The following is a 115,343-nucleotide window of genomic DNA, read 5'->3' as shown; positions in this document are numbered from 1 at the left end:
CGCTACCACCAACCCCGAATACTTCACGCTGGGCGTCGGCATTGCCGCCAACAGCAAGTCACTGGCATTGCTGGCCTATGTCGGTGGTTTGTCAGCCTCCAGCGGGCTGATCATCGTCAGCACCCTCGCCCTGTCGGGGATGGCGCTTAATCACCTGGTGTTGCCACTCTACCAGCCACCGGCCGAAGGCAATATCTACCGCTGGCTGAAATGGACCCGCCGCGCGCTGATCGTCGCGATCATCATGGCCGGTTATGGCTTCTACCTGTTGCTGGGTGCCGAGCAGGACCTGGCCAACCTGGGCATCGTCGCCTTCGTTGCCACCTTGCAGTTCCTGCCGGGGGTGTTGTCGGTGCTGTACTGGCCGACTGCCAACCGCCGAGGCTTTATCGCCGGGCTGCTGGCCGGGATCCTGGTATGGACCGTGACCATGCTGCTGCCGCTGGTGGGCAACTTGCAGGGCTTCTACATCCCGCTGTTGAACATGATCTACGTGTTGGACGACACCAGTTGGCACATGGCGGCGATTGCCTCGCTGGCGGCCAACGTGCTGATGTTCACCCTCTTCTCGCTGTTCACCAACGCCAGCCCGGAAGAAACCAGCGCCGCCGAAGCCTGCGCTGTGGATAACGTGCGTCGCCCGCAACGCCGCGAATTGCATGCCGCCTCACCCCAGGAATTCGCCACGCAATTGGCCAAGCCATTGGGCGCCAAGGCCGCGCAAAAGGAAGTCGAGCAGGCCCTGCGCGATCTCTACCTGCCGTTCGACGAACGCCGACCTTATGCGCTGCGCCGTCTGCGGGACCGCATCGAAGCCAACCTGTCCGGCTTGATGGGCCCGAGCGTGTCCCAGGACATGGTCGAGACCTTCCTGCCCTACAAGGCCGGCGGCGAAAACTACGTGACCGAAGACATCCACTTCATCGAGAGCCGGCTGGAGGATTACCACTCGCGCCTCACTGGCCTTGCCGCCGAACTCGATGCCTTGCGCCGCTATCACCGCCAGACGCTGCAGGAGTTACCGATGGGCGTCTGCTCCCTGGCCAAGGATCAAGAGATCCTGATGTGGAACAAGGCCATGGAAGAACTCACCGGCATCGCCGCCCAACGCGTGGTGGGCTCACGCCTGAATACCATCGGCGACCCGTGGAAAGAATTGCTCCAGGGCTTCATCAACCTGCCCGACGAACACTTGCATAAACAGCACCTGGCGCTGGACGGCCAGACCCGCTGGCTCAACCTGCACAAGGCCGCCATCGATGAGCCACTGGCGCCCGGCAACAGCGGCCTGGTGCTGCTGGTAGAAGACCTGACCGACACCCAAATGCTCGAAGACAAGCTGGTGCACTCTGAGCGACTGGCCAGCATCGGGCGCCTGGCCGCCGGTGTGGCCCATGAAATCGGCAATCCGATCACCGGTATCGCCTGTCTTGCGCAAAACCTGCGGGAAGAGCGCGAAGAAGACGGCGAAATCATCGAGATCAGCGGGCAGATTCTGGAGCAGACCAAGCGTGTTTCGCGCATTGTGCAGTCCCTGATGAGCTTTGCCCACGCAGGCGCTCACCAGAATCACGACGAGGCCGTGTGCCTGGCTGAAGTGGCCCAGGATGCCATTGGGCTGCTGGCCTTGAACCGGCGCAATTTCGAAGTACAGTTCTTTAACCTGTGCGATCCGGAACACTGGGTCGACGGCGATTCACAACGCCTGGCCCAAGTGCTGATCAACCTGTTGTCCAACGCCCGTGATGCATCGCCGGCCGGCAGTGCAGTACGGGTCAAGAGCGAGGCTTTCGAGCACACGGTCGACCTGATCGTGGAGGACGAAGGCAGCGGCATTCCACAGAACATCATGGATCGATTGTTCGAACCCTTCTTCACCACCAAGGATCCGGGTGAAGGTACCGGTCTGGGCCTTGCACTGGTCTATTCCATCGTTGAAGAGCATTATGGACAAATCACCATCGACAGCCCGGCTGACACCGAAAGCCAACGCGGCACCCGTATTCGGGTGACCTTGCCGCGTCATGTCGAAGCGACGTCCGCTGTGAACTGAGACCGTCGAGAGAGTTGAATCAATGCCGCACATTTTGATCGTCGAAGACGAAACCATTATCCGCTCTGCCTTGCGTCGCCTGCTTGAACGTAATCAGTACCAGGTCAGCGAAGCCGGCTCGGTGCAGGAAGCCCAAGAGCGTTTCAGTATTCCCACGTTCGACCTGATCGTCAGTGACCTGCGTTTGCCCGGCGCCCCTGGCACCGAGCTGATCAAGCTCGGCCAAGGCACGCCGGTGCTGATCATGACCAGCTACGCCAGCCTGCGCTCGGCAGTGGACTCGATGAAGATGGGCGCGGTGGACTACATCGCCAAGCCTTTCGACCACGACGAAATGCTCCAGGCCGTGGCCCGCATCCTGCGTGACCGTCAATCCGCCAGCAGTACACCGGCTGAACGCCCGGCAGCGGGCAAGGCCGTCAACGGCGCTGAAAAGCCCGGCGTGGATAACAGTAATGGCGAAATCGGCATTATCGGCTCCTGCCCACCGATGCAGGACCTGTACAGCAAGATCCGCAAAGTGGCGCCCACTGACTCCAATGTATTGATTCAGGGCGAATCCGGCACCGGTAAAGAACTGGTGGCCCGCGCCCTGCACAACCTGTCCAAGCGCGCCAAGGCACCGATGATCTCGGTGAACTGCGCGGCGATCCCCGAATCCCTGATCGAATCCGAATTGTTCGGCCATGAAAAAGGCGCCTTTACCGGCGCCAGCGCTGGCCGTGCGGGCTTGGTTGAAGCTGCCGACGGTGGCACGCTGTTCCTCGACGAGATTGGCGAACTGCCACTGGAAGCTCAGGCACGCTTGCTGCGGGTCCTCCAGGAAGGCGAAATCCGCCGCGTCGGCTCGGTACAGTCGCAAAAGGTCGACGTACGACTGATCGCGGCCACGCACCGTGACCTGAAAAGCCTGGCCAAAATTGGCCAGTTCCGTGAAGACCTTTATTACCGCCTGCACGTGATCGCACTCAAACTGCCGGCTTTGCGTGAGCGTGGCGCCGACGTCAATGAGATCGCTACGGCCTTCCTGGCCCGCCAAAGTGCACGAATCAACCGTACCGACCTGAAGTTTGCCGCCGATGCCGAGCAGGCAATCCGTCACTATTCCTGGCCGGGTAACGTGCGGGAGCTGGAGAACGCTGTAGAGCGCGCAGTGATTCTGTCGGAGAGCCCGGAAATTTCCGCCGAGCTGCTGGGGATCGATATCGAGCTCAGCGACCTGGATGACGATGACTTTATCGGCCTGCCGCCTCAGCAGGGTGGCAGTAACAACAGCCATGAGCCGACGGAAGATTTGTCATTGGAGGATTACTTCCAGCACTTCGTCCTAGAGCACCAGGACCATATGACCGAGACCGAACTGGCGCGCAAACTGGGCGTCAGCCGTAAATGCCTGTGGGAACGGCGCCAGCGCCTGGGTATCCCGCGGCGCAAGACCGGGGTTGCCAGCGAAAGCTGAGTGGGTGGCCCCACAGGTAACACCTTCAGATGTGAAAAAACTGTTACCGCTGATTTTTCACGTAACAAAAGCCGGGGCTTACGGTAACGAAGCCCCGGCTTTTTTTCGCCTTCAAGAAACCCGAAAGCGCTCCGAACCCCTTATTTTGCTGGGCCTCGCAAAAGTTGGCACGCACCCTGCTATATGCTTAGTACAAAAACAATAACAAGCAAATGTACAAGACAATAAAAATAAGACGAATCGACTCACGCATAACAAAAACAACACGGCGGAGGCGCAGCTAACTGATTCTTTTGGAGAGGCGTTGCATTTGGGGCTTGCCCCGCAACCAGGCCGAGAACAACAAAAACTGCCCTAAGGCAGAGCCTGAACTGGTTGGATCGTAGATCAGCAACACAGCGACCAAAGCAATCCGTTTGCTCTTGGCTCCCGATTGGGAGTGTCATGAAGGTGAAGCTTCATGGCGAGGGCGATCAACAAAAACAAGAAGCCCGAAACCAATAATAAAAATAGAGCACGCAACTACTTCTGGGGGAGCTTCGGCTCCCCTTGTAGTTTCCGCAATTTGGCACTCGCCACCCTTCTTTTAAGCTTCTGGCTCAAGCCTTGCAGCTAGTTCCTACACCATCCCCTGACTAAATGCTAGAATCCCGGCCCATCATGCGGTCATTCTTCGTTATGGCCGAACATTCCTTCAAACAGTGCATCCCATGCTGAAGAAGTTGTTCCAGTCATTCCGTTCTCCCTTGCGTCGTACGCAACACAAACGCAGCACGCCTGAAGTGCTCAATAGCAGCCAGCATTCGCTGCAACGCGCCCAGTTCAGCCGTTATGCGGTGAACATCGTCGAACGTTTGCAGAACGCCGGCTACCAGGCTTACCTGGTTGGCGGTTGCGTGCGCGACATGTTGCTCAACATCACTCCCAAGGATTTCGACGTCGCCACCAGTGCCACGCCGGAACAAGTGCGTGCCGAATTCCGCAATGCGCGGATCATTGGTCGGCGCTTCAAGTTGGTGCATATCCACTTTGGTCGCGAGATCATCGAGGTCGCGACCTTCCGCGCCAACCACCCACAAAACGATGAAGAAGAAGACACCAACCAGTCTTCCCGCAATGAAAGCGGACGCATCCTGCGGGACAACGTCTACGGCACCCTGGAAGAAGACGCGCAACGCCGCGATTTCACCATCAATGCCCTCTATTACGATCCAGTCAGCGAGCGCATCCTCGATTACGCCAACGGCGTGCACGACATTCGCAACAACCTGCTGCGCCTGATCGGCGATCCGACGCAACGCTACCAGGAAGACCCGGTGCGCATGCTGCGGGCCGTACGTTTCGCGGCCAAGTTGAACTTCGGGATCGAGAAGCACACGGCCGCACCGATTCGCGACCTGGCGCCGATGCTGCGGGAAATCCCGTCGGCACGCCTGTTCGAAGAGGTGCTCAAGTTGTTCCTCTCCGGCTATGCCGCCGACACCTTCGAAATGCTGGTTGACCTGCAGTTGTTCGACCCATTGTTCCCGGCCAGCGCCGAGGCACTGGAGTACAACCCGACCTACACCCACACGCTGATCAGCGAAGCCTTGATTAACACCGACCTGCGCATCAAGCAGAACAAACCGGTCACCCCGGCGTTCCTCTTTGCCGCCCTGTTGTGGCCTGCGCTGCCGAAACGCGTCATGCGCCTGCAAGACCGTGGCATGCCGGCAATTCCAGCCATGCAGGAAGCTGCTCACGAGCTGATCGCCGAGCAATGCCAGCGCATCGCCATCCCGAAACGCTTCACCATGCCGATCCGTGAGATCTGGGACATGCAGGAGCGCCTGCCACGCCGCAGCGGCAAACGTGCCGACCTGTTGCTGGACAACCCGCGCTTCCGTGCCGGCTATGACTTCCTGCTGCTGCGTGAAAGCGCCGGCGAGCAGACCGACGGCCTTGGCGAGTGGTGGACCGACTACCAGGACGCCAACGACAGCCAGCGCCGCGAGATGATCAAAGAGCTCAGCAGCAAAGGCGAAGCCACCGGCGATGGCCCGAAAAAACGTCGCCGCAGCAGTGGCAGCAAGCGCAAACGTAGCGCTGGCGACGCTTCGAGTGCGTCTGGCGAGTAAGCACGTGGAACGTATCTACATCGGCATGGGCAGCAACCTGGCGGCCCCTGAACAACAATTGCGCCATGCCGTGGAGGCCTTGGCGCAGTTGCCGAACACCACGCTGGCGGGCGTCTCCGCTTTCTATCAAAGTGATTCCCTGCTCCCGGGCCAACCGCGCTACACCAATGCGGTGGCGGCCCTGGACAGCGAACTTGCGCCCCTGCAACTGCTTGATGCCCTGCAAACCATCGAGAATGACCAGGGCCGCGAGCGCCTCGAGCGCTGGGGCCCGCGCACCCTGGACCTGGACATCCTGGTATTTGGTGACCGGTTGATCGACGAGCCGCGCCTGAAGGTGCCGCACTATCAGATGCATCTGCGGGCATTCGTGCTTTACCCATTGGCAGAACTGGCCCCCGCCAGCCTGCAACTCGCCGATGGCCGCCAGCTCAGCGACCTGTTGGACGCCTGCCCGTTTGTCGGCCTGGAACGCCTGGCGCCTGCTGAATCGCATCAGTAACAGCGGTAACACCCCGGCCGTAACAATGCGGTAACACATCCAATTGACTTCCAGAGTCCTCCTCACGACTATAGGCGTCCCGCTGCCGCCTACCCGGCGCTAAAGGGCGCAATCCAGGCCTTATAAGCACTGATCCTTAAGAAAGTGCGCCTGTATAAACGAAGACTCACGCGCGTTACTCGCTGTTTCCAAGCGCCTGAATGAGGACCCTTTTCATGCCAAACGTTACCCTGAGCACCTTGCAGAGCCTCAAACTCAAAGGTGAAAAGATCACCATGCTGACCTGCTACGACGCCACTTTTGCCCAGGCCAGCTGCCAGGCAGGGGTTGAAGTGTTGTTGGTGGGGGACTCCCTGGGCATGGTTCTACAAGGGAATGACAGCACCCTGCCGGTCACCAACGACGAAATCGCTTACCACACAGCCTGCGTCAAACGCGGGAACGAAGGCGCCTTCATCATCGCCGACCTGCCCTTCATGGCCGACGCCACCATCGAACAGACCCTGACCAACAGCGCTCAACTGATGCGTGCCGGTGCGCACATGGTCAAGGTTGAAGGTGCTGCCTGGCTCGCGGAGTCGATTCGCTTGCTGGCCGAACGCGGCGTGCCGGTTTGCGCGCACATGGGCCTGACGCCCCAGTCGGTGAATATCCTCGGCGGCTACAAGGTACAGGGCCGCGGCGAAGCCCAGGCGCGCCAGATGCGGGCCGATGCCATCGCCCTGGAGCAGGCCGGTGCATGCATGATTCTGTTGGAATGCGTACCAAGCGAGTTGGCAGCGGAAATCACCCAGGCCGTCAAAATCCCGGTGATTGGTATCGGCGCAGGTTCCGGCACCGACGGCCAGGTATTGGTGCTGCACGACATGCTGGGCCTGTCCCTGACCGGTCGCGTACCCAAGTTCGTGAAGAACTTCATGGCTGGCCAGGACAGCATTCAATCGGCGCTTGCCGCCTACGTCAGCGAAGTCAAAGCCGCTACCTTCCCAGGCGCTGAACACGGATTCTCTGCATGAACACCGTCAAAACCGTGCGCGAACTGCGCGCCGCCGTCGCCCATGCCCGCAGCGCGGGCAAACGCATCGGCTTCGTGCCCACCATGGGCAACCTGCACAGCGGCCATGCCACGCTGGTGACCAAGGCGGCGCAACAAGCGGACTTCGTCGTCGCGAGCATTTTCGTCAACCCGCTGCAATTTGGCGCCGGCGAAGACTTGGACAAATACCCACGCACCCTGGCGGCTGACCAGGAGAAGCTGCTGCAAGCCGGTTGCAACCTGCTGTTCGCCCCGACCGTCGACGAGATGTACCCCGACGGCATGGCCGGCCAGACACGGGTCAGCGTGCCACAACTGTCCGAAGGCCTGTGCGGCGCCAGCCGTCCCGGGCATTTTGAAGGCGTGGCCACGGTGGTCAGCAAGCTGTTCAATATGGTCCAGCCAGACCTGGCGATCTTTGGCCAGAAGGACTACCAGCAACTGGCAGTCATTCGCGCCATGGTCCATGACCTGAACATGCCGATCCAGATTATCGGCGAGCCGACCGTTCGCGCCGACGATGGCCTCGCGCTGTCGTCGCGCAATGGTTATCTCACCGAAGAGCAGCGCGCCATCGCGCCGGTGCTGTACCGCAGCCTCAGCCAGATTGCCGCCGCCATTGAAGCGGGCGACCGCGATTTCGCCAAACTGCGTGCCGCACAGGTCCAGCAGATTGAAGCCGCCGGTTTTCGCATGGACTACCTGGAGGTCCGCCAGGGCCTGCACCTGCGCCCGGCCACCGCTGAAGACAAGGATCTGGTGATTCTGGTCGCCGCCTACCTGGGCGCCACCCGGCTGATCGACAACCTGCATTTGCACCTGAACTGACCCCGCCGCATACCCCGCCTGTTGCACTGCCTGATCGGCCGGTATAAAAAAGTACCGGCCACAGCGCAGACAAAGCCAAGACAGATCGACACGCTAGGTTTAATGTATTCGCCCTACGCTATTCGTTGGCGTCGACCGGAGCCTGTCATCTTCACAAAGACAGCACATTCCCGGCTTTAAAGTGTCCTACCAGCAGTCCCAGCAATAAAAAGGAAACCCGCAGCGATGGCGTACTACCGCACTCCTCATGACGTTACCGCTCTGCCCGCCTGGCAAGCGCTCAATCAACATCGCCAAGCCATGCAGGATTTCAGCATGCGCGAAGCCTTTAATGCCGATCCCCAGCGCTTTACCCAGTTCACCTTGAGCAGCTGCGGACTTTTCCTCGATTACTCGAAAAACCTGATCACCAGCGAAACCCGCGACCTGCTGGTAGGCCTGGCCAAGGAAGTCGACCTTCAGGGCGCGATCAAGTCGCTGTTCAACGGCGAGCCGGTCAACTCTTCCGAAGGCCGCCCGGCGCTGCACACCGCGCTGCGTCGTCCAGTGGGTGACAAGCTGTCGGTCAACGGCGTGAACATCATGCCGGACGTGCACAAGGTGCTGAACCAGATCACTGACCTGGTCGGGCGCATCCACGATGGCCTGTGGCGTGGCTACACCGAGAAGCCGATCACCGACGTGGTGAACATCGGCATCGGTGGCTCGTTCCTCGGCCCGGAGCTGGTGTCTGAAGCACTGTTGTCCTACGCCCACAAAGGCGTGCGCTGCCATTACCTGGCGAACATCGACGGCAGTGAGTTCCACGAGCTGACCATGAAGCTGCGCGCCGAGACCACGCTGTTCATCGTCTCGTCGAAATCCTTCAACACCCTCGAAACCCTGAAAAACGCCCAGGCCGCCCGCGCCTGGTACCTGGCCCAGGGTGGCTCGGAAGCCGAGCTGTATCGCCACTTCATCGCTGTGTCGAGCAACAACGCCGCCGCCGTGGCCTTCGGTATCCGCGAAGAAAACATCTTCCCGATGTGGGACTGGGTGGGCGGTCGTTACTCGCTGTGGTCGGCCATCGGCCTGCCGATCGCGCTGGCCATCGGCATGTCCAACTTCAAGGAACTGCTGTCCGGTGCCTACACCATGGACCAGCACTTCCAGACCGCGCCGTTCGAAGCGAACATGCCCGTGCTGCTGGGTCTGCTGGGCGTGTGGTACGGCAATTTCTGGGGCGCGCAGAGTCACGCGATCCTGCCGTACGACCACTATCTGCGTAACATCACCAAGCACCTGCAACAGCTGGATATGGAATCCAACGGCAAGAGCGTGCGCCAGGACGGTACGCCGGTTTCCACCGACACCGGCCCGGTTATCTGGGGCGGCGTAGGCTGCAACGGTCAGCATGCTTACCACCAGTTGCTGCACCAGGGCACCCAGCTGATCCCGGCCGACTTCATCGTGCCGATCGTCAGCTTCAACCCGGTCTCCGACCACCATCAGTGGCTGTACGCCAACTGCCTGTCCCAGAGCCAGGCCCTGATGCTCGGCAAGACCCGCGCCGAAGCTGAAGCCGAGCTGCGCGACAAAGGCATGGCCGAAGCCGAAGTGCAGAAGCTGGCACCGCACAAGGTGATCCCGGGCAACCGTCCGAGCAACACCATTGTGGTTGAGCGCATCAGCCCTCGTCGCCTCGGCGCGCTGGTGGCGATGTATGAGCACAAAGTGTTCGTGCAAAGCGTCATCTGGGGTATCAACGCCTTCGACCAATGGGGCGTGGAGCTGGGCAAGGAGCTGGGCAAAGGCGTCTACAACCGCCTGACCGGCACCGAAGAACAGCCTGCGGACGATGCGTCCACCCAAGGGTTGATCAACTACTTCCGCGGCCGTCACCGCGGTTGATGTAATGCCCGCAAGGCCAACGTCTGTTTGGACGTTGGCCTTGAACCCGCCTGCCACAGGGTGCATCTTTATTGCTTGTCGCAAAAACAAGAATAAGGATCCCTCATGTTCGATATCAGCATGTTCCCCTCCGCCGATGCCGTCCGCCGGGCTGCGCAACTCAGTCAAGAGGACTATCAGCGCCTCTACCGCCAATCCGTCGAGCAACCCGACACCTTCTGGGCCGAACAAGCCAAGCGCTTTCTCGACTGGTCCACGCCCTGGCAGACCGTCCAGACATCCGACATCAAGACCGGTGCCGCCCAATGGTTTGCCGGCGGCCAACTGAACGTCAGTTACAACTGCATCGACCGTCACCTGGCCCAACGTGCCGACCAGCCGGCCTTCATCTGGGAAGGCGATGATCCTGCAAAGTCTTCCAAAATTACCTACCGCCAACTCCACCAAAACGTCAGCCGTCTAGCCAACGTGCTGAAAAGCCGTGGCGTGAAGAAAGGCGACCGGGTGTGTATCTACATGCCGATGATTCCCGAGGCGGCCTACGCCATGCTGGCCTGTACGCGGATCGGTGCGGTGCATTCGGTGGTGTTTGGTGGTTTCTCGCCAGACGCCCTGCGCGACCGCATTCTCGACGCCGACTGCCGCACAGTGATCACCGCCGATGAAGGCGTACGCGGGGGCAAGCCGGTAGCGCTGAAACAGAATGTCGACAAGGCCCTGGCCAGTTGCCCGGACGTCAGCACGGTACTGGTAGTGCAGCGCACCGGCGCGGCGGTCAATTGGACTGAAGGGCGCGACCTCAAGTATCAGCAAGCCCTGGACGCGGCCAGCGACGACTGCCCGCCCGAGCCAATGGACGCGGAAGACCCGCTGTTTATCCTCTACACCTCCGGCAGCACCGGCAAACCCAAAGGTGTGCTCCACACCACCGGCGGTTACCTGCTGCAGGCTGCGATGACATTCAAGTACGTACTCGACTACCGCGACGGCGAAGTGTTCTGGTGCACCGCCGATGTCGGCTGGGTGACCGGCCACAGTTATATCGTCTATGGGCCATTGGCCAATGGCGCCACATCGCTGATGTTCGAGGGTGTGCCGAGTTATCCGGACAGCTCGCGCTTCTGGCAGGTGATCGACAAGCATCAGGTCAATATCTTCTACACCGCGCCTACGGCGTTGCGCGCGCTGATGCGTGAAGGCCACGGCCCACTGGAAAACACCTCCCGCGCCAGCCTTCGCCTGCTGGGCAGTGTCGGCGAACCGATCAACCCGGAGGCCTGGGACTGGTACTTCAACGCAGTGGGCGAACAACGCTGCCCGATTGTCGACACCTGGTGGCAGACCGAAACCGGCGGCATCATGCTCAGCCCGCTGGTCAGCGCCCAACGGATCAAGCCCGGTTGCGCCACCCAACCCATGTTTGGCGTGGTGCCCGTACTGCTGGATGAGCAAGGCAAGGAAATCAGCGGCGCCGGCGGCGGCGTGCTGGCGATTAAATCCAGTTGGCCGGGGCAGATTCGCAGCGTGTACGGCGACCCGCAACGGATGATCGATACCTATTTCAAACCCTATCCGGGCTACTACTTCACCGGCGACGGCGCCCGGCGAGACGAGAACGGCGACTACTGGATCACCGGACGTATCGATGATGTGATCAACGTGTCCGGGCACCGTATCGGCACCGCCGAGGTGGAAAGCGCGCTGGTGTTGCATGATCAGGTCGCCGAAGCCGCCGTGGTGGGCTATCCCCACGACGTCAAAGGCCAGGGCATCTATGCCTTCGTCACGCCCATGAATGGCGTCGAGCCCGACGAGGCGCTGAAAAAACACCTGCTGGATCTGGTAAGCAAGGAAATCGGCAGTTTCGCCAAGCCCGAGCTGATTCAATGGGCACCGGCCTTGCCGAAAACCCGCTCAGGCAAGATCATGCGGCGGATTTTGCGCAAGATTGCCTGCAACGAACTGGACAGCCTGGGGGATACTTCCACCCTGGCCGACCCGAGCGTGGTAGATGGCCTGATCGACAAGCGCCTCAACCGATAGGAACCCATGGAATTCATTCGCAGCCGCATCGAAAACCAGCTGATGAGCCTGACCGGCTTGTCGCTGGGTCAACTCGACCTGGAAACCCCCAAGGGTGATCCAGGTCTCTTTGGGCCGAACTCGGTGAGCTGGAAGGTCCATGGCGACTTCAGCAGCATGTTGATTGGCGGCATCAGCGCGCTGATGTTGCAGGCGTTGCACCCGCTGGCCCTGGCCGGCGTGTGGGACCATTCAAACTTTCGACAAGACATGCTCGGGCGCTTGCGGCGTACCTCGCAGTTCATTTCCGGGACCACATTCGGTTCGCGCCGCGACGCCGAATGGCTGATCGAGAAAGTGCGCACCATTCACCTGCAAGTGGTCGGCCATGCACCTGATGGCCGACCGTATGCGGCCAGCGATCCCGAGTTGCTGACCTGGGTGCATGTGGCGGAGGTCAGTAACTTTCTTGCGGCCCACCTGCGTTACCGCAACCCGGAGTTATCCCCCAGGGATCAAGACCGGTACTACAGCGAAATAGCCCTGGTGGCCGAGCAACTGGGGGCGCGCCATGTGCCGCGTTCTCGCCAGGAAATTTCCGATTACCTTGAGCGTATTCGCCCGCAACTGCTGTGTGACAAACGCAGCCACGAAGTCCTGCGGTTGCTGCTGAATGCGCCGTCGCCGAGTACTTTGGCCAAGCCGTTTGGCTCACTGATGATGCAGGCCGGTATCGACCTGCTGCCGGACTGGGCCAGCGACATGCTCGGGCAGAAACAAAGCCCGCTGCAGCGCCAGATGATTCGCGCCGGGGTCAGGCGCAGCGCGCCGTTGTTGCGTTGGGCCATGCGCAATGGTTCGGTGCAACGGGCCCACAGGCGAATGGGCCTGCTGGAGCCATAACTGTTAAACTCCCGCGCCCCAATTACTCTCCAAGGCGCGCACTATGTCTTCCTTGAATCAGGCGCTGCGCGCCGCCCTCGATCATCGCCAGGACCTGCTCGCTGAGCTGCATGCACAAGGTACCGATTGCTATCGCCTGTTCCACGGCAGCCAGGAAGGCGCTGGCGGCCTGACGATCGACCGCTACGGCCCGCAACTGCTGGTGCAGAGCTTTCACCAGTCACTGGAGAGCGGCGACCTGCTGCAGCTGCATCAGGCGATCAACCAGCACCTGGGGCTGGAGCTGTTGCTGGTCTACAACGACCGCTCCCGGGGCAACTCGCGTATCGACCGTGAAGACACGGTTTACCGTGCCGAGCCCGCGGCTCTGGAAGACTTGATCGGCCACGAGTGGGGCCTCAACTACCGCGTGCGCGGCCGCCATGCCGGGCAAGACCCGTTGCTGTTCCTGGACTTGCGCAACACCCGCGGCTGGGTCAAGGCACACAGTGCCGGCAAAAGCGTGTTGAACCTGTTCGCCTACACCTGCGGCGTAGGCCTGAGCGCCGCCGCCGGTGGTGCCCGTGAGGTGTGCAACCTGGACTTTGCCGAGGGCAACCTGGCGGTCGGTCGCGAAAACGGGCAACTGAATCCGCAATTGCCGACGATGGAATTCGTCCAGTCCGACTACTTCCCGGCAATCCGCCAACTGGCCGGCCTGCCCATCAGCCAGCGTCGCGGCCAGAAGCTGCCGAGTTATCCGCGTCTGGACCAGCGTCAATACGACCTGGTGCTGCTCGACCCGCCGGCCTGGGCCAAGAGCGCCTTCGGCACCGTCGACCTGCTGCGCGACTACCAGAGCCTGCTCAAGCCGGCGCTGCTGGCCACTGCCGATAACGGCGTGCTGATCTGCTGCAATAACCTGGCAAAAGTCGGCATGGACGACTGGCGCGACCAGGTCCTGCGTTGCGCCGAAAAAGCCGGGCGTCCGGTCCGCGACTGGCAGATCATGACACCCGGCGCAGATTTCCCGTCCCTCGACCAGCAACCGCCGCTGAAGACCCTCATCCTGCAGCTGTAAGACTTGTCCCAAAGGGGGCCTGCACGCCGAATAAAGGCCCGGTTCTTCGGAACCGTAAACCCGTGCCATACTCCAAGGCACTCTTGATCGACATAGATGGCGTCACATATGCCCAAAGGATTGATTCGCGCCGCTGGCGCCTTGCTGACCGCCCTAGCCCTATACAGCTTGCTGGGCTTCCTTATTCTCCCCGGCATTGCCCTTCGCGTGGCCAACCAACAGCTGGCCAATTACGCCACGGTGCCGGCGCACATTGAGCGTATCGAGCTCAACCCGTTCAGCCTCGAACTGACCGTGTGGGGCCTGAACATCGGAGAACCGGGCAAGGAGCAAGTAGCCTTTGAACGCCTGTACGCCAACCTGCAGATCGACAGCCTATGGACCCGTGCCCTGCACTTGGCCGACATACAACTCGACAAGCCGAAAACCGAGCTGCGGTTCGACAAATCCGGCCAGCTCAACCTTGCGCAACTGTTCAAATTGCCAGCCAGCGAACCGACGCCAACGGACCCGAACGCCAAACCATTCCCGCTGCGCATCGACAACATCAAGCTGGCGGGCGGTTATGTGCACTTCCAGGATTTGCGTCCCAGCGAACCCATCGAGTTTCTCTACGACAAACTGGATTTCGAGCTGAAAAACCTCAGCACGTTGCCCGATGACAACGCCGCCATGACCTTGGTCGCGGCGGGCCCGGAAGGCGGGCAGATCGACTGGACCGGTAACTTCAGCCTCATCCCGATTGCCTCCGAAGGCAAACTCAAGGTTACCGACGGCAAAATGAAAGTCTGGTGGCCGTATGTGCGCGATGCGGTACCGCTGGTTCTCGAAGACGGCATCCTCAATTTCAGCACCGACTACAAGCTGAGCCTGGCAAAGGAAACCGAGCTGAACCTGACCAACGTCGCCCTGAGTGTCGCGCCGTTCGCGATCAAGGCGCCGGATGGCCGGCCACTCGCGCGCCTGGAGAAGCTGGACGTCAGCGAGACCACGGTAGACCTGGCCAAACAGCAAGTGATCGTCGGCAAGATCCGCAGCAACAAGCTCGAAACCTGGGCAGCCCTTGAAGCAGATGGCCAACTGGATTGGCAGAAACTGTTCGCCAGTCAACCGAGCAAGCCTGCACCCGCAACTGAGCCGGCCACTGCGCCCGCCACCGCCGACTCGCCAAAGCCAGCGCCGGCAGCGCCGAGCAAGCCTTGGCAAGTGCTGCTCAAAGACGTGCAACTGCGTGACTATCAAGTGCATCTGGCGGACCGTTCGGCTAAACCGGCCGTCGCCCTGGACGTCGGCCCGCTGAACGTCGACCTGCAGGGTTTCGACAGCCTCAACCAAAGCCCGTTTACCCTCAAGCTGGATACCGGCGTAGGCAAACAGGGCAAGCTCCAGGCTACCGGCCAGGTCAACCTGAGCCCGGTCAGCGCCAAGCTGAAAGTGGATACCAAGGACATCGACCTGCGTGTCGCCCAGTCCTACATCAGCCCGTTTATCCGCCTGGAACTGCGTAGCGGCATGCTCGGCAGCAACCTCGACGTGAACCTGAAAAGCACCGAGCCCCTGGCGTTCCAGGTAACTGGCCGGGCACAGGTCGACCAGTTGCACACCCTGGACACCATGAAGAACCGTGACTTCCTCAAGTGGCAGCGGTTGGTGCTGGAAGGCGTGAATTATCAACATGGTGACAGCCTGTCCATTGACAAGGTCAACCTGTTGCAGCCCTACGCACGTTTCATGATCAATGATGACCGCACTACCAACATCGATGACTTGCTGATTCCGCAGCCGGCCAACAGTGGCAGTAAGTCCGCAGCCAAACCTGCAGCGAGCAAAGAGAAGCCTCTGGGGATTCATATTGGTCAGATTGCGATCAACGACGGCTCGGCCAACTTCGCCGACTTCAGCCTGACTCCGAACTTTGCCACGGCGATTCAACAGCTCAACGGCCAGATCGGCACCATCGACAGTCGCCAGGCCAAGCCGGCCAGCGTTGACGTCAAGGGCAAGGTCGACCGTTATGCACCGGTGACCATCAAGGGCAGCGTGAACCCGTTTGACCCGATGGCGGCACTGGATATCGCCACCAGCTTCAAACGTGTCGAACTGACCACCCTGACACCGTACTCGGGCAAGTTCGCCGGGTTTCGCATCCGCAAGGGCCGCCTCAACCTGGACCTGCATTACGTCATCACCAAGGGTCAGTTGAAGGCCGAGAACAAGGTGGTGGTCGAGCAACTGCAGCTGGGTGAGAAGGTCGACAGTGCAGACGCGGTGGACCTGCCGATACGTCTGGCGATTGCGCTGCTCAAGGATTCCGACGGCAAGATTTCGATCGAACTGCCAGTGACCGGCGACTTGAACAACCCGCAATTCAGCGTGATGCCGATTGTCTGGCAGACCCTGCGTAACCTGGTGGTGCGCGCGGCCACGGCGCCCTTCAAGTTCATTGGCGGGTTGATTAGCGGAAGTGGTGCTCAAGACCTTGGCAACGTGTCGTTCGCCCCGGGTTCCAGCGAGCTGAGCAAGGATTCCCAGTCAGCCTTGGACAGCCTGGCCAAGGCCCTCAAAGAGCGCCCTGCCCTGCGCCTGGAGATCGAAGGCACCGCCGCTGCCAGCAGTGACGGCCCATTGTTGGCCGCACAGCGACTGGAACGCGAATACCAGTACAACTACTACAAGATCCTCCAGCGCCGTGGCGATAAGGTCCCGGCCCAGGCGTCGCTGCTTGAAGTCCCTGAAAAGGAAAAGGCGCCGCTGCTGGAAGGCATCTACCGTACCCGCCTGAAACAACAGCCTCCGGCCGAGTGGAAAGACCTGAGCAATGACGACCGCACCGCCAAGCTGCGGGACGGTGTAATCAAGTTCTGGAGTGGCAGTGACGTGTTGCTGCGCCAACTCGGCCAGGACCGCGCCGGTGCGATCAAGGACTACCTGGTGGACAAGGGCCAGCTGGAAGATGAGCGGGTTTACTTCATCGATGCCAACCTTGGGGAAGCGGAGAAAGATGGTCGGGTAGTGACACCGATGCATCTGGACGCCGAATAATCCGGCACCCGCTGAGTACCTGTGGTGAGGGGGCTTGCCCCCTCGCCACAAGAGCCTCGCTTACCCTTCAAGCTTTTCTACCCGCAATAGAACAGGCCCCGACACAAGTGCCGGGGCCTGTAATGACCACATCCGTGTGGTCGGTCGCATGAACCTGTGAGGTGCATTGAGCGGATATCTAACTCGCTCGTGGCCGCCTCTTGCCTAGTTCAGGCGATTCGCTAAGCGTTACTCTGCTTTCAGGCCATCGGCCGATACAGCTTTAACGCCTTTGATTTTCTTGGTGATGTTCACCGCGGTGGTTTTCTGCGCTTCAGTCACTGCGACGGTCGACGACAGGGAAACTACACCTTTGTTGGTTTCGACTTTGATGTCGGTGCCAGGAATACCTTTCTCGGTTACCAGGTCAGCTTTCACTTTGGTGGTAATCCAAGTGTCCGAGGTGGACTCTTTGGCGCCAGCCGCTGCACTTTTGGTTTTGTCGACGTTATCAGCCTTGGTAGCGCCGCCAGCCATCAGGCCGTCAGCCGAAACTGCGGTTACGCCTTTGATTTTTTTGGTGATCGCTACAGCAGTGGCTTTCTGTGCGTCGGAGATAGCGACTGTCGAGGACAGGGAAACCACACCGTTGTTGGTCTCAACCTTGATGTCCGAACCTGGAATGCCTTTCTCGGTCAGCAGGTCGGATTTAACTTTGGTGGTGATCCAGGTATCCGAGGTAGCCTCTTTAGCCTTGGTCACTTCACCGGCTGCCAGAGTCATTGGAGCTTGGGAAGTCTGTGCAAAGGCCACGTTAGCACCCATGGCCAGGGTCAGAGCGGTAGCAGTAGCGAGAGCGAACTTCTTCATACGAGTAACTCCTGTTTTATTAAAAGTCTGCAGCGTGTGAACCTTGATGCTGCAGCGTTAACAGGGTTATTGCAGGCAGTGTGCCAAGTCCCGAACCGACATTAAATCGTTATAAAACAACAACTTACAAAATCATGGTTTTTTCGGAATCGTGCAACTTGCATGAATTCCATCGTGCCTGCATGCAAGTTGCGGCTTTTGGATTTTAGTAAGCACCTGATTTTCCGGCATTTTCCCGCAGGCATAAAAAAGGACTCCGAAGAGTCCTTTTTTCAGCTTACAGCGACGGGGTGATTAAACGCCCGAAGCCTTGGCTGCTGCTACGTCCTTGATGGACAGCTTGATACGGCCGCGGTTGTCCACGTCCAGTACCAGCACTTCCACTTCCTGGCCTTCTTTCAGGATGTCGGTCACTTTCTCAACGCGAGCATCGCTCAGCATGGAGATGTGAACCAGACCGTCCTTGCCAGGCAGGATGTTGACGAATGCGCCAAAGTCGACGATGCGCTCAACCTTACCGACGTAGATCTTGCCGATCTCGGCCTCAGCGGTGATACCCAGGACGCGCTGACGTGCCGCTTCAGCCGCTTCCTTGGTTTCGCCGAAGATCTTGATCGAGCCATCGTCTTCGATGTCGATCGAAGCCTTGGTCTCTTCACAGATCGCACGAATGGTCGCGCCGCCTTTACCGATAACATCACGGATTTTGTCGGTGTCGATTTTCATCGCGATCATGGTCGGAGCATTTTCCGACAGTTCGGTGCGGGACTGGCCAATGATCTGGTTCATCTGACCGAGGATATTCAGACGCGCTTCCAGGGCTTGGCCCAGAGCGATCTCCATGATTTCTTCGGTGATGCCTTTGATCTTGATGTCCATCTGCAGCGCGGTAACACCTTTGGCGGTACCGGCTACTTTGAAGTCCATGTCGCCGAGGTGGTCTTCGTCACCCAGGATGTCGGTCAGGATGGCGAACTTCTCGCCCTCTTTAACCAGACCCATGGCGATACCGGCAACCGGTGCCTTCATCGGTACACCGGCGTCCATCAGAGCCAGGGAAGCACCGCAGACCGAAGCCATGGAGCTGGAACCGTTGGACTCGGTGATTTCCGACACAACACGAATGGTGTACGGGAACACGTCGGCGGCAGGCAGCATGGCTGCAATCGAACGACGGGCCAGACGGCCGTGACCGATTTCGCGACGACCAGCGCCACCCATGCGGCCACACTCACCGACCGAGAACGGAGGGAAGTTGTAGTGCAGCATGAACGGGTCTTTTTTCTCGCCTTCCAGGGTGTCCAGCAGCTGTGCATCACGGGCAGTACCCAGTGTTGCAACAACCAGAGCCTGGGTTTCGCCACGGGTGAACAGAGCCGAACCGTGGGTTTTTGGCAGAACGCCGACTTCGATGTTCAGCGGACGTACAGTACGAGTGTCGCGACCGTCGATACGAGGCTTGCCGTTAACGATGTTTTCGCGAACGGTGCGGTATTCGATTTCACCGAAGGCTGCTTTGACTTCGCTGGAAGAAGGCTGGCCTTCTTCACCGGACAGCTTGGCAACAACCTGGTCCTTCAACTCACCCAGGCGAGCGTAACGGTCGGCCTTGATGGTGATGGTGTAGGCGTCGGAGATAGCGGTGCCGAACTCGGAGCGGATAGCGCCCAGCAGTGCGGTAGCTTCTGGCTGAGGAGCCCAGGTCCAGGTTGGCTTGGCAGCTTCAGCGGCCAGTTCTTTAACCGCGTTGATCACAACCTGGAACTCGTCGTGAGCAAACAGTACCGCGCCAAGCATCTGGTCTTCGGTCAGCTCTTTGGCTTCCGATTCAACCATCAGAACGGCTTCCGAAGTACCGGCAACGACCATGTCCAGGCTCGAAGCTTTCTGTTGTTCGTAAGTCGGGTTCAGCAGGTAGCCGGTGCTTTCGTGGAACGCAACGCGGGCAGCGCCGATCGGGCCATCGAAAGGAATACCGGAGATGGCCAGGGCAGCCGAGGTACCGATCATCGCAGCGATGTCCGGATCGGTCTTCTTGCTGGTGGAAACGACGGTGCAGACAACCTGCACTTCGTTCATGAAGCCTTCTGGGAACAGCGGACGGATCGGACGATCGATCAGTCGGGAAGTCAGGGTTTCTTTCTCGGAAGGACGGCCTTCGCGCTTGAAGAAACCACCAGGGATCTTACCGGCAGCGTAAGTCTTTTCCTGGTAGTGAACGGAAAGAGGGAAGAAGCCTTTGCTTGGGTCAGCGGTCTTGGCGCCTACAACGGTCACCAATACGGTGACGTCGTCGTCAACGGTGACCAGCACTGCGCCGGAGGCTTGACGGGCGATACGGCCTGTCTCGAGGGTAACGGTCGACTGACCGAACTGGAATTTTTTGATAACCGGGTTCACGGTGTCCTACCTTCTTTGTGGCTCTTGGGGAACTTGTCTTCTTGCGAAATTCTTGGGCAATGTCGGGAATCGGCCCAACGCCTGTCCAGGGTAAAACGTGTATCCAGATAAAACTTGAGGCTGGAAGCCTGCCATGGGCCAGCGGGAAACCCACTGACACACGACAGCCAACCAACCTCTAGCGCAATCGCTTATTAGCGACGCAGACCCAGGCGACCGATCAGAGTCTGATAACGACCCAGATCCTTGCCTTTCAGGTAGTCCAGCAGCTTACGACGCTGGTTTACCATGCGGATCAGACCACGACGGGAGTGGTGATCTTTACCGTTGGCCTTGAAGTGACCTTGCAGCTTGTTGATGTTGTGGGTCAGCAGTGCAACTTGCACTTCTGGCGAACCAGTGTCACCAACAGCTTGCTGGTAGTCAGCTACGATTTGAGCTTTTTCTTGAACGTCGAGAGCCATGAGGCAATCCTTTTTTCAGGAAACCACCCAAAGGGCGGTTTCAACAGGCCAGGGACAAATCCCTGTATCTAAAAATGAGTAGTGACCGTGCCTGTTAACAGCCACCCTCGTTCGGTCATTCTGACCGAATCAGTCGACGCGGCGCGATGCGCCCGTCTTCGCTCACTTCACCGATACCGATAAAGCGACCGTTGTGATCTTGTACCCGCACCATACCGAACTTCGGGGCATCCGGTGCACGTACTGGCTGGCCGTTAAGCCAGTAGAACGCGCTGTGCTCCGAAAAGTGCAGCAATGGCCAATCCAGCAAACCGCTGTCCGATGGCATCAGGAAGCGATCAACCGCTTCGTTGCCGCCTTCGGCATGTACGGCTTCCAGCTCTTCCAGCGTGACCGTCTGGGCCAGGGTGAAAGGGCCTGCCTGGGTGCGTCGCAGTTCTGCAACGTATGCGCCACAGCCTAATTGCTCACCGATATCTTCCACGAGGGTACGGATATAAGTGCCTTTGCTGCAGTCCACCGCCAACCGGGCAGTGTCGCCTTCAGCGGCGAGCAATTCCAAGCGCGCAATAGTAACAGAACGCGGTTCGCGCTCCACCACTTCACCTGCACGTGCCAGCTTGTAAAGCGGCTGGCCATCACGCTTGAGAGCCGAGTACATCGGCGGTATCTGACTGATTTGCCCACGAAAAGCAGGCAAGGCCGCTTCGATATCAGCACGACCAACGGTCACTTCGCGAACCTGCAGAACATCGCCTTCGGCGTCTGCCGTGGTGGTGGTCTTGCCCAGTTGCATCAGGGTTTCGTAACCCTTGTCGGAATCGAGCAGGTATTGCGAAAACTTGGTGGCCTCGCCGAAGCACAACGGCAACACGCCGGTGGCCAAGGGGTCGAGGCTGCCGGTGTGCCCTGCCTTCTCGGCATTGAGCAGCCAGCGAACCTTCTGCAACGCCGCATTGGAGGTAAAGCCAATGGGCTTGTCGAGCAGAATGATGCCGCTGACGTTACGACGGATACGTTTGACCTGAGCCACCGATTACTCCTTGGCGTCTTCAGGCGTAGCGGAGACCGGGTGCTGATTGTCTTCAGCCACGGCCCGCTCGATCAGTGCCGACAGGTGCGCGCCACGCACGACGCTTTCGTCGTAGTGGAAGTGCAACTGTGGAACGCTGCGCAGCTTCATTTCACGGGCCAACTGCATCCGCAGGAAGCCTGCGGCAGAGTTGAGCACCTTGATGCTTTGCGCGATTTCTTCGCTGCTGTCCTGACCCATCACGGTGATGAAGATCTTGGCGTGACCAACGTCACGGCTGACTTCAACGGCGGTGATGGTGACCAGGCCAACACGTGGGTCTTTTACTTCACGACGGATCAGCTGTGCCAGCTCACGCTGCATCTGATCGCCGATACGTTGGGTACGGCTGTATTCTTTTGCCATGTCTTGTTACCTGTTACTGCCACACGGTGAAACCCGTGGGGTCTGAAAGCGGCAAACGCCCGGCCTGACAAAAGCCAGACCGGGCGTTGCGTTTAGAGTCCGAACACGGCGCCAGGCATTTGCATGCCCGGGCGCCGCGTGGCCCTTGAAGTGCGCGAGTTAGAGGCTGCGAGCAACCTGGACCTTCTCGTAGACTTCGATCTTGTCACCCGCCTTGACGTCGTTGTAGCTCTTGACGCCGATACCGCATTCCATGCCGGCACGTACTTCGGAAGCGTCATCCTTGAAGCGGCGCAGGGATTCCAGCTCGCCTTCGAAGATAACGATGTCTTCACGCAGTACACGGATTGGACGGTTACGGTGCACAACACCTTCGATAACCATGCAACCGGCGATCGCGCCGAATTTCGGCGAGCGGAACACGTCACGCACCTCGGCCACACCCAGGATGTTCTCCCGGACGTCGCTGCCAAGCATGCCGGTGAGGGCTTTCTTGACGTCTTCGATGATGTCGTAGATGACGTTGTAGTAACGCATGTCCAGGCCTTCCTGCTCGACGATCTTCCGTGCGCCAGCATCGGCACGCACGTTGAAGCCGAACAGTACAGCGTTGGAAGCCAGTGCCAGGTTGGCGTCGGATTCGGTGATACCACCGACACCGCCACCGACAACACGCACTTGCACTTCGTCGTTACCCAGGCCGTTCAAGGCGCCGTTCAACGCTTCGAGGGAACCACGAACGTCAGATTTGAGGACGATGTTAAGCGTCTTCTTCTCTGCCTGGCCCATGTTCTCGAAGATGTTTTCCAGCTTGCCGGCGTGAGCACGGGCCAGCTTCACTTCACGGAACTTGCCTTGACGGAACAGAGCCACTTCACGGGCTTTCTTCTCGTCCGACAGCACGCTCATCTCGTCGCCAGCGTCCGGGGTACCGTCCAGGCCGAGGATCTCGACAGGGATGGAAGGACCGGCTTCCTTGATTGGCTTGCCGTTCTCGTCGAGCATGGCACGTACCCGGCCATAGTTCGAACCGACCAGGACCATGTCGCCTTGGCGCAGGGTACCGTCTTGAACCAGAACGGTTGCAACCGGGCCACGACCTTTGTCGAGACGCGATTCAACCACAACACCACGACCCGGGGCCGATGGAGTTGCTTTCAGTTCGAGAACTTCGGCTTGCAGCAAGACCGCTTCGAGCAGTTCGTCTACACCGGTACCGACTTTCGCCGAAACCGAAACGAATGGCGTATCACCGCCCCACTCTTCGGAAGTCACGCCGTGAACCGACAGTTCGCTACGGATGCGATCGAGATCGGCGCCCGGCTTGTCGATTTTGTTCACTGCAACAACCAGAGGAACACCAGCGGCTTTAGCGTGCTGGACAGCTTCAATGGTCTGCGGCATTACGCCGTCGTCCGCTGCAACTACCAGGATCACGATGTCAGTCGCCTTGGCACCACGGGCACGCATGGCGGTAAACGCGGCGTGACCAGGGGTGTCGAGGAAGGTGACCATGCCGCGCTCGGTTTCAACGTGGTATGCACCGATGTGCTGGGTGATGCCGCCGGCTTCGCCTGCAGCTACCTTGGCACGACGGATATAGTCGAGCAGCGAGGTCTTACCATGGTCAACGTGGCCCATTACGGTCACGACTGGCGCACGGGAGAAGGTCTCGCCTTCAAACTTCAGGGACTCGGCCAGGGAATCTTCCAGGGCGGTGTCGCTGACCAGGGTCACTTTGTGGCCCAGCTCTTCAGCAACCAGTTGGGCAGTTTCCTGGTCCAGTACCTGGTTGATGGTCGCTGGGGTACCCAGTTTGAACATGAACTTGATGATTTCAGCAGCCTTGACCGACATCTGATTGGCGAGGTCGCCAACAGTGATGGTCTCGCCGATCTGCACATCACGCACGACAGGGCCGGTTGGGCTCTGGAAACCGTGGGCGTTGCGTTTCTTCAGCTTGGCCTTGCCGCGACCACCGCGACGGAAGCTGTCGCTTTCTTCGTCGGTAGTACGTGGAGCAACGCGTGGCGCTGGCGCCTTCTCTTTGACCGAAGCACGATGTGGAGCGTTTTTGCGCTCACCATCGCCACTGCCACGACGATTGTTATCGTCCGCACGTGGTTTGTCCGGACGACGAGGTTCTTCGCGTTTGCGAGCGTCGGCTGCAGGAGCCGGCGCGGCGGCAACCGGAGCGGCCTCACGAACAGCTTCAACAGGCGCGCTAGGCGCAGCAACGGCCTCAGTGTTAGCAGGTTGCGCAGCAGCAGGCTGGCGACGCGCTTCTTCTTCGGCGCGACGCTTGGCTTCTTCTTCAGCCTTCTGACGAGCAGCATTTTCTACTGCGCGACGTTCTTCCAGTTCGCGTTTGCGCTCGGCTTCGATTTCTTCCGGGCTGCGCTGTACGAAGACTTTCTTCTTGCGTACTTCAACGCTGATGCTCTTGCTGCCAGCAACACGCAGGGTGCTGGTGGTTTTGCGCTGCAATGTAATCTTGCGCGGTTCTTCCACTTTCGCCTTGTGGCTGCTCTTCAAGTGAGTCAGCAAAGACTGCTTCTCACTATCGCTCACACCTTCGTCGGCGGCGGTGTGCGGCAGACCTGCCTCACGCATCTGCTGCAACAGGCGCTCTACCGGTGTTTTGACCTCATCGGCCAGTTGTTTCACCGTGACTTGCGTCATGCACTTCTCTCCTCAGGCCGCGCCTAATTACTCGAACCAATGGGCTCGGGCGGCCATGATCAACTTGCCGGCACGATCATCGTCAATGCCGTCGATGTCGAGCAGGTCGTCAATAGACTGCTCGGCCAGGTCTTCGCGGGTAATTACGCCGCGCACCGCCAGTTCCATCGCCAAATCCTTGTCCATACCCTCAAGCGAGAGCAGGTCTTCGGCCGGATGGGCGTCTGCCAGCTTTTCCTCAGTAGCGATGGCTTTAGTCAACAAACGATCCTTGGCCCGAGCGCGAAGCTCGTTGACGGTGTCTTCGTCAAAGCCGTCGATGTTGAGCATTTCTTCCAACGGTACGTAGGCAATCTCTTCCAGGCTGGTGAAGCCTTCATCTACCAGCACCTGCGCCAGGTCTTCGTCGACTTCCAGCTCGTCGATGAAGTTGCGCAGGATGTCACCGGTTTCTGCTTGCTGCTTAGCCTGGATGTCCGATTCGGTCATCACGTTCAGGGTCCAGCCGGTCAACTGGCTGGCCAAACGTACGTTCTGACCACCGCGACCGATGGCCTGAGCCAGATTGTCTGCGCCGACGGCGATATCCATTGCATGGGCATCCTCGTCAACGATAATTGCCGCCACTTCAGCAGGCGACATTGCGTTGATCACGAACTGCGCCGGGTTATCGTCCCACAGGACGATGTCCACACGCTCACCGCCCAATTCGCCCGACACTGCCTGGACGCGCGAACCGCGCATACCAATGCAAGCGCCTTGCGGGTCGATGCGTTTGTCCTTGGAGCGGACCGCGATCTTGGCGCGCGAACCCGGATCGCGGGACGCAGCCATGACTTCGATCAGGCCTTCGGCAATTTCCGGCACTTCAATGCGGAACAACTCGATCAGCATTTCCGGCGCGGTACGCGACAGGATCAACTGAGGGCCGCGGTTCTCGGTGCGGATTTCCTTGAGCAATGCACGCAAGCGCACACCAACCCGGAAAGTTTCGCGGGAAATGATGTCTTCGCGGGCCAGCAACGCTTCAGCGTTGTTACCCAGGTCGACAATCACGTTGTCGCGGGTGACTTTTTTCACGGTGCCGGAGATGATTTCCCCCAGGCGCTCGCGATAAGCGTCAACGACTTGAGCGCGCTCGGCTTCGCGGACCTTCTGCACGATGACTTGCTTGGCAGTCTGTGCAGCGATGCGGCCGAACTCGATGGATTCGATCTTTTCTTCAACGACATCACCGACCTGGGCGCCCGGATGCGTTTCAGCAACCTTGCTCGGCCAGGTTTCGATGGCCGGATCATCAAGATCGGCTTCTTCGACGACCGTCCAGCGACGGAAAGTCTCGTAGGCACCGGTGTGGCGGTTGATTTCCACACGCAGATCAACTTCGTCTTCAAAACGCTTTTTGGTAGCAGTGGCCAGAGCCAGCTCCAGCGCTTCAAAAATCACGTTTGCCGGTACGCCCTTTTCATTGGATACCGACTCAACAACCAGCAGTACTTCTTTGCTCATCGTACGCCTCGCCTTTCGCAAGCCATTGGATCCGCGGGATCCGCGTCTCAGTCAAAACTGGGAATAATGTTGGCCTTGTCGATCATATCGATCGGCAACAGGAACTCATGGTCTTCTACCTGCACCACGACGTCCTGCTCTTCTACACCGCGCAGAAGGCCCTGAAAGTTGCGTCGCCCTTCAAAGGGAGAGCGCAGCTTGATCTTCACTTGTTCACCGGCAAATTTTGCAAACTGATCAATAGTGAACAGTGGGCGTTCCATGCCAGGCGAGGAAACTTCGAGGGTGTATTCAACGGAGATCGGATCTTCAACATCCAGGACACCGCTGATCTGACGGCTGACAATGGCACAATCGTCCACCAGCACGCCGCCCTCTTTATCGATATAAACGCGCAACATTGAGTGGCGACCTTGAGCCGAAAACTCAATACCCCAGCATTCATAGCCTAGGGCCACGACCACCGGGGCCAACAAGGCCTGCAACTCTTCTAGCTTGCTCGACACCTGAACCCCCTCGTGCATGTATGTGCATGCTGTGCAAAATAAAAAAATGGGCGAAACGCCCATCCTTGAAACGCCGTCGAACAGCGGCGTTGAAAGTGTCCAGCTAACAAAAAGCCCCTTAAAAGGGGCTCCGCTAAAACTGGTTGCGGGGGCCGGATTTGAACCGACGACCTTCGGGTTATGAGCCCGACGAGCTACCAGACTGCTCCACCCCGCGACAAAGCTGGGGCGGAAGTATACGACCGATCCCTTACAGGGTCAATGTAACCTTCCACCTACAAGAAAGCCCGCAACAGCGGGCTCTCCTGATAATTGGTACCGAGAAGGGGACTCGAACCCCTACACCCTATGGGCACAACCACCTCAAGGTTGCGTGTCTACCAATTCCACCACCTCGGCAATACAGCGCTTACAACCTTCTTACTTCTGCTCTTGAGCTGGAGGTACGTCAGTCGCTGGAGTAGCCGACTTTTGCTCTTGAAGCACCGGGACATCATCAGAAGCCGGTTTTGCTTTTGGTACTTCCAACACTGCTGGGTTTGGGAGACCTACTTGAGTCAGCACATGAGCTTTCTCTTTAGCAAAGTAACCTAACCCCAAGCTGGTTATGAAGAAACCGGCGGCAAGTATAGCAGTAAACTTACTAAGAAAGGTAGAGGAACCTTGGCTTCCGAACACAGTATTTGAAGCACCTGCCCCGAAAGACGCACCAGCGTCCGCACCTTTACCCTGCTGCAGCAAAACCAGAGCAACTACGCCCAGTGCACCCAGCAGATGAAAAACAACGATGACTGTTTCCAGCATTTTTTCAGTTTCCCGCGGCGCGACAAATCGCACCGAACTCATCTGCATTCAGGGAAGCTCCACCAATGAGCCCCCCATCGATATCCGGCATGCCGAACAGTTCGACCGCATTGGCCGCCTTCACGCTGCCGCCGTATAGAAGCCGCACACCTCGTGCGACCTCAGAATTCTCTGCCGCCAACTGCGCGCGGATGGCTGCGTGCACATCCTGCGCCTGTTGCGGCGAAGCAGTCAGCCCGGTGCCAATGGCCCAGACCGGCTCGTAAGCAATTACTGCATTTGCAAAGGCACCGACTCCCAGCTCCTCGATGATGCTGCCCAGCTGACGCCCGACAACCTCAAGAGTTTTACCGGACTCACGCTGTTCAAGGGTCTCCCCTATGCACAACACCGGAATCAAGCCACAAGCCTGTGCCGCTGCGAATTTGCGATTCAGTGTCCCATCACGCTCACCCATGATCTGGCGGCGCTCGGAGTGCCCAACAAGCACCAGGGAACAACCCGCATCAACCAGCTGACTCGGCGCAATCTCACCGGTCAACGCACCTTGCATGGATTCCACCGCAGAGTTCTGCGCGCCGACCTGAATCGACTTACCTTTCAAGCCATCAATCACTTGATTGATATACAAGCAAGGCGGGAATACCGCGACATCAACACCGCTAGGCAAGGCCAAGTGACGAAGGCCGTTGATCAGCTCAGCGACACTGGCGCGGGTACCGTGCATCTTCCAGTTACCAGCTACCATAGTGCGACGCATGCTGTACCTCGTCGGTCAAAGTGGGCGCAGATGTTACCCAACCACATCATCACTGGCAAGCCGAATTCAGGCGCAAACTTCAGTTACCAGTTTTGCCAGCTCTTCGGCATAGCCGCGAACCTGTGTTTCGTCCTCGCCTTCGACCATGACACGCACCAGAGGCTCTGTGCCCGACTTGCGCAACAAGACCCGGCCACGACCCGCCATGGCGGCAGTGACGCGCTCGCTGGCCTCTTTCACCGCAGGATGCTCGATAGGGTTGTCACCACCTGCAAAGCGCACGTTGAGCAGTACTTGAGGGCACTTGCGCAGCGCCTGCCGTGCCTGGGCCAGGCTTTCTTCGCGACGACGCAGCGCCAGCAGCACCTGCAGCGCCGCGATGATCGCATCCCCGGTAGTCGTGTGCTGGAAGCAGACGATATGCCCGGAGTTTTCACCACCCACCTGCCAATTACGCTCCAGCAGATCAGCGATCACGTAGCGATCACCGACATTGGCGCGCACAAACGGAATACTCAGATCTGCCAGGGCCAGCTCCAGGCCAAGATTGCTCATCAGGGTGCCGACGACACCGCCTTGCAGCTTGTTACGCTCGTGCAAGTCGCGAGCAATGATGAACAACAGGTCGTCGCCATCAACGATTGCGCCCGTATGGTCGACCATCAATACCCGATCACCATCACCATCGAACGCGATACCCAAGTCGGCATGCTCAGCCAGGACAGCCGCCTGCAATTGCCCCATATGGGTCGAGCCGCAATTGTCGTTGATGTTCAAACCATTGGGCTGAGCCGACAGCACAGTAACGTCTGCGCCAAGCTCCTTGAACACACTCGGCGCTACTTTGTAGGTCGCGCCGTGAGCACAGTCGATGACGACTTTCAGCCCGGCAAAATTGGTACTGCTTGGCACGCTGCTTTTGCAGAATTCGATGTAACGACCAGAGGCGTCGTTAATCCGCGAAACCTTGCCCAGCTTGCTCGACTCGACGACCGTCATCGGCGCATCGAGCAATTCTTCGATCATGTGCTCAATCTCGTCCGGCAGCTTGGTGCCCTGGCCCGAGAAGAACTTGATGCCGTTGTCATCGTGAGGATTGTGCGAAGCGCTGATCACGATACCGGCCTCAGCGTGAAAGGTACGCGTCAGGTAAGCGATCGCTGGCGTAGGCATCGGCCCCAACAGCATCACATCAGCGCCGGCAGCGGACAGCCCTGCCTCCAGCGCGGACTCAAACATGTAACCCGAGATACGCGTGTCCTTCCCCACCAGGATGCGGCAGGCACCCATGCTGCGGAACGCCATGCCGGCGGCCCAGCCCAGCTTGAGCATGAAATCGGGAGTAATCGGGAATTCGCCGACCCGACCGCGAATGCCATCGGTACCAAAATACTTTTTAGTCATAAGTGCTCCATCATTCTTATTCGGCTGATTCAACCGCTGCGATCATCCGCACTACATCTATCGTCTCGGCCACGTCATGGACGCGCAAGATACGTGCACCCTTGACCACAGCAAGTGCCGCAAGTGCCAGGCCGCCATGCAGCCGCTCACCCACCGGACGATTCAACGCCAGACCTATCATGCTCTTACGCGAAACCCCGACCAACAAAGGGCGACCAAGGGCATGCAGGGATTCCATATGCTTGAACAGGCTTAAATTGTGCTGCAAGGTTTTGGCAAAACCAAATCCCGGATCGAGGATTATCCGCTCGGGGGCAATCCCCACTGCGGCGCATTGAGCCATGCGCTCGACAAGGAAATCTTTCACTTCACCGACCAGGTTGTCGTAATGCGGGTCGTCCTGCATCGTGCCCGGCTCACCGAGCATATGCATCAGGCAAACCGGCAACCCCGTTGCGGCAGCTGCATCCAGAGCACCATCACGCTGCAGGGAGCGCACATCGTTGATCAACCCTGCACCCAGCCGCGCGGTTTCACGCATGACGGCCGGTGTCGAGGTGTCGACAGAAATGATGACATCAAGCTCTCGATGGATGCGCTCGACAATCGGCGCTACACGCTCCAATTCCTCAAGGGGAGAAACCGCGCGAGCCCCGGGACGGGTCGACTCGCCGCCCACGTCAATCAAGGTCGCCCCGGCAGCCACCATGGCTTCCGCGTGGCGCAACGCAGCATCAAGCTGACTGAAGCGACCGCCATCGGAAAAGGAGTCAGGGGTAACGTTAAGAATGCCCATCACGTGCGTACGGGCCAAATCAAGAACCCGGCTGCCGCAAGGCAACCGGGGCGAGGACAACGCAGAAGTCATTTCAAACCTTAATGGTCAGCAGCCGGGCCGCCGATTGGGGCTTCAGGGCGCTCGTTCTGTACCACTGGAGGCGTGCCCGAAGTACCCGAACCACCTTCCCAATCGCGAGGCTCGCGAGGCGTACGGCCGGCCATGATGTCGTCGATCTGATCGGCATCAATGGTCTCGTACTTCATCAGGGCGTCAGCCATGGCGTCGAGCTTGTCGCGGTTATCGGTGAGGATCTGCTTGGCCGTGCCGTAGCACTGGTCAATGATGCTGCGCACTTCGGAGTCGATCAGCTTGGCTGTCTCACCGGAGAAGCTGGCAGCTTGACCGCCACCACCGCGACCCAGGAATACTTCGCCTTCTTCCTCGGCATACATCAAAGGACCGAGTTTTTCCGACAGACCCCACTTGGTCACCATGTTCCGTGCAATCTGGCTCGCACGCATGATGTCGTTGGACGCGCCGGTGGTAACACCATCAAAGCCCAAGGTCATCTCTTCCGCGATCCGGCCGCCATACAGCGAGCAGATCTGGCTGATCAAGGCACGCTTGGAGAGGCTGTAGCGATCCTCTTCCGGCAGGAACATGGTGACGCCCAGCGCCCGGCCACGCGGAATGATCGATACTTTGTAGACAGGGTCATGCTCAGGCACGACGCGACCAACAATGGCGTGACCAGCCTCATGATAGGCAGTGTTCTGCTTCTCTTTCTCGGACATGACCATGGATTTGCGCTCGGCGCCCATCATGATCTTGTCTTTCGCCAGCTCGAACTCTTTCATTTCAACAATGCGCTTGCCGGTACGGGCAGCGAACAGCGACGCTTCGTTCACCAGGTTGGCAAGGTCGGCACCGGAGAAGCCTGGAGTACCACGGGCAATCACGGCCGGAGCCACGTCGTCGCCCATTGGCACTTTGCGCATGTGCACTTTCAGAATTTGTTCACGACCACGGATGTCCGGCAGACCGACCACAACCTGACGGTCGAAACGGCCCGGACGCAGCAGCGCAGGGTCGAGCACGTCTGGACGGTTGGTTGCGGCGATTACGATGATGCCGTCATTCATTTCGAAACCGTCCATCTCAACCAGCAACTGGTTAAGAGTCTGCTCACGCTCATCATGACCGCCGCCCATGCCGGCGCCACGATGGCGACCAACGGCGTCGATTTCATCGATGAAGATGATGCACGGGGCGTGCTTCTTGGCCTGTTCGAACATGTCGCGAACACGACTGGCACCGACACCGACGAACATTTCGACGAAGTCGGAACCGGAAATGGTGAAGAAAGGTACTTTGGCTTCGCCGGCAATGGCCTTGGCCAACAGGGTTTTACCGGTACCTGGCGGGCCAACCATCAGCACACCGCGAGGAATACGACCACCCAAGCGCTGGAACTTGCCCGGATCACGCAGGAATTCAACCAGTTCGCCCACTTCTTCCTTGGCTTCGTCGCAACCGGCAACGTCAGCCAGGGTAGTTTTCACTTGGTCTTCGGAGAGCAGGCGCGCCTTGCTCTTGCCGAAACTCATCGGCCCGCCCTTGCCTCCCGCACCACCTTGCATCTGGCGCATGAAGAACATGAACACGGCGATGATCACCAGGATCGGGAAGCTGGCCACCAGAAGCTGGGTCCAGATGCTCTGCTGCTCAGGCTGCTTGCCTTCGACGACTACGTGGTTATCCACCAGGTCGCCGATAAGGCCATTGTCCTGGATTGCCGGACGGATGGTCTTGAAGCTGTCGCCATCGTTGCGTTTGCCGGTAATCACGTAGCCATCAACTGCTACGCGCTCGACCTTGCCATCCTTAACTTGCTGGATGAAGTCGGAATAGTTGAGGGTCTGCGGCTCGTTAGGGCTGGAGAAGTTGTTCATCACCGTCACGAGGACAGCCGCGATGATCAACCACAGGATCAGATTCTTTGCCATATCGTTCAATTAACTACCCTCTGAAGCAAGCTCCGCTACTGGCGCGTGCTTCGCATGATATTCACCGGCCTAACTTACTACATTACCTACAACTCTGGCAGGCGCCGTCTGTAACCCTTTGTGAAACTTTGACTACACAATATTCGTAAAGCTTCGTGACGAAAGCGATATAAAAAAACCTATCGCCTCCGTCAAATTTCTCAAAAACGCTCTTCACTGGCAGCGCCTTCAATGCCACGGAACCCGCGACCCAGCAAATACTGCTCACGGGACCTGTCCCGGGAAGAGTCAGGCTTGCGTGTCTGTACCTTGTCGAACAGCTTGCGGATGTTCTTGTGATACTCGTCGAAGCCTTCACCCTGGAAGACCTTGACCAAGAAGTCACCACCCGGACGCAGTACCCGTCCCGCCAGATCCAGTGCCAATTCGCACAGGAACATGGCTCGCGGCATATCAACAGCCGGTAATCCACTCATATTGGGGGCCATATCGGAAATCACAAGGTCTACCTGCGAATTTCCGACGGCTTCCAGGATCTGTGCCAGTACTTCATCCTGGGTAAAATCGCCGTGAACAAAGGTCACGTCGGGGATGCTGTCCATTTCCAGAATATCGGAAGCGATCAAACGACCTTGCCCACCAATCAGACGACTGGTCACCTGGGACCAGCCACCCGGGGCGGCACCCAGGTCGATAACACTCATGCCAGGACGGATCAACTTGTCCTTTTCCTGGATCTCCAGCAGCTTGTAGCTGGCCCGGGAACGGTAGCCATCCTTTTGCGCCATTTTGACGTAAGGGTCGTTGAAATGCTCTTGCAGCCACTTAAGGCTAGTTTTGGAACGGGCCACGGGCCACCTCGAAAATAAAACGGGTCGTGATTAACTGGGCGGTCCCGGACTCGCTCGGGTAAACTGGCCGCCGCTTTTTACAAGATCAGACGCAGGGGTCAGATTATGCCGCTCACTCAAGAGCAGAAGAAACAGTACAAATCCATTGGCCACCATCTGAAACCAGTTTTGATTGTGGCTGACAACGGTTTGACTGAAGGTGTGTTAGCCGAACTTGAACGCGCATTGGGCGATCACGAGCTGATCAAGATCAAGGTCAGCATCCTTGATCGCGAGGCGCGCCTGGCAGCCATTGCAGAACTGTGCAAGGCTGGCAAAGCGGACCTGGTTCAGGTCATCGGCAAGATGGCACTGCTGTATCGCAAGAACTTCAGCGCCAACAAGCAACTGTCGAACGTACACCGCTTCAAGTGAAACAAGGGTCAAGGGCGTGTTTCGCACGCCCTGCCACTCCATCCTGGCGCCGGCTGTACAACCAGCACCAATCCGGAAAACCCTAGCACAAGATAGCTGAACAGCTGCCAGCGCAACGCTTCCGGCAGAAAGATGCGTACCACGCAAAACATCGCGCACGCATACAGCGCCATCAACAGCAGTTGCCCGCGAATATCCCGCCACATACTCTCCAAGCCTTCGGCCTTGATCAGCACCAGCGCCTGAAGCGTCACGCACGCCGCTGCAAAACCCACCAGCAACGCGCTTAATAATCCGCTGACCTCATCGATCAGCAACGGTGCCAGGCCAATCAGGCCCAGCGCCGGCAGTACACCAATATGTAACAGCCATAGGCCGCCAACCCAAAGCATCTGGGCAAACTGCCAAAGCATGGCGCCCGCACGAAGCGGGCGCCGTCTTTCAGATGTGACGAACTTCGACAATCTCGTACTCGATCACGCCACCAGGCGTCTTGACGGCCACCACATCGCCCTCTTCCTTGGCAATCAAGGCGCGGGCCAGCGGCGAACCGACGGAGATCTTGCCGAGTTTGAAGTCGGCCTCGTCTTCACCCACGATGTGGTAAACCACGCTTTCGTCAGTCTCGACGTTGGCGATTTCCACGGTGGTGCCGAAAATCACCTTGCCGGTATGCGGGATGGTCGTGACGTCGATAACCACCGAGTTCTGCAGGCGGCCTTCGATGTCACGGATCCGCGCCTCGACCATACCTTGCTGCTCGCGGGCAGCATGATATTCAGCGTTTTCCTTCAGATCACCCAATTCCCGGGCCGTACCGATGTCCTGGCTCAGCTTCGGACGGACGACCTTGGTCAGGTGGGCGTGTTCTTCTTCCAGGGCTTTTGCGCCCTGGACGGTCATTGGGTATTTGATCATGCCTTCAATCCTGCGTGTAGATCCTGCAAGCGACGCACGGTTTTTTCAGGACCGAACTTGAGCGCCTCGCAGATAGCTTCGCCAGCAGCAATGGTAGTGGTGCAGTAGATCTTGTGCTGCAAGGCGTTACGACGAATGGAGTAGGAGTCCGCGATCGACTGACGACCTTCAGTGGTGTTGATGATCAGGGTGACTTCGTCATTCTTGATCATGTCGACTACGTGTGGACGGCCTTCCGTCACCTTGTTCACGCGACGTACTTTCAGGCCGGCAGCCTCGATCAGCTTGGCGGTCCCGGCAGTAGCCACGACTTCGAAGCCCAAGTTGATCAGATCACGGGCCACGCCTGCAACCAGTGGCTTGTCATCATCGCGCACGCTGATGAACGCAGTACCGCCGGTCGGCAGCACTTCGCTGGCGCCCATCTGGGCTTTGGCGAATGCTTCACCGAAGGTATCGCCCACGCCCATCACTTCACCGGTGGACTTCATCTCTGGGCCCAGGATCGGGTCCACGCCAGGGAATTTGGCGAATGGGAACACCGCCTCTTTCACACTGTAGAAGTTCGGAATGATTTCCTTGGTGAAACCGATTTCCTTCAAGGTCTTGCCGGCCATCACACGGGCAGCAATCATCGCCAGGGAAACACCGATGCACTTGGAAACAAACGGCACGGTACGCGAGGCGCGCGGGTTGACTTCGATGACGTAGATGTCTTCGCCTTGCAGCGCCAACTGTACGTTCATCAGGCCGACCACGCCCAGTTCCAGGGCCATTTTCTTGACCTGTTCGCGCATCTCGTCCTGGATGTGCGCAGGCAGCGAGTATGGCGGCAGCGAGCAAGCGGAGTCACCGGAGTGAACGCCAGCCTGTTCGATATGCTGCATGATCGCGCCGATCACCACGTCGGTGCCGTCGCAGACCGCATCCACGTCCATCTCGATGGCGCAATTGAGGAAGTGATCCAGCAGCACCGGGCTGTCGTTGGACACTTTTACCGCATCACGCAGGTAACGCTTGAGTTCGTCTTCTTCGTAGACGATTTCCATCGCCCGTCCGCCCAGTACGTAGGACGGACGCACCACCAGCGGGTAACCGATCTTGCTGGCTGCGCGGATCGCTTCGTCTTCGCTGCGCACAGTGGCGTTTGGCGGCTGACGCAGGTTCAGGCGCTCAACCATCTGCTGGAAGCGCTCACGGTCTTCTGCACGGTCGATAGCGTCAGGGCTGGTGCCGATGATCGGTACGCCAGCAGCTTCAAGTGCGCGAGCCAGTTTCAACGGGGTTTGGCCGCCGTACTGGACGATCACGCCTTTTGGCTTCTCGACGCGACAGATTTCCAGTACGTCTTCCAGCGTTACCGGCTCGAAGTACAGACGGTCGGAAGTGTCGTAGTCGGTGGAAACAGTTTCCGGGTTGCAGTTGACCATGATGGTCTCGTACCCGTCTTCGCGCAGGGCGAGAGCGGCGTGTACGCAGCAATAATCGAACTCGATGCCTTGGCCGATACGGTTTGGACCGCCACCCAGGATCATGATTTTGTCGCGGCCCGACGGCGCTGCTTCGCACTCTTCCTCGTAGGTGGAGTACATATATGCGGTGTCGGTGGCGAACTCGGCCGCGCAGGTATCAACGCGCTTGTAGACCGGGAAGATATCCAGCTTGTGGCGATGGGTGCGCAGGTTTTTCTCGGTCACGCCCAGCAACTTGGCCAAACGCATGTCGGAGAAGCCTTTGCGCTTGAGGCGGAACATCAGGTCGCGGTCGATAGAGGACAGGCCGAGGGTCTTGACCTTCTCTTCTTCCTTGATCAGATCTTCGATCTGCACCAGGAACCACGGGTCGATCATGTTCATGCCGAAGATGTCTTCGACGGTCATGCCGGCGCGGAAAGCATCGGCCACGTACCAGATACGCTCGGCACCCGGCACGGTCAGCTCGCGCTTGAGCACGCTCATGCTTTCCGGATTGCTCAGGTCGAGCTTCTCATCCAGACCGCAAACACCCACTTCCAGGCCGCGCAGGGCTTTCTGCAGGGACTCCTGGAAGGTCCGGCCGATGGCCATGACTTCACCGACCGACTTCATCTGAGTGGTCAGGCGGGCGTCGGCTTTCGGGAATTTCTCGAAAGCGAAGCGTGGCAGCTTGGTGACGACATAGTCGATCGACGGCTCGAAGGAGGCCGGCGTTGCGCCGCCGGTGATTTCGTTCTGCAGCTCGTCCAAGGTGTAACCGATCGCCAGCTTGGCGGCGATGCGCGCAATCGGGAAGCCGGTAGCTTTCGATGCCAGCGCCGAAGAACGCGATACACGCGGGTTCATCTCGATCACAACCATACGGCCAGTGTCTGGGCAGATGCCGAACTGGACGTTGGAGCCACCGGTTTCCACGCCGATCTCACGCAGCACCGCCAACGAGGCGTTACGCATGATCTGGTATTCCTTGTCCGTCAGGGTCTGTGCTGGCGCAACAGTGATCGAGTCACCGGTGTGCACGCCCATCGGGTCAAAGTTTTCGATGGAGCAGACGATGATGCAGTTGTCCTTCTTATCGCGGACAACCTCCATTTCATATTCTTTCCAGCCGATCAGGGATTCGTCGATCAGCAGCTCTTTGGTCGGCGACAAGTCCAGGCCGCGAGCGCAGATTTCTTCGAATTCTTCACGGTTGTAGGCGATACCGCCGCCGGTGCCGCCCATGGTGAAGGACGGACGGATGATGCACGGGAAGCCCAGGCGTTCGAGGACCGCATTGGCCTCTTCCATACTGTGGGCGATACCGGAGCGCGGGCAGTCAAGGCCGATGGACTTCATGGCCTTGTCGAAACGCGAACGGTCTTCAGCCTTGTCGATGGTGTCGGCATTAGCGCCGATCATCTCTACGCCGAACTTCTCCAGGACGCCTTCGCGCTCCAGGTCCAGTGCGCAGTTCAGGGCGGTCTGGCCACCCATGGTTGGCAGCAACGCGTCCGGACGTTCTTTCTCGATGATCTTGGCAACGGTCTGCCACTTGATCGGCTCGATGTAGGTGGCGTCGGCCATGTCCGGGTCGGTCATGATGGTGGCCGGGTTGGAGTTCACCAGGATGACGCGGTAACCCTCTTCGCGCAGGGCTTTACAGGCCTGGGCGCCGGAGTAGTCGAATTCGCAGGCCTGGCCGATCACGATCGGGCCAGCGCCGAGAATCAGGATGCTTTTTATGTCTGTACGTTTTGGCATGGGTTTGTCACTCAAATCCGCAGGTCAGTCGGCAAGCCGTCTTGAACAATCTTTGAAGAGCCCGAGGGGGCCGCCGGTTTCCCGGGCCACCCTCGGGCCGCTCACTTAGCGTCGCTTGGCCATCTCATTGATGAAACGGTCGAACAGCGGCGCTACGTCGTTCGGGCCCGGGCTTGCTTCAGGGTGGCCCTGGAAGCTGAACGCGCTCTTGTCGGTGCGCTCGATGCCTTGCAGGGAACCGTCGAACAGCGACTTGTGAATCGCCCGGACGTTGCCCGGCAAGGTCGCTTCATCCACCGCAAAACCGTGGTTCTGGCTGGTGATCATCACGATGCCAGTGTCCAGATCCTGTACCGGGTGGTTGGCACCGTGGTGGCCGTGGCCCATTTTCAGGGTCTTGGCGCCGGAGGCCAGGGCCAGCAACTGGTGGCCGAGGCAGATACCGAATACCGGAATCTCGGTTTCCAGCACTTCCTTGATCGCCTTGATGGCGTAGTCGCAAGGCTCCGGGTCGCCCGGGCCGTTGGACAGGAACACACCGTCCGGCTGCAGGGCCAGCACATCGCTGGCTGGGGTTTGCGCCGGCACCACGGTGACGCGGCAACCGCGCTCGACCAGCATGCGCAGGATGTTGTGCTTGATACCGTAGTCGTAGGCCACAACGTGGTACGGCAGCTCGGAAGCTTCGATGGTCGCGTGGCTGTCGGTCTTCAAGTCCCAGACAGTGGAGCGCCACTCGTACTTTTCCTTGGTGCTGACGACTTTCGCCAGGTCCATGCCTTTCAGGCCAGGGAAACCTTGGGCCGCTGCAATCGCTGCTTCTTCGGAGATGTTGTCACCGGCCATGATGCAGCCGTTCTGCGAACCTTTTTCACGCAGGATGCGTGTCAGGCGACGCGTATCGATACCGGCGATCGCCACAACGTTGTTGGCTTTCAGGTAATCGGACAGGGACATCGTGTTACGCCAGTTGCTCGCTACCAGTGGCAGGTCACGAATGACCAGGCCAGCCGACCAGACACGATCAGACTCGGCGTCTTCCGGTGTAGTACCGGTGTTGCCGATGTGCGGATAGGTCAGGGTAACGATCTGTTGGGCGTAGGAAGGATCAGTAAGGATTTCCTGATAGCCGGTCATGGCGGTGTTGAACACCACCTCTCCAACGGTCTGACCGTCGGCTCCAATGGCTTCGCCGCGAAAAATGCTGCCATCAGCAAGGGCGAGTATGGCTGGCTTAGTCAAGAAGACCTCCCGTAAATAAAGCCTGAAAGGGCGATCGCAGGTTGTAAAAAAGCGGAGTGACGTATGGACACGTCACCCCGCTTCTTCACTGAATTATTCTGCGCGCTTTTAGTGGACACACTAAAGCTGTAGCTTACAGAAAAAGGCATTTTTGGTCCACCGCTAATGAGCCTTAAAGGCAGGGGAATGCGACAGGACGTCGCTTAGCGGGTAAAAACGGGGCCTTAGGATATTCCTGAGACCCCGTTTTAGCTACTTCTTAATGCAGATCCAGCACGTCACGCATGTCGTACAAGGCCGGCGTACGACCGTCCAGCCACAGTGCCGCACGTACAGCACCCTTGGCGAACGTCATGCGGCTCGACGCCTTGTGGGTAATCTCAAGACGCTCACCCTCGGTCGCGAACAGCACGGTGTGATCGCCCACCACGTCACCGCCGCGAACGGTGGCAAAACCGATGGTGTCATGGGCGCGAGCCCCGGTATGCCCTTCACGACCATACACCGCCACCTTCGACAGATCCCGCCCAAGGGCATCGGCAATCGCCTCACCCATGCGCAACGCCGTACCCGACGGCGCATCGATCTTGTGCCGGTGATGAGTCTCGATGATCTCGATGTCAGCCTCATCACCCATCACGCGCGCCGCCATGTCGAGCAGCTTCAGCGAAAGATTGACGCCGACGCTGAAATTGGCCGCGAACACGATAGGAATATCCTTGCCCGCCTCCACCAGCAGCTGTTTTTGCTCAGCGCTCAGACCGGTCGTGCCGATCACCATGGCCTTGCCCGCCTTGCGGCAGAACGCCAGGTTTTTCAGCATCACGTCCGGCAGGGTGAAGTCGATCAGCACGTCGAACTCGTCGGCAACCTGCTCCAGATTGCCGGACAACGAAACGCCGATCCGCCCCAGGGACGCCAACTCACCCGCGTCTGCACCAATCAAGGTGCTGCCGGGACGAACAATCGCCGCCGTCAACCCGGAGGCCGGCGAGCGGGCCTGCACAGCCTCGACCAGGGTCTTGCCCATACGCCCGGCAGCGCCCATCACCGCGATACGTCGCATACTCACTTCCTTACAGGTCGCCGAAGAAACGCTTTACGCCTTCGAACCAGCCAGTGGTTTTTGGCGAATGGGTATCATCGCCGGCCAGGGAGCTGCGGAACTCTTCCAACAGTTCGCGCTGACGACGCCCCAGGTTCACCGGAGTCTCTACCGCCACACGGCACATCAAGTCACCAGCACCACCACCGCGCACCGGCGCAACGCCTTTGCCACGGATACGGAACTGCTTGCCGGTCTGCGTGCCCTCCGGAATCTTCAGCTTGACCCGACCGTCCAGCGTCGGAATCTCAAGCTCGCCACCCAGGGCCGCGTCGACAAAGCTGATCGGCACTTCACAGAACAGATGCTTGCCGTCGCGCTGGAAGATCGAGTGCTCGCGCACATTGATCACCACGTACAGGTCGCCCGTCGGGCCGCCCTGCGTGCCCGCCTCGCCTTCACCCGACAGACGAATGCGGTCACCGGTATCAACACCCGCTGGCACTTTCACCGAGAGGGTCTTGTACTCTTCGACACGCCCTTCGCCGTGGCACGAGTCGCACGGATCGGAAATGATCTTGCCCTGGCCATGGCAGCGCGGGCAGGTTTGCTGCACCGAGAAGAAGCCTTGCTGCATGCGCACCTGGCCGATACCGCCGCAGGTCGGGCAAGTGATCGGCGAAGAGCCTTTCTTGGCGCCCGAACCGTCGCACGGCTTGCAATTGACCAGCGTCGGAACGCGGATATTAACGCTGGTGCCACGCACCGCCTCTTCCAGGTTCAGCTCCAGGGTGTAGCGCAAGTCACTGCCACGCTGGGCACCGCCACGCTGGCCACCACGGCCCCCGCCAAAGAAGTCGCTGAACACGTCGCCGAAAATATCGGAGAAGTTCTGACCACCAAAACCTGCACCGCCGCCGCCCATGCTTGGGTCGACACCGGCATGGCCGTACTGATCGTACGCCGCACGCTTGTTTGGATCACACAGGCATTCGTAGGCCTCATTGGCCTCTTTGAACAGCTCTTCGGATTCTTTGTTGTCCGGATTACGGTCCGGGTGGTGCTTCATCGCCAGGCGACGGTAAGCCTTTTTCAGGTCCGCCTCGCTGGAGCCGCGCTCCACACCCAACACTTCGTAATAGTCACGCTTTGCCATAAGTCTTTGCACTCTTAAGGACGTTCGGCAAAACCCTCCTGAGTCTTGCCAAACTCGTTGAGCCCCAATACAGGCCCGGACCCAACTCACGTCAATTCAACGATCCTGGTCGTTACTGCTTTCAGCCGGCAACCGGCCAAAAACGCGGTGACTGTCGTCCGGAAAGCAGGAGCATTCCCGATCACACCGCCAGCATCCGAGCGTCGTCGCATGCTGTAAAAATTCGCGTACCCCAGACACGCCAACGCGGGAGCAAGCTCCCGCGCGGCGACATCCTACCAGTCACCGCTTGTGAGCGGTCAACCGGGCGACCAAGTTACTTCTGGTCTTTGACTTCTTCGAACTCGGCATCGACAACGTCGTCGTGCTTGGCTTCAGGTTCTGCCTGGTGTGCAGCACCGTCAGCCGGCTGGCCTTGTTCGGCGTACATTTTCTGAGCCACTGGCGCAGAGACTTTCGACAGCTCTTCAACCTTGGCTTCGATGGCAGCCTTGTCGTCGCCTTTAACGGCGGCTTCCAGAGCAACTACTGCGGCTTCGATTGCAGTTTTCTCTTCGGCAGTCACTTTGTCGCCAGCGTCAGCGATCATTTTGCGAGTCGAGTGAACCAGTGCATCACCCTGATTGCGGGCAGCAGCCAGTTCTTCGAACTTGCGGTCTTCGTCAGCGTTGGCTTCAGCATCACGGATCATCTGCTGAATTTCTTCCTCGGACAGACCCGAGTTTGCCTTGATCACGATCGACTGAGTCTTGCCGGTGGCCTTGTCTTTGGCGCCTACGTGCAGAATGCCGTTGGCGTCGATGTCGAAGGTCACTTCAATTTGTGGCACGCCACGTGGTGCTGGCGGAATCTCGGCCAGGTCGAACTTGCCCAGGGACTTGTTCTGACCGGCTTGCTTACGCTCACCTTGCAGCACGTGAATGGTCACGGCGCCCTGGTTGTCGTCGGCAGTCGAGAACACTTGCGATTTCTTGGTAGGAATCGTGGTGTTTTTCTCGATCAGCGCAGTCATCACGCCACCCATGGTTTCGATACCCAGGGTCAGCGGGCTGACGTCCAGCAGCAGAACGTCTTTCACGTCGCCGGCCAATACCGCGCCCTGGATGGCAGCACCCATGGCAACCGCTTCGTCAGGGTTCACGTCTTTACGTGCTTCCTTACCGAAGAACTCGGTCACCAGCTTCTGAACCAGTGGCATACGGGTCTGACCGCCGACCAGGATCACATCGTTGATCGCGCCAACGTCGATACCCGAGTCTTTCAGCGCAATGCGGCAAGGCTCGATGGTGCGTTGAACCAGGTCTTCTACCAGCGACTCCAGCTTGGCGCGGGAGATTTTCACGTTCAAGTGCTTGGGACCGGTGGCATCTGCAGTGATGTACGGCAGGTTCACGTCGGTCGAATTGCTCGAAGACAGTTCGATCTTGGCTTTCTCAGCGGCTTCTTTCAGGCGCTGCATGGCCAGCGGGTCACCTTTGAGGTTCATGCCGCTTTCTTTCTTGAATTCGTCAACGAGGTAGTCGATCAGACGAATGTCAAAATCTTCACCGCCCAGGAACGTGTCACCGTTGGTGGCCAACACTTCGAACTGGTGCTCGCCATCGACTTCAGCGATTTCGATCACGGAAACGTCGAAGGTACCGCCACCCAGGTCGTAAACGATGACGGTGTGGTCACCCTTGGCCTTGTCCATACCGTAGGCCAGAGCGGCTGCGGTTGGTTCGTTGATGATACGTTTTACGTCCAGGCCAGCAATACGGCCGGCGTCTTTGGTCGCCTGGCGCTGGCTGTCGTTGAAGTAGGCCGGAACGGTGATCACCGCTTCAGTCACGGCCTCACCGAGGTAGTCTTCGGCGGTTTTCTTCATCTTTTTCAAGATTTCAGCCGAGATTTGTGGCGGCGACATTTTCTGGCCGTTCACTTCAACCCAGGCGTCACCGTTGTCAGCCTTGGCGATTTTGTACGGGACCATCTTGATGTCTTTCTGTACAACTTCTTCGTCGAACTTACGACCGATCAGACGCTTCACCGCGTACAGGGTGTTATGCGGATTGGTCACAGCTTGACGCTTGGCGGACTGGCCAACCAGGATTTCGCCGTCGTTGGCATAAGCCACGATGGACGGGGTGGTACGTGCGCCTTCGGCGTTTTCAATAACTTTGGATACGCCGTTTTCCAGCACGGAGACGCAGGAGTTGGTAGTCCCCAGGTCGATACCGATAATTTTGCCCATGATTTACTCTCCCGAAACTTAGATTTTGTTGCCACAGCAGTGGTGGCTAACTGCGGCAGTACTTAAACGCTTGACTTATAGATGGGGCCGTTACGACTTATTTCAAGCCTGCTCATCAATAGAAGGTGCAACCGGTGCAGGAGCCTTGCTCACCACAACCATTGCCGGGCGCAGCAAGCGACCGTTGAGCTGGTAACCCTTCTGGAACACCTTCAACACGCTGTTCGGCTCAAGATCAGCGTTTTCCTGCATCGCCATCGCTTGATGATGCTCGGCATTGAACGGCTCGCCGCCTTGTGGATCGATGGCTTCCAACTGATAACGCTTCAGGGTGTCCTGGAACATTTTCAGGGTCAGTTCGATCCCTTCGCGCATTGGGCGGATGTTTTCGTCGTCCGGGTTGGACAACTCAAGGCCACGTTCCAGGCTGTCGATAATCGGCAGCAGATCACCGGCAAATTTTTCCAGGGCGAACTTGTGAGCCTTTTCTACATCCTGCTCGGCGCGGCGGCGGACGTTCTGCAGATCAGCGGCAACACGCAACGATTGATCCTGTGCGCCGGCCAATTGCTCTTCGAGCACTTGCACACGAGCTGCCAGATCTTCACCTGCGGCCTGGTTGGCGTCTGGATTTTGCGTATCCTGCGTCTGTTCGTCAGCCATAGATTTCTCCTTTCAAAATCATGCGCGAACTCGACTCGCGCTTCTGTTCCGGTATATGGGGCCACAATTTTCAGGTTCAAGGGCTGGGGCGTTACCAAAAGTCTTTCACTTGTCCTGGATCAATTTCCCCCGATCATTCCCTGTCGCACTTAAAAAGACAGTTATTCAAGCAAATCGGACTAAGCATCAGGATTGTCACCCTCAAACAAAACACTGTATAAATAACCAGACCTAAAGCCTGGGAGCGGCCGTCATGCTGGTGCACCTGTCCGTACATAACTACGCCATCGTTGAACATCTGGATCTTGAACTGGATCGCGGGATGAGCGTAATCACAGGCGAAACCGGCGCCGGCAAGTCGATCATGCTCGACGCCCTGGGCCTGACCCTGGGCGATCGTGCCGACAGCGGCGTGGTACGCCCTGGCGCCGACAAAGCCGACATCCTCGCCACCTTTGACCTGGCCGACATCCCGGAAGCCGAGGCCTGGCTTGCCGAGCGCGACCTTAACAATGAAGGCCCGTGCATCCTGCGCCGGGTGATCACGGCCGAAGGGCGCTCCCGCGGCTATATAAATGGCACGCCCTGCCCGCTCGGCGATTTGAAAGCCCTGGGCGAACTGCTGATCGATATCCACAGCCAGCATGAACACCAGTCCCTGCTGAAAACCGACACCCATCGCCGACTCCTCGACGAGTACGCCGGTGCCACCGATCTTGCGCGCCAGGTGCAATTGGCTACGCAGCGCTGGCGCCAGACCCGCCAGGAGCTGGAGCGCCTCTCCAACTCCGGCGACGAGCAGCGCGCCCGTCACCAGTTGCTCAGCTACCAACTGGAAGAACTGGAAAGCCTGGGGCTCGGCGAGACGGAACTGGAGCAACTGGAACAGGAACACAAGAACCTGACCAACGCCGAAACCCTGCTGGGCATCTGCCGGCAAGTGGTGGAGCAGTGCAGCGAAAGTGATTCCGGCAATGTGCTCAACGCCCTGACGGCGAGCCTCAATCGCCTGTCCAGTGTGAACAATGCCTCCGGCTCACTGAATGAAGCCACCACATTGCTGACCAGTGCGCAAATCCAGGTAGAAGAAGCCGTGGGCGAGCTGAACCGCTTCCTCGATCACTTCGATGCCGACCCGGCACGCTTGCAAGATATAGAAGAGCGCCTGGACACCATCTATACCTTGGCGCGCAAACACCGGATCCAGCCGACCGAAGTAGCAACCATGCAGCAAAAGCTGCTGGATGAAATCGAAACCCTGAACGCCAACGATGAGTCCATCGAGCGACTGGGTGAAGAACTAGCGTCGTTTGCTCGCCATTATCAAGAGAAAGCCCGAGAACTCAGCGACCTGCGCCATCAGGCAGCGACGGGCCTGGCCAGCGCGGTGGAACAAGAGATCCAGCGCCTGGGGATGCCCGGCGGGCGCTTTACCATCGAGCTGCACACCAACACCAGCAATGAGCTGCTGCCCAATGGTCTTGAACAGGTAGAACTGCTGGTCAGCGCAAACCCGGGCCAGCCATTGAAGGCACTGGCAAAAGTAGCGTCCGGCGGCGAGCTGTCACGGATCAGCCTGGCGATCCAGGTGATCACCGCCCAGACCTCACGCGTGCCAACGCTGGTATTCGATGAGGTGGACGTAGGGATCGGTGGACCGACTGCCGAGATCGTTGGCCAGCTGCTGCGTCGATTGGGCGATCGTGGCCAGGTGTTGACCGTTACTCACTTGCCACAAGTAGCTGCCCAAGGGCATCAACACTTGTTCGTGCACAAGGTACGTGGCAGCGATGCGACCCATACCGCCGTGTCCAAGCTGAACAAGACCGAACGGGTAGAAGAAGTGGCACGGATGCTCGGCGGCATTGACCTGACCAAGGAGTCCTTGGCTCACGCGAAGAAAATGGTGGTAACCGCGAAGGTCTGAAGCCTGGCTTACTGAGTATTTTCTTTCTATAGAAAGCACGAAGGCGACCCTAGGGTCGCCTTCGATCGTTTCGCAGAGCGAATCTGCGTAGCTTTCTTACTTTTTCTTACGTATGTAGAGAACCAGATTGTGGTCCACCAAATCGAATCCATGTTGCTCAGCAATCATGTGCTGGAGCTTCTCGATTTCCGGACTGGTGAACTCGATAACCTCATTGGTATCCAGGTCAACCATGTGGTCGTGATGACCGCCGTCAGCCAATTCGAACACTGCATGACCGCCGTCGAAATTATGACGAACCACCAGTCCTGCTGCTTCAAACTGGGTCAGAACACGGTAAACCGTGGCCAGGCCGACGTCCTCGTTAGACTCCATCAGCGCCTTGTATACATCCTCGGCACTCATGTGGCGCTGCTCAGCAGAATCGAGCATTTGTAGAATCTTGACTCGTGGCAGAGTCACTTTAAGACCGGCTTTGCGTAGTTCGCTATTTTCAACCATGGTTAGCTTTCTCGCGGATGCTGCTTCGCAGCTTCTCTTAATACGGGTATGATCGGCGTTTACGTTGTCCCAGCCAAGATAGTGGAAGTCGCCCACCGATGCAAAACACCAAGCTCTTGCTAACCAGTTTCACCTTTGTGGGACTGCTCGCACTCGCCGGTTGTTCATTCCCCGGGGTTTACAAAATCGACATCCAGCAGGGCAATGTCGTCACGCAGGACATGATAGACCAGTTACGCCCGGGAATGACCCGACGGCAAGTACGGTTTATCATGGGCAATCCCCTGCTGACCGACACATTCCATGCCGATCGCTGGGATTATCTCTATAGCATCCAACCTGGTGGCGGTGAACGCCAGCAGGAGCGGGTCAGTGTCATCTTCAATGGCAATGACCAGCTCGTCAGCCTGTCGGGGGACTTCAAACCGGGCGTAAGCCGCGATGAAGCCTTGCTGGGCAAGGACAACGGCACCACTGCTCCTGCGCCCGCGCAGAACGAGGAGAAGCCGAAGTCCGAAGTACCGGCCAAGCCTGGCTCCTTACTGGACGAGATCCAGAAAGGCGTCGACGGCGTACAAACCGTTCCAGTGCCGACTCCAGAACCTCTGGACTCGAGCCCGCAGTAAGTTTGTAACGCACGATAAAAAGCCCGGCATGCCGGGCTTTTTGTTGCCTGCTGTTTAGCAAACTATGGGTTTAGCTGTTTTGCCTTGGCAGCCTTCGCCGCACGCAAGCGACGTATCTCCATCGGATCTGCCAACAACGGCCGGTAGATCTCGATTCGATCTCCAGCCTGCACAACACGCACATCAGCGTCCGCCACCACCTTGCCGAAAATTCCCAAAGGGCAACTCTCCAGATTCAGCTCCGGGAATTGCGCAGCCATTCCCGAGCCCAACACCGCCGCCCTGAGGCTGCAGCCCGGCGCTACTGCCAGGCTCATCAACGCCTGGCGATCCACCGCGGCGTACACCACCTCGATTTCAACCAATGGCTCAGCCATGCATTTGCTTGGCGCGTTGGCAGAACGCGTCCACCAGGGTATTGGCAGCTTGATTGAACAACGGGCCCAAGGTGGCACGCACGATAGGGCCGGCATAATCGAACGACAGGTCCAGGCTGATCTTGCAGGCCTTCTCGTTCAACGCCTTGAACACCCACACACCATGCAACTGAGTGAACGGGCCTTCTTCGAGATTCATCTCAATGGACTGCCCGGGCACCAGCGTGTTGCGCGTGACAAAGTGCTGGCTCAAGCCGCCCTTTGCCACCCCCACGCTGGCAACCATATGCTCATCACTGCTCTCCAACACCTCGGCAGTCGAACACCAAGGCAGGAACTCCGGGTAACGCGCCACGTCGTTGACCAGGTCATAGAGCGCCTGCGCCGGGTAGGGCAACAGGGCCGAACGTTGAATATGCGTCGTCATGTGAGCGTTATTTCCACAGCTGAGCGGCAAACATCGCGAAAGGACAACAGGATTCGCGAAAGAAAAAATCAAAAACCAGCCTGCATTGTCCGGGATTCATTCAACACGCTCAAGCACGCAGGTTGACCGTAGCCGACGCGCTCGCAACTCCCTATAATGCCGCCCCTATGGCTAAACAAAAGAAACACCCAACAGGGACCATCGCGCAAAATAAAAAGGCGCGACACGATTACTTCATCGAACATCGGTTCGAGGCTGGTCTGGTCCTGGCCGGCTGGGAAGTAAAAAGTCTGCGTGCCAGCAAGCTGCAACTGGTCGACAGTTACGTGCTGCTCAAAGACGGTGAGGCATGGCTGCTCGGCAGTCATATCACGCCGCTGATGACTGCCAGCACCCACGTCATTGCCGACCCGGTGCGCACGCGCAAGCTGCTGCTCAATGCTCGCGAGCTGGAAAAACTCCAAGCTGCCGTGCAGCAAAAAGGCTACGCCTGCGTTTGCCTGTCGTGGTACTGGAGCAAGCACCTGGTCAAGTGCGAGATCGCACTGGGCAAGGGCAAGAAGGAATACGACAAGCGTGACACCGAGCGCGAACGCGATTCCAACCGGGAATTGCAGCGCGCCGTGCGTAACAAGGGCAAGGAAGATTGAATTTCTTGTGACTTGATGTGGCTGAGGGAGCCCGCTCCCTCAGCCACAACAATTGCTAGATCCCTTTGCGCCGCTCCGCCCGCGCCATGCGCTGAACCTCCTGACGCACTTCTTCCAGCACTTCCTGCACATACAGCAGGTGACGTGTTGAAACCTCCCGCGCCTGCTCGGCACGCCCTTCGATAATCGCCAGGTACAGATCACGGTGCTGATTGATCAGCATGTCCCGGGTCTCGGTACGCTGCTGATACATGCCACCAATGTTGGTCACTACGTTACGCTTGAGCAGATCGAACAGCCCGCGAATGGTATGCAGCAATACCGCGTTATGGCTGGCCTCGGCGATGGCCAGGTGAAACCTCGCATCCGCCGCGCCCTCTTCCGCCCGGCTCACTTCGTCTGACCGCGTATAGCAATCCTGCAGCTCTTCGAAGGCTGCCGTCAGCCGCTCGCGATCAACCTCAGTGGCACGCAACGCTGCGTAATACGCGCACGAGGCTTCCAGCGTCTGACGAAACTCCAGAAGATCGCGCTGAGCCTCGGGATTATTTTCCAGCAGATGCAGCAGCGGATCACTGAAGGTTGAACCCAGCGACTCCACCACATAATTGCCACCACCCTGACGGCTGATCAGCAAACCTTTGGCCGCCAGCTTCTGGATCGCCTCACGCAACGACGGACGCGACACCCCGAACTGCTCGGCCAGTGCGCGCTCGGCCGGCAAGCGCTCGCCCGACTTCAGCGTGCCCTCAAGGATCATGCCCTCAAGCTGCTCGACGATATCGTCAGACAAACGGCGCTGACGCACCTGATCAAACCCCATAACTCACTCTCCACCATCCCGACCACTCGCCGGGGCCCCTATTCTGGCCTATTGCCGTGTATCCGGCACCTATCAGAACGTCCTCGTTTCAGCCGATCAGCATCCGTTCAAGCCAACCTACGACCAAAGATTCGCAAGCGGCAAATTGACACATCCCCCTGAAGGCTTTTAACCTAGCCAACGGTGATTGTAAATTGGTAATACCAATTATCCAAATCACCAAAGCAGTGCCTGACCAACAACAATTAGGGGCCACCCCATATGCAAACCTGGCAACAGCTCTACAGCCCGCTCGGCAGCCTTGGCCTGTCCGCACTGGCCGCCGTTATTCCCATCGTATTTTTCTTCCTGGCCCTGGCGGTGTTTCGCCTCAAAGGCCACGTTGCGGGCAGCATCACCTTGGCACTGTCGATCCTGGTGGCGATCTTTGCCTTCCAGATGCCGGTCGACATGGCGCTCGCCGCCGCCGGTTACGGCTTTGCCTACGGCCTGTGGCCCATCGCCTGGATCATCGTCGCCGCCGTATTCCTCTATAAACTGACGGTCAAGAGCGGCCAGTTCGAGATCATCCGCAGCTCCGTGCTGTCGATTACCGACGACCAGCGCCTACAAGTGCTGCTGATCGGCTTCTGCTTCGGCGCGTTCCTGGAAGGTGCGGCCGGCTTCGGCGCACCGGTGGCGATTACTGCCGCATTACTGGTAGGACTGGGCTTCAACCCGCTGTACGCCGCCGGCCTGTGCCTGATTGCCAACACCGCACCCGTCGCGTTCGGCGCGCTGGGGATTCCGATCATCGTGGCCGGCCAAGTGACGGGCATCGACGCGTTCAAGATCGGCGCCATGGCCGGCCGCCAATTGCCGCTGTTGTCGTTGTTCGTGCCGTTCTGGCTGGTGTTCATGATGGACGGTCTGCGCGGTGTCAAGGAAACCTGGCCAGCCGCACTGGTTGCGGGTTTGAGCTTTGCCGTTACCCAGTTCTTCACCTCGAACTTCATCGGCCCGGAACTGCCAGACATCACCTCGGCCCTGGCCAGCCTGATTTCCCTGACCCTGTTCCTGAAAGTCTGGCAGCCCAAGCGCAGTGCCGGCGCGCAAATCGTTGGCGCAACGTCCGGCACTGCCGTCACTGCCAGCGCCGGTGGCTTTGGCCTGCCGCGCAACACCCTGGCTTCGCCTTACAGCCTGGGGGAAATTTTCAAGGCCTGGTCGCCGTTCCTGATCCTGACCGTGCTGGTCACCATCTGGACCCTCAAGCCCTTCAAGGCGATGTTCGCCGCCGGCGGCGCGATGTACAGCTCGGTATTCAACTTTGCGATCCCGCACCTGGATCAACTGGTGATCAAGGTCGCGCCCATCGTTGCCACCCCGACAGCCATCCCGGCGGTATTCAAGCTTGATCCGATTTCCGCCACCGGCACGGCGATTTTCTTCTCCGCCCTGGTATCGATGCTGGTGCTGAAGATTGATTTCAAAACTGGTCTGACCACCTTGAAAGAAACCTTTTATGAGCTGCGCTGGCCGATCCTGTCCATCGGCATGGTGCTGGCCTTTGCCTTCGTCACCAACTATTCGGGCATGTCATCAACCATGGCCCTGGTGCTGGCGGCTACCGGCGCGGCATTCCCGTTCTTCTCGCCATTCCTTGGCTGGCTCGGAGTGTTTCTGACCGGCTCCGACACCTCGTCCAACGCGCTGTTCAGCTCGCTGCAAGCCACTACCGCGCACCAGATCGGCGTCAACGACACCTTGCTGGTAGCGGCGAACACCAGCGGCGGCGTGACCGGCAAGATGATCTCGCCGCAGTCGATTGCCGTGGCATGCGCCGCCACTGGCCTGGTGGGCAAGGAATCCGACCTGTTCCGCTTTACCCTCAAGCACAGCCTGTTTTTCGCGACGATCGTCGGGCTGATCACCTTGGCCCAGGCTTACTGGTTCACCGGTATGCTGGTGCACTGAGACCTGCACGCGATAGGGTAAGAACCGACGCCGGGCAGCGATTCCGGCGTCTGCTATTTCTGGAGGACCGATGAGCCTGCCTGCTGCTTTTCTGAGCGACGCCGCACAACTGATCCCGAAAGATCGTCGTTTCGACGATCCACTTTCCACCCTCGCCTTCGGCACCGACGCCAGCTTTTACCGACTGATCCCACAACTGGTGATCCGTGTCGAGTCGGAAGATGAGGTGGTGGCGCTGCTGCAACTGGCTCAACGCGATCGCGTGCCGGTGACCTTTCGTGCGGCGGGCACCAGCCTTTCCGGACAGGCCATCAGCGACTCGGTACTGATCGTGCTGGGGGACAATTGGAACGGGCGCGAGATTCGCGGCCAGGGCACACAAATCCGCTTGCAGCCCGGCGTGATCGGGGCGCAAGCCAACGCCTGGCTGGCGCCATTCGGGCGCAAGATCGGCCCGGACCCGGCGTCGATCAATGCCTGCAAGATTGGCGGCATCGTCGCCAACAATGCCAGCGGCATGTGCTGCGGCACGGCGCAGAATACCTATCACACCCTCGCAGGAATTCGCTTGGTGCTGGCCGACGGCAGCCGCCTGGACACGGAAGATCCGGCCAGTGTTGCGGCCTTTCGCCAACGTCACGGCGACCTGCTTGAACGCCTGGCAACCCTGGGTCGCGAAACCCGGGCAAACGCTGAACTGGCTGCAAAAATCCGCCACAAATACCGTCTGAAAAATACCACCGGGTTGTCACTCAATGCCCTGGTGGATTTCGACGAGCCACTGGATATCCTCAGCCATTTGCTGGTAGGCTCCGAAGGCACCCTGGGCTTTATCAGCGCAGTGACCTACGACACGGTGATCGACCACCCGAACAAAGCCTCGGCCCTGATCGTGTTCCCGGATGTGGAAACCTGCTGCAACGCGGTGACCGTACTCAAAACCCAACCTGTTTCAGCGGTTGAACTACTGGACCGCCGCAGCATGCGTTCGGTGCAGGACAAACCCGGCATGCCGGCTTTCGTACAGCAGCTATCGGAAAATGCCTGCGCCCTGCTGATCGAATCCCGCGCGGCCTCGCCCTCGCTGCTGCATGAACAACTGGCGCTGATCATGGCCTCCCTGGCCAGCTTCCCGGTGGAGAAACAAGTCGACTTCACCGAAGACCCGGTGGAAAACGCCCGCCTGTGGGCGATCCGCAAAGACACCTTCCCCGCCGTCGGCGCCGTGCGTAAAACCGGCACCACCGTAATTATCGAAGACGTGACCTTCCCGGTGGAACAACTGGCTATTGGCGTTAACCGCCTGATCGAGTTGTTCGACAAACATCACTACGACGAAGCGATCCTTTTCGGACACGCCCTGGAAGGCAATCTGCACTTTGTGTTCACTCAAGGCTTCAACAGCGCGGAAGAAGTCGCACGTTACCAAGCGTTCATGGACGACGTCGCCCAGTTGGTGGCCGTGGAGTTTGGCGGCTCGCTGAAGGCCGAGCACGGTACCGGTCGCAACATGGCACCCTTCGTCGAACTGGAATGGGGCAGCGATGCCTACCAGTTGATGTGGCAACTCAAGCGCCTGCTCGACCCCAACGGCATTCTCAACCCGAACGTGGTGCTCAGCGAAGACCCGCAAATCCACCTCAAGCACCTCAAGCCACTGCCCGCCGCCGACGAGCTTGTGGATAAGTGCATCGAGTGTGGCTTCTGCGAGCCGGTGTGCCCGTCGAAAGGACTGACCCTGAGCCCGCGCCAACGCATCGTAATCTGGCGCGATATTCAGGCCCGGAAACGCGCAGGCATCGATACCACCGAACTGGAGGCGGCCTATCAATACCAGGGCATCGACACTTGCGCGGCCACCGGGCTTTGCGCCCAACGCTGCCCGGTAGGCATCAATACCGGCGACCTGGTGAAAAAGCTGCGCAGCCGCGACGCCGACCGTACGAAAACCGCCGAATGGCTGTCGACGCATTTCGCCACGGCACTGCAAGGTGCGCGCTTCACCCTGCACGTAGCCAACGGCGCGCGCATGCTGCTGGGCGCGCCGCGACTGGCGAAGCTCTCGGCCACGGTAACCCGCCTGTCCAAGGGGCAAATCCCCCAGTGGACCAACGCCATGCCGCAACCGGAAAAGGCCATTCGCTTCAGCCCCGCCGTGAGCGATGAGCGACCACGGGTGGTGTACCTCGCTGCCTGCGTATCACGCGCCATGGGCCCGGCAGCCGGCGACCAGGAACAGATGTCGCTGTACGACAAAACCCGCGGCCTGCTGGAAAAAGCCGGTTACCAGGTAGTCTTTCCCGACAATCAGGACAACCTCTGCTGCGGCCAGCCTTTCGCATCCAAGGGCTATGCCGAACAAGCCGAACACAAACGCCAGGAACTGATCGGCGCCCTGCTCCACGCCAGCCGTGGCGGCCTCGACCCGATCTACTGCGACACCAGCCCGTGCACCCTGCGCCTGGTCCAGGACCAGGCCGAAACCCGTCTCGACCTCTACGACCCCGTGCGTTTTATCCGCACCCACCTGATGGACCGCCTCGACTTCACTCCTCAGGAAGCCCCGATCGCCGTGCATGTCACCTGCAGCACCCAGCACCTGGGGGAAAGCCAGGCGCTGATCGACCTGGCCAGGCAGTGCAGCAAAAACGTGGTGATCCCCGAAGGCATTCATTGCTGTGGGTTTGCCGGCGACAAAGGCTTCACCACGCCGGAGCTGAATGCGCACTCACTGCGCAGCCTGAAGGACGCCGTGCAGTATTGCAGCGAGGGCATTTCCACCAGCCGTACGTGTGAGATTGGTCTGACGCAACATGGTGGAATTGATTACCACGGCCTGGTGTACCTGGTGGACCGAGTGACCCAGGCGCGGGCCCATTAGAGCCGCCCCTTTTTGGTGCCAAACCTAATGACTTCGGGGTTTTTCGACTAATCCAGCGACAAAACAGAACCCCTGCGCGCCGGCGTAGTCATCTGCATAGGCCTCGACAAACGAGGCTCATCAGTGACCTCGCTGGCTGCACGGAAAACCGGCAGCATCGAGCCCTATTTGCACAAGGAGATACCCATGAAGCGTTCCGCTCTTGCTGGTTTGTTCATTACCGCTGCGATGCTGGCGTCCCCCGCGTTTGCCGCCGGAACAAAAGACGATCTGTGCCAAATCAACCTGGACAAAATCAACAACGGGAAAGCCTTGCTCGCCACCGACACCAGCGGCAAAGCCGGCGAAATTGACACCGCCGTCTCCCAAGCCAAGGCAGCCCATGCGGCAGACGATGACAAGAAGTGCATCGAGATCACCTCCAAGGCGCTGCAAAGCCTGCAAGACACGGACAAAGGCGGTAATCAGTAACCTGTCACCGCTCAAGGCCAACCTTCGGGTTGGCCTTCTGTGAGTGATTGGCGTACACTGCACAGGCTTGTCACTCACTAAGAAACAACGAGTTACAAGCACGGGGCCGTTTAGGATTCGACGCCGGTTGCGAAACTTTAGGTGCATGCCGAGTTGGTAACAGAACTCGTAAATCCACTGTTGCAACTTCTTATAGTTGCCAATGACGAAACCTACGGCCAGGAATTCTCTCTCGCTGCGTAAGCAGCTTTAGATCCTGAGCTTCTGGTACCTTCGGGTCCAGCAATCACCAGGGGATGTCTGTAAACCCAAAGTGATTGTCATATAGAACAGAATCGCCGTGCAGTACGTTGTGGACGAATCGGCTAAAACTTACACAACTCGCCCAAAGCACCCTGCCCTTCGGGTCGCTGAGGGTTAACTTAATAGATACGGCTAAGCATGTAGTACCGACAGCGGAGTACTGGCGGACGGGGGTTCAAATCCCCCCGGCTCCACCAACTCAACAAAAAAAGACGTCCACGGACGTCTTTTTTTGTGTCTGAAATCCAGTAAATAGGCGAGCTCTCGTGTTTTTTTGGTTCCAGCCGGCCAAGGCGGCTGGTGAAGACTTCGTGCTTAGCGATGGCGATATGGCACTTGGCCCTTACCGGCCTCTCCCGAAAGCCGCAGACGCGCGTGAGCTGCCCGTTTTGGGCGGATCACATCGAACGCTGACGTCCGATGAGGCTTGGTGAAGTGAACCGATCCTGAAGGCGACCTTTGATCCACTGGCCTCGCACTCATCTTGACATGTAGGAGGCGATCCCCTCTGTAACCAGTTTCTATCTGTCGGCGAGTACCAGTTTCCTTCTTTCAATTGGAACCGATAACACGATGCTGGTGCGCGTTTCGCCATAGTTATTAATCTTCGCGATAACGCTCTCAATGTCTGCCATCGACTTGGCATAGATCCTAATAAGGTAAGAGTCATTACCCGTAACGTGCAGACATTCAACGACTTCGGGGATGTCGTTGAGCGTTGCAATCAACTTGGATTTTGAGGGTTTGAAGGTCGTCATGCCGACAACAGCTGATATGCCAAACCCAAGCTTTGCAGGATCAACCTGAGCACAATAGCCAGAAATGACGCCCCCATCCTCGAGCTTTCGCAGCCGGTCAGTTGTAGCGGGGATGGAAAGGCCCGCGTGCTTTGACAATTCGGTAATTGAAATGCGCCCCGAATCTTGCACCACGCTCAAGATTTTGATGTCTATACGATCCATGAAGGTTTTCTCTGAAAAAAAGTGAAAATTTTAACGAAACCCATACAATTTCCATTAAAAAATAATGCATCAAAAAACTAGCCAGTGCTAGCCTATTTTCAGCCCATAAAACCCTGCAAAAAAAACAGACTATCAACTGCTTCACTTCTTAAACGCTGCCCAACTAAAGCTTTCCTCAAAGAGCGGGTAATCGTATGCGCGACGAACAGATAAAGTCAGAAAAAACATCCGGCTTCTATTTCCGGAGCTACCTAAAAACACAAACGCTCGGGTTCCTTGATTTCAAGATCGATCAGGTCTTGATGTATTTATTGGGCGTCACGGTTTTTTCACTGGGTGCAAAGTTTTTTATTGTCAGCCAGCTCGGCACCGACCCACTGGATGTTCTTATCATTTCTATCGATAGGCAGCTTGGGTACGGGATGGGAGTGTGCTCAGGAATAGTGTCTGTATTCTTTTTGACGTGGTGGACGCTTTGGAACAAAAAGTATCCACCCATCAGTCCATTTATTACAACTACCCTAACAGGGTTACTCATTGACCTCTGGACATTCCTCGGAATGGGCGACTACCTCACGGTTCGACTGAATGGCTACGCAATGTTGGCGGTTGGCTTGATCTTGTGCGCCTATTCTTCTGCATTGATCATCATGAGTGGAATTGGAATCAGGATCATGGACCTGGTGGTGCTGACTATGGTTTCAAAGTGGTCCTGGTCATTTACCAAAGCCAAAATGGTTATCGAGATTGGTATCTTTTCGATCGGATGGCTGTTGGGTGGCCCATTCGGACTTGGAACAATCGCATTCCTGCTGGTTATAGGCCCTCTTATTCAACCGTTCATGAATATGAACGCCAAACGGCTTTCACTTAAGAATTACGGATTAGCCAATACGTCTGCTGCTTATTGATGACCATTGGCTGCAAAATCGTTCGCCCCGAGTATTTAGCCCGTGATGTGCACAATGTAACTTCGTGATGAGGAGTGGAACATGGAAAGTACTAATGGAAAAAACTGGATGCTGGAAAGTACCCCAGCCATGTTGGAAGAGTTGCTCCCGAATGGTGCCGTGAAATGCCATTTGTCACCCAGAAACTGTGTGATACAGGAAGGGAAGTTGGGGTTTTGCAAGGTACGTGGAAACAGGGGTGGGCGGCTAGTCACTCTGAACTATGGAAAAGGCGTCCATAGCACCGAAGAAACAATAGAAACTGAAGCCGTTTTCCACTTTGCGCCAGGGGAGCGAATCCTATCTCTGGGCAATATTGGTTGCATGCTGAATTGTGGGTACTGCCACAACTGGAAAACCTCACAAGCGAAATACGTGACCGACAAGGATGTGTATTACTACACACCCGAACAAGTCGTGGAAACTGCTTTGCAGCACGGCATACGGGTTATTTCTTGGACTTATAACGATCCCGTCGTCTGGCATGAGTTCATACTGGACACTGCAAAGCTTGCAAAAGAAGCGGGCTTGATCAATTTGTATAAATCGGCTTTTTTTATCAGCGAGGAAGCCATTGATGAACTTCTGCCGGTCATCGACATATTTTCAATTTCACTAAAATCTATCTCTCCCGAATACTATCGAAAAGTAACCACCGGGTGGGTAGAGCCGGTACTGGCCGGGATCAAAAAAGTCTACGATGCGGGTAAGTATGTCGAGGTCAGCACCTTGATGGTGACCGATATCAGTGACGATGAGGATACGGCACGAAAAATCAGCCAGTGGGTGCTGGATGAGCTGGGGCCAGAGGTGCCATTACACTTTGTCAGGTTTCATCCGGATTACAAAATGAGCAATAGCATCAGAACCCCCGTAGACCGACTCCTTAAGGCACGGGACGTTGCTCGTGGCATGGGGGTTGAGCATGTTTATCTTGGGAACGTGAATGACGTCGATGGTACGGATACTCGCTGCAACCAATGCAATGCGCTACTTGTTACGCGCTACGGTTTGAATGCCGACATCATTGGATTGGACAGCAAAGGCTGCTGTACTCAGTGCGGGAAAGACGCGCATTTCAGGCTCTTGGGTACTACTGCATACAACCGTACTGTTGAATTGCGCGAGCAAGCACTGACTGCTTACGAGAAAAGAAAATTCGAATGGCATGGTGATATTGTTTCTCTGCACGCCCAAGTACTAAATACCGAAAATTTCGAGCAGACCGTTTATTTGCGACGCAATTATCTCGCTGGTCTCAGTAGCGAATGGAAAGCGCTGACCCTGCGGCCACACGAAAGTTATCGGTTCATTATCGCAAAGGCAAGAATTGATGAGACAGGTCCGGAAGTATGGCTTCCTGAAGGAGTTAACTCAAACCTGCACGAAGTCTTTGACCGGGCCCACTTTCCCACTGAGTCAATTGAGGAGATTGGCATTTCCCAAAATGACATAACTCCGACTATCGGTTATTTGGGCAAACAGAATATGTACGAGCAAGTTATCAAACTGGTAAGCAAATCATGAATATTTCTACTGAGATGCTACATATCAGAGTCGATGATCGAGAGGCTCATCCTTCGGTAACGCCGATCTATCAATGCAGTGCTTTCAGTGCTGACTCGGCATTCTTCTACTCCAGGAAGGCCAACCCCAACGTGACTGAGTTGGAACAGGTGGTTGCAGCGCTCGAGAACAGTGAGTATGCGCTAGCGTATGCCACGGGGATGAGTGCTATTTATATGGTGCTCGAACTACTCAAGCCGGGAGGATCGCTGGTCATAAACAAATACATCTACGGCTGCTCGTATAAGTTGTTTCAGAGATACGCCAAACGTATCGGTGCACAACTGACCATTTTAGACCTGACGACCAAAGACGGGTTGAGAAAACTGCCCCCGGCGGTGGATATGGTCATTTTCGAAACGCCGACCAATCCCTTTCTTAAAGACATCGACATCCATGACGTCAGCGAAGCCGTAAAGAAGGTTAACCCCCAAGCGTTGGTGGTGGTTGATAACACCTGGGCAACCCCACTGTTTCAAAAGCCGTTAATGTTTGGCGCTGACATTTCGTTGTACAGTGCCACAAAGTACTTCTCCGGTCACAGTGATGTCATGGGTGGCCTGGTGCTTGTCAATGATCATGAGCTTTACAATCGACTGCTTGAAGGTCGTTTCTATTCAGGCTCGATACTGACACCTCATAGCGCATGGTTACTTCGCAGAAGTATGCAGACATTTAGCTTGCGCATGGAAAAGCACAGTTCAACCACTGCTCTCATGCTGAGCTATCTACAATCACTTCCATTTATTGAACACGTTTACTTTCCGAATATCGATGGCAAACAACTGCTCGGTTATGGCGGCATTGTATTTGTCGATATTCGAGCGGATCTGGTTGAGCATTACAAAGTGTTTACCAGCGCGCTAAGATGGTTTGGCACAGGAACGGGAATGGCGTGTGTCACCTCTATGGTGGCCCAACCGTTTAGTGGAAGCCATGCCTCTATGTCTGACCAGGAAAAAGCTGAGATGGGAATCGGTAAGGGCCTGGTTCGGTTGTGTTTTGGGCTGGAGGATCTTGAGGACCTTAAAGAGGATTTACTTCAAGCCTTTCAAACAATGGAAAGTAGGGTCGGCGTTGAAAGCGTGCTTGATCCGGCGTAAGTGATATCAATCACTCGCGGCGGGCCTTCGTTGGCTCGCCGCTTTTTTATGGGAAACGAACATGGCCATTGCGCTCGAACCCTCCGCCTTCGATGACCCCGTTCTGAATGTCATCAATCTTCTGAACTCTCTCTCCAGTGCGCATCCAGAGGCTATTTCCCTGGCCTCTGGTCGACCGGATGATGAGCTGTGTGATCCTGCTCTTATCTACAAGGGGTTGGCCAGTTACGAGCGGTATGTCACCAACGCAGAGCAGTCGCTCTCTATACGACTTTGCCAGTACGGAAAAACCAGTGGAATTATTAATGAAATACTGGCTGAGCATTTGCGTATCGATGAGGAGATAGTCGTCTCCAACGTTGAAAATATCGTGGTCTGTATGGGCTTTCAGGAAGCCGCGACGCTGGCCTTGTTATCAATTTTTGATAAAGGTGGTGTGCTGCTGGTGCCTGACCCCGTTTTCTCAGGGATAACCGGCATTGCGAAACTTTTGCGAGTAAAGACCGTGCCTGTTCCCATGGCGGATTTTCTGGATTCCGAGACCTTGTCTGATGTCGTTGATGCCATTGAGTCTTCCGGAGAGAAGGTCAAGGCGTTATATGCTATTTCAGATTTCAGTAACCCAACAGCGGACAGCCTCTCGTTTGAAGGTAGAAAGGCTCTGGTCGCACTGGCGAGGGCAAGGAACTTCTTGATCTTGGAGGACAATGCCTACCGATACTTTCGCTACGAGGGGGCTCGGATTCCCTTGATGAAATCGATAGAGAGTAGTCGAGTTGTACTGATGGGGTCTTTTGCAAAATCAATCTTCCCGGGCTTGCGTATGGGTTACCTGATGGGTCCGGAGGACATTGAGGCAACGTCCCTAAGCACTAAAATATGCAAAGCCAAAAGCTTGATAACGGTCAATACCTCAGCGCTTTGCCAAGCCGTTGTCGGTGGGCTCCTGATAGAAAATGATTATTCCTTGAAAGCCTTGAATGAGCCAAAGACACTGTCCTATTTGAATAAAAGAAACTGGATGATCAGGTGTCTTGAGGAGCACTTTCCGCTGAATGCCAACGGCCAGCGGGCCATTATCTGGAATGCCCCCGAGGGCGGCTTTTTTATCAATGTACAGTTGCCGATAAGGTTTGGTTATTCTGAGATGCAGGAGTGCGCGGCTCAATTCAAGGTTATTGTTTTTCCCACCTCTTTTTTTTCATTGATGGGGACGGGCATTGATCAGGTCCGATTATCTTTTAGCAGTGCAACCGCGTCAGATATCCCTCTTGCGATAGGACGTTTGAAAGCCTATATCGAGCTAAAAATGCAGCCCCCTGCTCTTCCATAGGGGCCGTTGCAAGCTCCATGTGGTCCTTATGTGGCAGTGGCAAGCATCACACCGGTAACCACTTGATACGCGCCAAGAACGGTGATGGTCGAACCGGAAAAGTAGTTGATCAATTTGAGTTTTGACTTGGATATTCTGGTTTTGAATGCGGAGGAAAAACCGCTTAATCCAAGCCACCAAACCGCAGAGCCTAGAAATATACCGGTCACCATTGGCCACACTGAATGCTGGCCTTGCTCGCCGACCATGCCATCGCTCATTGACGCGAATATGGCGATGAACGACAAAATGGTCATCGGGTTCGATAAGGTCAAAAGCAATGTCGTCGAATAGGCTTTCATCATTCCGGCCCTTTCGCCTGACAAGGCGGTTGCAGGCTCCTTCGACTTTATCGTCTGGTAACCGATATATGCCAGAAAAAGCCCGCCGAAAATGCACAACCAGGGTTTGAACGCAATCAGTGTTGTGATAATTGCGGTAATCCCCAACGCGCCTATAAAGCCGTACATTGCGTCGGCGGTTGCGGCCCCTAATCCCGTTGCAAAACCAGACCTCCAGCCTCGCATAAGGCTCCGCTGTATACACAAAAGGCCTATTGGGCCAACAGGGGCTGCAATGCACAGTCCAATAATCATCGATTTCATAAATATCAACATAAATCCCCCTCCGCATTTGAGTTTATAGATTAGATGCTGAATACCCACCAGAACATTAAATATTTAGGTATTTTTAAGTAATTTGTGTAGTTTTTTAAGGCAAAAATTGATAATCACCTTACTTATTAAGAAGGATATAAATAACCATAAGATAGTGATGTTGTTCACATATTAGAGTTCAGTTGGCGCCGACCCTGCTTCAGCAATAGCCCTGCTGAACCTCACTCGACCATAGGGTCAAAAAAAGATGTCCAAGTCAGCCCGTCAATTCTCGGAGATCCCCCAGCAGAATGAACACTGTGGGGACTCACTGGATGCTTCCTGGTTTTGCAGACACCTCCAGGGCCCGGTCCGCGCACAATCGTCCTGGCTTTCGAGCTTGATCGCGTCTTTCGTTATAGGCTAGCGGCGACCCGGCAATTGAGTGTCTTGGCTGAGTTGCTGGTGGCGCGCGCACTGGACATTCTTGCGCCGACGGCAGATTCAGAAGTGACGCGCAGGACATCATCCGAACACTAAAAAATGAATCTGCTGGGACGCATAAAAAATGAACACGAGTGACGGCGCTATTCTTCGAAAATAAATCCTTCACCTTTTTCCTGAACCACCTCGATCAGACAACCGGAAGTCCGATACCTCATGCTCAAGCCCTGTTTATTCCTGGCCCTCGCCACGCTCTCCACACTCGCCAACGCCGACCTCGCAGGGGTCTGGCAAGGCACGCTCGGCAAGACGCCGATCACCGCTTGTTTCAACGCCGCGCCCAATACCGGCGGCAGTTACTATTACCGGCGATTCCTGACACCGATCCAGCTCACCCAGGAAACACCCGAGGCTCCCTGGGCGGAAGAAGGCAACAGCGGTGTCTGGCAATTGGAGACGCCACAGGGCGACTCGCTCAAGGGCGTCTGGAGCAAAACCAAGGGCGGTAATCCACTGCCCCTGGCATTGCAGCGCGTGGCAACGCCGCCCGAAGGTTGTGCCAGCGATGCGTATAACGCCCCCATGGAAGCTGCGCCCCTACCGGTCAAGACGCAGAAGCAATCCTTCGCCGGGCACAGCTACCAGCTAAAGACCCAAGGCGCCCAGGTGACGCTCAAGCTTGAGGGCGACAGCCCGGCAATTCAGAAGATCAACCGGCAGTTGGCGAGCCTGGCGATCAGCGCCGATGGTCAAGCCGACTACTTCAGCGAACGACGTGAATACCTGGGGCGCAACGGCGCAGCCTATACCAGCGAAATCAGCGTCGAACCCACGTACTGGTCATCCCAGTGGATCACCGTCAGGTTTTACCGATGGGCCGCCGGCACGGGCGCCAGGGGTATCAGTTGGGGGCTGCATTCCTGGAACCTGCAAACCGGCGAAAGCGTTGATCCATGGACTTGGCTCGGTGGGCACCAGGAATGGTATGACTCCTACTCCGGCCATCTGAAACTGCCCGCCAAATTCAGTGCCTGGCTGGCGAAGCAAACCACCACAGATGAAGGCTGCCCGGCGGTCACCAGTTACTCGACGTTCGACCTGAGCTTCGACACCCAAGGCATGAAGCTATCCACGCCCGCCAATGGCGACGGTTGCGACAATGACCTGAGTTTCACCTGGGAGCAGTTGGAACCTGTTTTGTCGCCCAAGGGTAAAGCCGCACTTTCCAGCTTGAAGATGCCTTGAATGCATGACCAGCACACGATGGTCCAGACACTGATCAGCAGCGATGTCCAACGCTGGCACCTACTGGACGTCGTCCGCTCCCTGGCCCTCCCCGACTGCTGGATCGGCGCCGGCTTCGTACGTAACACGGTATGGGATCACCTCCACAGTCGCCCCCTATCACCACTGACGGGTGACGTCGACGTACTGTGGTTCGACGCCACCTGCACCAACCCCAGCGAAGACCGCCGCCTCGAAGCCCTGTTACGCGCAGCAGAACCCTCCATCGACTGGTCGGTAAAGAACCAGGCCCGCATGCACCTGCGAAACGGCGATGCGCCCTATCGCGACGCCAGCGATGCAATGCGCTACTGGCCAGAGACAGCCACCGCAGTGGCCGTCAGAAGAACCGCTGAAGATTTTTGCGAGGTATCAGCACCACTCGGCCTGGAAGACTTATTCAATCTTCAACTCAGGCCGACGCCCCGCTTCACCCAAGAAAAACACGCCATCTACCAACAACGCATCACCTCCAAACGCTGGCTAACCCATTGGCCACTGCTGAAACAACCCTGACCCCACAAAAACCTCACACTCATTCACGAATTATTAAGAATCCCCCTCGTATACTCACCGATTGCCCGGACCGTTCCCCCGAACGGTCCCCTGCCCCGGTAGCCAGAATCCATGACGCGTTCCGCCCCTCTGCTGCTCCTGCTTACTGCGCTGTTGTTCTTCTTCGCCCTTGGCAATCACGAGTTGCAAGGCTCGACCGAGGCCCGTGTGGCCGGGATCGCCATGGCCATGCATCTGGATAACGACTGGGTGGTGCCGCGACTGTTCCGTGAACCCTTCCTGGAAAAACCGCCACTGAGCCTGTGGCTCGATGCCGGGGCGATCCGGCTGTTTGGCGGTACCACTTGGGCAGTGCGCCTGGCGTCGGCCTTTGCCGGCTTGTTCAGTGTGATGCTGCTGTACGGGATGCTGCGCAAGTTTGGCCGGCCCAAGACCCTGGCGTTTGTTGCGGGGCTGATGCTGGCGACCATGGCCAGTTACTGGAGCAACGTGCGCGGTGTGGGTGAAGATTCGCTGCTCACCCTCGGGGTCACCATGGCCCTGCTGGCGTTCTATCAGGCCAACCGCCCCGAGTCGGAGCGCGACCGTTCCAACCTGGGCACCTGGTTGCTGTTCACCTTGGGGATGGTCATCGCCACCTTGAGCAAAGGTGTACTGGGCCTGGCCATGCCGGGCGTCGTGATCTTCGTCTATCTGGCCAGCACCAGCCTGATGGATAAACGGTTCAAGCTCGGCGATTGGATCAAACCCGGGCTGTTCACGCTGCTGGCGCTGGTGCCGCTGATGATCTGGCTGGGGTTCCTGTACCAGCGCGACGGGCTGCAAGCAGTACGTGAAGTGCTGCTGACCAACAGTGTCGGGCGCTTCAGCGGTTCGTTTGTCGAAGCCGGTCACTACGAGCCGTTCTATTACTACATCGTCAAACTGCCTGAAGCTTTTTTGCCCTGGAATATCCTGGTGTACCTGGGGCTGTGGCACTTCCGTAAAAGCCTGGTGCGCAACCGCTACCGGCTGTTTTTCAGCGTGTGGCTGGTGGCGCAGTTCACCCTGCTGACGCTCGCCTCCAGCAAGCGCACGGTTTACCTGATGGCACTAACGCCCGCCGCCGCAGTGCTGGCCGCCGAGTATGGTGGCGTCTTGCTGGGCTGGCTGAAAAGCCGCGGGCAGGTTTCCAACGTTGCCGAGCACGTTTATGGCCACCGCCGCGGCCTGGTGGGTGGCTTCTTCACCGTGGTGGTGGCCTGCTACCTGATTGCCGCCTTCTGGTTCGCACCCAAGGCCGATGTGCGTCAGTCGTTTGTGCCGGTGATCAGCCAGATCCAGGCGATGCAGGCGCAGGGCAAAGAGGTGGTGTTGTATCAGGCCAACGAGCGAATCGCCGGGGCCGGGGTTTTTTACATGCAGGGTTATTTGACGATTCTGCAAACGCCGGAAGAACTCAAGAGCTACCTCGCGGCCAAGCCCGGCAACGTGGCATTGGTGGACAATACTGACCGGCTGAACGTACCGGTGACAGTGGTCAAGGAGATGGCGATTAACCGTCAGCCGTACTATTTCATCGAGCAGTGATGAAAGAGGCGCCTGCCACGAGTAACTAACTACCGCCATCGACACTGCAAGACTGCGCACCCTCAGGGATCAATCCACCCTGAGGACCGGCCATGCCCGCCCTGCCCCCGAACACATCACCACTCACCCCCGAACAACTGAACAACTACCTGCTGCAAATCGGTCATCGCTTGCAGGTTTTCCCCAATGGCCAGGCGCCCGCTGCGCAGTCCTCTGCCGAGTTGCTGGAGATGCAGGCGCTGCACACCGCCCTGGCAGAAGAAAGCCGCTGGAGCCTGCAGAACGCACAAGTGCATTACACCGTCCCCGGCGACTGGCTGATCCAGGGCGAGCCCGGCCGGTTGAACCGCACGCGCATCAGCCAGGCATTGCACAAGAAGCTGGCCGCCCTGGAAATCGAACGGCGGCCCAACGGCCATTTACGCAAGAACTGGATACTCGACAGCCATCAGCCGATGCTGGAGGCCGAGGCCAGGCTGAAGGTCAAGGATCGCCTGCTCAGCCCTGCCGACCAGTTGCTGGTGACGAATATCGTCAGCGGCCCCGAGCTACGCCCGGGCATCCATCGCCTGACGTTTCGCTACCGCCAGCAGACCATCGAGTTCGCCGGGGTGTTCGTCCTCACGCGCAGCCAAACACCGGCCACCCACCTGGAGATCGAGGACGGTGATGTGTTGCTGTTCACCCCTTCCCGAGGCCTGGAAGCTTTCACCTCACTCAAACAACTGGACCGCACGCTGCAAGAGCGTATGAAGCAGGCGGCCTGGCGCCAGGAACTGCTGCAACACTTGCCGCGCCGTTACCAGCATTTGCGCGCGGCGAGTATCTGGCCGCTGGTGCCAGAGCCTATCGACAGCCTCCCGCTGAACGAACACACCTACAACGCCCTGCAGGACAAACAACATCAGGACATCGCGTTTGCCCTTGGCCTGGACGGCCACCCAGCGCCGGCAGACGTCGCCAGAATGACCCTCGAACTGGACCAGGCGCTGCGCTGCTCGCCTTGGGACCTGGCCTCGCGCCTGGAACTGCGCGCGCAACAATTACTGGAAAAACTGCTCCACGAATCCGCCCCCGACTGGTACCGCAGCGCCAATGAAGCTCAGCGCAAAACACTCGCCGAACACCTGCGCACTTACGAACACCTCAGCCTGCAAGTGCTGGCGCTGCTCGGCCCGGCGGCCTCGCCCGAGACCATGGCACGCCTGCAATTGCTTGAGCACCTGGATGACGACCTGGATATCCAGGGCCTGATCCCCGAGCAACTGCAGATCAGCACCGAGCGCACCCTGAAGTCAGGCAACTCGTACAACCAGCACAACAACCTGGTGCAACTGGCGGTACGTGGCTTGCACCGTGGCGATGAACAAGCCGGTTCCGAGTTTCTCGAGCACACCCAACTGACCTACGCCCAGCAGCCATTGCCGCCCGAGTTCCAGGACGTCACCCCGGCCTACCTCGCCGACCTGCTGGCCAAGGTTCAACCAAGCCTGACCTTCGCCGAAGAACAAAAACGTGCCCACAGTTTGCCCGCCGTACAGGAAGCCATGCAGCAGATGCTCGACAGCCGCCTGCACGCGCTGGCCTACAGTGCGTCGTTGCAAAACCATATCAGTGCAGATGACTACGCACTGATCCAGACCCTGAGTGAAGGGCCATCGCCCACACTCACCGCCTGCTGCCTGTTCCTGCACAAGGCTCCGCTCAAAGACCTGTGGGTGCTGCGCCAGACCGATGCAATGGGTGCGGTCAAACGCTTGCTGCTGTGCACGCCTCACGCGCCGCGCGCCGAACAGTTCCAGGCCTTTGGCAGCGAGCGGGAATTGCAGGCGCACATCCTCGGCTGGAGCCAGGAGGTAGCGTCCGTCCCCGGTTCGCGCAGCATGAAAGACTACCTGCTTGAACAACTGGTCAGCCGGATCCGGCCCAAATACAGCGCGATGCTTTCCGCCTTGGGTTTTGCCCCGGCCAGCCTTGAGTATTTGATGATCAGTTTCGGCGCGCCGTCCACCTATGAAGCCTGCCTGGTGGAAATGAGCACCACGACGCTGGCCATGCAGGCCGATGAATACCTGCATCAGATGCCCAAGTGGCTGAGCCAGGCATCGGCAGCCGACCGACAGAAACTCGCCGACCTCAAGGAACAGGCACAGGGCGCTGCACAGGCCTACGCCGCAAGCCCGGGAAGCCCGCAACAGTTTCCCGACTTCGACAGTTACTTGCACAAGGCGGCAAAAACCGCCCTTAACCAACTGCTCGGCAACCCGATCCTGGCGGTAGACCCAAACCTCGTGGGCGTGATCACCCCGCGCGAACGCGTCAGCTACACCACGCTGTACCGCAACGGCTACGACGCCAGCCTGGGCTTTATCAACCCCGACGCCAGCACCACCGCGCAGTTCAAGGGACCGCCCGGCGTCGACCTGAATCGACTCACCGCGCAAACGGTGAGCGATTCGGTCAGAGGCACCTGGATCGGTGATCGCTATGTCGCCGAGGTCGAGAAAACCCTGCTGGACCCGCAAGCCCCCCACTATCCATGGCGCCGCAACATGGCCCTGGAGGTTACCCAACTGCACATGCACGTCGCCGCGCTTGAGTGCTGCCTGCAAGGCTGCCTGGCAACCAGCGACCTGGCCTGGCTGGAAAAAAACATCGACAGCCTGGCCGATAACAGCGATGCCGTGCGCAATCGGTATCGGCTCTATCCCCTGCAAATCAGCGGGCAAGTGATCGATGGCTGCTACCTGTTCCACCACGCCGACGACCTGCCCCTGCTCTACACCCCGCACGCACCGGATGGCATCGCCTTCAGGCCGCAACGGGAATTCAACGAACGCCTGAAAAACCTTGAAGGCATGGACACCTACTACATCAGCCGGGTCGCCAGCGTTGAGCGTGCGGCGTTCGAGCCGAGGTTGCATGCATTGGTGGCCGGCCTGCCGGCACAGCTCAAGGGGGTGTATTCCAAGCCGGTGTTCGACGAAGTGCCTCGCACCGCACTGCCGCTCAAGAACCTGCATTACCACACCTACGACAAAAAGCTGCGTCACCGTATCGACGAAGTCAAAAGCACCACCACCGGGCGCTTGCAGATGATCATGGAGCTGGTCAGCGTGATCGGCGAAATCACCATTGCCGTGCTGACCGCGCCCTTCCCGACACTGAGCCTGGCCTTGGGCGGCTTGTTGGTGTTCAAGGACTCGATGCTCGCCCTGCATGCCTACAGCCGCAACGACACCGCCGCCGCGCTGGGACACTATCTGGGCGCGCTGCTCAATGCCGGCGGGGCGTTGTTGACCGACCTGCGGCCCCTGCTGTTCGCCCCCGTCAAGCTCGCCCGTCCGCCGTTGCGCCATGTTGCGCGGGTGGCCAAGGATCAGCAGGCCATGACCTTGATCAAACAACTGCAACCGCAACCCCCATTGCCTCAGGGCATGCAGCCCGTGCTGTTTGCCGGCGGCAGCCTGTGGGCCTCCCACACCCCGGACAGCCTGGGGCGATTCCTGCTGTTTCGCTACGACAACACCAGCGGGCAATTGCGCTCCACCGGCAAGCTGGTGAACCAGACGGTGGACGGCCAGTGGCAGCGCTCCGGTGTCATCGGTGGCATGCCAGACCCTGAAAGGCTCGGGCAGCCCTATGAGTTGTCGAAAAAATATCGCAGGGACGTAGCGGCCATCATCGCGCCCGAGGACAGGTCGGCGCTTTTCCAGCAGATCGCCTATCTGGATCGAGATCTCAATACTCACACCATCTGGATCTCGCGCCGGCAACTCGACCCGGCACTCAGGCAACACCTGGACAACGTCAGGGCACTGACGGATGACGCCGACGCATTTTTTGCACGGTTGCCCGCCGTGGTTCCCCGGGCCGAAACCCTGAACCCAGCGCCAGACATTGCCGTGCGTGACTTGCTCAAGCTGCTGATCAATGACGCGCACAACCTGGTGGTGGGCGAGGCTCCGTTTTCCACCGTGGCTAAACAGGTGCTGATCGAAAACATGCAGTACCTGCGCGAACTGAACGTGACGGTTCTCTATATCGAGCCGCTGTGGCGCGACATTCATCACCTGAAAACCCATTCACGGTTTTCCAGTGGTTTCTCCAAACGGGCCGAGGGCCAGCTCAAATCCCTCGACAAGGAAAATTACCGCGACCCCGAAGGGTTGCATGGCCACTGGATGCTGGTAAAAACCGCACAACAGCACGGGATAGAGGTTCGGCCGTTGAACGCCTCAAGCTCCTACGATCTGGAAAACACCCTGTGCCTGCTTGATTCACGCCCGGCACCGATTCGCTCCAACCGGCTGACCAACTTTTACTCCCACACCCTCATCAACGACGACCAGGCCAAAAAACCGGGCGAACGCTGGATAGCGTTGGTTGATCAAAAACGCATGAGTACCTATCGCGGCACGCCGGGCCTGGCCGACCTGCAAAAGAGCATTGCCCTGCGGGTCGACGACGCCTTCGACCAACCCACCCGAGTCATCGCCGATGTGGCCGGCGGCATTCCCGGCGATGCCCTGGCCAAGGGCGACCTGAAGCTGTCGTTGTACACGGCAAGCCAACCGGCACCGCGTCCGGGCTCCTCGGTGGAGCGCTCATACTCGCTACGGCCAACGCGCCCCCTGCCTGCGGAAGCGCCGCATCACTTCAGCACCTTTGACCTGCCGCATGAACACCTGAACCTGATCAGCGATGAAATCACCCTGCCGATAGGCACGCGTGAAGCGCTCTTCGCCACCGCCTACAGGGAGACCGCCAGTAGCCGTCGCGCGGCACAAACCACGTTCGACCAGACCCGCAAAAAACTTCAGACCCAGGCCCAGGCATTTTTTACCGAACACACGCCGCCTGCGCGGGGTGCACTGCTTGCGGTCGACCCGGCCGTGGATGAGGTGAAGTTTATCGATCAACTGCTGGACACCGCCGATGGCCTGGTAGTCGGCGAAGCCCACGCCGGTACGTCGAGCAAAGGCTTCCTCAGCCGGCACATGGAATACCTGAAGGGCCAGCGCGAAGTAAAAACCCTGTACGTGGAGCAACTCACCACCGAGCTGCATCAGGCCGACCTGGATATCGTCCACAGCCTGGGCTTTATGCCCGATGAGCTGTGGAGCTACCTCAACGCATTGGACAAAGGCCACGGCGTACCGGCCGACAGCCCCTACAGTTTTGTCAGCCTGGTGCAGGTGGCGATGAAGCATAACGTGCGGATCCGCGCACTCGATTGTGTCGCCAGCTTGCGGGTGGACGGCATGACCGCCTCCAGGACATCAATGTTCAACTACTTTGCGACCCAGGTGATCCGCGCCGATCAGCTTCAACAGGGGCCACACAAGTGGGTCGCGCTGGTGGGCGAAACGCACGCCAATACCCATCGCGGCGTGCCGGGCATTGCCGAGCTCAACAACGGCATCAGTTTGCTGTTGGACGATGTGCCTCCCGGCTCGGCCAGCGGCTTTGTGCGTGAGCCCGCCAGCGTCCAGGCGCTACCGCGCGAGCAGCAATGGCCATTAGTGCGCTACGACTTCAAGAAAAACGTCGAAGTCGCCGGTGCGCCATTGCCGCCACCGGTCGTGCCCGCGCCATCCCTCAGCCTCGAACAACGCCTGCGGCGCAAAGGCGATTACCTGCTTCAGCGCACCTTGGACGACGGGTTGGAGATGGTCCATAAAAACCGTGACGGTGTACTGGTCCACACCTCGTTGCAGCAGGATGCCAGGGGGCACTTCGTCAATCGCTGGAACCTGGATGACCGCCGTTTCCGCAGCAGGGAAGCGTTGATCGACATCATCACCACCAGCAAAAGAATGCGCCAAGTCCACTGACCCTCGCACCGCCCTCTGCATGAGGGCGGTGCGACCGCTCGTCGCTCACGGTCCATAAATCTTCCCCTCACGAAAAAACCGTTTCAGCTCTCGCCAGGGCTGCCGATACCTCCTGACTACCCATCGGCTGGTCGCTACTTCCAGCAACCGGATGTACCCGCAAATCTGTTCCTGGAGGAATGCGATGAATAGTTGGTTCGGCAACATCAGCGTCAATATGAAACTGGGCCTGGGCTTCGGCCTGGTACTGGTCCTCACCTCGATCCTCGCGCTCACCGGCTGGACCAGCCTGGGCGGCCTGATCGACCGCAGCAACTGGATGAGCGACATCACCCAGCTCAACGCTTCGCTGACCAAGCTGCGGATCGTGCGCCTGCAATACATGTTGGCCAACGGCGACGAAGCCGTGGCGCAAAACGTGCAGACCAACCTCGACAATTTTGTGGCCCAGCAACAGAAGCTGCTGGACAGCTTCAAGAGCCCGGATAACCTCAAGCTGCTCAACGATCAAAAAGCGATCATCACCGCTTACCAGCAGTCCTTGAACAAAATGCGCGAGGCCTACCGCAACGGTAACGCCGCGCGCCAGGTCATGGGCGACAAGGCAGACATCGCCAACACACAGATCGACGCCCTGGATTCCAGCGTGCGCCAGATGCCCGATAGCGCCGAGCGCTTTGCCCAGTTCGAGGCCGTGACCACCGCCAAGGAACAGTTCCAGTTGGCCCGCTACGAAGTGCGCGGCTACACCGGCACCGTCAACGCCGAGACTGAAGCCCGTGCCGCCGCGCAAATCGAGAAAGCCATCGACGGTTTGAAAGGCCTGCATGTCGCGTTTGGCGCCAACCAACAGTCCGCACTGACTGCCCTGGAAACCGCCCTCGGTGCTTATCGCAGCGCGGTGCAGAACTACAAGGCGGCCAACGCCAACATCGTCTCGGCCCGGGCAGAAATGACCACCCAGGGTACCGACATCGTCACCATCAGCGACAAGCTGTACGATATTCAGCTGCAACGTCGTGACGCGGAAAGCGCCCAGGCCCGCAGCCTGCAACTGATCAGCACGCTGCTGGCGTTGCTGGTGGGCATCGTGGCAGCCGTGATCATCACTCGCCAGATCACCCGCCCATTGCGCGAGACCCTCGCCGTGGTAGAGCGCATCGCTTCCGGCGACCTTAGCCACAACATCCAGGTGACGCGCCGCGACGAACTCGGCGTATTGCAACAAGGCATCCAGCGCATGGGCACCACCCTGCGTGAACTGATCAGCGGCATCCGCGACGGCGTGACCCAGATCGCCGCTGCCGCCGAAGAGCTGTCGGCCGTGACCGAACAGACCAGCGCCGGGGTTAACAGCCAGAAGATCGAGACCGATCAAGTGGCCACCGCCATGCACGAAATGACCGCCACAGTGCAGGAAGTCGCACGCAACGCCGAACAAGCGTCTCAGGCTGCCTCGGCCGCCGACGGTGAAGCCCGTGCCGGTGACAAGGTGGTGGCCGAAGCCATCGCCCAGATCGAGCGTTTGGCAGCCGAAGTGGCGCGCTCCACCGACGCCATGACGCACCTGCAACAAGAGAGCAACAAGATCGGCAGCGTGATGGACGTGATCAAGGCCGTGGCCGAGCAGACCAACCTGCTGGCGCTCAACGCCGCCATCGAAGCCGCCCGTGCCGGTGAAGCCGGTCGGGGTTTTGCGGTGGTCGCCGACGAAGTCCGCGGCCTGGCCCAGCGTACCCAGAAATCCACCGAAGAAATCGAAGGCCTGGTGGCCGGTTTGCAGAACGGCACCCAGCAAGTGGCTGCCGTGATGAACAACAGCCGCAGCCTCACCGACAGCAGCGTCGAACTGACGCGCAAGGCCGGTGTATCACTGGAAAACATCACCCGTACGGTGTCGAATATCCAGTCGATGAACCAGCAGATTGCCGCAGCCGCCGAACAGCAGAGTGCCGTGGCGGAAGAGATCAGCCGCAGCATCGTGAACGTGCGGGACGTGTCGGAGCAGACGGCGGCAGCCAGCGATGAGACGGCCAAGTCGAGTGTGGAACTGGCACGTTTGGGCGGGCAGTTGCAGCAGATGGTCAGCCATTTCCGGGTGTAAATCCCAGGCATAAAAAAGCCGCCCCGGTCGAAATCAGGGCGGCCCACTTCTCAGACCTTAACGATCATCGAAGCTATCCCGCAGGAATTTCCACACGTGATAAACACGCAGGGAGTTCACTAAGAGGTCCCACGTACGTCGTGCAAACTTGGACATACTCGGCCCTCCATCAGTTGGGCCTACCTCCAGCGCACTTACCGGAACACGTGAGCCTTCGGACGCAGGTCAATGCTTCGCCTTGCGTGATGCCTGAACCGACAGTAGTATCCGGTCAGCAGGTCAATGCTTCCGGTGAGGCGCAACCCCAGCCGCGAACTGGGATTGCAATAAAAAACCGCCCTACTAAGGCGGTTTTTTATTGCCTGCGATTTATGCGCGCAGCCTCAGCCGCTGACTTCTTCAACAAACACCAACCGGTTCCCCGACGGGTCGCTGATGCTCATTTCGCGGCTGCCCCATGGCGTGTCTTCAATCCCCGGCTTGGCGTTGCGGTAATGCTTGGCCAGCAACTGTTGCTGGTACGCTTCCAGCCCTTGAGCCTGAATCCGCACCGCTGCACCCGGCGTGCAATCGCCATGGTGCTCGGACAGGTGCAGCACACATTCCCCAAGCGACACCTGCAAGTACAGCGGAAAGTTGTCTTCAAACCGGTGCTGCCAATCGACCTTGAACCCCAGGAAATCGACGTAGAACTCCAACGTTTTGGCCTCGTCAAAACTGCGCAAAATGGGAGTGACTTTTCCTAAGTGCATGGCGATTGCTCCGAGTTTGAGAGCGGCCACTATACGGCCGCAAACCCCTTTCGCAAATCCCCGCTGCGCGCCAGGAATCGTCCGGACCGCTGCCCATTGGCCTGCCCGTCGCTGTAGCTCAGCACGCCATTGACCCACACGCCGTCAATCCCTTCCGCCGCGCGCTGCGGCTCCTTAAAGTCCGCCACATCCCGCACCCGCAACGGATCAAACAGCACCAGGTCCGCCCAATGCCCTTCACGGATTTCACCGCGCTCGGCCAGGCCAAATCGCGCTGCCGACAAACCAGTCATCTTGTGCACGGCGGTGTGCAGCGGGAACAAGCCAAGGTCCCGGCTGAAATGCCCCAGTACCCGTGGAAACGCGCCCCACAAACGCGGATGAGGAAACGGATCTTCCGGCAAACCATCCGAACCAATCATCGACAGTGGATGCGCCAGGATGCGCTGCACGTCGGTCTCATCCATCCCGTAATACACCGCCCCGGCGGGTTGCAGGCGACGGGCCGCGTCTATCAACGGCATCGCCCACTCGGTGGCGATGTCCTGTAAATCCCGCCCGCCCATTTCAGGGTGCGGCGTGGACCAGGTGATGGTGATGCGAAACGCATCGGTGACTTGCTTGAGGTCCAGGGTCGAAGAGCTGGCCGCATAGGGATAGCAATCGCAGCCCACCGGGTGAGTCTTCGCCGCGTGTTCCAGAGAAGCCAACAACTGCGGACTGCGCCCCCAGTTACCGGCGCCCGCGCACTTGAGGTGGGAAATGATCACCGGCGCCTTGGCGTGACGGCCAATCTGAAACGCTTCGTCCATGGCCTCCAGCACCGGTTCGAATTCGCTGCGCAAATGGGTGGTGTACACCGCGCCGAACGCCGTGAGTTCTTCACTCAGTTGCAACACTTCATCGGTCTCGGCGTTGAAGGCGCTGGCGTAGGCAAGGCCGGTGGATAAGCCCAGGGCACCGTGCGCCAGACTCTCCTGCAACTGCACGCGCATCGCGGCGATTTCATCGGGCGTGGCGGTGCGGTGCAGCTCGTCCATATGGTTGCTGCGCAGCGCCGTGTGGCCGATCAGCGCCGCCACGTTGACCGCCGGATGGGCACTTTCCACCGCCGCACGGTAATCGGCAAACCGCGGATAGGCGAAGGCCTCGCGCTTGCCCAGCAGGTTCATCGGGTCCGGCGGATCGGCCCGCAGGCTGACCGGCGAAGCACTGATGCCGCAGTTGCCGACGATCACCGTAGTCACGCCCTGGCTGAGCTTGGGCAGCATCTGCGGGTGACGGATCACTACCGTGTCATCGTGGGTGTGCACGTCGATAAACCCCGGCGCCAATACGCGCCCGGTAGCGTCGATTTCATGCTCGGCGCTGTCCCGGGACAGGTCGCCGATCTTCTCGATACGCCCCTCGTGCACTGCCACATCGGCCACATAGCCGGGGGTGTTGCTGCCATCAATGATCAGCGCCTGGCGGATCAACGTGTGGTACTTCATCTCAATCTCCAAGCGGCAGGCTGTCGGGGCCGCCGCGATAATCGTCCAGGGCCAGCTTGATCCGTCGCAGGCGTTCCTGATTGTCGTCGGGCATGGCCAAGGCCAGCTCGGTAGCGAGCACGTCGATGGCCAACAGCATTCCGTAGCGCGCCGCCGTTGGCTTGTAGATAAAACTGGTTTCCGCCGGTTGCAGCGGCAGCAGCACATCGGCCAACTGCGCCAGCGGAGAATCCGGCAAGGTGATCGCGATGATTTTTGCGCCGTAGTTACGCGCCAGCGCCACCACTCCCAACACTTCCGGGGTGATACCGGTCAGCGAGCAGACGATCAGCGCATGCTCCGGGCCCAGGGTGGCGGCGGTCACGCGCATCATCACCGGGTCGTGGCAGGCGGCAATCGAGTAGCCCAGGCGCACCAGGCGCACTTGCAACTCATCGCTGCACAGGCTCGATGGCCCGCCCATGCCGAACGCGTGGATCATCCGCGCTTTGCCCAGCAGGCTCACGGCGTCGATAAAACTGCGCTGGTTGAAACCGGACAAATGCCGGCGCAACGTCGATTCGATATCGCTGAGAATCTGCCGGTGAAAGGCCGACTGCTCAGGCAGGCCCGCCGGGTCGAGAAAGCGGCTGCCGACACCGCTGGCCTGGGCCAGTTGCAGGCGCAGGTCACGCAGGTCGCGGCAACCGACGCTGCGGGCAAAACGCGACAAGGTGGCGGTGCTGACCTCGGCCCGTTGGGACAATGCTTCCAGGCTGGCGGACGCTGCAAAGCCGACGTCATCAAGCATCAACTTGGCGATACGCCCTTCGCCGGCGCTGAAGGAATCCTGGCGGGCGCGGATCTGGTAGAGGATGTCCATCGGTTGGGCTCCGGGTTACAAGATGCAGGACAAACCATAAGTCAGACCGAAGGCGACCACCGAAATCAGGGTCTCCAGCACGGTCCAGGTCTTGAAGGTCTGGATCACCGTCATATTGAAGTATTCCTTGATCAGCCAGAAGCCGCCGTCGTTCACGTGGGAAAAGATCACCGAACCCGCACCGGTGGCCAGCACCAGCAATTCCGGATGGGGATAACCCAGGCCCATGGCAACCGGCGCTACCACGCCCGAGGCAGTGGTCATGGCTACCGTGGCCGAGCCCGTGGCGATACGCATCAACGCGGCGAACAGCCAACCCATTACCAAGGGCGACAGGTTGAAGGCATGGGCCAGGCCGAGGATTTCATTGGTGACGCCAGCGTCTACCAGAATCCGGTTCAGACCGCCGCCCGCCCCCACCAGCAACGTGATACTGGCGGTCGGTGCCAGGCATTCGTTGGTGAACTTGAGGATCGATTCGCGGTTGAAACCCTGGGCCAGGCCCAGCGTCCAGAAACTCACCAGGGTCGCCACCAGCAGCGCGATGACCGAGTTGCCGATAAACAACAGGAACTGGTTGAACGCGGTGCCCGGTGTGGAAATCAGGTTAGCCCAACCGCCGATCATCATCAGCACCACCGGCAACAGGATGGTGCCCATGGTCAGGGCGAAACTCGGCAAACGGGTACGCGGTTCGCGGTCGATGAACTGGCGTTCCAGCGGGTTTTCCGCTGGCAGGTGAATGTGCGGCACGATGAACTTGGCGTACAGCGGACCGGCAATGATCGCGGTCGGAATACCGATCAAAATCGCGTACAACACCGTTTGCCCGACAGACGCGTTATAGGCCAACACCGCCATCATCGCTGCCGGATGCGGCGGCACCAGCGCATGCACCACCGACAAGCCGGCCACCATCGGCAGTCCGACCATCAGGATCGATACGCCTACCCGCCGCGCCACCGTAAACGCGATCGGCACCAGCAACACAAAACCGACCTCGAAAAACAGCGGAAGCCCCACCAGGAACGCGATACACACCATTGCCCAGTGGGCATTCCGCTCGCCAAACCGGTTGATCAGCGTGCGCGCCACCTGCTCGGCGCCGCCGGACTCGGCCATCATCTTGCCGAGCATGGTGCCCAGCGCGACCACCAGCGCAATATGCCCCAGCGTCTTGCCGACACCCGCCTCGTAGGAGCCCATGATCGTATCCGCCGGCATCCCGGCCAACAGCGCCAGGCCGATAGACACCAGGGTGATGACGATAAACGGGTTGAGCCGGTAACGCGCGATCAATACGATCAATGCAATGATGGCGATGGCGGCGTAGATCAACAGCCAATACCCCGGTGATGCGGCCATGCGGTACTCCTCGGAAAGGGTCACGTCGAATAGGTTGTGAAAGTCATAAATCATTACCGGGGTGGATTTTCAATTTTTATGAAAGTAATTTTCGCCCACAGACAAGCCCTGTCGCACAGAGATATGCCCGGGGTCAGCGGATGAAAATCCGGGGGGCGTTCTTACATGAAGATTGGCGGGGCTGGAAACTCAACTGCGCAGGCCTAGTCTTAGACTGCACACCGACTCATGACCAGGAAAACCCAGAATGAATCGTAAACACCTGCTTGTTCCTTTCGCCGCCGGCGCGCTGTTGCTGGCCTTGGGCGGCACGGCGTCGGCCGATGAGAACGCGGCGCTGAAAAAATGCATGGACGGCGCCAACACCACCGCCGACATGGTCGATTGCAACGCCAAGGAAACCAAGGTGCAGGACGCACGCCTGAACACCGCCTACAAAGCCGCCATGACGGCGATGGAAGGCAACCGCAAGCAGCAGCTGCAAGACGTGCAACGCCAGTGGCTCAAGTTTCGCGATGCCAACTGCGGCTTCATCGGCTCGGCAACCGGCGGCACCATTGATCAGGTCAACGGCTCCGGCTGCGTGCTGGACATGACCCAGACCCGCGCCCAGGAATTGGAAAATCTGGTCGGGCCATGATCGTTCCCACGCTCTGCGTGGGAATGCATCCTGTGACGCTCCGCGTCACGACTTTAAGAGCGGACGCGGAGCGTCCAAAGCGGCGTTCCCACGCAGAACGTGGGAACGATCATTGCGCTTCAACAACTGTCAGTCGTGCTGCACCCGGGCGCGCTTGAGCAGTTTGCGGCAGCGCTCGGACAGGTGCAGCACCCGCAAATGCTTGCCGGCCTTGGTGTAGCGCTCGCGCAGGGTCATCAACGCGGCAATCGCTGAATAGTCGACGAAGCTCAAGTGACGGCAATCCAGCGTTACCTGGGCCGGGTCGTTGGCCGGATCGAACCGGTTCAGGAACGGCGTGGTCGAGGCAAAAAACAGCGTGCCGTGCACCCGATAGAGCTTGCTGCCATCCGCTTCCATATGCTCATCCGCGTACAGCTCACGCGCTTGCAGCCAGGCAAAGTTCAGCGCCGCAATCACAATCCCGCACAGCACCGCCGTCGCCAGGTCGGTGAACACGGTAATCACCGTCACCGCCATGATCACCAGCACGTCGTTGAGTGGCACCTTGTTGATCACCCGCAGGGACGCCCAGGCAAACGTCTGCTGGGACACCACGAACATCACCCCTACCAGCGCCGCCAGTGGAATGCGCTCGATCAGCGGTGACAGAAACAGAATGAACAACAGGATCATCACCCCGGCAAACACCCCGGAGAAGCGCCCACGCCCGCCGGAACTGAGGTTGATCACGGTTTGCCCGATCATCGCACAGCCGCCCATGCCGCCGAACAGGCCAGAGACCATATTGGCCGCGCCCAGGGCCACGCTTTCGCGGTCGGGGTAACCACGGGTTTCGGTGATTTCGTCGGTGAGGTTGAGGGTCAGCAGGGTTTCCAGCAGCCCGACCATGGCCATCAGGATCGCGTAGGGCGCGATGATGTGCAGGGTTTCGAGGGTCCAGGGAATCTGTGGCAACGCGAAGGTCGGCAGGCCACCGGCAATGTGGGCCATGTCGCCCAGGGTGCGGGTCGGCAGGCCGAGCAGGTACACCGCCAGGCCCACACCGAGGATCGCCACCAGGGCCGGTGGCACCGCGCGGGTCAGGCGCGGCAGCAGGTAGACAATGGTCATGGTTGCCGCGACCAGCCCGGTCATCACGTACAACGGCGTGCCGCTGAGCCAGGTGTCACCGCTCTTGAAATGCTCCAACTGCGCCAGGGCAATGATGATCGCCAGGCCATTGACGAACCCGAGCATCACCGGGTGCGGCACCATGCGCACCAGCTTGCCCAGGCGCAACAGGCCGAAAGCGACCATGATCAAACCGCCCAGCAACACCGTGGCCAGCAGGTACTGCACGCCGTGCTGCACCACCAGTGCAACGATCACCACGGCCATCGAACCGGCGGCACCGGAGACCATACCGGGCCGGCCGCCGAACAGCGCGGCGAGGGTGCAGATGATGAACGCGCCATAGAGGCCCATCAGCGGGTTGAGGTGAGCCACCAGGGCAAAGGCGATGCATTCGGGCAGCAAGGCGAAAGACGTGGTGAGTCCGGCCAGGGCATCGGCGCGCAGACGGGTGAGGTTCATTGAAGTACCGGGGAGTTGCGAGGGATAAGGCGGGGGATGGTACGGAATTGGGCGGGGTGGGGCTAGTGCAGTGTCATGACAGGTAGACCGGGTTGCCTTCATCGCAGGCAAGCCAGCTCCCACATTTGATCGTGTTCACACATCAAAATGTGGGAGCCGGGCTTGCCCGCGATGGGCTCAACTCGGTTTCAAGCGAATATCACACCATCTCGTTGCGAATCCACTCGACTACAGAAGTCCGCTTCGGCGCCCACCCCAGCAATTCCCGCGCATGCTTGCCGCGCACACGGCTATTGGAGCCCAGGCCATAGTTGGCCATTTCATAACCCCACTCGGCCTCAGCATCCGCCAATGGCCAATCCTGCGGTTTACCCAGCTTCAGCGCTTCAGCAATCGCGGTGGTCATGTCGACAAATGCCGCCTCACCACTCTCCACAAAGTAGAAGGTGCCCGGCACATTCTTCTCCAGCGCCAGCAGGTACAGCGCGACCACGTCTTCAATATGCACGTTGGACCAGATGTTCTGCCCGGTGCCCACATGCCGCACTACACCGCTTTTGCGCGCCTGTTTGAGCAAGCGCGGCAACTGAACGCTGTCGCGCTTAACCCCCAGGCTGTGGCCGTAGATCAGGGTGTTGCAGATCACCGCCGAGTTCACGCCGTCTTGGGCGGCAGCGAGAATCAGGTTGTCGATGGCCACGCGAGCGGCCTTGTCGACAGTCGGCTCCGGCAAGTTGTCTTCGTAGTAGATGACATCGCTGGACTTACCGCCCGACGCATCGCCGACGATGCTCGAACCGCTGGTGTGCAGGAAGGTTTTGTTGGAGCCGCGCAGTGCGGCCAGCAACGTTTCCACGGCACCGCGATGGTCGCTGCTGGCGGCGTTGATGACGGCGTCTGCTCTCTTCGCTTGCTCGGTCAACAGCGCACTGTCATCCAGCGTGCCGATCACCGGCGTGATGCCCAGTGCAGTCATTTCTTCGGCTTGTTCGGCGCTGCGCACCAGGCCGGTGACGTTATGGCCGGCCTTGACCAGGCCAGTGGCGATGGAGCCGCCGATAAAACCGGCAGCGCCGGTAATGAATACGTTCATGGAGGTGTCTCCCTGCGTGAGTAATTGATGGCGTCAGTATTGCGGACCTATCCATGCGGAATAAGTCCGTATTGCCCAATTCAATCTTGCGCAGGGGTCACGAATCAGCTGGCGTAACTGGCCAGCTTGCCCTGGATAAAGTCCAGGAAACACTGGATGCGCAAGGCCAATTGCGAGTTGCGGTAGTACACGGCGTTGATCGGCTGGCGATAGCCGCTGTTGAACTCGGCCAGCACCGGTATCAGGCGTCCGGTCTTGATGTCCTGGGCGGTCATGAAGTCCGACAGACAGGTGATGCCCTGCCCTTCCAGTGCCAGCTGGCGCAAGGTTTCGCCGCTGGAGGCGGCAACGCCCGGCTGGATCTGCCAGCGATCCCCGTGCACATGGCGCAGTGGCCAATGGTTCAGGGTTTCGGTCTGGGTGAAACCGAGCAAAGTGTGTTCGGCCAGTTCGGCAACGGTGGCGGGCGTACCGTGCTGTTTCAGGTAAGCCGGGCTGGCGAGGATATGCAGCGGGCTGCAACCCAGTGAGCGGGCGTGAAGGGTCGAGTCGGCCAGGGCACCGATGCGGATCGCGATGTCGGTGCTCTGCTCCAGCAGGTCGATGATCAGGTCGTTACTGTTCAGTTCCAGCTGGATATCCGGGTACAGGCCACGAAACTCGGCGACGTACGGCACGATCGCATGCAACATGAACGGCGACGCCGCGTTGATCCGCAGGCGCCCCGACGGTGTTTGCTGTCGCGACGACAGGCGCTCCTCCAGGTCGTCCATCTGCTCGAGGATCACTTTGGCCCGCTCGAAGAAATACTTGCCCTCTTCGGTCAGGTCCATGCGCCGGGTGGTGCGGTTGATCAGGGTGGTGTCGAGCTTGGCTTCCAGGCGCGACAAAGTGCGGCTGACCGCTGACGGCGTCTGCCCGACCTGCTCGGCCGCGGCGGAAATCGACCCGCATTCAATCACGCAGACAAAGATCTGTAGCTCATCGGATCGGGCTTTCAACGTGAATCCTCTTTATAGCGGCTGCACGGATACTAGCTGCATTACAGGCTCAGGTTAAACACCTGTGCCAGATGCTGCTCATACCGCGCCACGTCGGCTTCGATGGCTGGGCGCTTCATCACGTCCACGCACAGGAAGGTCGGCAGGCCGGTCATGCCGAGGAATTCGTTGGCTTTGTGGAACGGGAAATACACCGCGTCCACGCCCTTGGCTTCGAAGAAGTCGGTAGGGTCGTCAAAGGCTTGTTGCGGTGCGTTCCAAGTCAGGGACAGCATGTATTGCTTGCCCTGGATCAGGCCGCCGCTGCCGTATTTCTGCGATGCATCGGAGCGGGTGCGGCCGTCGCTGGCGTAGAGGCTGCCGTGGCCTTCGGTGAAGACTTCATCGATGTATTTCTTGACGATCCACGGGGCGCCCATCCACCAGCCGGGCATCTGGTAGATGATCACGTCGGCCCAGAGGAATTTGGCGACTTCTTCGGCCACGTCGTAGCCGGCGTCGATGTGGGTTTCCTTGACATCGATGCCACCACGGTCGAGCACCGCCAGCGCCGCTTCATGCAGGGTGCTGTTGTAGCGGCCGTCAGAGTGGGCAAATTTTTTACCGCCGTTGAGCAAGAGAACTTTCTTCATGGGGTGTGCCTAAAGATTAAAAATGTCTGAAGGCAGGGTAACGGGGCCGATGCTTTGGAATAAGCGTCGGAAAGGCAAAATACATTTGATTAAAAAGCACGAATCAACAGTTGATTCTTAACCACTGATCAGCAGATGACCTCCCAGCGCGGCCATGCCGACAAAGAACACCCGCTTGAACAGCACGGCACTGATGCGCTGGCGCAGGGCCTGGCCCAGCCACATCCCGAGCAGCGCGGGAAGCAGCGCCAGCAACGAGGCGTTCAATTCGCCGCCGCCCAGGCTGCCACGCCAGAATAGGCCGGCCGCCAGCGCCAGGGTCGACACGGTGAAAGACAGCCCCAACGCCTGTACCAGTTGATCGCGATTCAAACCCAACGCTTGCAGATACGGCACCGCCGGAATCACGAACACGCCGGTGGCCGAGGTGATAATCCCGGTCAGCACGCCGCACAACGGTCCCAGCCAACGCTCGGTGGCCGGGCTCACCTTGAAGGTCGGCAGAAACAACCCGCTTAGGGCATACATCAGCAATGCCCCGCCCAACGCCCGCACCACCCAATGCCCGCCGTCCATGCCCAGCCACAACGAGCCCAGCCCGGTGCCGAGAAAAATCAGCAGGAGCATCGACCACAGGCGTTTGATCAAGGCACTCAAATGACCGCCGAACGCCAGTTGCCAGAGGTTGGTAACCGTCGACGGGATGATCAGCAAGGCCGCAGCCTGCGCCGGAAGCATAGCCAGGCCGAGCATGCCCATGGCGACGGTGGGCAGGCCCAGGCCGATGACGCCCTTGACCGTACCGGCCAGCAGGAAGGTGCCGATCACCAGCAATGTCAGGGCTGGACCGAGGTTTTGGTAGAACGCGAGGAAAGTATTCATGGGCTGATTTTGCGCGTATGGATGACGTCTGAAAATTCGCCATATACTGAGGCTGCCTCTTGTTTTTCATGAGGCTGATGACGTCATCGCAGGCAAGCCAGCTCCCACAGTTGATCGCATTCCAACTGTGGGAGCTGGCTTGTCTGCGATGAGGCCGGTCCATCCACTCGGAAATCCCAGCCCATGCACTTTGACCTGATCGACCTGCGCCTGTACCTGCACATCCTCGACACCGGCAACATCACCGCCGGCGCCAGCCGCAGCCATTTGTCCCTGGCAGCGGCCAGTGCGCGGATTCGAGCGATGGAGGCCTCGCTGGGTATCGAATTCCTGGAGCGTGGCCGCCGTGGCGTCACCCCGACAGCGGCGGGCAAAGCCCTGGCCCGTCACGCCCGCCTGCTGCTGCAGCAAGCCGAGCACCTGCAACAAGACCTCGCGGAATACGCCAACGGCGTCAAAGGCCAGGTGCGCCTGCTGTGCAACACCACCGCCCTGAGCGAATACCTGCCGGAACTGTTGGCGGACTTTCTGCACGAGCACCCCAACCTCGACATCGACCTGCAGGAACTGCCGAGCCTGCGCATCACCCACGCCTTGCGCCAAGGCGCGGCAGACCTGGGGATCATTTCCGATGCGGTGGACACCCACGGCCTGCAAACCCTGCCCTTTCGTGACGACCCGCTGGTGCTGATCATGCCGCTGGATCACCCGCTGGCCGGGCGCACCGTGAGTTTTATCGACAGCTTGCAGCACGACTACGTAGGCCTGGCCGCCGGCAGCGCGCTGGCGGTGTACCTGGAAGAACAGGCATTGCACGCAGGCTTTCGCTTGCAGACACGCATCCGTGCAGATGGGTTTGACGGGCTGATTCGCATGGTTGCCCGAGGCGCCGGGCTGGGCATCGTGCCCCTGGCCGCGCTGGAGCGCTGGCCGTTGGAACGGCGCTTCAAGGCCCAACCCCTGACCGAGGATTGGGCCTGTCGCAAACTGCTGTTATGCGCGCTCGAGTTCGAGCAATTGCCGGGTTATGCCAAAGCCTTGCTCGACGCCTTGGCCGCGCCCTTGCGGAAAAATACGTAGTACACCAGCGACAGAATCAGCAGGAACGGCACCCCGAACACCAGCGTCATCTTGAACGCATCGGTGAAGAACGTGGTGACCATCACCGCGCCCATCAGCACCAGGCCCACCAACGTGCTGTAGGGAAACAGCGCCAGTTGGAACGACAGCTTCGGCCCGCCGTGACGCGTGCGGTAGCGGCGGAAAAACAGGTGCGTAAGGAAGATCATGAACCAGGTGAAGATCGCGCCAAACATCGAGATCGCCATCATCAAGGTGAATGAGCTTTCCGGGTACACCACGTTCAGCAGGGTTGCCAGGGCAATGCCCGAGCTGGACAGCAACAAGGCGTTCAACGGGATCCCGCTCTTGCTCAAGGCGCCCATGGACTTGGGCGCGAAGCCAGCGCGGGACAGGCTGAACATCATGCGGGTGGTGATGTAGAGCTGGCTGTTCATCGCCGACAAGGCGGCGATCAGGATCACAAAGTTCATCACCCCGGTGGCGCCGGGAATGCCGATGGTCTGCATCACCGTGACGAACGGGCTCTGAGCATGGCCGGCCTGGTTCCACGGCACGATGGCGAGCATCAGCGCCAGGGTCAGCAGGTAGAACACCACCAGCCGCACGATGGTCGCGCGGAAGGCTTTCTTCACCGCCTGCTCCGGGTCGGCCGCTTCACCGGCGGCCACCGCGATCATCTCCACGCTCAGGTAGCTGAAGATCGAGACGATCACGGCGATCCACATGCCGCTCAACCCGTTCGGGAAAAAGCCGCCGTGGGCGGTGTAGTTCTGCACGCCGTAATCCGGGTTGCCGGAGCCGAACACCACGTACACCGCGAGGATGATGAAGCCAACGATGGCGCTGATCTTGATCGTGGAGAACCAGTACTCGAAGTTGCCGAAGGTCTTGACGCTGATGGCGTTGAGTACGATCAACACGCTGGAAAACGACACGATCCACACCCACTCCGGCACGTTGGCAAACCAGTACTTCATGTACATAGCCACCGCCGTGACTTCGGCGCCCACCGCCAACACAATCGCTGCCCAGTACGCATAACGCACCAGGAAACCCGCCAGCGGGCTGACGTAAAACTCCGCATACGCGCCGAACGAGCCCGAGGTGGAATGCGCCACGGTCATCTCTGCCAGGCAGCCCATCAGCAACAAGGTGATCAGCGCTCCGATGGCATAGCTCACCAGCACGCTGGGCCCGGCATAGCCGATGGCGTAGGCGCTGCCCATGAACAGCCCGGTGCCGATGGCGCCACCGATGGCGATCATGCTCATCTGGCCGGAAGTGAGCTGGCGCCTGAGGCCCAGTTCGCGATTGGTTATTTCGGCAAAGCCTTGGTCTGGCGTGGTCACGTGGCGTGCCCCTTTATTATTGTGATTGCACTGTTTGTTGCTTGCCCTGAACCTTGTGGGAGCTGGCTTGCCTGCGATGGCATCACCTCGGTTTAACTGAAAGACCGCGGTGCCTGCATCGCAGGCAAGCCAGCTCCCACAGGGGTTTTGTGTTGTATCAGGTGACGCTGTGGCGCACTTTGAATTGCGGCTGGTCCCAGGTTTTCTGATCGAGAATCTCACCCAGGATTTCCACCGCATCCCACACTTCAGCAAAGCTGGTGTACAGCGGGGTAAAGCCGAAACGCATGATGCGCGGCTCGCGATAATCACCAATCACGCCGCGAGCGATCAAGGCCTGGATAACCGCATAGCCTTCCGGGTGTTCGAAGCTGACGTGGCTACCCCGTCGGGCGTGCTCACGCGGGGTGATCAGGGTCAGGTCGTGGGCAGCGCAACGACTTTCCACCCGCTCGATAAACAGGTCAGTCAACGCCAGGGACTTAGCGCGCAGGCTGGCCATGTCGGTCTGGGCAAAAATATCCAGGCCACACTCCACCATCGCCAGCGAGGTAATCGGCTGGGTGCCGCACAGGTAGCGGGCGATGCCCTGGCTCGGCGCATAACGCGATTCCATGGCGAACTGTCGGGTATGCCCGAACCAGCCCGACAGCGGCTGCGTGACCACATCCACCAGCGCCGGATTGACCCACACAAACGCCTGGGAGCCCGGCCCGCCGTTGAGATACTTGTAGGTGCAGCCAATCGCATAATCGGCCGCGGCTTGATGCAGATCGATCGGCACCGCCCCCGCCGAATGCGCCAGGTCCCAGATCGCCAGTGCGCCACATTCATGGCTCAAGGCAGTCTGGGCCTGCATGTCGTACATGTAGCCGGTCTTGTAGTTGACGTGGGTGAGCATCACCACGGCCGTGTCCTGGTCGATGGCTTGGGGCAGTTCGTCCGGGCTGTTGACCAGGCGCAGGGAGTAGCCCTGTTGCAGCAGCTCTGTCAGGCCTTCAGCGATGTACAGGTCGGTGGGGAAGTTGCTCGCTTCGCTGACGATCACCTTGCGGCTTGGCGCCCGTTCGCGTTGCACGGTCAGTGCCGCGCTGAGCACCTTGAACAGGTTGATGGAGGTGGTATCGGTAATCACCACTTCACCGTCGCGGGCACCGATCAGCGGTGCCAGGCGATTGCCCAGGCGCTGGGACAGGTCGGCCCAGCCGGCGCTGTTCCAGCTGCGAATCAGGCCATTGCCCCACTCCTCGACGATCACCGCTTGCGCCCGCTCCAGCGCGGCCACCGGGCGTGCGCCCAGGGAGTTGCCATCGAGGTAAATAACCCCGGCGGGCAAGGCGAATTGGTCGCGCAGGGGCGCCAGCGGATCCTGGGCGTCGAGGGTCAGGCAATGGGTGCGGGTGGTCATGGTCAGTCCTGTTCTTGTAGTAACAATGAGCCAAATAATGAACGAAGCTTTAGAGAATTTTCGTGCAAAGTGGTGGGCAACAGGCTAATTAAGCTGTAGGAAATTCGAATTTAACCCCCAAACACGCGGATTTATTCTAACCATGATTCTCGACGCTACCGACCTGCGCCTTCTGCATTTCCTGCAACAGGATGGCCGTATCAGTAACCAGGAACTGGCGGAGAAAGTCGCCCTGTCGCCCTCGGCTTGCCTGCGGCGTTTGCGCCTGCTGGAGAGCGAAGGAATCATCAGCGGTTATCGAGCGGTGTTGAACGCCGAGCAGTTGGGGATTGAGCTGGAGGCCATCGTCCACCTGTCGTTGCGTCAGGATGTGGAGGATTGGCACGAGACGTTTATCAAGAAGGTGCAAGGGTGGCCGGAGGTGGCCAGTGCGTATGTGATTACGGGGGCGAGCAATTATGTGCTGCGGGTGCAGGCACGTAATTTGAAGCACTTTTCGGACTTTATCGTGAACCACCTGAACCGCACGGCGGGGGTGATGGATATTCGGTCGGAGATCGTGTTGCAGAAGATCAAGGATCGGGATGATCTGCTCGATCTGGTTGTTCGCAAATAGCACGAACACCACACATCAAAGGTGGGAGCTGGCTTGCCTGCGATAGCGGTGTGTCAGTCACCACCGCTATCGCAGGCAAGCCAGCTCCCACCTTTTTTACCGGGTTCAGTCTTCGAGTGCGCGCACTCGCTGCATGCGCTTCTGCTCCACCGGCGCTGCCGCAGGCTGCAACTCAAAGTCAAAATCAATCTGCGCAAACTGCCCTTCCACACCAAATTCCTTCGCCAGGTTTGCGTCCTCGCTGAAGCGAATTTCGGCGATCAACTCATCCCGCGTCGCATAGGCAAAATCATCATGCAGGTACGGATCATCCGACAGGTTGATCTGCGTGGTCAGGTGCCGATGGCCCGGCGCCGAGATGAAGAAGTGGATATGCGCCGGCCGCTGGCCATGGCGCCCCAACTGGTCCAGCAACTGCTGGGTCGGGCCGGTCGGCGGGCAGCCATACCCGGACGGTACGATGCTGCGGAAACGGTAGTTGCCCTGGGCATCGGTCTCGATTCGCCGACGCAGGTTGAACTCCGACTGCGTGCCGTCAAACCACGAATACGTGCCGCCCGTGTTGGCCTGCCACACATCGACAATCGCGCCCGCCAGCGGCTTGCCGTTGGTGTCACGCACCTGGCCTTGCATGAACAGTGGCACGCCCGGGTCCTGCCCGTCATCCAGCCGCGCCTCGTATTTGGACAGCGGCGCACCGGCCACATACAGCGGGCCTTCGATGGTGCGCGGAGTGCCGCCGGATTTGCCGGCTTCCTCGTCCGCCGCGTCCATCAGCATGTCCAGGTAATGCTCCAGGCCGAGGCCTGCCGCGAGCAACCCGGCTTCCTGGTTCTTGCCCAGTTCGTTGAGGTAGTTGACCGCCTTCCAGAACTCTTCCGGGGTCACTTCCAGGTCTTCGATGATGTTCACCGTGTCCCGCAGGATCCGGTAGATCAGCGCCTTGGCCCGTGGGTTGCCGCCGTCGTTCAGGTTGCCGCTGGCTTCTTCGAGAAACTGTTGGGCGTGAGCAGTCTGGGAAAGTCGGATGGTCATGGTGCAATCCTCATCTTGTAATTATTAGGTGAAAAAAAAGACTCAGCGATCATCCTCACGGATCGACGATGGATGCCGGCACAGGGCATTCACTTCGATGGCCATGTAAGGATAAAGCGGCAGTTGCATCAGCAGGTCATGCAGTTCCTGCACGCTGTCGACATCGAACACGCTGTAGTTGGCGTAAAGCCCGGCGATGCGCCACAAATGGCGCCATTTGCCTTGCTCCTGCAGCCGCTGGGAGAAGGCTTTTTCTTCAGCCTTGAGGCCGGCAGCGCGCTCGGGGTTCATGTCGACGGGCAGGTTCACGGTCATTTTTACGTGGAACAACATCGCAGGTGTCCTCTTGTTATTTATCGCGACGGAAGAACGCCAGGCGCTCTTCATCGATGGCCAGGCCCAGGCCCGGAGCGGTGGAGACATGCAGGTGGAAATCGCGGTACACCAGCGGCTCGGCGAGGATGTCTTCGGTGAGCAGCAGCGGGCCGAACAGCTCGGTGTCCCACGCCAGTTTGTTCAAGGTGAGGAACGCGTGGGCCGAAGCCAGGGTGCCGATACCGCCTTCGAGCATGGTGCCGCCGTACAAGCCGATGCCCGCCGCTTCGGCAATCGCCGCGGTGCGCAATACCGCGCGCGGGCCGCCGTTTTTAGCGATCTTCAGGGCGAACACCGAGGCCGCGCCTTCGCGGGCCAGGTTGAAGGCATCTTCCACACATTCGATGGATTCGTCGGCCATGATCGGCGCCGGGCTCGACAGGTTGAGCCGGGCCATGCCGCCACGGTTATTGCGCGAAATCGGCTGTTCGATCAGGTCGATACCGTTGTCGCCCAACACCTTGCAGGCGCGCAGGGCCACGGCTTCGTCCCAGGCCTGGTTGACGTCGACCCGCACACTGGCGCGGTCGCTCAGGGCTTTTTTGATGGCGATGACGTGAGCCAGGTCCTGGCTGACTTCACCGGCACCGATCTTCAATTTGAAGATGCGGTGGCGGCGCAGGTCGAGCATCTTCTCGGCCTCGGCGATGTCTTTTTCGGTGTTGCCACTGGCCAGGGTCCAAGCCACCGGCAAGGCGTCCCGCACGCGGCCGCCGAGCAGCTCGCTGACCGGCAAATTCAGGCGTTTGCCGAGGGCGTCGAGCAAGGCGCTTTCGATGCCCGACTTGGCAAAAGTGTTGCCCCGAATGCTGCGCTCCAGGCGCAACATGGCGGCATTGATGTTGCTCGCGTCCTGACCGAGCAGCAGCGGCGCGAAGTGCCGGTCGATGTTGACCTTGATGCTGTCGGGGCTTTCATTGCCGTAGCTCAGGCCGCCGATGGTGGTGGATTCACCAATGCCTTCGATACCGTCGGCGCAGCGCACACGGATGACCACCAGGGTCTGGTTCTGCATCGTGTGCATCGCCAGCTTGTGCGGGCGGATGGTAGGAAGGTCGACGATGATGGTCTCGATCGACTCGATGGCGCAAATCGGCATGGCAATACCCGTTGGGTTCTTTATAGATTTGGCCTGATTCTGTTCCGGATCTCTGCTGGCTTCCAATATAGAATGAGTCTCGAACAATACCCTCAAGGTATGAATGGAGTCCTTATGGAACTGCGCCATCTGCGTTACTTCCAGGTGCTGGGGGAAACCCTCAACTTCACCCGCGCCGCCGAACGCCTGCACATTGCCCAGCCGCCGTTGAGCCGGCAGATTCAGCAACTGGAGGACGAACTGGGTGTGGTCCTGTTGGAACGCGGGCGGCCGTTGCGGCTGACCGAGGCCGGGCGGTTTTTCTATGAGCACGCCAACGTGCTGCTGGAGCAACTGGGCAAGGTGTGCGATAGCACCCGGCGCATTGGCTTGGGCGAAAAGACCTGGCTGGGCATCGGTTTTGCGCCGTCGACGCTGTATGGGGTGTTGCCGGAGTTGATTCGACGGCTGCGCAGCCATGATGGCCTGGAACTGGAGTTGGGCCTTTCCGAGATGACCACGTTGCAACAGGTCGAAGCCCTCAAGGCCGGGCGCATAGACGTGGGTTTCGGGCGGATTCGCATCGACGATCCGGCGATTGTGCAGCGGGTGTTGGTGGAAGATCGGCTGGTGGCCGTGTTGCCCGCCGGGCATCCCCTGCTGGGCGCCCCGGCCACCCTGGCGCAATTGGCCGCTGAACCCTTCGTGCTGTATCCCGGTAACCCGCGGCCCAGCTACGCCGACCATGTGATCGCGCTGTTCGATGCCCATGGCTTGAGCCTGAAGGTCGCGCAGTGGACCAATGAATTGCAGACCGCCATCGGCCTGGTGGGCGCGGGCATGGGCGTGACCTTGGTGCCGGCCTCGGTGCAGGTGCTGCATCGTGCCGATATCGGCTATACCCCGGTGGTGGAAGCCACGGCCACTTCGCCGATCATTCTCAGCCGGCGGATCAATGACCAGTCGCCGGGGCTCAGTCATTGCCTGCAACTGGTGGAAGAGTTGATCTGAGATTTCACAACCGGCACAAATCCCCTGTGGGAGCTGGCTTGCCTGCGATAGCGGTGGGTCAGCCAAGAAGATACAAGCTGAGCCACCGCTATCGCAGGCAAGCCAGCTCCCACAGTTGATCTCCGTTGTTTTTGCGTAAAGTGTTCATCCACGCATGCGTCGGGCGTCGTTGCGTTGCAGGGTCTGGCTGGGAGACTCATCGAACAGCTTGCGGTACTCGGCCGAGAATCGCCCCAAATGGGTAAAGCCCCAACCCAGGGCGATCTCGGAGATAGTGCGGGTCGAACCGTGTTCGAGAATTTCCTGGCGCACGGCACCCAGGCGGTATTTCTTCAGGTAAGCCATGGGCGACAGGGCGAAGTATTTTCGAAAGGCATCGAACAGCTTGAAGCGCGAAACCCCCGCCGCCGCCTCAAGGTCCTCCAGATGCACCGCCTCCCGGGCGTTGTCGTGTATGTACTGCCGCGCACGGATCAGATAGTGCGGCAGCTTCACCCCCAGCACGTCCCGCAGTTCTTCGGAGTAGTTATTCGGCTGGGCGAGAATCAGGCCCTTGATCAGCGAGCTTTCCAGATCCCGGGTAAACGCCGCCTGGTCATACAGCTCGCTGCTGCGCTCCAGTTCGGCGATGAAATACCGCGCCATGCGCCACCACGACGCCGGGGCGCCATCCACCGCATCCATCACCGACTCAAAGCGCAGCGGCGCTTCAATCGGCCGCTGCAGCAGGCCTTCCAGGGATTCGCTCATCGCTGCGCGGGTGATCACCACCTGCAACTTGCGGCAGTCGCCGGAAATCGCCAGCACTTGATGCTCATTGGGCGAGATGATAACGCCCTGATCGCGGTTGGAACTGAGCCGTTCGCCGTTCTTGCTCAGTTCCTGCTCGCCCACCAACGGCAGGCTCAGGCTGTAGCTGCTGAAGTGCTCGGCGTCTTCGATGTCGATGGTGACGTCGGTGCCGTATTCGATAATCCCCAGCGTGGTGGCGCGGGACTTGAACACATTGGCACTGTGGTGAAAGCGGATGCGCTCCGGCGTCGCGGTCTGCAGCCGGTGCGGCCCGCAAATGCCGGACATCCAGCTGCAGGCGCCTTCAAGGTCGAAGCGCTCGATACGTATATCGCGTGTATTGCTACTCATCACGGGGCACCCACGGCAATTGTGGCCGGCGCGCTCTGACGGCGCGTCCTGGTAGAGCAACAGCAAGTTTTGCGCCACGCCAGCGGCATTGCCACTGGGTGGATAGCAACCGTCGATTAAGTGGATAACGCACCGACTTTTCCGACAATCGCCTTGCAAGACAGTAGCGCATTCCACCACTGCCCTGCACCGCCGTGGGTATTTCGTGCCCAACTAAGTGGCCCACCTTCCCCCATTAACCGGATAGCCCGCCACCCCGCCGCAGCCTCTTAATGGCCTACCCGTTTAGCCATTATCAAAAAAGGTGCCTCCCATGAGTGGTGCAAGAAGCGTCGAGCAGTGGAAAAGCTTTATCGAAGGCTGCCTGGACTTTCGTCCGGTGGATGAGGTTTTCCGCATCGCCCGGGACATGTTCACCGAGCCGGAGCTGTTCGAGCTGGAGATGGAACTGATCTTCGAAAAGAACTGGATCTACGCCTGTCACGAAAGCGAATTGGCCAACAAACATGACTTCGTGACGATGCGCGCCGGGCGCCAGCCGATGATCATTACCCGCGACGGCGAAGGCCAGCTCAACGCGCTGATCAACGCTTGCCAGCATCGCGGCACCACCCTGACGCGGGTCGGCAAGGGCAACCAGTCCACCTTCACCTGCCCGTTCCACGCCTGGTGCTACAAGAGCGATGGCCGGCTGGTGAAGGTCAAGGCGCCGGGGGAATACCCGGAGGGGTTCGACAAAGCCACCCGCGGCCTGAAAAAGGCGCGGATCGAGAGCTACAAGGGCTTCGTGTTCATCAGCCTCGACGTGAACGGCAGTGACAGCCTGGAAGACTTCCTCGGCGACGCCAAAGTGTTCTTCGACATGATGGTCGCCCAGTCGGCCACCGGTGAGCTGGAAGTGCTGCCGGGCAAATCCGCCTACACCTACGACGGCAACTGGAAACTGCAAAACGAGAACGGCCTGGACGGTTATCACGTCAGCACCGTGCACTACAACTACGTGGCCACGGTGCAGCATCGCCAGCAGGTCAACACGGAAAACGGCACGGGCTCCGCCACCACCCTGGACTACAGCAAGCTCGGTGCCGGCGACGCGAATACCGATGACGGCTGGTTCGCCTTCAACAATGGCCACAGCCTGCTGTTCAGCGACATGCCCAACCCCACCGTGCGTTCGGGCTACGCCACCATCATGCCGCGCCTGATCGAAGAACATGGCCAGCAAAAAGCCGAATGGATGATGCACCGCCTGCGTAACCTGAACATCTACCCGAGCCTGTTCTTTCTCGACCAGATCAGCTCGCAGTTGCGGATCATCCGCCCCATCGCCTGGAACAAGACCGAGATCATCAGCCAGTGCCTGGGGGTAAAGAACGAGTCTGACGCCGACCGTGAAAACCGCATTCGCCAGTTTGAGGATTTCTTCAACGTCTCGGGCATGGGCACGCCGGATGACCTGGTGGAGTTTCGCGAAGCCCAGCGCGGCTTCCAGGGCCGCCTGGAGCGCTGGAGCGATATCTCCCGCGGCAGCCACCGTTGGGAAACCGGGCCGACGCCCAACAGCGAAGCCATCGGCATCCAGCCAGCGATGACCGGCACCGAATTCACCCACGAAGGGCTGTACGTCAACCAGCACCGCAATTGGCAGAAATTCCTGCTGGACGGGCTCGATGCCCAAGCCCTGAAACTGCGGGAGGTGAAATGATGAATGCGCAATTGCAGTACCGGATCGAGCAGTTTTTTTACCGTAAATCCGAGCTGTGCGATGCCCAGGATTGGGACGCCTACGTGCAGCTGTTCGACCCGCAGAGTGAGTTCCACTTGCCGCAGTGGGACTCGGAACACGTCTACACCCGCGACCCGAAGCGCGAGATGTCGCTGATCTACTACGCCAACCGTTCAGGGCTGGAGGACCGGGTGTTTCGCTTGCGCACAGGCAAGGCCGCGTCGGCCACGCCGATGCCGAGGACGCTGCATTTGATCAACAACGTACGGATTGCAGAGCAATCCGGCGGGCTGCTGGAAGTGAAACTGAACTGGCACACGTTGTTCTATCGGCTGGCCACATCGGAGCAGTTCTATGGCAGCGCCACCTACAGCCTCAAGCCCGATGGCGACAGTTGGTTGATCACCCGCAAGCATGCGCTGCTGCTCAACGACACCATCAACTCGGTGCTGGATTTCTATCACCTTTGAACACCTCCCCCCCGTAGCAGCTGCCGAGCCTTGGCGAGGCTGCGTCTGCGGCGCACCTGACACTCCGCAGACGCAGCCTCGCCAAGGCTCGACAGCTGCTACGGGGCGTTTTAGAGAGCGATCATATGAATCACAAAGTGGCCTTCAGTTTTGCCGACGGCAAGACCCTGTTTTTCCCGGTGGGCGCCAATGAGATCCTGCTGGACGCAGCCTTGCGCAACGGCATCAAGATCCCGCTCGACTGCCGCGAAGGCGTATGCGGCACCTGCCAGGGCCGTTGCGAATCAGGCGATTTCACTCAGGACTACGTGGACGAGGAAGCCCTCTCCAACCTCGATCTGCAACAACGCAAAATGCTCAGTTGCCAGACCCGGGTCCAGTCCGACGCGGCGTTTTATTTCGATTTTGATTCCAGCCTGTGCAACGCGCCGGAGCCAGTACAAATCCGCAGCACGGTGAGCAATGTGCAGCAGATCTCGACCAGCACGGCGATCCTGCACCTGCAGCTTGAGAACTCATTGGACTTTTTGCCGGGCCAATATGCCCGCCTGTCGATTCCCGGCACCGACAGTTGGCGCTCCTACTCCTTCGCCAACCGCCCGGGCAATCAGTTGCAGTTCCTGATCCGCCTGCTGCCCGATGGCGTGATGAGCAACTACATCCGCGAGCGCTGCCAGGTGGGCGATGAGGTGCTGCTGGAGGCGCCATTGGGTGCCTTCTATCTCCGGCATGTCACCCGACCGCTGGTGTTGGTGGCCGGTGGCACTGGTTTATCGGCGCTGGTGGGCATGCTCGATGACCTGGCCGCCAGCGCCTGCCAACAGCCGGTGCATCTGTATTACGGCGTGCGCGGTGCGGCAGATTTGTGCGAGGCCGCCCGCATCGCCGCTTATGCCGAAAAAATCCCAAACTTTCGCTACACCGAAGTACTCAGCGACCCACCTTCGGATTGGCCCGGCAAACGCGGCTACCTCACTGAGCATTTCGACCTGGCCGAATTGCGGGATCAATCGGCGGATATGTACGTGTGCGGGCCGCCACCGATGGTCGAATCCATCAAACAATGGCTGCTGGATCAGGCACTTGATGGCGTTCAGCTGTATTACGAAAAGTTTACCGAGAGTAATATCTGACCCCTCAGCGGTATGAGGGGCTGGTTCGGTGTGCGATCAACCCTGAAAAAAACAAGTAGAAGGGAATGTTAATGGCGGATGACATGGTTAACCCGGTGGGCCTCAAGCGTGGCCTGAAGAACCGGCATATTCAGCTGATTGCCTTGGGAGGGGCAATCGGGACCGGGCTGTTCCTCGGCTCGGCGGGCGTGCTCAAGTCGGCGGGGCCGTCGATGATCCTGGGCTACGCGGTAGCCGGGTTCATCGCGTTCCTGATCATGCGCCAGCTGGGCGAGATGATCGTCGAGGAACCGGTGGCCGGCTCCTTCAGCCACTTTGCCCACAAGTACTGGGGCGGTTACGCAGGCTTCCTCGCCGGCTGGAACTACTGGGTACTCTACGTGCTGGTGGGCATGGCCGAGCTGACAGCGGTGGGCAAGTACATCCAGTTCTGGTGGCCGGAAATTCCGACCTGGGTCAGTGCGGTAGTGTTCTTTGTGCTGGTCAACCTGATCAACACCCTCAACGTGAAGTTCTTCGGTGAGACCGAGTTCTGGTTCGCGATCATCAAGGTGGTGGCGATTGTCGGCATGATCGTGCTCGGCTGCTACCTGCTGTTCAGCGGCACCGGCGGCCCGCAGGCCTCGGTGAGCAACCTGTGGAGCCACGGCGGGTTCTTCCCCAATGGCGGCATGGGGCTGTTGATGTCCATGGCATTCATCATGTTCTCGTTCGGCGGCCTGGAGCTGGTGGGTATTACCGCCGCCGAAGCCAGCGAGCCACGCAAGGTGATCCCCAAGGCGATCAACCAGGTGGTGTACCGGATCCTGATTTTCTACGTCGGCGCACTCACCGTGCTGCTGTCGTTGTACCCATGGGACCAACTGCTGCAAACCCTCGGCGCGTCGGGCGATGCCTACAGCGGCAGCCCGTTCGTGCAGATCTTCTCGCTGATCGGTAACGACACCGCCGCGCACATCCTCAACTTCGTGGTACTGACCGCGGCACTGTCGGTGTACAACAGCGGCGTGTACTGCAACAGCCGCATGCTGTTCGGCCTGGCCGAGCAAGGCGATGCGCCGAAAGCGTTGATGAAGCTGAACAAGCAAGGCGTGCCGCTGCGTGCCTTGGGCATCTCGGCCCTGGTGACGCTGCTGTGCGTGGTGATCAACTACGTCGCCCCGCATGACGCACTGGAGCTGTTGTTTGCGCTGGTGGTTGCCTCGCTGATGATCAACTGGGCGCTGATCAGCCTGACCCACATCAAGTTCCGCAAGGCCATGGGCGAGCAAGGCGTGGTGCCGTCGTTCAAGACCTTCTGGTTCCCGTTCAGCAACTACCTGTGCCTGGCGTTCATGCTGATGATCATCTGCGTGATGCTGGCGATTCCGGGTGTGCGAGCGTCGGTGTATGCGATTCCGGTTTGGGTCGGGATTATCTATGTGGCGTACCGGTTGCGGTTGAATAACGCGAAGGCTGTGGCTGTGCGCTAAACCTGTGGGAGCTGGCTTGCCTGCGATAGCGGTGGTGACTGATGCACCGCGATCGCAGGCAAGCCAGCTCCCACATTTGCATCGTATTTCAAATGAAAAGCCCCGGTTCTCCGGGGCTTTTTTATTACAGCGTGGAACGCACTCGCCACAGTTCGGGGAACAATACGGTGTCGAGCATCTTGCGCAGGTAGCCCACGCCTTCGGTGCCGCCCGTACCTGGCTGGAAACCGATAATCCGCTCCACCGTGGTGACATGGCGGAAGCGCCACTGACGGAAGGAATCTTCCAGGTCGATAAATTTTTCGGCCAGTTGGTACAGGTCCCAATAACGGCTCGGGTCGCGATAAACCTCGCGCCACGCCGCCTCCACGGATTCATCGTGAACCGTCGGCGCCGTCGGGTCGCGTTCGGCGCGCTTGGGGTCGATCGCCAGGCCGGCCTTGGCCATCAGGTTGATCGCCTCGTCATACAGCGACGGAGTGGCAATCGCCACTTTCAGCTCGTTCAACAGGTCCGGACGATGGGCGTGGGGCCGCAACAGCGCCGCGCTTTTATTGCCAAGGATGAATTCGATTTCCCGGTACTGGAACGACTGGAAGCCCGACGACTGGCCCAGGTACGGGCGAATCGACTTGTACTCCGACGGCGTCATGGTCGCCAGCACTGCCCAGGCGTGCACCAGTTGGTCAAAGATCCGCGACACCCGCGCCAGCATTTTGAACGCCGGTGGCAACTCACCCAGGCGCACGTGTTCGCGGGCGGCCTTGAGTTCGTGGAGCATCAGTTTCATCCACAGCTCGGAGGTCTGGTGCTGGATGATAAACAGCATCTCGTTGTGGTCCGGCGACAGCGGGTGCTGGGCGCTGAGCACTTTGCCCAGGTCCAGGTAGTCGCCATAGCTCATGGACTCGGAAAAATTCAGCTCGGCGTTATGCCATTCTTCCGGCGGCTGGTAGTCAGGGGAGAAAGGACACTGGCTCATCGCGTGGGCTCCTTGAGCGGGCGGAGAATGGCTCGTACCGGACTGGCATCGAGGTTGGCGAAACGCAGCGGCAGCGCGATCAACTCGTAATCGCCCTCCGGTACGTCGTCGAGGACGATGCCTTCGAGAATCGCCATGCCATGACGGGCGACGGCGTTGTGGGAATCCATGGTCTTGGACTGCTGCGGGTCCAGGGACGGCGTGTCGATGCCGATCAGGCGCACACCGAGGTTGGCCAGCAGCTCGACGGTTTGCGGGGCGACGGCGGTGAAATTCAAATCCCAGGTATCCAGTGGCGCCTGTTGATAAGTGCGCAGCAGCACACGCTCTGGCAGGTTCTCCAGGCGGCCTTCCAGTTGATGTGGCTGCACCAGCGCGCCGCTGTCCAGGCAATACAGCACCCGGCACGGGCCCATGTACACATCCAGGGACACTTCACCGATGGGCGCACCGTCAGCGCTGTAGTGCAACGGCGCGTCCACATGGGCGCCGGTGTGGGGCGACAGGGTGATGCGTCCGACATTCACCGGGCACTCGGGGCCGAACTGCCACACGCGCTCTTCCTGAAACGGCGTATCACCCGGCCAGGTCGGGGTCGCGGTGCTCAAGGGCGGGCTGATGTCCCACCACGTTTTTATTGGATTCATTTCAAGGCTCTCGGTCGTTACTGGGGTGAATGATACGAGGGCCAGCTGTAAATATTCTTGCGAATTCCAGCGCAAAGCGGGAAATCTTTCGCACTTACTGCGAGGAAATGGCTGATTGGTGATTGGATGTTTCAATCCGCGCGCCTGCGCTTCTGGGCATCCCGATGTCGAGTTCAGACCACTGGTGGGCCGCCCAAGGCGATAGGGTTCGGACTCCCTTCCACTGCCTCGGAATCATCATGTCCAAGCCGATCACCGTACTGCGCGACACCCACCCACTGCCGGTGCTGGACGCCTGCAAATGGGAAAAACTCGAAGGCGACCCCCACACCGTCAACCTCAATGCCTACACCAGCGAGGACGGCAGCAAGATCATGGGCACCTGGATCTGCACCCCCGGCAAATGGCGGGTGGAGTATGTGAAGTGGGAATACTGCCACTTTCAGGAAGGCTACTGCGTGATCACCCCGGACGGCCTGGAGCCGATCCATTTGCGAGCTGGGGATATCTTTGTGGTGGAGCCGGGGATGAAGGGGACGTGGGAAGTGGTCGAGACGGTGCGTAAGTATTTTGTGTTTGCCTGACGGCCAAAAACCCGGGAACCCGCTTGAGGCGGGTTCCCGGAAAATCCCCTATTGGGGCTTGCGATAGCTGTTGATGATCGCCGAGAAGTCCTTGCCCCCTTCCCCACGCTGGCTCATCGATTGATACAACTGCTGCGCCACTGCGCCGAGGATCACCGGCTGGTGCGCCTGGCGGGCGGCTTCAGTGGCCAGCCCAAGGTCCTTGAGCATCAGTTCCGCACCAAACCCACCGGTATAACCCCGGGACGACGGCGCCGTTTCGATAATCCCGGGCCATGGGTTATAGGTGTCCGAACTCCAGCAGCGTCCGGTGGAACTGTTGATAATTCCCGCCAGCACTTGGGTGTCGATACCCAGCGCATCGCCCAGGGCCATGGCTTCGCTGACGCCGACCATGGTGATACCCAGCAGCAGGTTGTTGCAGATCTTGGCGATTTGCCCGGTGCCGACTTCGCCGCAATGGACGATGTTACGGCCCATCTGCGCCAATACCGGTTGCAGAGTGGCGAACAGTTCCGGCGTGGCGCCGACCATGAAGGTCAGCGTCCCGGCCTGGGCACCGCCGGTGCCGCCGGACACCGGGGCATCGGCCATCACCACGCCTTGTTTTGCTGCCGCCGCGGCTACATCGCGGGCGGTCTGCGGGTCGATGGTGCTGCAATCCACCGCTGGCACGCCTTTGCCGATGCCGGCCAGCACGCCATCTTCACCGAGCCATACGCTGCGCACATGGGCCGCAGCCGGGAGCATGGTCACTACCAGCTCGGCGCCTTCTGCTGCCGCGCGCGGTGAGGCGCTGATGGTGCCGCCCAGCTCGGCCAGTTCCTTGAGCACGGCCTGGTTCAGGTCGAACAGGTTCAGCGCATGGCCAGCCTTGATCAGGTTGCGCGCCATCGGCGCGCCCATGTTGCCCAGGCCGATAAATGCAATCTTCATGGTCGTCTCCTCGATCAGCGCAGATTGATGGTGGTGTTGACGCCATCGTTGACGCTGTCGTCGTCGAACCAGCGGCTGGTGACGGTTTTGGTCTGGGTATAGAACTGCACCACTTGCTTGCCGTACGGGCCCAGGTCGCCGAGTTTCGAACCACGGGAGCCGGTGAAGCTGAAGAACGGCACCGGCACGGGGATCGGGATGTTGATGCCGACCTGGCCGACGTCAATTTCGCTCTGGAATTTACGCGCCGCCGCGCCACTCTGGGTGAACAGGCCGGTGCCGTTACCGAACGGGTTGGCGTTGACCAGGGCGATGGCTTGGTCGAGGGTGTCGACTTCCAGCACCACCAGCACCGGGCCGAAGATTTCCTGGGTGTAGATCTGCATGTCGGTGGTCACGCCGGAGAACAGGGTGGGGCCGACGAAGTTGCCGTCCTCGAAACCTGGAACCTTGATGCCACGGCCATCCAGTTCCAACTTGGCACCTTCTTTCACGCCGCTTTCGATCAGGTCGAGAATACGTGCCTTGGCGCGCTTGGAGATCACCGGGCCCACATCGGTACCGGCTTCGCTGCCGGCATTCACCTTGAGTTTTTGCGCCAGGGCCTTGAGGTCCGGCAGCCATTGCTTGGCCGCGCCCACCAGCACCACCACGGAAGTCGCCATGCAACGCTGGCCAGCCGCGCCGAAACCGGCACCGACCAGGGCGTTCAGGGTTTGCTCGCGATTGGCGTCCGGCAGCACCACAGCGTGGTTCTTGGCGCCCATCATCGATTGCACGCGCTTGCCGTGTTTACCGGCAAGGTCGTAGACGTGAGTCCCCACGGCGGTCGAGCCGACGAAGGACACGGCCTTGATGTCTTTGTGGGTGCACAACGCATCCACCACATCCTTGCCGCCGTGAACCACGTTCAGCACACCGGCTGGCACGCCGGCTTCGAGCGCCAGCTCAACCAGCAGCAGGGTCGACAGCGGATCCTGCTCAGAAGGTTTCAGTACGAAGGTGTTACCGCAGGCAATGGCCATCGGGAACATCCACAGCGGAATCATCGCCGGGAAGTTGAACGGGGTGATGCCCGCGCACACGCCGATCGGCTGGCGCAGGGTGTAGGTATCCACACCGCCCGCGACGTTTTCAGCGAATTCGCCCATCTGCAGTGTGCCGATGGAGCACGCATGCTCGACCACTTCCAGGCCACGGAAAATATCGCCTTCCGCGTCGGCAATGGTCTTGCCCTGCTCGGCACTAAGGACCACGGCGATGCGCTTGGAGTGCTCGCGGATCAAGGCTTGCAACTTGAGCATGATGCGCATGCGCGCACCGATCGGCGTCAGCTTCCAGGTCTGGAAGGCGCGATGGGCGGCGTCAATGGCAGCGTTGACTTCTGCGGGGGTGGAAAACGGCACACGGGCCAGTACTTGCTGGGTGGCGGGGTTGACGATGTCTTGCCATTCGGTGGTCTTGGACTCGACCCACTCGCCGTTGATCAGCAGCTTGACCTGTTGCACGGAAATATCGGCAGATGCGTTCATGTGGTCTCCAATTCTTGTAGGTATGCAGAGAACCAAGGCGTTGAATCGCCTTGAGGATGAGGCGTTCGGACTGTTTTTGGAGTATAGATGTGCAAACTTCTAATAAGAACGCACATAAAAGCCGGTCCAATATGCAAAAAAACATCACGTCACTAGGCTCCCTGAACTGGGATGACCTGAAGTTTTTCCTCGAAGTCGCCCGCACCCGCAAGGCCAGCGTCGCCGCCAAGCGCCTGGCGGTGGACTACACCACCGTGTCGCGGCGCATTACCTCCCTTGAAGGATCCTTGGGCACTCTGCTGTTTGAAAAATCCCGGACCAACGGCTTCGTATTGACCACCGAAGGCCAGCGTCTGCTGGGTTACGCCGAGTCCATCGAAAGCACCTTGCACATGGCCTGCGAACAGGTTTCCGGCTCCGGCGTGGCGTTGTCAGGCCACGTGCGCATGGGCTGCACCGAAGGTTTCGGCAGCTTCTTCGTCACCCCGCAACTGAGCCACTTCGTCGACACCTACCCGGCGATCTCCGTGGACATCCTGCCCCTGCCCCACTTCATCAGCCTGTCCAAGCGCGAGGCGGATATCGTCATTGCTCTCGAGCGGCCGGAGCATGGGCCCTACGTGTGCTGCAAACTGTGCGACTACAAGCTGCAGCTGTACGCGACCCAGGAATACCTGGACCAGCACCCGCCCATCCAGCGCGCAGCGGACCTGGCCGAGCATCCGTTTATCAGCTACGTGGATGATTTGGCGTTCAGTTCAGAGCTGTTGTACCTGGCCAACGTGGTGCCCGGCGCCAGCGCGAGCTTGCGCAGTACCAGCGTGATTGCGCAGTACGTGGCGGCGCAGCAAGGGCGCTCGCTGGCGATCCTGCCGTGCTTTTTGGCAGCGCAGGATCCGCGGTTGCTGCCGGTGCTGGGCAAGGAGATCAACATTACGCGGCAGTTCTGGATGTACTGCCGCGAGGATTTGAGGAAGTTGAAACGGATCACCCTGCTGTGGGATTACATCCGTGAGGTGACGGAGCAGAATCAGCCGTTGTTGATGGGGGAAACGCGGGAGATGGTGTTTGCGGATTAAATAAACTGTGGGAGCCGGGCTTGCCCGCGATAGCAGTGTGTCAGTCACCCAATACATCAACTGATACACCGCTATCGCGGGCAAGCCCGGCTCCCACATTGATTGCATTCCAACTCGAATTGCCCGAAAGCCAGACTAGTCCGCAATTACCACAATCGACACCCGGCGATTCTCGGTGCGCCCCGCCGCTGTCGCATTGGACGCCACCGGCTCGCTGCTGCCCAGCCCGCGCAGTTGTACGTTTTCCTCCTTCATGCCAACGCCTGCCAACACATGCGCGACGCTTTTGGCCCGACGCAGGGAAAGTTGCTGGTTGTAGGTTTCCTTGCCCGAGGCGTCGGTGTGACCGTCAACCCGCACGCGTTCAATACCCACACCCATCAGCGCCTTGCCGATGCGCTGGACGATCTCGGTGCTGGGGGCATTCAGGCTTTCGACATCGCTGCCAAACAGTACCTTGCCCGACAGGCCGAAGGCCCAGCCCTCGTCAGTCAGTTCGAAGCCTTGCTGTTTGAGCACGGCAATTTGCGCCGGTGTCAGGCCTTTGGGCGGCGGTGTCTGGCAGCCACTCAGGGCGAGCAAGGCCACGAGCAAGGTGATGAATAAAAAGCGTGCGGTCGAGAACAAGGGATCAACTCCTGTGTTGAACGTTGGCGGCGGGAGACTCGGATTCCGCCGTTTGCTGACCACCCTGGGAGAGCCGTTTGGCCTGGTACATCGCCGCGTCGGCGGCGTTGAGCAGGTTACCGGGGGTGGCGCCATGATCAGGGTAGACGGCGATGCCGATACTGAGTGAGGTCAATACGTGGGCGTCGCCGGGCAGCGCAATGGGCGCGTCCATGCTGGCGATGATTTTTTCGGCAATGCGCTGGGCGTCCTCGAGTCTGTGCAGAGGTGACAGCAAGATGGCGAATTCATCGCCGCCCAGGCGTGCCACCAGATCGTCTTCGCGCAGTTGCGCACGGATGCGCGTGGCCACTGCCACCAATACCGCATCGCCAGCGGCATGGCCGAAGTTATCGTTGATGTCTTTGAAGCGGTCGCTGTCCAGGAACAATACCGCCACTTTCTCGTTGAGCTTGGCGGCGCTGCGCAAGGCGCGGATCAGCCGGCCTTCGAAAAACGCACGGTTGGGCAGACCGGTCAGGCTGTCGTGGCTGGCCTGGTGGGCGAGGGTTTCGTTTTCGCTTTGCAGGTGGGTCTGCCAAGCTTCCAGTTCGTCGAGCAAGGCATTGAAGTCGTTGCCCAGGCTGTCGAGTTCGGCGATTTTCGCCGGCGGTACGCGCCGGTCAAACGCTCGCTCGCTGCGGGCGGCGTGGGCCACCGAGGCCAGGCTGTGCAACGGCCCCGTGATGCCGCGTAACAGACGCCGCGCCAGGTACAGTGCAACCCAGGCGCTGAGGGCGGTGCACACCAGGATCCCGGCGAGGCCGCTGAGCAGGAAGCGCAACAGGCTGCCGCCGTGGCCTGTCAGGTGCACGCTGCCGATGACCTGGCCCTGGTGCAGGATCGGCTGGGTGATGGGCTGCTCGAGCAAGGCATGCGCCAACTGAAGCTCAATCATCGACAGCATCCCGGTTTCCGGGCGCTCCCAATGTGCCAGTTGCTTGCCTTCAACGTTGAAGACTTCGGCCTCGGCCACCTCTTCTTCTGAGGCAATCACGGCCAATGCTTCAGTGGCCGCCGCGCTGTCGTTGAACACCACCGCCGCTTCCACGGTGTAGTTGATGGAGCGGGCGATCAGGTGCAGGTTGTGGTCGGCATACACCCGTAGCGCGAGCACGCCGAGCAGGGTCAGGGAAATACTCGCCATACCGACTGCCAGCAGCGCCAGGCTCAGGTGCCCACGCCCGATCACCGAACGCAAGGTAGGCCGCACTGGCCCTTTATCGATACTCATGACCCCGGCGCTCGACGTCGGGAAAGTTGCAGTACGCTCGGATGAATGCGCACACCGCTGCGGGCAACCGAGTCAAGGTTGACCTCGAACGACACCTGCTCGTCGGCCACCCGTAGGCAGAACAGGCTGCCCACGGTGCATTGATCGCCGCCTTCGCTGATGCTGAGCACCGGATGGCCGATCAGTGATGCGAACAGGCGGCTGCGCTCATCGCTGGTCAATTGGCCGATGTAAACGGCATCGCAGGCATTGGCGATGTCTGGATGGTCAGCCAGCAAACGCTGGACCACTACCGGACGGCCGGTAGCCTGGGTGGTGCCTTTGACCAGGTCATCGGTGTATTGGGTCGGCCCGACGATGCACAGGCGCAATTGGGCGGGTTCTACCGGCCAACGGGCGTAACTGAGGATTCCGAGGACCACCTGCGTGACCGACTTGGCTCGCTGATCAGCCATGCCGGCGAGGGGCTGGGCAAAAGCGAGAGGCGTGAAGATCCACAGAAGCGCCAACAGCAGCATTCGTCTCCAGCTCAAACTTCGCTCTGTGGGCGAGACAGCCACGTTCATGCAGCGATTCTCTTTGATCTTCTCGGGATGATGCCGCAACGATAGCACAACGGCGGAAAACCCCCGAGGCGACACCCAGGAGGATTCCGACATTTTATTAAGAAAAATCACACATTTGGATCAGAAATTTTAGATGACCCATCGGTCAGCTTCTTTATCGATCAAGTGCCCAGTTCCAGCATCAGTCCACTCAAGCGCTTCACCTTGCGACTCACCGCCTCTTCAAATACGCCCCCTCGGGGTTCGATCAGGCTGAACCAGTCCTTGGCCCGGGTGATGCCGGTGTAGATCAATTCTTTGGTAAGCACCGGGTTCAGGGCATCCGGCAGAATCAGTGCGGTGTGGGTGAACTCAGAGCCCTGAGATTTGTGCACCGTCATCGCATAAACGGTTTCCACATCGTTAAGCCGGCTTGGCAGCACAAAGCGCACGCCGCCCTGCCCATCGTTACGCGGGAACGCCACGCGCAGCACCTGCGGCCCACCGTCGCTCTCGGGCAGTTTCAGGGCGATGCCGATGTCGCCGTTCATCAGACCCAGGCCATAATCGTTGCGGGTCATCAACACCGGGCGCCCTTCGTACCATTGCTGGTCGTTGTCGATCAGCCGGGCCTTTAGCAGCGCGGCGGTGATGCGCAGGTTCAAGCCCTCGACACCCCACGGGCCCTTGCGTACGGCGCAGAGCAACTGGAATGCATCGAAGGCTTTCAGCAGCTTTTGCGCCCAGAGCGTCCAGGCTTCGTCATCCCGTGGAGTGTCGAGGGACGGACGCGCGGTCTGTAGCAGCTTCAGGTAATAGCGATAACCGAGGGCACCTTCACCATGGCCGTCCAGCACCAGGCGCTCCAGGGCATGGTCGTGCTCGCCCTTGAGGCTGACGCAAAACAGATCGGCATGGCTGCGGGCGGCCAGCAGTTTGCGGGCCTGTTCAGGGTTTTGCTGGTTGACCCAACGGGCCAATTGGCCGATGCCGCTGCCTTCGCCGAAACGCCGCGAGTAACGCAGCATCACCACTTGTTGCGCCAAGGGGTGGCTACCGTCGAGGTCTTCCTGCAAGCCGCTGGCGCCGAGGTCTTCGCCGCTGACCTGTTGCAGCCACTGGCGGGTTTGCGGGCTGTAGAAACCGGCTTCGGCATCGCGGCACAAATCACCCAGCACCGCACCGGCTTCAACCGAGGCCAACTGGTCCTTGTCACCCAGCAGCACGAGACGGGCATGGGGTGGTAAGGCATCCAGCAGGTTGGCCATCATTTCCAGGTCGATCATCGAGGCTTCGTCCACCACCAGCACATCCAGGGGCAACGGGTTGCCTATGTGATGCCGGAAGTGTCGGGAGCCGGGCCGGCTGCCCAGCAAACGGTGAACGGTGGTGACTTGGGTCGGGATTTTTTCCTTCACCGCATCCGGCACTTTCAGCGACAGCACTTGCTGGCTGATGGACTCGGTCAAGCGCGCGGCCGCCTTGCCGGTGGGTGCCGCCAGGCGGATGCGCAACGCGCTACCACTCTCTACCGCTGGCGCCTGCAACAGCGCGAGCAAGCGCACCACCGTGGTGGTCTTGCCGGTGCCCGGGCCGCCGGTGACGATGCTGAATGCACCGCGTGTGGCCAGGGCGCAGGCGAGTTTTTGCCAGTCGACAACGCCGTCCGACGGGGCCTGGTCGAACAGGCGATTCAAACGCTCGGGCAGATCGTTGGCAACGCTTTCGCGGGTGGCAAGTCGCAGGCGCAGGGCGCTGTCGATACGTCGCTCGTAAGTCCAGTAGCGGCGCAAATACAGGCGTTTGCCCGACAGCACCAGTGGCCGGCTTTGCGCGTCCTCGCTGCCATCGACGGCCAGTGCCACCAGGCGGCTGGCGGCCAGGGCATGGCACCAATGGGCGCCGTCCAGGCCGTCGAGCAATTGCGATGGCAATAGCATGACGCCGGTTTGCGCATCGCCTTCGGGCGGCAGCGACAGAGCAAAGTCCGGCGCCTTGAGGGTTTCGAACAGGTCCAGGCACACGTGGCCATGGCCCAGTTGGTGACTGGTCAGGGCTGCGGCCAGCAACACCAGAGGATCAGCCTGGGGATCAAGCTCATGGAGGAAGCCGACGAAGGCTTTATCCAACGCACGCAACCAGCCGCGCTGCACCCAGAGATCGAGCAATTGCACCAGGTCGGCGGCGCGACTGAGGGGCGTCAACTCCTCAAGCGGTAACGGCGACAGGCTCATAGCAGCTCTCCTTGTTCCCAGGCGGGCTCGGCCTTGGGTGGTAGCGGTTTGCCTTGGAACAGCAGGTCCAGGCCTTCGATCAATTCCCGGGGCGGACGGGTGAAATACGCACCCTGGCTCGCGGAATGGGTGCCCCGCAGGAACAGGTACAACGCACCACCGACGTGGCGGTCGTAGTCGTAATCCGGCAGGCGAGCCTTAAGCTGGCGATGCAGGGCCAGCAGGTAAAGGACGTATTGCAGGTCGTAACGATGATCGAGGATCGACAGTTCCATGGCCTGTTGTGTGTAGGCCGAATCGTCCGGACCGAGCCAGTTGGATTTGTAGTCAGCCACGTAGTAACGGCCTTCGTGTTCGAAGGTCAGGTCGATAAAGCCCTTGAACATGCCGTTGAGCAGCACCGGTTCGGCGGCCACGCGGGACACGCCATTGTGAGTGTGCTGGCACACCAGTTTGTCGAGCGCGAGGACATCGACCTTGTGACTGGCAAACCAGAATTCCATTTCGATCTGGTAGTGCTGCAACTCATTGAGGGCCGTCTGCCCGTTGCCCAGCGGCAGCCGGGCTTGCAACAGGTGCCCGAGCCAGCCGCTGAGAGTACCGATCCAGCCTTCCCATCCACGCCGGTTACAGCGGCGGGCGACAGCATCTTCGATGGCCTCCGGAGTCACGTTGAAGCCTTCGCCGCCCGCCCATTCCAGCAAGCCGTGGAGGAAGGTGCCAGGGTTTGGCCCACGTGGGAAACGGTGAATATCTCCACCGGAAGCCGGCACTTCGCGCGGGGCATCCGGGTCGAGGCGTTCGTCGTCGAACAGCTTCTGCGCTTGTGGGTTCTCCGGCGCTTCAAGGCTCGCAGCACTCATGCTCTCGCCGATACGCAGGGCGCTGTAGGACGCGATCCACCAGTTTTCTGCGGCCTTGCGTTTGGGCAACAGCGGCGCGAGCAAAATGGCTTCGTTGCGCGGCGGGTGGAATATGACCGCATCGGCTTCGGGCATTTCTGCGTAATGCAGCGCCGGGCAACCTTCCTGCAGGTCGAGCAGCCAGCGGGTCAGGCCGGCGGACTCGCCCAGTGAAGCACCGCCGCCGAGCAGGTAGCCCAAGGCCGACAGGTGCAACACCGAGCTGTTGTTATTGCCGCGCTTCAGGTCTGCGATCCCCAACCAGCAAGCGTGTTTGGCGCGGGTCAGCGCCACGTAAAACAGTCGCAGGTCTTCGGCCAGGCGCTCGTCATCGGCTTGGGCGATCAGCTCGGCGGTGGGCTTGAGGCTGACTTGGGATTTGCCGTTTGCGTCGTGGTAATGCAATGGCAAGCGGCTGCCGTCCACCGGCTTTGCCGAGCAAATAAACGGCAGGAAGACCAGGTCGTACTCCAGTCCCTTGGACTTGTGGATCGTCACTACTTTGACCAGTTGCTCATCGCTTTCCAGGCGCAGGATCTGCTCTTCACCGGCCTGACCGGAGAGCGCGAGATGTTCGGCCAGATGGCGAATCAATGCCTGCTCGCCGTCCAGCTCCGCGGCCGCCTGTTGCAGCAATTCCGAGAGGTGCAGCAGGTTGGTCAGTACCCGCTCGCCATCGCTGCGGGTGATCAGGGTTTGCGGCAATTTGAAGTCGTGCAGCAGGCGGCGCAGCATCGGTAGCACGCCTTGGGTGCGCCAGATCGTGCGGTAGTCGCGGAACTGCATCACGCGTTTTTCCCACGCCAGTTCGTCCTGGTTCAGACGCTCCAATTCGGGTAGTGACAGGTTCAAGGTGACGCAGGCCAAGGCGGCGCGCAGCGGGCGCTCGACGTCCGGCTCGGCGCAGGCTTTGAGCCAGGCCAGCAGGTCGTGGGCTTCCTGGGCGGCGAACACCGAGTCTTTATCGGACAAGTAAACGCTGCGTACGCCACGGGCAGCCAACTCACTGCGCACAGCTTGGGCTTCCTTGCCATCGCGCACCAGGATGGCGATGTCCGACGGCAGAACGCCTTTGAAGCTACCGTCTTTGCCCAGGAATCCCGCAGCTCCCTGCTGGCCGCCGTTGAGTAATGCAACGATTTGGCTGGCGCAGGTCGCGGCCAGCTGTTGGCGGTAGAGCACGTTGGAGATCGGCTGGTCGGTGGGCAGGTGCCAGAGGTTCAGCGCGGGCAACGTCTGACCGTTGACCTGCAGTTGTTCCTTGCGGCCTTGAGACAATACCGACTGGAACGGCACCGGATTCGTACCGTCGGGTTCGCGGAACAGGAACGCGCCGCGGCCTTTTTCGGCGCGCTGGAACACATGGTTTACCGCCTCGACCATGGCATGGCTGGAACGGAAGTTGGTGCCCAGGGTGTGATGGCGGCCGGTGGTGGATTGGCGTGCGCGCAGATAGGTGTAGATGTCGGCACCACGGAAGGCGTAGATCGCCTGCTTCGGGTCGCCGATCAGGAACAGGCCGCTGTCGAGGTGGTTTTCTTCGATGCGGTAGATGCTGTCGAAGATGCTGTATTGCACCGGGTCGGTGTCCTGGAATTCATCGATCAGGGCGACCGGGAATTGCTCGCGGATCACACTGGCCAGGCGTTCGCCGCCGTCGGCCTGCAGGGCGGCGTTGAGGCGGATCAGCATGTCGTCGAAGCCCATTTCGGCGCGCCGGCGCTTTTCTTCTTCGAAGCGTTTTCCTACCCAGCCGGCGGCGTGTTGCAGCACGGCGGCATCGGGCGTTGGCAGGGCGTCGAGGCTGGCCTTGAGACTGGCCATGGCGTCGATACCCGCATGGTGCGGTGGTTCGCCTTTCCAGGCTTCGGCCATGCCGTCGGGCGTCAGGCGGGTGAAGCCGGTGCCGATATCCAGTTGCTCAAGGGATTCATCAGCCGCCCAGGCGCTGATTTTTTCAAACCAGGGCTCGAAGTAACGCGCTTGCATCTTGCGACCATCGACGGCTTTGGCAGCGACGGCCTGGAGGCAAATGTTGCGCAACTCTTCTGCCCATTGTTGCCAGGGCGCCTTGAGCGCGACGAGGGCTTGGCGGCGTTCTTGTAGGCATTCGTTGATCAGCTCGGCGGGGGCGCGAGTTTCATCCGTGGGCCGCTCGCTGTTGAACAACGCGCGTACCCGTGGCATCAGCGCTGCCGGGCCGCCCCAGTTGTTGCGCACCCAGTTCAATGCATCGTCGTGCATCGGGTAGCAGAACAGGCGCCAGTAGTCGCGCAGCACTTCGCCGAGCAGGTCGCTGTGGTCGGTTTCCAGGGTCTGTGTGAACAGACTGCCGCTGTCGAAGGCGTGTTCGCGCAGCATGCGCTGGCACCAACTGTGTATGGTCGAGACGGCGGCTTCGTCCATCCATTGAGCAGCGATATCCAGGCGATTGGCGCAGCCTGGCCATTGTTCGGGGCTGTATTGGTCGCGCAGTTCGGCGATCAGTGCATCGGGCTCTTCGATTTCTTCGCGGAAAAAACGCGCGGCTTCGGCCAGGCGGATACGGATACGTTCGCGTAGCTCTTTGGTGGCGGCATCGGTGAAGGTCACGACGAGAATTTGCGGCGGCAGCAACTCGCGGCCGAAGCCCGATTCGTCACCGCCGTGGCCGAGTACCAGACGCAGGTAGAGCGCCGAGATGGTGAACGTCTTGCCCGTGCCGGCACTGGCCTCGATCAGTTGGCTGCCTTTAAGCGGGAACGCCAAGGCCAGGGGTTTTGTGCCGCTCATGCGCTGGCCTCCGCGCTGGTGAGTGATCGCCAGGGGGCGTTGATCAACGGTCGATAGAGGGTTTCGCACCAGCCTTCGAACTCTTCGCTGGCCATCAAGGCAGCGTAGTCGGGGAACTGGCGGGTGAGCGCGGGACTTTCACGGCGCTCGCCGTCAGTGGTTTGGCCGTCGCCTTCGTAGGCTTTGCTGGCGGCGGCTTGCGCTTTGGCCGGGTCGGTTTGGCCGAGCCAGGCGAACGCTGTTTTAACGGCGATCGGCAGTGGTTCGCTCATGCCGGTTTTCCACGCGAGCAACAGGTTGACGAGGAGTTCCTGGGCGGTGGCTTGCTCCAGCGGGGCCAATAGCAGCGTGTCATCGCTGGCGACCAGGCCGGTACTTAGCGGGAGGCCGCAAGCGCAAGCCACCAAGTGGTTCACCCACGGGCGAATCAGGCGATGCCACTTGCGGGTCTTGATCGAGCCGATGCTGTTGGGGATGGCGGTGACGCTTAGAAAGCTGCCGTCGCTGCGTTGATGCAGGCCGCTGATCCAACCTTCCAGCTGGATGCCCTGATGCTCAAAACTGATCGGCTCGGCGCTGGTGTGCAGGGTGGGCCAAAGGGCCAGGAGCTGCTGGTAACGTTGCAGCAGATCAGGCAAAGGTTCTATCAGTTCGTTACGCAGGCATTCGCCGAAGCCAACCATCGGCAACAAGCCACTGCCTTGCAGGCGCAGGGCTTGGGCGTTGAGGGCTTCGTCAAGGTTGTCGGGGCGCGTGAGTGCGGCCGTGAGCAAGCTGTCGCTCAAGCTATAGCGCTGCAGTGCGTCGAGGACGAAGGGTTCTTCATCTTCCAGCGGAACTTCCGCGGCTTCGAAAAACACTTTCAGGCGCTGGCTGAAGAAGTGTTTGACCGGGTTGCGCAAGAAGTCCTGTAGTTGGCCGAGGCTCAGCGGTTCTTCCTGGATGTAGGGTGCGAGGCTGCCGGTATCGGGCAGGCTGTCCGGGGTTGCGTGGAGCAACTGCCATTCGCGGGCGTAGCTGAACAGCTCGTCACCTTCGTGGAAATAGCGGGCGCTGAAGGGCTGGAGCGGGTGTTCCTGAGTGGTGGCTTCCAGGAGGGGGTCGCCACTGGTGGTGTGCCAACCACTGGCGATGTGGTCGCGCAACTGGCCGATCAGGACGGATGCCGGGCGGTCGCTGTTGTCGCGGATGCTGCGGCCAACCCAGCTGATGTAGAGCTGGTCGCGGGCCGAGAGCAGGGCTTCGAGCAGCAGGTAGCGGTCGTCTTCGCGCCGTGATCGATCACCTGGGCGGTAGTCGCTGCCCATCAGGTCGAAGTCCAACGGCGGTTGCGCGCGCGGGTAGTCGCCGTCATTCATGCCCAGCAGGCACACCAGCTTGAACGGGATCGCACGCATGGGCATCAGGGTGCAAAAATTGACAGCACCTGCGAGGAAGCGCTGGGACAGTCGGCCCTGGTCGAGCCCTGCCAGCCAGGCCTCACGGACTACGGTCAGGGGTAGCTCGTCGTGCAAGCCAACGGACTCGCAGGTCTCCAGCCAGGTTTCTCTCAGTTGCTCGAGTTGGCCCAGGAGGTAGTCGTCGTGCTCGTTGCTCGGGAGGAAAAACAGCTGAATCAGGTTTTGCAGGCGCTCGCCCCATTCTGTTGGCGCGGCGGGTTGTGACAGTGCCTGGTGGGCGTCGTGCAGTGCGTCGAGCAGCGCGACCAGCGGGCCGATCAAGGCAGCGTCGAGGCCGCCGATTTCATCGTAAGGCTCGATGCCGTCGCAGGCAGATCCCGTACCGACGGCGTAGCCCAGGAGCATGCGGCGCAGGCCGAAACGCCAGCTGTTTTGCTCCAGCTCCTGGGGCAAGCCGAGACCCGCACGTTGTTCGGCGTTGAGTCCCCAGCGGATGCCTGCGCCTTCGATCCAGCGGTGCAGGGTCGGCAGGTCGCGCTCCTTGATGCCGAAGCGTTCGCGCAGGGCCGGGACGTCGAGCAGGTCGAGGATTTCGCTGACCGGGAAGCGGCTGTCGGGGAGCTTGAGCAAGTGTTCGACGGCGATCAGCAATGGGTCGCGGCCGCGCTGGCCTTGGTCTGTCAGTGTGAACGGAATGAAGCGTAGGTCGCTTCTATCAAGTTGGCCGAATACGGCACGAATATGCGGCGCGTAGCTGTCGACGTCGGGGACCATGACGATGACGTCCCGTGGACGTAGCGTGGGGTCGGCGCTGAAGCGCTGGAGTAGCTGGTCGTGGAGAATTTCTACTTCGCGTTGGGCGCTGTGGGCTATGTGGAAGCGGATGGAAGTGTCGCGCTTCAGGTCGACGCTTGGCCAGAGTTCGCGGGTTTCGTTGAGCGGGCGCAGTTCGAGGATGTCGTCCTGGAGCTGGTTGAGCAAGGTGGTGGGCTCGCTCTCGCTGAACAGGTCGATACGGCCGTCGCGGAATGCCGAGCGGTAACTGTTGGGGTCGTCGTAGCTGTCCAACAGGTTGATGTAGTCGCGACCTTGTTTCCCCCAGGCAGCGAGCAGCGGGTGGGCGTGCTGGTGCAGGGTCTGCGGATCGATGGTGACCGGCATTCCGGCTTTGCGGGCCTGGCGTTTGTATTCGTTTCGGAGCAGGTCTTTGTCGGCGACGATGTCGGACCAGTGGTGGCGACATGGGTTGTGCACGCACAGCAGCACTTGGCTGAAACGGGCGAGGCCGGCGAGCGCTTCCAGGGCTTGGGCTGGCAGGGAAGAAATGCCGAAAACGATCACGCGGGAAGGCAGGCCAACCGGGGCTTTTTCGAGGGTGTTGATGCGCTCGATAAAGCGCTGGTGGACACCGGCACGACTCTGGGCCATGCCCTCCTCTCCGACATCCAGCAGCAGGGCACGCCATAGTTCGGCTTGCCAGCAGTTGGCTGGGCTCAGGGGTATGGATTCCCCACGGCCGTTGCGTAGCTGATGGCGACCGGCAGCCCAGTCTTCCAGCCAGTCGGCACGGTAGACCTGGTATTGGTCGAACAGGTCGGCGAGGCGTTCTGCCAGTTGGTAGCGTTTGCGTAGGTCCGTGTCGTGGGTCAGGAAGCGTTGCAGGGGCTCGAAGTGGGGCTGGTCGATCAGTTCGGGGAGCAGGCGCATGAGACGCCAGGTCAGTGGGGCTTTGTCCAGCAGGGACTTGGCCGGGATTTCATCTTTGCCCAGGACCATGCGATAGAGCTGCCACATGAAGCTGCCGGGAAGTTGTACGTCGATTGCGGCAGCGATGCCGCAGCCGCCCATGTCGTCATCTTCAGGGTCTTCGGCCAGCGCCAGTTTGAGCCATTGGGCAATGCCGTTGCTTTGTACCAAGGCGATTTCGTTTTCGAGGGGAGCCAGCGGGTAACGACGCATCCAACTGACAACCAGGCTGCGCAGCTCATCCAGGCGGTTGCCGTGAACCACCATGAATCCAGCACTGAGGGACGTCGCATCCGGCATAACGGCTTCCTTGGGAAAAGCAAAATCGAGGGATGGACTTTAGCATTGAAGGCGGCTTCAAGCTGCAAGCGAGGTCGGCCGGAATGTTTT

General features: G+C 59.4%; 90 protein-coding genes, 2 tRNA genes, 1 other RNA gene and 1 pseudogene (1 of these 94 running past the window's edge). 39 read left to right on the top strand and 55 right to left on the bottom strand.

From position 1 onward, the window contains the following. From K0H47_RS26180 to K0H47_RS26130, 11 genes are all read left to right on the top strand, one after another. Nucleotides 1–2,053 carry the 3' portion of a sensor histidine kinase gene (locus K0H47_RS26180; protein WP_218264340.1) on the top strand. 902 nt of this gene lie to the left of the window's left edge, so the window shows 2,053 of its 2,955 coding nt (coding positions 903–2,955); its start codon lies beyond the left edge, outside the window; the stop codon is at nucleotides 2,051–2,053. Nucleotides 2,054–2,075: 22 nt separating this feature from the next. Then, a complete protein-coding gene (locus K0H47_RS26175; RefSeq protein WP_063033203.1) occupies nucleotides 2,076–3,512 on the top strand; it encodes a sigma-54 dependent transcriptional regulator in 1,437 nt (478 codons plus the stop codon). Nucleotides 3,513–4,222: 710 nt separating this feature from the next. After that, nucleotides 4,223–5,629 carry a polynucleotide adenylyltransferase PcnB gene (locus K0H47_RS26170; RefSeq protein WP_010174368.1) on the top strand — a complete coding sequence of 469 codons (1,407 nt, stop codon included), beginning with the start codon at nucleotides 4,223–4,225 and terminating at the stop codon, nucleotides 5,627–5,629. 4 nt (nucleotides 5,630–5,633) lie between these two features. Next, complete coding sequence (gene folK / locus K0H47_RS26165) at nucleotides 5,634–6,131, top strand: 2-amino-4-hydroxy-6-hydroxymethyldihydropteridine diphosphokinase (RefSeq protein WP_063033204.1); 498 nt, start codon at nucleotides 5,634–5,636, stop codon at nucleotides 6,129–6,131. A 215-nt stretch (nucleotides 6,132–6,346) separates the two neighbouring features. Further along, the gene (panB, locus tag K0H47_RS26160) at nucleotides 6,347–7,147 is read left to right on the top strand and encodes a 3-methyl-2-oxobutanoate hydroxymethyltransferase (protein WP_063033205.1); all 801 of its coding nucleotides are present in this window, start codon (nucleotides 6,347–6,349) and stop codon (nucleotides 7,145–7,147) included. After that, nucleotides 7,144–7,995, top strand: coding sequence for a pantoate--beta-alanine ligase (panC, locus tag K0H47_RS26155; RefSeq protein WP_063033206.1), 852 nt, complete (start codon nucleotides 7,144–7,146; stop codon nucleotides 7,993–7,995). Before panB ends, panC begins: the two co-directional genes overlap by 4 nt. Before the next feature lie 225 nt (nucleotides 7,996–8,220). Next, nucleotides 8,221–9,885 carry a glucose-6-phosphate isomerase gene (pgi, locus tag K0H47_RS26150; RefSeq protein ID WP_017478575.1) on the top strand — a complete coding sequence of 555 codons (1,665 nt, stop codon included), beginning with the start codon at nucleotides 8,221–8,223 and terminating at the stop codon, nucleotides 9,883–9,885. 105 nt (nucleotides 9,886–9,990) lie between these two features. Then, on the top strand, nucleotides 9,991–11,928 hold the full coding sequence (gene acs / locus K0H47_RS26145) for an acetate--CoA ligase (protein ID WP_219273849.1): 1,938 nt from the start codon (nucleotides 9,991–9,993) through the stop codon (nucleotides 11,926–11,928). A 6-nt stretch (nucleotides 11,929–11,934) separates the two neighbouring features. Further along, nucleotides 11,935–12,810, top strand: coding sequence for an oxygenase MpaB family protein (locus K0H47_RS26140; protein ID WP_063033208.1), 876 nt, complete (start codon nucleotides 11,935–11,937; stop codon nucleotides 12,808–12,810). A 43-nt stretch (nucleotides 12,811–12,853) separates the two neighbouring features. Beyond that, the gene (locus K0H47_RS26135) at nucleotides 12,854–13,870 is read left to right on the top strand and encodes a class I SAM-dependent rRNA methyltransferase (protein ID WP_017478572.1); all 1,017 of its coding nucleotides are present in this window, start codon (nucleotides 12,854–12,856) and stop codon (nucleotides 13,868–13,870) included. Nucleotides 13,871–13,978: 108 nt separating this feature from the next. Further along, nucleotides 13,979–16,912, top strand: coding sequence for a DUF748 domain-containing protein (locus K0H47_RS26130; RefSeq protein WP_063033210.1), 2,934 nt, complete (start codon nucleotides 13,979–13,981; stop codon nucleotides 16,910–16,912). A 228-nt stretch (nucleotides 16,913–17,140) separates the two neighbouring features. Here the strand turns inward: K0H47_RS26130 and K0H47_RS26125 are convergent, their stop codons facing one another. From K0H47_RS26125 to rlmE, 16 genes are all read right to left on the bottom strand, one after another. Continuing rightward, nucleotides 17,141–17,761, bottom strand: a complete 621-nt coding sequence (locus tag K0H47_RS26125; RefSeq protein ID WP_093201985.1) for a BON domain-containing protein — start codon at nucleotides 17,759–17,761, stop codon at nucleotides 17,141–17,143. A 294-nt stretch (nucleotides 17,762–18,055) separates the two neighbouring features. Then, the gene (pnp, locus tag K0H47_RS26120; protein WP_003212180.1) at nucleotides 18,056–20,161 is read right to left on the bottom strand and encodes a polyribonucleotide nucleotidyltransferase; all 2,106 of its coding nucleotides are present in this window, start codon (nucleotides 20,159–20,161) and stop codon (nucleotides 18,056–18,058) included. 194 nt (nucleotides 20,162–20,355) lie between these two features. Continuing rightward, nucleotides 20,356–20,625: a 30S ribosomal protein S15 gene (gene rpsO, locus K0H47_RS26115; protein ID WP_003177875.1), complete on the bottom strand. Its 270-nt coding sequence runs from the start codon at nucleotides 20,623–20,625 to the stop codon at nucleotides 20,356–20,358. 115 nt (nucleotides 20,626–20,740) lie between these two features. Further along, nucleotides 20,741–21,658 (bottom strand): tRNA pseudouridine(55) synthase TruB, encoded by a 918-nt coding sequence (truB, locus tag K0H47_RS26110; RefSeq protein WP_003212182.1) that lies wholly within the window; start codon nucleotides 21,656–21,658, stop codon nucleotides 20,741–20,743. 3 nt (nucleotides 21,659–21,661) lie between these two features. Next, a complete protein-coding gene (rbfA, locus tag K0H47_RS26105; protein WP_017478568.1) occupies nucleotides 21,662–22,063 on the bottom strand; it encodes a 30S ribosome-binding factor RbfA in 402 nt (133 codons plus the stop codon). Nucleotides 22,064–22,222: 159 nt separating this feature from the next. After that, nucleotides 22,223–24,745 carry a translation initiation factor IF-2 gene (gene infB, locus K0H47_RS26100; RefSeq protein ID WP_003212186.1) on the bottom strand — a complete coding sequence of 841 codons (2,523 nt, stop codon included), beginning with the start codon at nucleotides 24,743–24,745 and terminating at the stop codon, nucleotides 22,223–22,225. Nucleotides 24,746–24,772: 27 nt separating this feature from the next. Continuing rightward, nucleotides 24,773–26,254: a transcription termination factor NusA gene (nusA, locus tag K0H47_RS26095; RefSeq protein ID WP_003212187.1), complete on the bottom strand. Its 1,482-nt coding sequence runs from the start codon at nucleotides 26,252–26,254 to the stop codon at nucleotides 24,773–24,775. A 47-nt stretch (nucleotides 26,255–26,301) separates the two neighbouring features. Beyond that, entirely contained in the window at nucleotides 26,302–26,760 is a 459-nt protein-coding gene (gene rimP, locus K0H47_RS26090) for a ribosome maturation factor RimP (RefSeq protein ID WP_003235029.1), read from the bottom strand. A gap of 140 nt (nucleotides 26,761–26,900) precedes the next feature. After that, nucleotides 26,901–26,977 (bottom strand) — tRNA-Met (locus K0H47_RS26085). Nucleotides 26,978–27,073: 96 nt separating this feature from the next. Then, nucleotides 27,074–27,159, bottom strand: a tRNA-Leu gene (locus K0H47_RS26080). A gap of 21 nt (nucleotides 27,160–27,180) precedes the next feature. Beyond that, nucleotides 27,181–27,564, bottom strand: a complete 384-nt coding sequence (gene secG, locus K0H47_RS26075) for a preprotein translocase subunit SecG (protein WP_026078118.1) — start codon at nucleotides 27,562–27,564, stop codon at nucleotides 27,181–27,183. Nucleotides 27,565–27,568: 4 nt separating this feature from the next. After that, a complete protein-coding gene (gene tpiA / locus K0H47_RS26070; protein ID WP_063033212.1) occupies nucleotides 27,569–28,324 on the bottom strand; it encodes a triose-phosphate isomerase in 756 nt (251 codons plus the stop codon). Between the two features lie 66 nt (nucleotides 28,325–28,390). Beyond that, nucleotides 28,391–29,728 carry a phosphoglucosamine mutase gene (gene glmM / locus K0H47_RS26065; protein WP_093201990.1) on the bottom strand — a complete coding sequence of 446 codons (1,338 nt, stop codon included), beginning with the start codon at nucleotides 29,726–29,728 and terminating at the stop codon, nucleotides 28,391–28,393. A 16-nt stretch (nucleotides 29,729–29,744) separates the two neighbouring features. Further along, on the bottom strand, nucleotides 29,745–30,596 hold the full coding sequence (folP, locus tag K0H47_RS26060) for a dihydropteroate synthase (protein ID WP_219273848.1): 852 nt from the start codon (nucleotides 30,594–30,596) through the stop codon (nucleotides 29,745–29,747). A gap of 8 nt (nucleotides 30,597–30,604) precedes the next feature. After that, nucleotides 30,605–32,515 carry an ATP-dependent zinc metalloprotease FtsH gene (ftsH, locus tag K0H47_RS26055; RefSeq protein WP_017478564.1) on the bottom strand — a complete coding sequence of 637 codons (1,911 nt, stop codon included), beginning with the start codon at nucleotides 32,513–32,515 and terminating at the stop codon, nucleotides 30,605–30,607. Between the two features lie 200 nt (nucleotides 32,516–32,715). Beyond that, the gene (gene rlmE, locus K0H47_RS26050; RefSeq protein WP_003212203.1) at nucleotides 32,716–33,366 is read right to left on the bottom strand and encodes a 23S rRNA (uridine(2552)-2'-O)-methyltransferase RlmE; all 651 of its coding nucleotides are present in this window, start codon (nucleotides 33,364–33,366) and stop codon (nucleotides 32,716–32,718) included. Between the two features lie 105 nt (nucleotides 33,367–33,471). Here rlmE and yhbY point away from each other — a divergent pair, with 105 nt between their 5' ends. Continuing rightward, complete coding sequence (yhbY, locus tag K0H47_RS26045) at nucleotides 33,472–33,780, top strand: ribosome assembly RNA-binding protein YhbY (protein WP_003212205.1); 309 nt, start codon at nucleotides 33,472–33,474, stop codon at nucleotides 33,778–33,780. 8 nt (nucleotides 33,781–33,788) lie between these two features. Here the strand turns inward: yhbY and K0H47_RS26040 are convergent, their stop codons facing one another. From K0H47_RS26040 to grpE, 8 genes are all read right to left on the bottom strand, one after another. Continuing rightward, nucleotides 33,789–34,193, bottom strand: coding sequence for a hypothetical protein (locus K0H47_RS26040; protein WP_063033215.1), 405 nt, complete (start codon nucleotides 34,191–34,193; stop codon nucleotides 33,789–33,791). Nucleotides 34,194–34,221: 28 nt separating this feature from the next. Continuing rightward, complete coding sequence (gene greA / locus K0H47_RS26035) at nucleotides 34,222–34,698, bottom strand: transcription elongation factor GreA (protein WP_003212209.1); 477 nt, start codon at nucleotides 34,696–34,698, stop codon at nucleotides 34,222–34,224. Then, complete coding sequence (gene carB, locus K0H47_RS26030; RefSeq protein WP_003212212.1) at nucleotides 34,695–37,916, bottom strand: carbamoyl-phosphate synthase large subunit; 3,222 nt, start codon at nucleotides 37,914–37,916, stop codon at nucleotides 34,695–34,697. Before carB ends, greA begins: the two co-directional genes overlap by 4 nt. A gap of 105 nt (nucleotides 37,917–38,021) precedes the next feature. Beyond that, nucleotides 38,022–39,158: a glutamine-hydrolyzing carbamoyl-phosphate synthase small subunit gene (gene carA / locus K0H47_RS26025; RefSeq protein WP_063033216.1), complete on the bottom strand. Its 1,137-nt coding sequence runs from the start codon at nucleotides 39,156–39,158 to the stop codon at nucleotides 38,022–38,024. Between the two features lie 259 nt (nucleotides 39,159–39,417). After that, on the bottom strand, nucleotides 39,418–40,224 hold the full coding sequence (gene dapB / locus K0H47_RS26020; protein ID WP_017478561.1) for a 4-hydroxy-tetrahydrodipicolinate reductase: 807 nt from the start codon (nucleotides 40,222–40,224) through the stop codon (nucleotides 39,418–39,420). A 10-nt stretch (nucleotides 40,225–40,234) separates the two neighbouring features. Then, complete coding sequence (gene dnaJ / locus K0H47_RS26015) at nucleotides 40,235–41,359, bottom strand: molecular chaperone DnaJ (RefSeq protein WP_063033218.1); 1,125 nt, start codon at nucleotides 41,357–41,359, stop codon at nucleotides 40,235–40,237. Between the two features lie 316 nt (nucleotides 41,360–41,675). Further along, nucleotides 41,676–43,592 (bottom strand): molecular chaperone DnaK, encoded by a 1,917-nt coding sequence (dnaK, locus tag K0H47_RS26010; RefSeq protein WP_063033219.1) that lies wholly within the window; start codon nucleotides 43,590–43,592, stop codon nucleotides 41,676–41,678. 102 nt (nucleotides 43,593–43,694) lie between these two features. Then, nucleotides 43,695–44,255 carry a nucleotide exchange factor GrpE gene (gene grpE / locus K0H47_RS26005; protein ID WP_003212224.1) on the bottom strand — a complete coding sequence of 187 codons (561 nt, stop codon included), beginning with the start codon at nucleotides 44,253–44,255 and terminating at the stop codon, nucleotides 43,695–43,697. 253 nt (nucleotides 44,256–44,508) lie between these two features. Here grpE and recN point away from each other — a divergent pair, with 253 nt between their 5' ends. Further along, nucleotides 44,509–46,182, top strand: coding sequence for a DNA repair protein RecN (gene recN / locus K0H47_RS26000; RefSeq protein ID WP_219273847.1), 1,674 nt, complete (start codon nucleotides 44,509–44,511; stop codon nucleotides 46,180–46,182). 96 nt (nucleotides 46,183–46,278) lie between these two features. Here the strand turns inward: recN and fur are convergent, their stop codons facing one another. Continuing rightward, entirely contained in the window at nucleotides 46,279–46,683 is a 405-nt protein-coding gene (gene fur / locus K0H47_RS25995; RefSeq protein WP_003212228.1) for a ferric iron uptake transcriptional regulator, read from the bottom strand. 98 nt (nucleotides 46,684–46,781) lie between these two features. On the opposite strand from fur, the gene K0H47_RS25990 reads away from it, so the two are divergent. Then, a complete protein-coding gene (locus K0H47_RS25990; RefSeq protein WP_017478555.1) occupies nucleotides 46,782–47,309 on the top strand; it encodes an outer membrane protein assembly factor BamE in 528 nt (175 codons plus the stop codon). Between the two features lie 62 nt (nucleotides 47,310–47,371). Here K0H47_RS25990 and K0H47_RS25985 read toward each other — a convergent pair whose 3' ends face one another. Together K0H47_RS25985 and K0H47_RS25980 are read right to left on the bottom strand one after the other, a co-directional pair. Further along, complete coding sequence (locus K0H47_RS25985; RefSeq protein ID WP_219273846.1) at nucleotides 47,372–47,686, bottom strand: RnfH family protein; 315 nt, start codon at nucleotides 47,684–47,686, stop codon at nucleotides 47,372–47,374. Beyond that, on the bottom strand, nucleotides 47,679–48,113 hold the full coding sequence (locus K0H47_RS25980; protein WP_003212236.1) for a type II toxin-antitoxin system RatA family toxin: 435 nt from the start codon (nucleotides 48,111–48,113) through the stop codon (nucleotides 47,679–47,681). The genes K0H47_RS25985 and K0H47_RS25980 overlap by 8 nt, the downstream gene beginning before the upstream one ends. Before the next feature lie 167 nt (nucleotides 48,114–48,280). Here K0H47_RS25980 and smpB point away from each other — a divergent pair, with 167 nt between their 5' ends. After that, the gene (gene smpB / locus K0H47_RS25975; protein ID WP_017478553.1) at nucleotides 48,281–48,763 is read left to right on the top strand and encodes an SsrA-binding protein SmpB; all 483 of its coding nucleotides are present in this window, start codon (nucleotides 48,281–48,283) and stop codon (nucleotides 48,761–48,763) included. 55 nt (nucleotides 48,764–48,818) lie between these two features. On the opposite strand, the gene K0H47_RS25970 is transcribed toward smpB, so the two are convergent. Continuing rightward, nucleotides 48,819–49,586, bottom strand: a complete 768-nt coding sequence (locus K0H47_RS25970) for an FCD domain-containing protein (RefSeq protein WP_063033222.1) — start codon at nucleotides 49,584–49,586, stop codon at nucleotides 48,819–48,821. Nucleotides 49,587–49,847: 261 nt separating this feature from the next. On the opposite strand from K0H47_RS25970, the gene K0H47_RS25965 reads away from it, so the two are divergent. From K0H47_RS25965 to ssrA, 4 genes are all read left to right on the top strand, one after another. Then, nucleotides 49,848–51,542 (top strand): lactate permease LctP family transporter, encoded by a 1,695-nt coding sequence (locus K0H47_RS25965; protein ID WP_134325713.1) that lies wholly within the window; start codon nucleotides 49,848–49,850, stop codon nucleotides 51,540–51,542. Nucleotides 51,543–51,612: 70 nt separating this feature from the next. Then, nucleotides 51,613–54,423, top strand: a complete 2,811-nt coding sequence (locus tag K0H47_RS25960; RefSeq protein WP_219273845.1) for an FAD-binding and (Fe-S)-binding domain-containing protein — start codon at nucleotides 51,613–51,615, stop codon at nucleotides 54,421–54,423. A gap of 186 nt (nucleotides 54,424–54,609) precedes the next feature. Further along, on the top strand, nucleotides 54,610–54,894 hold the full coding sequence (locus K0H47_RS25955) for a hypothetical protein (protein ID WP_219273861.1): 285 nt from the start codon (nucleotides 54,610–54,612) through the stop codon (nucleotides 54,892–54,894). Between the two features lie 102 nt (nucleotides 54,895–54,996). Continuing rightward, nucleotides 54,997–55,394: a transfer-messenger RNA gene (gene ssrA, locus K0H47_RS25950) on the top strand. Between the two features lie 324 nt (nucleotides 55,395–55,718). Here ssrA and K0H47_RS25945 read toward each other — a convergent pair. Continuing rightward, complete coding sequence (locus K0H47_RS25945) at nucleotides 55,719–56,159, bottom strand: Lrp/AsnC family transcriptional regulator (protein ID WP_063033240.1); 441 nt, start codon at nucleotides 56,157–56,159, stop codon at nucleotides 55,719–55,721. A gap of 194 nt (nucleotides 56,160–56,353) precedes the next feature. Between K0H47_RS25945 and K0H47_RS25940 the strand changes: the two genes are divergently transcribed. From K0H47_RS25940 to K0H47_RS25925, 4 genes are all read left to right on the top strand, one after another. Continuing rightward, nucleotides 56,354–57,070, top strand: coding sequence for a YitT family protein (locus tag K0H47_RS25940; protein WP_063033241.1), 717 nt, complete (start codon nucleotides 56,354–56,356; stop codon nucleotides 57,068–57,070). Between the two features lie 81 nt (nucleotides 57,071–57,151). Continuing rightward, complete coding sequence (amrS, locus tag K0H47_RS25935; RefSeq protein WP_219273844.1) at nucleotides 57,152–58,636, top strand: AmmeMemoRadiSam system radical SAM enzyme; 1,485 nt, start codon at nucleotides 57,152–57,154, stop codon at nucleotides 58,634–58,636. Beyond that, on the top strand, nucleotides 58,633–59,778 hold the full coding sequence (locus K0H47_RS25930; protein WP_063033243.1) for a PLP-dependent transferase: 1,146 nt from the start codon (nucleotides 58,633–58,635) through the stop codon (nucleotides 59,776–59,778). The genes amrS and K0H47_RS25930 overlap by 4 nt, the downstream gene beginning before the upstream one ends. 61 nt (nucleotides 59,779–59,839) lie before the next feature. After that, nucleotides 59,840–61,111 carry a PLP-dependent aminotransferase family protein gene (locus K0H47_RS25925; RefSeq protein ID WP_219273843.1) on the top strand — a complete coding sequence of 424 codons (1,272 nt, stop codon included), beginning with the start codon at nucleotides 59,840–59,842 and terminating at the stop codon, nucleotides 61,109–61,111. A 26-nt stretch (nucleotides 61,112–61,137) separates the two neighbouring features. On the opposite strand, the gene K0H47_RS25920 is transcribed toward K0H47_RS25925, so the two are convergent. Further along, nucleotides 61,138–61,767 (bottom strand): LysE/ArgO family amino acid transporter, encoded by a 630-nt coding sequence (locus K0H47_RS25920; RefSeq protein ID WP_201140927.1) that lies wholly within the window; start codon nucleotides 61,765–61,767, stop codon nucleotides 61,138–61,140. Between the two features lie 639 nt (nucleotides 61,768–62,406). On the opposite strand from K0H47_RS25920, the gene K0H47_RS25915 reads away from it, so the two are divergent. The 6 genes and pseudogenes from K0H47_RS25915 (at nucleotide 62,407) to K0H47_RS31510 (ending at nucleotide 73,500) form a co-directional block, all read left to right on the top strand. After that, nucleotides 62,407–63,435 carry a hypothetical protein gene (locus tag K0H47_RS25915; RefSeq protein WP_219273842.1) on the top strand — a complete coding sequence of 343 codons (1,029 nt, stop codon included), beginning with the start codon at nucleotides 62,407–62,409 and terminating at the stop codon, nucleotides 63,433–63,435. Next, nucleotides 63,436–63,990 (top strand): nucleotidyltransferase family protein, encoded by a 555-nt coding sequence (locus K0H47_RS25910; protein WP_257626733.1) that lies wholly within the window; start codon nucleotides 63,436–63,438, stop codon nucleotides 63,988–63,990. Nucleotides 63,991–64,101: 111 nt separating this feature from the next. Beyond that, nucleotides 64,102–65,559: a glycosyltransferase family 39 protein gene (locus K0H47_RS25905; protein ID WP_201140921.1), complete on the top strand. Its 1,458-nt coding sequence runs from the start codon at nucleotides 64,102–64,104 to the stop codon at nucleotides 65,557–65,559. A 92-nt stretch (nucleotides 65,560–65,651) separates the two neighbouring features. Then, complete coding sequence (locus tag K0H47_RS25900; RefSeq protein ID WP_219273841.1) at nucleotides 65,652–71,396, top strand: membrane-targeted effector domain-containing toxin; 5,745 nt, start codon at nucleotides 65,652–65,654, stop codon at nucleotides 71,394–71,396. Between the two features lie 151 nt (nucleotides 71,397–71,547). After that, nucleotides 71,548–72,645 (top strand): annotated as a pseudogene (locus K0H47_RS31515) (methyl-accepting chemotaxis protein); the annotation flags it as partial. After that, nucleotides 72,637–73,500 carry a methyl-accepting chemotaxis protein gene (locus tag K0H47_RS31510; protein WP_371857023.1) on the top strand — a complete coding sequence of 288 codons (864 nt, stop codon included), beginning with the start codon at nucleotides 72,637–72,639 and terminating at the stop codon, nucleotides 73,498–73,500. The pseudogene K0H47_RS31515 and the gene K0H47_RS31510, both read left to right, overlap by 9 nt. Before the next feature lie 383 nt (nucleotides 73,501–73,883). On the opposite strand, the gene K0H47_RS25890 is transcribed toward K0H47_RS31510, so the two are convergent. From K0H47_RS25890 to K0H47_RS25875, 4 genes are read right to left on the bottom strand one after another with little or no spacing between them, the layout of a single operon-like run. Then, nucleotides 73,884–74,252: a glyoxalase superfamily protein gene (locus K0H47_RS25890; protein WP_063033250.1), complete on the bottom strand. Its 369-nt coding sequence runs from the start codon at nucleotides 74,250–74,252 to the stop codon at nucleotides 73,884–73,886. 29 nt (nucleotides 74,253–74,281) lie between these two features. After that, nucleotides 74,282–75,745 (bottom strand): amidohydrolase family protein, encoded by a 1,464-nt coding sequence (locus K0H47_RS25885; RefSeq protein WP_219273839.1) that lies wholly within the window; start codon nucleotides 75,743–75,745, stop codon nucleotides 74,282–74,284. A 1-nt stretch (nucleotide 75,746) separates the two neighbouring features. After that, nucleotides 75,747–76,607 carry a MurR/RpiR family transcriptional regulator gene (locus tag K0H47_RS25880; RefSeq protein ID WP_219273838.1) on the bottom strand — a complete coding sequence of 287 codons (861 nt, stop codon included), beginning with the start codon at nucleotides 76,605–76,607 and terminating at the stop codon, nucleotides 75,747–75,749. Between the two features lie 15 nt (nucleotides 76,608–76,622). After that, on the bottom strand, nucleotides 76,623–78,026 hold the full coding sequence (locus tag K0H47_RS25875; protein WP_017478510.1) for a gluconate:H+ symporter: 1,404 nt from the start codon (nucleotides 78,024–78,026) through the stop codon (nucleotides 76,623–76,625). A gap of 193 nt (nucleotides 78,027–78,219) precedes the next feature. On the opposite strand from K0H47_RS25875, the gene K0H47_RS25870 reads away from it, so the two are divergent. Further along, nucleotides 78,220–78,612 carry a lysozyme inhibitor LprI family protein gene (locus tag K0H47_RS25870; RefSeq protein WP_093202081.1) on the top strand — a complete coding sequence of 131 codons (393 nt, stop codon included), beginning with the start codon at nucleotides 78,220–78,222 and terminating at the stop codon, nucleotides 78,610–78,612. A 129-nt stretch (nucleotides 78,613–78,741) separates the two neighbouring features. Here K0H47_RS25870 and K0H47_RS25865 read toward each other — a convergent pair whose 3' ends face one another. From K0H47_RS25865 to K0H47_RS25845, 5 genes are all read right to left on the bottom strand, one after another. Then, nucleotides 78,742–80,187 (bottom strand): SulP family inorganic anion transporter, encoded by a 1,446-nt coding sequence (locus K0H47_RS25865; protein ID WP_219273837.1) that lies wholly within the window; start codon nucleotides 80,185–80,187, stop codon nucleotides 78,742–78,744. A 199-nt stretch (nucleotides 80,188–80,386) separates the two neighbouring features. Further along, on the bottom strand, nucleotides 80,387–81,280 hold the full coding sequence (locus tag K0H47_RS25860) for an NAD-dependent epimerase/dehydratase family protein (RefSeq protein WP_063033254.1): 894 nt from the start codon (nucleotides 81,278–81,280) through the stop codon (nucleotides 80,387–80,389). A 104-nt stretch (nucleotides 81,281–81,384) separates the two neighbouring features. Continuing rightward, complete coding sequence (locus K0H47_RS25855; RefSeq protein ID WP_063033255.1) at nucleotides 81,385–82,281, bottom strand: LysR family transcriptional regulator; 897 nt, start codon at nucleotides 82,279–82,281, stop codon at nucleotides 81,385–81,387. A gap of 41 nt (nucleotides 82,282–82,322) precedes the next feature. Beyond that, the gene (locus K0H47_RS25850; protein ID WP_063033256.1) at nucleotides 82,323–82,913 is read right to left on the bottom strand and encodes an NAD(P)H-dependent oxidoreductase; all 591 of its coding nucleotides are present in this window, start codon (nucleotides 82,911–82,913) and stop codon (nucleotides 82,323–82,325) included. A gap of 117 nt (nucleotides 82,914–83,030) precedes the next feature. Next, entirely contained in the window at nucleotides 83,031–83,795 is a 765-nt protein-coding gene (locus K0H47_RS25845; protein ID WP_219273836.1) for a sulfite exporter TauE/SafE family protein, read from the bottom strand. 183 nt (nucleotides 83,796–83,978) lie between these two features. On the opposite strand from K0H47_RS25845, the gene K0H47_RS25840 reads away from it, so the two are divergent. Continuing rightward, complete coding sequence (locus tag K0H47_RS25840; protein ID WP_219273835.1) at nucleotides 83,979–84,875, top strand: LysR substrate-binding domain-containing protein; 897 nt, start codon at nucleotides 83,979–83,981, stop codon at nucleotides 84,873–84,875. On the opposite strand, the gene K0H47_RS25835 is transcribed toward K0H47_RS25840, so the two are convergent. Continuing rightward, nucleotides 84,821–86,227: an amino acid permease gene (locus tag K0H47_RS25835; protein ID WP_219273834.1), complete on the bottom strand. Its 1,407-nt coding sequence runs from the start codon at nucleotides 86,225–86,227 to the stop codon at nucleotides 84,821–84,823. The genes K0H47_RS25840 and K0H47_RS25835 overlap by 55 nt on opposite strands. A gap of 157 nt (nucleotides 86,228–86,384) precedes the next feature. Next, nucleotides 86,385–87,635 carry a kynureninase gene (gene kynU, locus K0H47_RS25830; RefSeq protein ID WP_219273833.1) on the bottom strand — a complete coding sequence of 417 codons (1,251 nt, stop codon included), beginning with the start codon at nucleotides 87,633–87,635 and terminating at the stop codon, nucleotides 86,385–86,387. 142 nt (nucleotides 87,636–87,777) lie between these two features. On the opposite strand from kynU, the gene K0H47_RS25825 reads away from it, so the two are divergent. Beyond that, nucleotides 87,778–88,251, top strand: coding sequence for an Lrp/AsnC family transcriptional regulator (locus K0H47_RS25825; protein WP_003212305.1), 474 nt, complete (start codon nucleotides 87,778–87,780; stop codon nucleotides 88,249–88,251). A gap of 105 nt (nucleotides 88,252–88,356) precedes the next feature. Here K0H47_RS25825 and catA read toward each other — a convergent pair whose 3' ends face one another. The 3 genes from catA to K0H47_RS25810 are packed head-to-tail and all read right to left on the bottom strand — an operon-like array spanning nucleotide 88,357 to nucleotide 90,760. Beyond that, the gene (gene catA, locus K0H47_RS25820; RefSeq protein WP_177025785.1) at nucleotides 88,357–89,286 is read right to left on the bottom strand and encodes a catechol 1,2-dioxygenase; all 930 of its coding nucleotides are present in this window, start codon (nucleotides 89,284–89,286) and stop codon (nucleotides 88,357–88,359) included. Nucleotides 89,287–89,328: 42 nt separating this feature from the next. Continuing rightward, nucleotides 89,329–89,619: a muconolactone Delta-isomerase gene (gene catC / locus K0H47_RS25815; protein WP_003212310.1), complete on the bottom strand. Its 291-nt coding sequence runs from the start codon at nucleotides 89,617–89,619 to the stop codon at nucleotides 89,329–89,331. 16 nt (nucleotides 89,620–89,635) lie between these two features. After that, a complete protein-coding gene (locus K0H47_RS25810; RefSeq protein WP_219273832.1) occupies nucleotides 89,636–90,760 on the bottom strand; it encodes a muconate cycloisomerase family protein in 1,125 nt (374 codons plus the stop codon). A gap of 114 nt (nucleotides 90,761–90,874) precedes the next feature. On the opposite strand from K0H47_RS25810, the gene K0H47_RS25805 reads away from it, so the two are divergent. After that, nucleotides 90,875–91,750 carry a LysR family transcriptional regulator gene (locus K0H47_RS25805; RefSeq protein ID WP_167665285.1) on the top strand — a complete coding sequence of 292 codons (876 nt, stop codon included), beginning with the start codon at nucleotides 90,875–90,877 and terminating at the stop codon, nucleotides 91,748–91,750. Between the two features lie 144 nt (nucleotides 91,751–91,894). On the opposite strand, the gene K0H47_RS25800 is transcribed toward K0H47_RS25805, so the two are convergent. Continuing rightward, nucleotides 91,895–92,893, bottom strand: coding sequence for a helix-turn-helix domain-containing protein (locus K0H47_RS25800; RefSeq protein ID WP_093210152.1), 999 nt, complete (start codon nucleotides 92,891–92,893; stop codon nucleotides 91,895–91,897). A gap of 313 nt (nucleotides 92,894–93,206) precedes the next feature. Between K0H47_RS25800 and antA the strand changes: the two genes are divergently transcribed. From antA to K0H47_RS25780, 4 genes are all read left to right on the top strand, one after another. Beyond that, nucleotides 93,207–94,598 (top strand): anthranilate 1,2-dioxygenase large subunit, encoded by a 1,392-nt coding sequence (antA, locus tag K0H47_RS25795; protein WP_219273831.1) that lies wholly within the window; start codon nucleotides 93,207–93,209, stop codon nucleotides 94,596–94,598. Then, entirely contained in the window at nucleotides 94,598–95,089 is a 492-nt protein-coding gene (gene antB, locus K0H47_RS25790; RefSeq protein WP_063033264.1) for an anthranilate 1,2-dioxygenase small subunit, read from the top strand. The genes antA and antB overlap by 1 nt, the downstream gene beginning before the upstream one ends. 125 nt (nucleotides 95,090–95,214) lie before the next feature. Next, complete coding sequence (gene antC / locus K0H47_RS25785) at nucleotides 95,215–96,222, top strand: anthranilate 1,2-dioxygenase electron transfer component AntC (RefSeq protein ID WP_201140899.1); 1,008 nt, start codon at nucleotides 95,215–95,217, stop codon at nucleotides 96,220–96,222. 71 nt (nucleotides 96,223–96,293) lie between these two features. Next, complete coding sequence (locus tag K0H47_RS25780) at nucleotides 96,294–97,694, top strand: amino acid permease (protein WP_177025780.1); 1,401 nt, start codon at nucleotides 96,294–96,296, stop codon at nucleotides 97,692–97,694. 124 nt (nucleotides 97,695–97,818) lie between these two features. Here the strand turns inward: K0H47_RS25780 and kynA are convergent, their stop codons facing one another. Further along, entirely contained in the window at nucleotides 97,819–98,676 is an 858-nt protein-coding gene (kynA, locus tag K0H47_RS25775) for a tryptophan 2,3-dioxygenase (RefSeq protein ID WP_063033266.1), read from the bottom strand. Continuing rightward, complete coding sequence (gene kynB, locus K0H47_RS25770; RefSeq protein WP_219273830.1) at nucleotides 98,673–99,323, bottom strand: arylformamidase; 651 nt, start codon at nucleotides 99,321–99,323, stop codon at nucleotides 98,673–98,675. Before kynB ends, kynA begins: the two co-directional genes overlap by 4 nt. A 239-nt stretch (nucleotides 99,324–99,562) precedes the next feature. Here kynB and K0H47_RS25765 point away from each other — a divergent pair, with 239 nt between their 5' ends. Continuing rightward, entirely contained in the window at nucleotides 99,563–99,907 is a 345-nt protein-coding gene (locus K0H47_RS25765; RefSeq protein ID WP_003212331.1) for a cupin domain-containing protein, read from the top strand. 48 nt (nucleotides 99,908–99,955) lie between these two features. Here K0H47_RS25765 and mmsB read toward each other — a convergent pair whose 3' ends face one another. Together mmsB and K0H47_RS25755 are read right to left on the bottom strand one after the other, a co-directional pair. Then, nucleotides 99,956–100,843 carry a 3-hydroxyisobutyrate dehydrogenase gene (gene mmsB, locus K0H47_RS25760; protein ID WP_093202138.1) on the bottom strand — a complete coding sequence of 296 codons (888 nt, stop codon included), beginning with the start codon at nucleotides 100,841–100,843 and terminating at the stop codon, nucleotides 99,956–99,958. A 14-nt stretch (nucleotides 100,844–100,857) separates the two neighbouring features. Next, the gene (locus K0H47_RS25755) at nucleotides 100,858–102,375 is read right to left on the bottom strand and encodes a CoA-acylating methylmalonate-semialdehyde dehydrogenase (protein WP_093202143.1); all 1,518 of its coding nucleotides are present in this window, start codon (nucleotides 102,373–102,375) and stop codon (nucleotides 100,858–100,860) included. 131 nt (nucleotides 102,376–102,506) lie between these two features. Between K0H47_RS25755 and K0H47_RS25750 the strand changes: the two genes are divergently transcribed. Beyond that, nucleotides 102,507–103,454 carry a LysR family transcriptional regulator gene (locus K0H47_RS25750; protein ID WP_093202147.1) on the top strand — a complete coding sequence of 316 codons (948 nt, stop codon included), beginning with the start codon at nucleotides 102,507–102,509 and terminating at the stop codon, nucleotides 103,452–103,454. Nucleotides 103,455–103,589: 135 nt separating this feature from the next. Here the strand turns inward: K0H47_RS25750 and K0H47_RS25745 are convergent, their stop codons facing one another. From K0H47_RS25745 to recC, 6 genes are all read right to left on the bottom strand, one after another. After that, nucleotides 103,590–104,081: an OmpA family protein gene (locus K0H47_RS25745; protein WP_063033271.1), complete on the bottom strand. Its 492-nt coding sequence runs from the start codon at nucleotides 104,079–104,081 to the stop codon at nucleotides 103,590–103,592. A gap of 4 nt (nucleotides 104,082–104,085) precedes the next feature. Then, entirely contained in the window at nucleotides 104,086–105,354 is a 1,269-nt protein-coding gene (locus K0H47_RS25740) for a diguanylate cyclase domain-containing protein (RefSeq protein WP_063033272.1), read from the bottom strand. After that, a complete protein-coding gene (locus K0H47_RS25735; protein ID WP_063033273.1) occupies nucleotides 105,351–105,920 on the bottom strand; it encodes a YfiR family protein in 570 nt (189 codons plus the stop codon). Before K0H47_RS25735 ends, K0H47_RS25740 begins: the two co-directional genes overlap by 4 nt. Nucleotides 105,921–106,081: 161 nt before the next feature. After that, a complete protein-coding gene (recD, locus tag K0H47_RS25730) occupies nucleotides 106,082–108,133 on the bottom strand; it encodes an exodeoxyribonuclease V subunit alpha (protein WP_219273829.1) in 2,052 nt (683 codons plus the stop codon). Further along, complete coding sequence (gene recB / locus K0H47_RS25725) at nucleotides 108,130–111,807, bottom strand: exodeoxyribonuclease V subunit beta (RefSeq protein ID WP_219273828.1); 3,678 nt, start codon at nucleotides 111,805–111,807, stop codon at nucleotides 108,130–108,132. Before recB ends, recD begins: the two co-directional genes overlap by 4 nt. After that, entirely contained in the window at nucleotides 111,804–115,253 is a 3,450-nt protein-coding gene (gene recC / locus K0H47_RS25720) for an exodeoxyribonuclease V subunit gamma (RefSeq protein WP_219273827.1), read from the bottom strand. Before recC ends, recB begins: the two co-directional genes overlap by 4 nt. Nucleotides 115,254–115,343: the final 90 nt, after the last annotated feature.

Origin of the sequence: Pseudomonas sp. Xaverov 83, assembly GCF_019352905.1 — a bacterium.
Taxonomy (GTDB): domain Bacteria; phylum Pseudomonadota; class Gammaproteobacteria; order Pseudomonadales; family Pseudomonadaceae; genus Aquipseudomonas; species Aquipseudomonas yamanorum.
The sequence above is the reverse complement of the archived record's forward strand: the minus strand, read 5'-3'. Positions and strand labels throughout refer to the sequence as shown.

Coding starts and splice junctions, on each gene's coding strand:
- carB (WP_003212212.1), bottom strand. CDS start 37,916: ATGCCAAAACGTACAGACATAAAAAGCATCCTGATTCTCGGCGCTGGC.
- antA (WP_219273831.1), top strand. CDS start 93,207: ATGAGTGGTGCAAGAAGCGTCGAGCAGTGGAAAAGCTTTATCGAAGGC.
- K0H47_RS25840 (WP_219273835.1), top strand. CDS start 83,979: ATGCACTTTGACCTGATCGACCTGCGCCTGTACCTGCACATCCTCGAC.
- kynB (WP_219273830.1), bottom strand. CDS start 99,323: ATGAATCCAATAAAAACGTGGTGGGACATCAGCCCGCCCTTGAGCACC.
- K0H47_RS25905 (WP_201140921.1), top strand. CDS start 64,102: ATGACGCGTTCCGCCCCTCTGCTGCTCCTGCTTACTGCGCTGTTGTTC.
- K0H47_RS25965 (WP_134325713.1), top strand. CDS start 49,848: ATGCAAACCTGGCAACAGCTCTACAGCCCGCTCGGCAGCCTTGGCCTG.
- K0H47_RS26135 (WP_017478572.1), top strand. CDS start 12,854: ATGTCTTCCTTGAATCAGGCGCTGCGCGCCGCCCTCGATCATCGCCAG.
- greA (WP_003212209.1), bottom strand. CDS start 34,698: ATGATCAAATACCCAATGACCGTCCAGGGCGCAAAAGCCCTGGAAGAA.
- rpsO (WP_003177875.1), bottom strand. CDS start 20,625: ATGGCTCTCGACGTTCAAGAAAAAGCTCAAATCGTAGCTGACTACCAG.
- K0H47_RS25985 (WP_219273846.1), bottom strand. CDS start 47,686: ATGGCTGAGCCATTGGTTGAAATCGAGGTGGTGTACGCCGCGGTGGAT.
- K0H47_RS25945 (WP_063033240.1), bottom strand. CDS start 56,159: ATGGATCGTATAGACATCAAAATCTTGAGCGTGGTGCAAGATTCGGGG.
- K0H47_RS25915 (WP_219273842.1), top strand. CDS start 62,407: ATGCTCAAGCCCTGTTTATTCCTGGCCCTCGCCACGCTCTCCACACTC.
- recD (WP_219273829.1), bottom strand. CDS start 108,133: ATGAGCCTGTCGCCGTTACCGCTTGAGGAGTTGACGCCCCTCAGTCGC.
- K0H47_RS25805 (WP_167665285.1), top strand. CDS start 90,875: ATGGAACTGCGCCATCTGCGTTACTTCCAGGTGCTGGGGGAAACCCTC.
- amrS (WP_219273844.1), top strand. CDS start 57,152: ATGGAAAGTACTAATGGAAAAAACTGGATGCTGGAAAGTACCCCAGCC.
- dnaJ (WP_063033218.1), bottom strand. CDS start 41,359: ATGGCAAAGCGTGACTATTACGAAGTGTTGGGTGTGGAGCGCGGCTCC.
- K0H47_RS25980 (WP_003212236.1), bottom strand. CDS start 48,113: ATGACGACGCATATTCAACGTTCGGCCCTGTTGCCCTACCCGGCGCAG.
- catA (WP_177025785.1), bottom strand. CDS start 89,286: ATGACCATCCGACTTTCCCAGACTGCTCACGCCCAACAGTTTCTCGAA.
- K0H47_RS26170 (WP_010174368.1), top strand. CDS start 4,223: ATGCTGAAGAAGTTGTTCCAGTCATTCCGTTCTCCCTTGCGTCGTACG.
- rbfA (WP_017478568.1), bottom strand. CDS start 22,063: ATGGCAAAAGAATACAGCCGTACCCAACGTATCGGCGATCAGATGCAG.
- acs (WP_219273849.1), top strand. CDS start 9,991: ATGTTCGATATCAGCATGTTCCCCTCCGCCGATGCCGTCCGCCGGGCT.
- grpE (WP_003212224.1), bottom strand. CDS start 44,255: ATGGCTGACGAACAGACGCAGGATACGCAAAATCCAGACGCCAACCAG.
- glmM (WP_093201990.1), bottom strand. CDS start 29,728: ATGACTAAAAAGTATTTTGGTACCGATGGCATTCGCGGTCGGGTCGGC.
- K0H47_RS26125 (WP_093201985.1), bottom strand. CDS start 17,761: ATGAAGAAGTTCGCTCTCGCTACTGCTACCGCTCTGACCCTGGCCATG.
- panB (WP_063033205.1), top strand. CDS start 6,347: ATGCCAAACGTTACCCTGAGCACCTTGCAGAGCCTCAAACTCAAAGGT.
- secG (WP_026078118.1), bottom strand. CDS start 27,564: ATGCTGGAAACAGTCATCGTTGTTTTTCATCTGCTGGGTGCACTGGGC.
- antC (WP_201140899.1), top strand. CDS start 95,215: ATGAATCACAAAGTGGCCTTCAGTTTTGCCGACGGCAAGACCCTGTTT.
- panC (WP_063033206.1), top strand. CDS start 7,144: ATGAACACCGTCAAAACCGTGCGCGAACTGCGCGCCGCCGTCGCCCAT.
- K0H47_RS25955 (WP_219273861.1), top strand. CDS start 54,610: ATGAAGCGTTCCGCTCTTGCTGGTTTGTTCATTACCGCTGCGATGCTG.
- K0H47_RS25880 (WP_219273838.1), bottom strand. CDS start 76,607: ATGGACATCCTCTACCAGATCCGCGCCCGCCAGGATTCCTTCAGCGCC.
- K0H47_RS25860 (WP_063033254.1), bottom strand. CDS start 81,280: ATGAACGTATTCATTACCGGCGCTGCCGGTTTTATCGGCGGCTCCATC.
- K0H47_RS25740 (WP_063033272.1), bottom strand. CDS start 105,354: ATGAGTATCGATAAAGGGCCAGTGCGGCCTACCTTGCGTTCGGTGATC.
- K0H47_RS25940 (WP_063033241.1), top strand. CDS start 56,354: ATGCGCGACGAACAGATAAAGTCAGAAAAAACATCCGGCTTCTATTTC.
- recB (WP_219273828.1), bottom strand. CDS start 111,807: ATGAGCGGCACAAAACCCCTGGCCTTGGCGTTCCCGCTTAAAGGCAGC.
- K0H47_RS25900 (WP_219273841.1), top strand. CDS start 65,652: ATGCCCGCCCTGCCCCCGAACACATCACCACTCACCCCCGAACAACTG.
- pgi (WP_017478575.1), top strand. CDS start 8,221: ATGGCGTACTACCGCACTCCTCATGACGTTACCGCTCTGCCCGCCTGG.
- K0H47_RS26140 (WP_063033208.1), top strand. CDS start 11,935: ATGGAATTCATTCGCAGCCGCATCGAAAACCAGCTGATGAGCCTGACC.
- K0H47_RS25910 (WP_257626733.1), top strand. CDS start 63,436: ATGCATGACCAGCACACGATGGTCCAGACACTGATCAGCAGCGATGTC.
- K0H47_RS25875 (WP_017478510.1), bottom strand. CDS start 78,026: ATGATTTATGACTTTCACAACCTATTCGACGTGACCCTTTCCGAGGAG.
- K0H47_RS25885 (WP_219273839.1), bottom strand. CDS start 75,745: ATGAAGTACCACACGTTGATCCGCCAGGCGCTGATCATTGATGGCAGC.
- K0H47_RS25890 (WP_063033250.1), bottom strand. CDS start 74,252: ATGCACTTAGGAAAAGTCACTCCCATTTTGCGCAGTTTTGACGAGGCC.
- K0H47_RS25845 (WP_219273836.1), bottom strand. CDS start 83,795: ATGAATACTTTCCTCGCGTTCTACCAAAACCTCGGTCCAGCCCTGACA.
- K0H47_RS25825 (WP_003212305.1), top strand. CDS start 87,778: ATGATTCTCGACGCTACCGACCTGCGCCTTCTGCATTTCCTGCAACAG.
- tpiA (WP_063033212.1), bottom strand. CDS start 28,324: ATGCGTCGCACTATGGTAGCTGGTAACTGGAAGATGCACGGTACCCGC.
- catC (WP_003212310.1), bottom strand. CDS start 89,619: ATGTTGTTCCACGTAAAAATGACCGTGAACCTGCCCGTCGACATGAAC.
- smpB (WP_017478553.1), top strand. CDS start 48,281: ATGGCTAAACAAAAGAAACACCCAACAGGGACCATCGCGCAAAATAAA.
- K0H47_RS31510 (WP_371857023.1), top strand. CDS start 72,637: ATGGGCACCACCCTGCGTGAACTGATCAGCGGCATCCGCGACGGCGTG.
- ftsH (WP_017478564.1), bottom strand. CDS start 32,515: ATGGCAAAGAATCTGATCCTGTGGTTGATCATCGCGGCTGTCCTCGTG.
- K0H47_RS26040 (WP_063033215.1), bottom strand. CDS start 34,193: ATGCTTTGGCAGTTTGCCCAGATGCTTTGGGTTGGCGGCCTATGGCTG.
- folP (WP_219273848.1), bottom strand. CDS start 30,596: ATGACTTCTGCGTTGTCCTCGCCCCGGTTGCCTTGCGGCAGCCGGGTT.
- kynA (WP_063033266.1), bottom strand. CDS start 98,676: ATGAGCCAGTGTCCTTTCTCCCCTGACTACCAGCCGCCGGAAGAATGG.
- antB (WP_063033264.1), top strand. CDS start 94,598: ATGAATGCGCAATTGCAGTACCGGATCGAGCAGTTTTTTTACCGTAAA.
- recN (WP_219273847.1), top strand. CDS start 44,509: ATGCTGGTGCACCTGTCCGTACATAACTACGCCATCGTTGAACATCTG.
- K0H47_RS25970 (WP_063033222.1), bottom strand. CDS start 49,586: ATGGGGTTTGATCAGGTGCGTCAGCGCCGTTTGTCTGACGATATCGTC.
- K0H47_RS25925 (WP_219273843.1), top strand. CDS start 59,840: ATGGCCATTGCGCTCGAACCCTCCGCCTTCGATGACCCCGTTCTGAAT.
- K0H47_RS25920 (WP_201140927.1), bottom strand. CDS start 61,767: ATGTTGATATTTATGAAATCGATGATTATTGGACTGTGCATTGCAGCC.
- fur (WP_003212228.1), bottom strand. CDS start 46,683: ATGGTTGAAAATAGCGAACTACGCAAAGCCGGTCTTAAAGTGACTCTG.
- infB (WP_003212186.1), bottom strand. CDS start 24,745: ATGACGCAAGTCACGGTGAAACAACTGGCCGATGAGGTCAAAACACCG.
- K0H47_RS25780 (WP_177025780.1), top strand. CDS start 96,294: ATGGCGGATGACATGGTTAACCCGGTGGGCCTCAAGCGTGGCCTGAAG.
- K0H47_RS25800 (WP_093210152.1), bottom strand. CDS start 92,893: ATGAGTAGCAATACACGCGATATACGTATCGAGCGCTTCGACCTTGAA.
- K0H47_RS25735 (WP_063033273.1), bottom strand. CDS start 105,920: ATGAACGTGGCTGTCTCGCCCACAGAGCGAAGTTTGAGCTGGAGACGA.
- K0H47_RS25870 (WP_093202081.1), top strand. CDS start 78,220: ATGAATCGTAAACACCTGCTTGTTCCTTTCGCCGCCGGCGCGCTGTTG.
- K0H47_RS25750 (WP_093202147.1), top strand. CDS start 102,507: ATGCAAAAAAACATCACGTCACTAGGCTCCCTGAACTGGGATGACCTG.
- K0H47_RS26130 (WP_063033210.1), top strand. CDS start 13,979: ATGCCCAAAGGATTGATTCGCGCCGCTGGCGCCTTGCTGACCGCCCTA.
- K0H47_RS25850 (WP_063033256.1), bottom strand. CDS start 82,913: ATGAAGAAAGTTCTCTTGCTCAACGGCGGTAAAAAATTTGCCCACTCT.
- yhbY (WP_003212205.1), top strand. CDS start 33,472: ATGCCGCTCACTCAAGAGCAGAAGAAACAGTACAAATCCATTGGCCAC.
- dapB (WP_017478561.1), bottom strand. CDS start 40,224: ATGCGACGTATCGCGGTGATGGGCGCTGCCGGGCGTATGGGCAAGACC.
- K0H47_RS25990 (WP_017478555.1), top strand. CDS start 46,782: ATGCAAAACACCAAGCTCTTGCTAACCAGTTTCACCTTTGTGGGACTG.
- K0H47_RS26175 (WP_063033203.1), top strand. CDS start 2,076: ATGCCGCACATTTTGATCGTCGAAGACGAAACCATTATCCGCTCTGCC.
- K0H47_RS25765 (WP_003212331.1), top strand. CDS start 99,563: ATGTCCAAGCCGATCACCGTACTGCGCGACACCCACCCACTGCCGGTG.
- nusA (WP_003212187.1), bottom strand. CDS start 26,254: ATGAGCAAAGAAGTACTGCTGGTTGTTGAGTCGGTATCCAATGAAAAG.
- K0H47_RS25755 (WP_093202143.1), bottom strand. CDS start 102,375: ATGAACGCATCTGCCGATATTTCCGTGCAACAGGTCAAGCTGCTGATC.
- mmsB (WP_093202138.1), bottom strand. CDS start 100,843: ATGAAGATTGCATTTATCGGCCTGGGCAACATGGGCGCGCCGATGGCG.
- K0H47_RS25960 (WP_219273845.1), top strand. CDS start 51,613: ATGAGCCTGCCTGCTGCTTTTCTGAGCGACGCCGCACAACTGATCCCG.
- dnaK (WP_063033219.1), bottom strand. CDS start 43,592: ATGGGCAAAATTATCGGTATCGACCTGGGGACTACCAACTCCTGCGTC.
- K0H47_RS25865 (WP_219273837.1), bottom strand. CDS start 80,187: ATGAACCTCACCCGTCTGCGCGCCGATGCCCTGGCCGGACTCACCACG.
- K0H47_RS25930 (WP_063033243.1), top strand. CDS start 58,633: ATGAATATTTCTACTGAGATGCTACATATCAGAGTCGATGATCGAGAG.
- recC (WP_219273827.1), bottom strand. CDS start 115,253: ATGCCGGATGCGACGTCCCTCAGTGCTGGATTCATGGTGGTTCACGGC.
- K0H47_RS25810 (WP_219273832.1), bottom strand. CDS start 90,760: ATGCCGATTTGCGCCATCGAGTCGATCGAGACCATCATCGTCGACCTT.
- kynU (WP_219273833.1), bottom strand. CDS start 87,635: ATGACCACCCGCACCCATTGCCTGACCCTCGACGCCCAGGATCCGCTG.